Origin of the sequence: Hydrogenophaga sp. NH-16 (assembly GCF_004006415.1) — a bacterium.
GTDB lineage: Bacteria > Pseudomonadota > Gammaproteobacteria > Burkholderiales > Burkholderiaceae_C > Hydrogenophaga > Hydrogenophaga pseudoflava.
The window spans coordinates 1-111165 of sequence record NZ_CP029344.1 but is presented as its reverse complement, the minus strand read 5'-3'; the positions used below and the strand labels follow the sequence as shown (position 1 = coordinate 111165).

Genomic DNA, 111165 nt, shown 5'->3' with positions numbered 1-111165 from the left:
AGCGCCTGGCCGCATTGCCCCGGGACCGGGAGATCGTGGCGTACTGCCGCGGGCCGTTCTGTCTGATGTCGGACGAGGCGGTCAAGATCCTCCAGGCCGAGGGTTTTCAGGCTCGAAAGATCCTGGACGGGGTCAGCGAATGGCAGGCGGCCGGTCTGGCCGTGGCGGCCTGAAACAGGAGGTGATCATGGCGCTGGAAACCTGGGTGATGGCTCACGAGCCGCTGCTTCGCGTGGGGTTCTTCGTCGGTGTGTTCATGCTGGTGGCGTTGTGGGAACTGGTGTCCCCCCGGCGCGCGCTCAGCTTGCAGCGCCGGCAGCGCTGGAGCGCCAACCTCGGCATGGTCCTGCTCAACACGGTGCTGGTGCGGGTGCTGTTTCCCACCGTGGCGGTCGGCATGGCAGCCCTGGGCGCCGAGAGAGGCTGGGGGTTGTTGAACAACTTTGCCGTGCCGTTCTGGCTGGCGGTGCCGCTGGCCGTGGTGGCGATGGATTTCGTCATCTGGCTCCAGCACGTGATGGTGCATGCCGTGCCCGCGCTGTGGCGCCTGCACCGGGTGCACCACGCCGACCTGGACTACGACCTCACCACCGGCACGCGCTTCCACCCCCTGGAGATCGTGCTGTCCATGGGCATCAAGTTCGCCAGCATCGCACTGTTGGGTGCGCCGGTGCTGGCCGTGGTGGTTTTCGAGGTGCTGCTGAGCGCCTGCGCCATGTTCAACCACGGCAACATCCGCCTGCCCGAGCGGGTGGACCGCGTGCTGCGCTGGTTCATGGTGACACCCGACATGCACCGGGTGCACCACTCGGTGGAAGACGACGAGACCAACAGCAACTTCGGCTTCAATCTGGCCTGGTGGGACCGGCTGTTTGGCACCTACCGCGAGCGGCCGCGTGCGGGGCAGCAGGGAATGCGCATCGGCATACGCGACCACCGTGACCCGCACGAAGTGGCGCGCCTGCCAGGCATGCTGGCCTTGCCATTCCGGAGCGCGGTGGATGGCTACACCATCAACCGCCGACGCTGGAGCGACGCGCCCGACCCGGCCCCTTGAAACACCGCGCTAAAGCGCCGCGCTGCGGAACCCGGCCACGATGTCGTTGCGTTCGGGCGTGAAGTAGTTGCGGTACTGGGGGTGGCGCATGCGCGGCACGGTGAAGGCACTGGCGCCTTTGAGCACCGGCCGGCCGTCGAACCAGGGCTGCGAGTAGTCCACGTAGGGGTGGGGCGTGAAACCGGGGAAAGGCGCGAAAGGGCTGGCGGTCCATTCCCAGACCTCGCCCCATCGGAAGCCGGGCTGCTGCGACGCCAGCTCCCACTCGGCCTCGGTCGGCAGCCGCCGCCCCGCCCAGGCACACCAGGCCTGCGCTTCGAAGGCGCTGAGATGGCGGGCCGGTGCGGACAGGTCCAGCGCCTCCCATTGGCCAAAGCGCTGCTGTTCCCAGCCCTGGGGTGTCTGGCGCAGGTGGCGCGGTGCCTGCCGTTCGCCCGAGAGGCGCCAGATCCAGCCCGGCGCGCTCCAGAAGCGGCGCTGCGCATACGAACCGTTTTCGACAAAGGGCAGGAACTGCGCCCAGCTCACCGGCTGCGCGTCGATTTCGAAAGCGCCGACGGGCACCGGGTGTGCGCCGAGCTCGTTGTCGAAGGTGAAGCCCGGGCCGCTGCGGCCCTGCGTCCAGGTGGTGGCATCGACGCCCAGCGAACAGGTGCGGTGCGCAGCGCGACCGACCTGCGGCAGCCGGACCCCGGGATCGAAGCCCAGCGTCTGCGCCATGTGCATCGCGGCCTCGGCGTGCATGTCTTCGTGGAACAGCGCGAGCCGGAAGAAGTAAAGACCGTCGTCGTTCTCGGGCGCCTCGTCCAGCAGTGCCAGCGTGTCGGCCAGGCTGGCTGCGAGGTCGGCGCGCACCGCGTCGGCATCCGGCAGCGGCAGCTGCCAGCGGCGGTCGTGCGGCACTTCGCTGGAGTGGTAGAGCGCGTCCGCATCGACGCCCCGGGCGGCCTGGCGTGCGGGTGAGCGTGCTGCCTTCGGATCGGCTGCGACGCCCAGGTGGCGCTGCGGGTGACGCGCCAGCCACCAGTCGGCGAACCAGCCGATGTGGCCCAGCTCCCAGAGCGGCGGGTTGAGCTCGGGCGTGCAGGGCACGCGCAACCCGGGGCCGAGCGCGGCGGTGTAGGCATCGAGCAGCGCCAGGCTGCGGCCGCGCGCGTCCTGCAGTGCCTGTGCCAGCACGGCTTTGCCGCCACGGCGCAGGGCTTCTGCTTCGGACACAATCGCTGAGCTCTGTGGTTCCGCCATGAAAAAACCCTCCCTGTGTCTCGTGACGCCTGCGCTGGCCGATGCCAACAACGGCAACTGGCAGACCGCGCACCGCTGGGCGCGTTTGCTTGCGGGCCATTATGAGGTTCGCGTGGTGAAAGCGTGGCCCGATGACCGCATGGCCGACAACGGTACCGACCTGCTGCTGGCGCTGCATGCGCGGCGCTCGGCCGACAGCGTGGCCGCCTGGGCCCAGGCCCATCCCGACCGGCCGCTGGTGCTCGCACTCACCGGCACAGACCTCTACCGCGACATCCAGACCGATGCCCATGCGCAGCGCTCGCTGGTGCTGGCGCACCGCCTCATCGTGCTGCAGGAGCGGGCGCCGCTGGCCCTGCCCGAGATCCACCGCGGCAAGTGCCATGTGGTGTTCCAGTCGAGCACGCGGCGCCAGACCCTGGACAAGACGCGCCAGCATCTGCGGGTGGTGGTGGTGGGCCATCTGCGCGAGGAAAAATCGCCGCAGACCGTGTTCGAGGCCGCGCGTCTGCTGGCGCCCGATGAGGGCATCCTGATCGACCACATCGGCAACGCCCTCGACCCCGCGCTGGCCGATCGGGCGCGCGCGACGGCCGCGGCCTGCCCGCACTACCGCTGGCTCGGCGGCCTGCCGCACGAGGCCACGCGCCGCCGCATCCAGCGCGCCCACCTGCTGGTGCACCCCAGCCGCATGGAAGGTGGCGCCCACGTGATCATGGAGGCCGCGCTCAGCGGTACGCCGGTGCTGGCCTCGCAAATGGATGGCAACCTGGGCATGCTGGGGCCGGACTACGGCGGCTACTTTCCGGTGGGCGATGCGGCGGCGCTGGTGGCGCGGCTGCGCGAATGCCGCAAGGACATCGCTGGGACCGGCGGTGCCCTGGCCGCCCTGCAAGCACAATGCTCGGCCAGAGCGCCGCTGTTCGAGCCGGCCACCGAGCGGGCCGCCCTGTTGCAGGCACTGGCCGGGCCGCGCTGAGTCCGGCCGGCCTGACCCGCTGGATCGATTTGTCCCAACCCACGGAGACCCGAATGAACGCCCCGTCCACGCCCGCCCACACCCAGCCCCGCCTGACCAGCCTCTCGCACGGCGGCGGCTGCGGCTGCAAGATCGCGCCCGGCGTGCTCAGTGAAATCCTCAAGGGCACCAGCGCCATGCCCATTCCGAAAGAGTTGCTGGTGGGCATCGAGACCGCAGACGACGCTGCCGTCTACCAGCTCAACGACGAGCAGGCGCTGATCGCCACCACCGACTTCTTCATGCCCATCGTCGACGACCCGTTCGACTTCGGCCGCATCGCCGCCACCAACGCCATCAGCGACGTCTACGCCATGGGCGGCACGCCCATCATGGCGCTGGCCCTGGTGGGCATGCCGATCAGCGTGTTGTCCACCGACACCATCGGCAAGATCCTGGAAGGCGGGCGCGCGGTCTGCACCGCGGCGGGCATCCCCATCGCCGGCGGCCACACCATCGACTCGGTCGAACCCATCTATGGCCTTGTGGCCTTGGGCCTGGTGCATCCCAGGCGCGTCAAGCGCAACGCCGACGCGAAAGTGGGTGACCGCCTGGTGCTGGGCAAGCCGCTGGGCGTGGGCGTGCTTTCGGCCGCGCTGAAGAAGGACGCGCTCAGCGCCGACGGCTACGCGCAGATGATTGCCAACACCACCAAGCTGAACACCCCCGGCCCGGACCTCGCCGCCATCGCCGGCGTGCACGCGCTGACCGACGTGACCGGCTTCGGCCTGGCCGGCCACGCGCTGGAGATGGCGCGCGGCTCGGACAGCGCGGTGTCGCTCGACATGGCCCGCGTGCCGCTGATCGGCGGTGTGCGCGACCTGGCCGCGCAGGGCATGGTGACCGGTGCCAGCGGCCGCAACTGGGCGGCCTACGGCCGCGAGGTGCGGCTGGCCGCCGACCTGCAGCCGGTGGACCAGGCCCTGCTGACCGACCCGCAGACCAGCGGCGGCCTGCTGGTGGCCTGCTCGGCCGACGCCGTCGACGAGGTGCTGGCCGTGTTCCGCCGGCACGGCTTCGACGCTGCGGCCGAGGTCGGCGAGATCGTGGCCGCGCAGGCCGACGGCGTGCGCCTGCGGGTGCGCTGACCCGCCCGGCGAGCATTCCAACCCGGCGGTGTACCTGATGAAACCACCACGCATTCTCGTTTTCGACATCTTCGGCACCGTCGTCGACTGGCACGGCTCCATCGTGCGCGAGCTGGGCCAGCGCTTTCCGCAGGTCGACGCCGACGCCTTCGCGCTGGCCTGGCGCGCGGGCTACCAGCCGGCGATGGAGGCGGTGCGCTCGGGCGGGCGTGGCTTCGTCAAGCTCGATGTGCTGCACCGCGAAATCCTCGATGGCCTGCTGCCGCGCTTCGGTCTCGACGCGCTGACCGAAGCCGAGCGCACCGATCTCAACCGCGTCTGGCACCGGCTCGCCGCCTGGCCCGACAGCGTGGCCGGGCTCACGCGACTGAAGTCGCGCTTCACCATCTGCAGCCTGTCCAACGGCAACCTGGGCCTGCTCACCGACATGGCCAAAGCGGCCGGCCTGCCCTGGGACTGCGTGCTCAGCGCCGAGGTGTTCCGCGCCTACAAACCCGACCCGCGGGTCTACCTCGGCTCGGCCGACGTGTTCGACGCCGCACCCGGCGAGGTGATGATGGTCGCTGCCCACCACGAGGACCTAGCCGCGGCGCGCGACTGCGGCCTGATGACCGCCTACATCGAGCGCCCGCTGGAGTTCGGCGCGGCGCACATCAAGTACGTGTCACCGGTCGCGGCCAACACCCTGCACGCGAGAGACCTGCTGCACCTGGCCGACCAGATGGGTTGCTGACCGGCGCCGGGTCCGTTCAGGACGGCGACACGGACGCCTTGATCTGCCGGATGGTTGACACGTCGCCCAGGAAAACCTGGAGCACGTCCTTCTCTTCGGGCGTCAGGTCCTTGCTCTCCAGCAGCTTCAAGCGCCGGACGACCAGCTCCAGCGCTTCGGCCAGGTGACCGATCTGGCGGCCGTAGCTGCCCACGCGCGCCAGCGCCGCCTGCTCGACCACCGGGTTGGACGAGGCGCCGAGGTTCACGTTGAACAGGTGGAACTGCCAGTTGGGCAGGATGGGCTGGGTCAGGCTGGTCGGTGCCAGCTGCCAGGTGAGGGGCACGGTGACTTGCTGCGGCATGGTGGGCTCCCGGTGTGGGCCGCCGGACGGCGGTGCAGGGACCATACAAGAGCCGTGCCAGTGCGCGTGTGACGCATCCTCTTGACGGGGGTCAAAGCGGACGCTGGGCAGGCTCCTAGAGTGGAAATTCCCACCCCACCGGAGACATCTCCATGAACCACCCGCACACCACCTTCAAAACCTTGGTCGCACTGCTCCTGCTGGCCTGTGCCAGCGTCGCCGCCGCCCAGCCCAAGACAACCAACGGCATCCTCACGGACGAAAAAGGCATGAGCCTCTACGTCTGGGACAACGAACTGACCGCACCGGGAAAGATCCTGTGCACCGGGCCCTGCACCATCACCTGGCCACCGATGCTGGCCAAGGAAGGCGCCAAGGCCTTCGACGACTTCACCCTGATGACCCGCGACGACGGCACCCTGCAGTGGGCCTACAAGGGCCGGCCGCTGTACCACTCGGCCAACGACAAGCAGCCGGGTGACCACAGGGGCGACGGCTTCCGCGGCATCTGGCACCTGGTCAAGCCCTGAGGCCGATCACCCGCCGACCGGCGTGCACAGCTCCACCAGAATGCCATCCGGGCAACGCACGTAGGACACCACCTGCCCCCAGGGCTTGTGTGACGGCGCGGCCATCTCGCGCGCGCCGGCCGCCACGGCCCGGGCGTGCGCGGCCGGCACATCGTCCGTGACCAGCGCGATCTCGAAGCCCAGCGGCTGGGCCGAGCGGTCGGCGTGCACGTGGCCGCCGGGGAAGTTCATGTCGCCCAGCTCGTGCGCGGCGAAGGCCAGCGTGGTCTCGCCGGTGTCGAGCTCGCCATAGGTGCCGCTCTCGTGCAGGAAGCGGCGTTTCAGGCCGAAGGCCTGCTCGAAGAAGGCCAAGGAGGCCGCGACGTCGGGGACGTAGGTGATGGTGTAGCCGAGTTTCATCTCGTGTCCTTCGCGTGATCAGGCCGCCATGGCCCACCCGATGGTGGCACACCCCGCCACCACCGCCCACGGCGGCCATTTCCATTTCATCAACGCCAGCAGCGCCACTGCCGCCAGCAGCGCGTCGCCCATCCCGCGGATGCCGCTGGTGATGACCGGGTTCCACAGCGCGGCCAGCAGCAGGCCGACCACGGCGGCGTTGATGCCCATGAGCGCGGCGCGCACGCGGGGCTGGGCGCGCAGGCGTTCCCAGAATGGCAGCGCACCCACCACCAGCAGGAAGGCCGGCGCGAAGATGGCTGCCAGCGCCAGCAGTCCGCCGGCCCAGCCGGAGGGGTCGCTCTGCATGCTGGCACCCAGGAAGGCCGCGAAGGTGAACAGCGGGCCGGGCACGGCCTGCGCCGCGCCGTAACCGGCCAGGAAGGCGTCGTTGCCGACCCAGCCGCTGGGCACCACACTGGCCTGCAGCAGCGGCAGCACCACATGGCCGCCGCCGAACACCAGCGCACCCGCGCGGTAAAAGGCGTCGACCACGGCCAGGGCCTGCGAGGGCAGGGCTGCGGCCAGCAGCGGCAGGCCCACCAGCAGCGCGGCGAACAGCAGCAGCCACAGCGCGCCCGCCCGCCGGCCGACGGGCACATGCAAGGGCTCGTGGGCGGTGTCGGATGGCGGACGCATCGCGGCCAGGCCGATGACGGCCGCGACGCCGATGACCAGCAGCTGCAAGGCCGTGCCGGGCCAGGCGATGAGGACCGCGGCCGCACCCAGCATGAGCGCGCGGCGCGGTGTGTCCGGGCAGAGGCTGCGCGCCATGCCCCAGACGGCCTGCGCCACCACGGCGACCGCCACCACCTTCAGGCCGTGCAGCAGGCCCGCGCCCGCGCCGCTTTGCAGCGCGTCGCCCGCCTGTGCCACGCCCAGGGCGAGTGCGATCAGGGCCAGGGCCGAGGGCAGGGTGAAGCCGGCCCAGGCGGCGAAGGCGCCTGCGTAGCCGGCGCGCGAGAGGCCCAGCGCCAGGCCCACCTGGCTGCTGGCCGGGCCGGGCAGGAACTGGCAGAGCGCGACCAGGTCGGCGTAGGCGGCCTCGCTGAGCCAGCGGCGGCGTTCGACGAACTCGTGGCGGAAGTAGCCCAGGTGCGCCACCGGGCCGCCGAAGCTGGTGAGCCCGAGCCGCAGGAAGATCAGGAAGACCTGCCAGGCACTGCGGTCGGGTGTGGTGTTCATGTCGTGGGCAGGGTGTATCGGGCCATGAAGGCGCGGTCGATGTGGTCTTTCCAGCGCCACACCCAGCCGCCCTCGGCGTGCAGCGGCCCCCAGCTGGCGATGGCGTGACCGGCGCCGCAGGAGATCAGGTTCAGCGTGTTCGCGGGCGGGTGGTGCGGCTTGAGCGGCTGGCCTTCGTGGGCCGCGAGCAGGTTGTCCGCCAGCGGCGGGCCGGCGCGCACCGCGTAGACACCGTTCCTGGGGTGCGGCCGGTCGGTGCGGGCGCACACGTCGCCCGTGGCGAACACCTCGGGGTGGCTGGTGCTCTGCTGGAACTCATTGACCAGCACATGCCCCGATTCGCTGAGCGCCAGGCCGCTGCCCTGCAGCCAGGCCGGCGCGTGGGCGCCGATGGCGATCAGCGGCACGTCGCAGGCCAGCTCGGTGCCGCTGCCCAGCTTCACCACGCCCGGCGCCAGGCCGACACAGGTGTCGCGCAGCACGGTGATGTTCAGCCGTTTGAGCCGGCGCAGCACGCGCGCCTGCAGGCCGGCGGGGTAGCTGGCGGCCGGTTCCACGCCGCCGGTGATGAGGGTGAAGCGGGCACCCGCCGCACCGCGGGTGCGCAGGCACTGCTCGGCCGCAAACAGCAGCTCCAGCCCGGCCGCGCCCGCGCCGATCACCGCGACCGACAGCGCGCGCTCCTGCGCCTGTTCCACCACCTGGGGCCAGAGCGTGGCGAAGACCTCGATCGGTCGCACGATCAGCGCGTTGTCCGCCGCGCCGGGGATCTGTTCTTCGAGCCGCTGGCGGTCGATCACCGGGCCGGTGTCGATGGACAGCAGGTGGTAGGGCAGGTCGGGCGGCAGGATCTCGTCCTGCGAGCGGCTCTTGCCGGCCGGGCTCAGGCGCGCCCGTCGGCCGGCCGCGTCGATGCCGCTGCAGCGCGCACGCACCCACTTGGCCCCCGCGGCGCGGATCAGCGGCTCCAGCGGAATCTGGCAGCCGGTCTCGCTGTAGTGGCCCGCCACCAGGCCCGGCACCATGCCGCTGTAGGTCTGGTACGGGTAGGGCGTGACGACCGTGATGTCCAGATCGGCCGGCCGCTGCTGCGCCAGGCGCGACAGGACATGGACATGGGCGTGTCCGCCGCCGAGCAGCAGCAGCTTCTTGATTCCGTGGTGCATGGGCCCCGATGTTACGGGGTGTGACATCAGGGGCCGGTGGTGGTGGTCCAGCGCAGGTCGGCCACCCAGCCGCTGCTGCGGCTGGCGGTGTTGTCGCTGTCGGCGCCGATCAGCACGGTGGCGACCCTGGGCAGCTCGCCGCGCGGCGTCTGCGCGCCCTGCGGCAGTTCGTCGCCGAACAGGGCGACGAAGTCCTGCGCGAGATCGCGGTTCTCCGCGACCCACTGGCCCGCCGCGGTCTCGCTGCCGCGCAGGCTGATGTAGCGCACGCGCCGTGAATAGGGGTTGGCGCCCTGCAGGCCGGCGGCGCGACCGCTGTCCCACACATAGCAGACCGTGGCGGCGGGCAGGGCCTCGCCGCTGACGCTGCGCGCGATGCGCAGCACAGTGCGCTCGACGAAGGGCACGCGTTCCAGCGGGTGATCGAACATGGCGCAGACCTTCAGCGCCGCGTCGTCGCCGCCCTTGGTGGTCAGGTCGGGCGCGGCCTTGCCGCCCGAGAGCGGCTGGTCCAGCCGCCAGCGCCACTGCAGGCGCGCGGGCGGTGCGTCCTTCAGGTCGTGCACCAGGCTGCCGTAGGACGACGCGGTGACCACTTTCACCGCAGGCTGGCCGTCGACCTGGCCGGCCTCGATGAGCGTGGGCGGGATCGGGGCCTTCTGCTGGGGAAAGCCCACGTAGCGCCAGCCGGGGTGGAGGGCGCCGTCGGGCTGGGTCAGCGGCGGCAGCGTCTGCGCGTGCGCCTGCGCACCCGCCAGCGTGCCGGCCAGTGCTGCGATGAGGGTGGCGGTGTTCCAGGTGTTCATGTCCGCTTCCAGTCGTGGTAGCGCTTCACCCAGGCCAGCAGCCGGTGCGGCTGGTGGGCGCGCTTCCATTCGCCGGCCGCGTACTTGTTGGCCTCGGCCAGCGTGGGGTAGGTGTGGATGGTCCCCAGGATCTTGTTCAGGCCCAGGCCGTGCTTCATGGCCAGCACGTACTCGGCCAGCAGGTCACCCGCGTGTGTGCCGACGATGGTCACACCCAGGATCTGGTCCTTGCCCGGCACGGTCAGCACCTTGACGAAGCCGTGGGCCTCGCTGTCGGCAATGGCGCGGTCCAGGTCGTCGATGCCGTACTTCGTGACCTCGTAGGGAATTTTCCTTTCCTTCGCTTCCTGCTCGTTCAGGCCCACGCGCGCCACCTCGGGGTCGATGAAGGTGGCCCAGGGGATGACCGAGTAGTCGGCCTTGAACTTCTTGAAGTCGCCGAACAGCGCGTTCACCGCCGCGTACCAGGCCTGGTGTGCGGCCACGTGGGTGAACTGGAACGGCCCGGCCACGTCGCCGGCGGCGTAGATGTTGGGGTAGATGGTCTGCAGGTACTCGTTGGTCTCGACCGTGCGGTTCGTGGGAATGCCCAGGTCTTCGAGCCCATAGCCGGTGAGCCGCGCCACGCGGCCGACGGCGCACAGCAGTTGGTCGAAGGCGATGCGCTTTTCCACGCCAGCGTGTTCCACCACCAGCGTCTTCTCGCCGTTCACCAGCTCGCAGCGCAGCGCCTTGTGGCCCGTCAGCACGGCCACGCCGTCGGCCTCCAGAGAAGCCTTCGCGAGCGAGGAGACTTCCTCGTCCTCGCGGATCATGACGCGCGGCGCCATCTCCACCTGCGTCACCTGCGCGCCCAGCCTCGCGAAGCTCTGCGCCAGTTCGCAACCGATGGGGCCGCCGCCCAGCACCACCAGCCGCTTCGGGATCTCGTCGAGCTTCGCGAATTGATCCCACAGCGTGTCGCTGGTGACATAACCGACCTCGTCCAGCCCCGGCAGCGGCGGCACGAAGGGCCGCGCGCCGGCCGCGATGACGATGCTGCGCGCGGTGAGCCGCTGTGTGCCGCCGCTGTTGAGCGCGATCTCCACTGTCCACGGGTTCAGCAGCTTCGCGTAGCCCTGCAGCACCTCCACGCCCAGGCCGGTGTAGCGCTCCACGCTGTCGTGCGGCTCGATGGCGGCGATCACGTCGTGGATGCGCTGCATCACGGCCTTGAAGCTGAAGGCGGGCGTGGCGTCGGACAGGCCGTAGTGCGAGGCGTGCCGCATCTGGTGCGCCAGCTTGGCACTCCTGATCAGCGCCTTACTCGGCACGCAGCCGTAGTTCAGGCAGTCGCCGCCCATCTTGTGCGCCTCGATCAGCGTGACCTTGGCCTTGACCGCGGCGGCGATGTAGGCCGAGACCAGACCACCCGCGCCCGCGCCGATGACGATCAGGTTGCGGTCGAAGGTCCTGGGCCGCACGCTGGCCCACTTCGCATAGACCTTGCGTTTCTGCACCGCCTCGACGATCTTGCGCGCGATCAGCGGGAACAGGCCCAGCAGTACGAAGCTGCCCAGCAGGCCGGGACTCACGATGCCCTGCAGCGATGTGAGCTGTCCCAGTTGCGTGCCCGCGTTCACATAAACGGCAGTGCCGGCCAGCATGCCGATCTGGCTAACCCAGTAGAAGGTCCAGGCCTTCATCTTGGTCAGACCCATCAGCAGGTTGATGACGAAGAAGGGCACGACCGGGATCAGCCGCAGGGTGAACAGGTAGAAGGCGCCGTCCTTCTGTATGCCCTTGTCCACCTCGGCCAGACGCTGGCCGAAGCGGCCCTGCACGCTGTCGCGCAGCAGGAAGCGCGCGGTCAGGAAGGCCAGCGTGGCGCCGATGCTGGAGGCGAACGACACCAGCAGAAGACCCCAGCCCAGACCGAAGATGGCGCCGCCCGCCAGCGTGACGATGGTGGCGCCGGGCAGCGAGAGCGCGGTGACGGCCACATAGAGCAGGAAGTAGCCCGCAGCCAGCGCCAGCGGTTGCTGCGCGCGCAGCTCGGCGAAGCGCGCCTGGCTCTGCTGGAGGAATTCCAGGCTGAAGAAGCGGCCGAGGTCGAATGCGAAGAAGGCCACGATGCCGAGCACCACGGCCATCAGAAGCAGGAGTTTGCGCAGGTTCATGGGGTCTCCTCAGGCGCCGTCGCGCAGCCGTTGCCAGCCCCAGCCGATGCGCAGCGCGGTGGTGATGACGCACAGCGCGGCGAAGCCGTAGGCGATGGGGCCAAACCACTGCGGCCACAGGCACATGGCGGCGAAGGCGGCGATGGTCTCGGTGGCTTCGGTGAGGCCGCCGAGGAAGTAGAAGCTCTTGCCCGGTAGCGCGGTATCGGCCAGGCGGCGCTTCTCGGCCAGCGCAGCGAAGGCCAGGAAGCTGCTGCCGGTGCCGATGAAGCTGGCCAGCAGCACGGCGGCGGGCAGGGCGTTGGCCGCGGGGTCGGCGAACGCAAAGCCCAGCGGGACCGCGGCGTAGAACAGGAAGTCCAGCGTGATGTCCAGGAAGCCGCCGCGGTCGGTGGGGGTCGAGGCGCGCGCCACCGCGCCGTCCAGACCGTCGAGCAGGCGCGAGAGCAACAGCAGCACCAGCCCGGCCACGAACTGCCGCAGGCCGATGGCCAGCGCCGCCGCCATGCCGGTGACGAAGCCGGCCAGCGTGACCGCGTCGGCGCCCACACCCAGCCGAACCAGGGCGGCGCCGGCACGGCCGAAGGCCGGTCGCAGGGCCTGCTGGATCGCCCTATCCAGCATGGTGGTGGCGCAGGGGGTGGGTGGACGGTGTCGACAAGCAGGGTCTCCGGGGCGGCGGGGTTGCGCGGCTTGAACCGCTGCGTGAGCTTACCTGCTGGCCTGCAGTGTCAGCCAGCCGTTCACCCGGGGCTTGAGCCAGGCGCAGTCCACCGACCAGCGGCCCACGCCATACAACGCGAGCGCGGCCAGCAGCACGCCCCAGGTGATGTGCTGCTGCAGCGCAGCCGGCGCGATCTCGCTGAGGCTGAGCACCGCCACCACGTTGACCACGCTCAGGCCCAGCGCGGCAAAGCGCCCGGCCAGCCCGAGCAGCAGCATCATCGGCAGCACCAGCTCGCCCGCGGTGCCCATGACCGCCGCGACACCGGGCGAGAGCAGCGGCACGCGGTATTCCTCGGTGAACAGCAGCAGGGTGGTGTCCCAGTCGCGCAGCTTGGTCAGGCCGGACAGGAAAAACACCTGGGCGAGGTAGGCCCGTGCCGCCAGCGCGGCCAGCGGCTGGGCGCCGTCGAGGGCGGTGGTCAACGCATTCCAGAGGCGCAGGCCGCGCTGCAGCAGGGTCGTGTTCATGAGGTCATCTCCAGGTGGGGGCGGGGTCGGTCAGGCGCTGCACGCCGATGACCAGCCCGTCGGTGACGGCGGCGGTGAGCCAGGCCGAAAAGTCGAAGGACGGCGGTTCGGTGTCGGCGGCGCAGGCCGCATCCAGCGCGCCGGGCAGGTCGGCGCCGACCTGCAGTGCCTGCACCAGCGCGGCGGCCGAAAGGTCGATGGCGGCGATGCGCGGGCGCAGGCCCTGGCGCCACACCAGGGCCAGTTCGCCAATCCCGTCGCGCAGCCGCTGCGCCGCCTCGGCCAGGCAGGGGTCGCCAAACAGGTGCGCGGTGACCAGGCTGGCGACCGGAAAGCGGCTGCCGATCACCGTGGCGCCGGGGCTGAGACTGAGCGTGAGGCCGTGTGGGTCTTCGCTGGCCAGCCGCGCGAAGCTGGGCAGATCGGGCTCGGCGTCGGCGGCGCTGGCGGCGCGGTGCAGTGCCCACTCGGCGCGCGCCACGTCGCCCAGGTAGGGCACGTCGGACAGCTGGTCGTTCGCCTGCAGGAAGCCAGGCAGCGCGTCGCCCCACTGCGCGAGGTCGCCCCCGCGGGGCGGGTGCGTGTGCCAGAGGTCGCGCGCGAGCAGCTCGAAGCTGGGCTCGCCGAGCATCGCGGCGATCACCGGGTAGGCGGCGCGCAGCGCGCGCTCGGCCATCGCACGGCCGTTGCTGCGGTAGGCCACGAGTCCCCGTGCGGACTGGGCGTGCCGCGTGTCGAGCAGGGCGGTCAGGCGCGCGTCGGCGGCGAGCCGGCCATCGCCCGGCCGCGCGAACAGGGCGTCCAGCAGAAGCTGCTGTTGCTGCGCCAGCGTGGTGGTGTCCGGGGTGTTCATGCGGCCACCGCCTGTGTGTCGGTGGCCGGGGCCAGCACCTGCGCCGCGGCTTCGTGGGCGCGGTCGGCTTCGTCCAGCAGCACGGACAGGTCCGGGATGTCCGTGTCCCACTCGATCAGCGTCGGCACGGCGCCGAAGCGGCCGATGGTGTGGCGGTACAGCGCCCAGACCTGCTCGTTCACGCGGCTGCCGTGGTCGTCGATCACGATGTCGCCGCAGTGCCGGTGGCCTGCGAGGTGGATCTCCGCCACATGTCCGGGCGCGATGGCGTCCAGCCAGCGCCGGCACGCGCCCAGCGGGTCGCCGTGTTCGCCACGCAACTGGCCATTGAGGGCGTTGACAAAAATGTTGTTCACGTCGACCAGCAGGCCGCAGCCGCTGCGCCGCGCGAGCGCGTTGAGGAATTCGGGTTCGTCCATATCGGCCTCGCGCCACTGCACATAGGCCGAGAGGTTTTCCACCGCGATGGGGCGGCGCAGGCGGTCCTGCACGCGCTGGACGTTGGCGCACATGGCGTCCAGCGTCGCGCGGCTCATCGGCACGGGCAGCAGGTCGGCCGCGTGCACCACCGCACCGCGCGCGAAGCTGGCGTGGTCGCTGACCCGCACCGGGTCGATGGCCTGCACGAGCCGCGCCAACTGGTCCAGGTGCGCGGTGTCGATGCCCTGCGCCGACCCGAGCGACAGGCCGACGCCGTGCAGGCTCACCGGGCAGTGCGCGCGCCCTTCGCGCAGCACGGTCAGGGCCGCGCCGCCGGGGGCGAAGAAGTTCTCCGAATGGACTTCGATGAAGCCGAGAGCAGGCCGCTGTTCCAGCAGCGCTGCGTAATGGGGATGCCGCCAACCGATGCCGACCTCGGGCGCTGCGGCATGAGGCCGATGAGCGTGTGCGGTCATGGTGGCGGGCTTTCTTGTGCGAGGGTTGGCCGCGGATCAGGACTTCTTCATGCCCATCTTGGCGTCGTCCATCGACATGCCGCCCATGGTCTTGCAGGTGCCCGCAGCGACGTACTTCCATTCGCCCTTGTCGTTGTCGACCTTGGCCTGGCCGGCGCAGGAATGCGAGCCGGAGAGGTTGGCGCAGTCGTTCTGCCCGGCCTTGGCGATGCCGAAGCATTTTTCCTTGGCGGCGTCCTGGGCCATGGCGGGGCTGGTGAGCATGGCAAGGCTCATCAGCGAAGCGGCGGCGGTGGTGATCATCTGGCGCTGGTTCATCGGTTTTCTCCTGAATGAGGTGGGGGTTGAGAGTCAACCGGTGCGTGTCGCGGGGCGATGTTCACCGGTTGAGCGTCAGTCAGCCGATGGGCATGGTTCTTACATGCCGCACAAAAAAAATCCTCGGTCCTCCGTTGGCCGGGTCTTTACACTCGCAGCGAATCGCCGAATGCCCATGACCCAGAACCCGCCCGATTTCACGACCCAGGTGGCCGAGTGCCGGGCCTACCTGCTGCGCTTCGCGCGCCTGCAGCTGCGCAACGACGCCTGGGCCGAAGACGCCGTCTCCGAGACCGTGCTGGCCGCGCTGGCCCGGCCGCAAGCCTTCGAGGGCCGTTCCCAGATGCGCACCTGGCTGGTCGGCATCCTCAAGCACAAGATCATCGACATCCTGCGCCAGCGTCAGCGCGAGGTGACGCTGGACAGCGGCTCTGACGACGACAGCACCGATCCGCTGGAGCACATGGCCTTCAAGGCCGATGGCCATCACGCCCAGATGCCCGCCGACTGGGGCGATCCCGAGCAGTCGCTGGGCAGCCGCCAGTTCATGGCCGTGCTCAACGCCTGCACCGAAAAACTGCCGCCGGTGCAGGGGCGCCTGTTCCTGATGCGGGAGTGGCTGGAGCTCTCCAGCGACGAGATCTGTAAGGAACTGGGGCTGACGCCGACCAACCTCTATGTCCAGCTCCACCGGGCCCGCCTGCGCCTGCGGGAGTGCCTGGAACTGAACTGGTTTGGACGAGCACACACGACATGAAGGCCGCTTACCCGTTTCGCCGCACCTGCAAGGAGGCCACCGCACTGATGGTGGCCCGTGAAGACCGCCAGCTGCCGTGGGCAGACCGCGTCGGGCTGCGCCTGCATCTGATGGTGTGCAAGGCCTGCCCCACGTTCGAACGCCAGATGCTGACGATGCGCCACGCGATGAAGCAGTGGCGCGGCTATACAGAAGAAGAGTAGCGACCTGCGCAGCGGCGGAGCGCGGGAGTCACATCCCTCAGTTCAACAGCGCCTGCGCAAACTCGCGTGCGTTGAAGGTTTCCAGGTCTTCGAGCTTTTCACCGACGCCGATGAAGTAGATCGGCACCGGCCGCTCGCGCGCGATGGCGCAGACCACGCCGCCCTTGGCCGTGCCGTCGAGTTTGGTGATGACCAGGCCGGTGAGTTGCAGCGCCTCGTCGAAGGCCTTGACCTGCGTCAGCGCGTTCTGGCCGGTGTTGCCGTCGATGACGAGCAGCACCTCGTGCGGCGCCGTGCCGTCGGCCTTCTGCACCACGCGCTTGATCTTCCGGAGCTCTTCCATCAGGTGCAGCTGCGTCGGCAGGCGGCCGGCCGTGTCCACCAGCACCACGTCGCGGCCGCGCGCCTTGCCGGCGCTCACGGCGTCGAAGCTCACGGCGGCCGGGTCGCCGCCTTCCTGCGTCACGATCTCCACCGTGTTGCGGTCGGCCCAGACGGCCAGCTGCTCGCGGGCCGCGGCGCGGAAGGTGTCGGCAGCGGCCAGCAGCACGCTGGCGCCTTCGTTCGCCAGATGGCGCGTGAGCTTGCCGATGGAGGTGGTCTTGCCCGCGCCGTTGACGCCCGCGACCATGATCACAGTCGGCTTGTGCTCGCCGATCACCAGCGGCTTCTGCAGCGGCGCCAGCAGGTCGGCGATGGCGTCGGCCAGCAGGCCCTTGACGGCCGCCGGATCGGTGGTCTTGCTCTCCTTGACGCGCTTCTTCAGGTCGGCCAGCAGGTGCTCGGTGGCCTTGACGCCGGTGTCGGCCATCAGCAGCGCCGCCTCCAGCTCTTCATAGAGCGCGTCGTCGATCTGCGTGCCGGTGAAGACGGTGGCGATGCTCGAGCCGGTCTTGCGCAGGCCGGCCTTGAGCTTGTCGAGCCAGCCCTTGCGCTCGGGCGGCGCTGCGGGAGCAGCCGGCGGGCTGACCACGGCCGGCAGCGTGGCCGGCGCAGCGACCGGTGCCGACGGGGCGGGCGCGGCGGCGGGGACCGGTTCAGGGACCGGTGGGGGCGCAGGCGGTTTTTTTCTGAAGAACGAGAACATGTTTCAATCTTTGGAATCCACAGGATTCTATGAAACGAGCTTTCTCCTCCCTGATGCGGGGACTGGTGGTGCTGGCCATGCTCTGGTCCGCCGCTGCGTCCGCCACCGAAACCGCCCGGACCTACACCCTCTCCAACGGCATGACCTTGCTCGTGCAGCCCGACCGGAGGGCGCCCACCGTGGTGCACATGCTCTGGGTGCGCGTGGGGTCGATGGACGAGGTCGACGGCACCTCGGGCGTGGCCCATGTGCTGGAGCACATGATGTTCAAGGGCACGCCCAGCCTGGCGCCGGGCGAGTTCTCCCGCCGCGTCGCAGCGCTGGGCGGGCGCGAGAACGCGTTCACCAGCCGCGACGCCACCGCTTACCACCAGCAGGTGCCGGCGCGGCACCTGGAAGCGGTGATGAGGCTGGAAGCCGACCGCTTCGAGAACAACCGCTGGAGCGACGATGAGTTCCGGCGCGAGATCGAGGTGGTCAAGGAAGAACGGCGCCAGCGCACCGAGGAATCGCCGCGCGCCCGCATGTTCGAGGCCTTCGGTGCGATGGCGCTGCAGGCGCACCCCTACCGCCGGCCGGTGGTGGGCTGGATGAGCGATCTGGAGTCAATGACACCGCAGGACGTGCGGGACTTCCACCGCCGGTGGTATGTGCCGGGCAACGCGGCGGTGGTGGTGGCGGGCGATGTGGAGCCTGACGCGGTGCATGCGCTGGCGGAGTCCATCTACGGCCGCATTCCGGCTCGCGCGCTGCCCGAACGCAAGCCGCGCGAGGAACCGCCGCAGAGCGGACAACGGCGCATGGAATACCGCGCTGCGACCGAACAGGCGATGCTGACCATGGCCTGGCCCATGCCGCGCCTGAAAGATCCCGGCGCACTCGACGAGGAATCGCGCGATGCGCTGGCGCTGATCGTGCTGTCCGCACTGCTCGACGGCTACAGCGGCGCCCGGCTCGACCGGGCGCTGGTGCAGGGTGCCGCGGGCGCCCGGCTGGCCGACAGCGCCGGGGCCGGCTACGGGCCGCTGGGGCGCGGGCCGGCGCAGTTCACGCTGACCGCGGTGCCGGCGGCCGGGGTGGCCGTGGCCGAGGTCGAGAAGGCGCTGCGTGCCGAGTTGGACCGGATCGCGCGCGAGGGCGTGAGCGAGGCCGAGTTGCAGCGGGTCAAGACCCAGTGGGCGGCGGGCGAAATCTACAAGCTCGACTCGGTCTACAACCAGGCGCAGGAGCTGGGCACCTGGTGGGTCAACGGTCTCGGCCCCGGCAGTGCGGCGCGCCTGATGGACGCCCTGCGCGGCGTCACGGCCGAACAGGTGCGGTCGGTGGCGCAGCGCCTGTTTCCTGAAGAGCGGCTGAGCGTGGCGGTGCTGGTGCCCGACCCGTCGCAGCGCAGCGCACCGGCCCGGACCGGTCCCCGGCCCGCGCTGGGCCGCCACTGACACCTGGGTGATCCAACGATGAAGAACGTCTTCCGTCTTGTCCTGCTGTGTCTGTTCTGTGCGCCGGCCTGGGCCGTGATTCCGATCCAGCACTGGACCCATGCCAGCGGTGCCCGGGTCTATCTGGTGGCGAGCCCGTCGATCCCGATGCTGGACGTGCAGATCGACTTCGACGGCGGTTCGCGCCGCGATCCCGCCGACCGCGCGGGGCTGGCCACCGCCACCGCCTCGATGGTGTCGGCCGGCGTGGCCGTACAGGGCGCGCAGCCGGCGCTGGATGAGAACGCGCTCAGCGAGGCCTGGGTCGACCTGGGCGCACAGCTGGGCGTGAGCGCGGGGCTGGAACGTTTCAGCGTGTCCCTGCGCACCCTCACCGAACCCGAACTGCTGGAACGCGCCCTGGCGCTTGCGGCCCGCCAGCTGGCCGCACCCGCGTGGCCGGAGGCCGTCTGGCAGCGCGACCGTCAGCGCTGGCTGGGCGCCCTCAAGGAGGCCGAGACGCGACCGGCGACCCACGCCGGGCGTGCGTTTGCCCAGGCGGTGTACGGCGACCACCCTTATGGCCGCGAGGCCACCGCGACCACGCTGGAGTCCATTTCCGTCGACGACATGCGCAGCTTCTACCGACGCCATGCGGCCGCCTGCCGGACCCAGATCGTCATGGTGGGGGCGGTCGACCGCGCCATGGCCGGTCGCATCGCCGACCGCCTCGTGGCGGCCCTGGCCCCGCACGGTTGCGAGACCCTGCCCGCAGTGGCCGAGGTCGCGCCCCTGGCGGGCGCCGTCGAGCGGCGCATTCCCTTCGACGCCGCACAGGCCCAGGTGCTGATCGGCCAGCCGGGCCACCGGCGCAACGACCCGGACTTTTTCCCGCTGTTCATCGGCAACTACATCCTGGGCGGCGGCGGCTTCGTCTCGCGCCTGACCACCGAGGTGCGCGAAAAGCGCGGGCTGAGCTACAGCGCCTACAGCTACTTCGCACCGGGCCTGCATGCGGGCGCCTTCCAGCTCGGCCTGAGCACACGACCGGACCAGGCGGATCAGGCGATCCAGGTGGCGCGCGAGGTCGTGCGCCGCTTCGTCGCCGACGGCCCCACCGAGGCGGAGCTGCGGGCTGCCAAGGACTACCTGGTCAACGGCTTCGCCTTGCGCTTCGACAGCAACCGCAAGTTGCTGGACAACGTGGCCAACATCGCCTGGAATGGCCTGCCGCTGGACTACCTGGAGAGCTGGACCCGCCGCGTCGAGGCGGTGACGGCGGCCGACATCCGGCGGGCGTTTGCGCGCGTGCTGCAGCCTGAGCGCATGGTGACGGTAGTCGTCGGCGCCAAGCCCTGACTGGTTAAGCTCGGCGCATGAACAAAGCACCGCCACGCCCCGCAGCCCAGGCCGCGCATGAGGTCCGCATCATTGGCGGCCTGTGGAAACGAAGCAAGCTGCCGGTGGCCGACCGGCCCGGCCTGCGGCCCACGCCTTCGCGCGTGCGCGAGACGCTCTTCAACTGGCTGGGCCAGGACCTGAGCGGATGGCGCTGCCTGGATGCGTTCGCAGGCACGGGTGCACTCGGGCTGGAGGCCGGTTCGCGCGGCGCAGCCGAGGTGACGCTGGTGGAGCAGGATCCGGCGCTGTGCAAGTCCCTGCAGGCCACCGTGCAGCGGCTCAAGGCGGGGTCGGTGCGCGTGGAGCGTGGCGATGGCGTGGCCTCGCTGCGCCAGCGGGCCGGGCAGGGGCTGGACCTGGTGTTCCTCGACCCGCCGTTCGGCGATGGCGGCAACGAGGTCCTGTTCGGCACGGCGCTGCGCCTGGCCCGCCTGGTGGTGGCCGACAACGGCCTGATCTACCTCGAGGCGCCGCGCACCTGGGGTGACGACGAGCTGGCGCAGATCGGCCTGCAGACGCACCGCCACGGCCGGGCCGGGCAGGTGCATTTCCACCTCCTGCGCCCCTTGCCGCCTCAGTGACAAGCGGTGGGGGCAGGGACCGCGGGTGACCCTTGGCCGATAATCCCGCCATGTCCGATTCCGCCTCTCCCTCTCGCCGCATCGCGGTCTACAGCGGCACCTTCGACCCGCTCACGCTCGGTCATGAGGACGTGGTGCGCCGCGCCGCCGGCCTGTTCGACGAACTGATCCTGGCCGTGGCCATCGCTCACCACAAGAAGACGCGCTTCTCGCTGCACGAGCGCATGGAGATGGCGGCGGAGGCAATGGCCGGCCTGCCGGTGCGAGTGCTGCCGTTCGACGGGCTCATCATGGACTTCTGTCGGGAGCAGGGCGCCTGCGCCGTGGTGCGCGGCATCCGCAACATGACCGACTTTGACTACGAAGCCCAGATGGCGGCCATGAACCGCAAGCTGCTGCCCACTGTGGAAACCGTGTTCCTGTTGCCGCAGGCCGAACTGCAGTGCATCTCCAGCACCCTGGTGCGCGAAATATCGACGCTGGGGGGCGATGTGTCGCAGATGGTCAGTCCGGGTGTGGCTGCCCGCCTCAGACCGCAACCCCTTCAGGCGTGAGGACAGCATCATGGCCCTGATGATCACCGCCGAGTGCATCAACTGCGACGTCTGCGAGCCCGAATGCCCCAACCAGGCGATCTCGATGGGCGAGGACTTCTACCAGATCGACCCCAACCGCTGCACCGAATGCGTGGGGCATTTCGACGAGCCGCAGTGCGTGCAGGTGTGCCCGGTCGAGTGCATCCCGGTCGACCCCGCCCACACCGAGAACCACGAGACGCTGTGGCAGAAGTACCAGCGCCTGCAGGCGGCCGGTCAGTCGCTGGCGTCGCCCGGCCCGGCGGTGTTGCCGCCTTCCGCTGGCTGAGCCGGGGTTGCCGCCGGCACTGGCTTCGGTGGTTTGGGGCGTGGAGGCTTGCTGGTGTGGATCAGGGCCGTGGCCTTGTCCATATTCCCCGCGATCAGCTGCGGCAGTGCCTTGAGTGAACGGTCCAGCGCCTGCACGATGGCGATGCGGTCGTCCAGCGATGGCTTCTTGAGAACCCAGTTCGCGACCTCGTTCCGGTTGCCAGGGTGGCCGATACCGATTCGCAGCCGCCAGTAGTCGGCACTGCCCAGCTGGGCGTGGATGTCGCGCAGGCCGTTGTGGCCGGCGTGGCCACCGCCCTTTTTGAGCTTGGCCTCGCCCGGCGGCAGGTCCAGTTCGTCGTGCACCACCAGCACCTCTTCAGGCGCGATCTTGAAGAAGCGCGCGAGCGAAGCCACCGACTTGCCCGACAGGTTCATGTAGGTCTGCGGCTCCACCAGCCAGACGCTCTGGCCGGCCACGTTGGCCCGAGCCACGAGTCCGAAATGGCCGCGCTCCATCTGCAGCGACGTCTTTAGCAGGCGCGCCGCCTCGTCCACGAACCAGAAGCCTGCGTTGTGGCGGGTGTCGGCGTATTCGGGGCCTGGATTGCCCAGGCCGGCGATGAGTCGGATCATGGCGTTGGATTATCAGGGGCACCAAAGACAAAGGCCCGCATGGAGCGGGCCTTTGAGAGGGGGACCAAGAATTACTTCTTGCCCTTGCCCTTCTTCTTGTCGTCGGCGGCAGCGACCACGGGAGCGGCCACCACTTCTTCCACCGGCTCAACGACTGTGGCGATGGTGATGTCCTTGCGGCCGTGGGTCACGATCTTCACGCCAGCGGGCAACTTCAGGTCGCCAGTGTGGATGGTGGCACCCTTTTCGGCGGAGCTGAGGTCGACCTCGATGAATTCCGGCAGTTGCATGGCCAGGCATTCGATCTCGATCTCGGTCACGATGTGGTTGACCAGGCACTTGTCGGTCTTGACAGCCGGCGAGTTCTCTTCGCCCACGAAGTGGATCGGCACCTTCTTGTGCAGGCGGGTCTTTTCGTCCACGCGCTGGAAGTCCACGTGCAGGACTTGCGGCTTGTAGGGGTGGTACTGCACATCGCGCAGCAGAACCTTCTGGACCTTGCCGGCCAGCTCCATGTCCAGGATGGAGGCGTGGAAGGCTTCCTTCTTCAGGGCGTGCCACAGCGCGTTGTGATCGACTTCGATCGTCACGGGCGCGGTGTCACCACCGAAAACGATACCGGGCGCGCGACCGGTGATGCGCAGACGGCGGCTCGCACCCGTACCCTGCTTGGCGCGCTCAAAAGCGACGAATTGCATGACTGACTCCAGTGGAGGGGTTCCGCGACCAGAACGCCTCAGGTTGAAAAAGGCCGCACCACATGGCACGACCTGGCTTTTGTTGCCTCAGAACAGGTTGTCCTGATCGGCGAACAAACTCATGACCGACTCGCCCGAGGCAATGCGCGCGATGGTCTCGGCCATCAGAGGCGCCACGGAGAGCTGGCGGATCTTGGCGCAGGCCTGGGCGGCCTGCGACAGGGGGATGGTGTTGGTCACGACAACCTCGTCCAGGGCCGAGCCCTTGGCGATGCGGTCGATGGCCGGTCCCGAGAAGATGGCGTGCGTGCAGTAGGCGTAGACGTGCTTGGCGCCCCGCTCCTTGAGCACTTCGGCGGCTTTGACCAGCGTGCCGGCGGTGTCGATCATGTCGTCCATGATCACGCAGTTGCGGCCCTCGATGTCGCCGATCACGTGCATCACTTCCGACACGTTGGCCTTGGGGCGGCGCTTGTCGATGATGGCCATGTCGCAGCCCAGCTGCTTGGCCAGTGCACGGGCGCGCACCACGCCACCGACGTCGGGCGAAACCACCAGCAGGTCTTCGTAGTTCTTCTGGCGCAGGTCGCCTAGGAGAACCGGGGAGGCATAGATGTTGTCGACCGGAATGTCGAAGAAGCCCTGGATCTGGTCGGCGTGCAGGTCCATGGTCAGAACCCGGTTCACACCGACGGTCTGCAGCATATTGGCCACGACCTTGGCCGAGATCGGCACACGGCTGGAGCGCGGGCGGCGGTCCTGGCGGGCATACCCGAAGTAGGGGATCACGGCCGAGATGCGTGCGGCGGAGGCCCGTTTGAGCGCGTCGACCATGATGATGAGTTCCATCAGGTTCTCATTCGTCGGCGCGCAGGTCGACTGGATCACGAACACGTCGCGAGCCCGCACGTTCTGGGTGATCTCGACCGTGACCTCTCCGTCCGAGAAACGACCTACATTGGCCGCACCCAGTTGGGTGTTGAGGTGCTGGGCAATCTCGGCCGCGAGGACCGGGTTGGCATTGCCGGTGAAGATCATGAAATCAGGGGGCTGAACTTGCATGGTGTTCCCGGCTGTTTCAACGACCAGTGCGCTGGCCGACAGCGGCGCGGCCGCTGGGTGTGTGGTTCAAAAAAATGGGTGGCAGGGGAGGAAGGACTCGAACCCTCGCATGCCGGAATCAAAATCCGGTGCCTTTACCAACTTGGCGACTCCCCTACTCAGGACATTCGTGAGGCTTGCGCTTCACGAACACCCGAAAAATGTCGCTGGTCACACATCCGTTGACCGGGCTGATCGACCCGATTTTACCCGGGACACCAGTCCAGCAATGGATGTGCATCCATGTTGCTGCATTCACGGACCGTCCAGTCGGCTGGAGCGCCAGAAAGGTCCGTTGCCTGCGGCAATTGCGCAAACACCGCGGTACCAGAACCGGTCATCCGTCCGTGGAGACCACGGGCCGACAGCCATTCCAGGCATCGCACCACGTCGGGACACAGTGTCTGTGCCACCGGCTGCAGGTCGTTGTGTCCGAAATCCAGAATTTTCTGAAGATCGCAGGCGATGCGGGCATCGCTATTCAACCGTTCTGCATTGGTGTTTGCAGCAAAGCCTTGGAGTATAGCAGTTTTTGTGTCGCGTTGAAGTTCTGGCGAACTGAAAATTGCGGGCGTCGACGCGCCGGTGGGTGGCTTGACCACCACGAAGCGGGCGGACGGCAGCGAAACCGGGGTCAGTTGTTCACCCACGCCCTCGACCCAGGCGTTGTGGCCGCCGAGGAAGAACGGAACGTCGGCGCCCAGCTTCAGGCCGATTCTGGAGAGTTCCCTCCGTGTCAGTCCGAGCCCCCAGAGCCTGTTGAGCGCGAGCAGGCAGGTCGCTGCATCCGAGGAACCGCCTCCCATACCCGCTTCGGCAGGAATGCGCTTGTCCAGACGGATGTGGACGCCCAATGTACACCCCGTCGCTTCCTGGAGCGCCCGGGCAGCACGGACGCACAGGTCCTCAGGCGGCAGGCCGGGGAGGGTGTCTTCCCTGCTGATCCGGCCGTCCGGGCGCAGCTCAAAGTCCAGAAGGTCCACCCAGTCGATCAGCATGAACACCGACTGAAGGAGGTGATAACCATCGGCGCGGCGGCCCGTGACGTGCAGGAACAGGTTCAGCTTGGCCGGGGCGGGCACACCCTCCAGGCGTTGAAGCGGTTCGGTTTTTGGGGTCATGGCTGGAAAACCAGGCGCAGTTCGGCCGTGGGCAGGGGTTGAAGCCGGCGCGCAACCACGCGTCCTTCGCTGTGGCGGCTGAGATCTGCATTCCAGCCACTGGCATCGGCGGTCTGACCTTGCAGCCAGCCGAAGAGCGCGGCCACGGGCAAGGGGGTGCCTCCGAGGTCCGCCGTAAGTTCGTCCAGAGAGGGGCGGCGGGTGCGCTGTACGCCCTGTCGCAGCTCGGCGCCCTGCGGCGACCAGTGCACCGATGCCAGCACCGTTCCCAGCGGAGAGGTCAGCTGCAGTTCGCCCGCAGCAGGGGCTCCACGAAGTTCGAATCCGGCGGAATACGACTGCGGCGGCTCGCTGTGAACAGTCAACGCCAGGCGACCGCTCCAGAACGAGGTGTCCTTCGACGCTTTCGGTCGGGAGGTTGCACAACCCGCAAGCGTCATCGCCACCACGCCCAGAAGGGCGAGGCGTCCACGATCCGCCCTGGTCATGGCTTGACGCGCAGACGCTGAAGGGTGTTTTGCAGCGTCTCGTTGTCGCTGGCCAGTAGCAGCCCCTCGCGCCAGATCTTCATGGCCTTGTCCCTATCGCCGCTGACCCACAGCACCTCGCCCAGGTGGGCAGCGATTTCCGCATCGGGGCGTTTGTCAAAGGCGGACTGCAGGATCTGCAGGGCTCGGGCGATGTTGCCGTCGCGGAACTCCACCCAGCCCAGGCTGTCCTGGATGTAGGCGTCGTCGGGCGCCATGGACACGGCTTTTTCGATCAGCTGCCTTGCTTCGGTCAGGCGAAGGCCACGATCGGCCAAAGAGTAGCCCAGTGCGTTGTAGGCATGGTGGTGGTCAGGCTTGAGTTCGATCACCTGGCGGAACAGGCGCTCCATGTCGTCGATGCGGTTGAGCTTCTCCGCCATCATGGCCTGGTCGTAGATCAGGTCGCTGTCCTTCGGGAATCGGGTGACCGCCTCGCCATAGAGCTCGTAGGCCTGCTCCCATTGCTTGAAATCCCGCAACAGCTGCGCCTCGGCCACAAATTTCAGACGCGCATCCTCGGGGCGCCGCTCGGGGTGGTTGCGCAACAGTGCCCGGGCACGGTCCATCTGCCCCTGGTGGGCCAGCAGCGAGGCGCGGCGCATCTGTGCTGCCATGATGTCGTCGGCGTTCTCGATCCGGTCCAGCCAGGCGTTTGCCGCCTGAAAGTCTTTCTGCTGTTCGGCGATCTGGGCCATCAGCAGATAGGCCTGCGTCAGGCCGCGCGCGGCCCGCTCGTCACCAGACTGGCGTGCCAGGCCCATGTAGGTCTGCAGGGACTGCGTGGCGGCGGGCAGGCGTTTGTCTTGCACCTGCAGCGCTGCCAGCAGCAGCCAGGGTTCCATGGCCTCGGGCTGGATGCGGGTCAGGTTTTCCAGCAGGTTGCGCGCTTCTGCGTGGCGCTGAAGATCGAACAGGATTCGGGCATAGCCAAGTGCCACGGGGGCGGGACTGCCCGCCACCGGTGGGCTGGCTTTCAGCTGGCCACGAACCACGGCTTCCGCTGCGGTCTGCCCGCGTTCCATGAGGTCCAGGGCGAGCAGGGCGGGAAATGGCGAGGACTGGTCGGCGGCGTGCCCGTTCCGGGCGGATGTAAGCGCCTGGGTGGGCTGGTTGTTGCCCAGCTCCATGGCGCCGATCGTGGTCCATGCCGCTGCGGCATGCGGTCCCTGTTTGATCGCTGGAGCGAGGGCTTCGCGCACCACCTGAAGGGCGGCAGCCTTGTCCGCCACCCGTCCGTAGATGCGGGGGATTCCGTTGATGGCGTCGTTGCGGGATGCGGCAGGGGCCTGGTCGAGCAGGCGGCGCAGAACCGGACCGGTTTCGCCCACGCGGTTGAGCGCCAGCAGAATCTCGAGTTCGAAGCGGTCGGCCTCGGGTGAAACCGGGATGGCCTGCGACCATGCGCGCGCTGCTGCCAGCGCCGCGTCGCCCGAACGGGCCTGCAGGGCAATTTCCACGGCTCGGCGGAACAGGTCGGGGTCGTTCTGCTTGCGGGCAGCGTCCAGGATCAGCGAGTAACCGGTGCCGGGCTCACCGGAGGACACATTGAGCTCTCCGAGCAGCAGCTGATAGAACAAAGGAGCAGAAAGCGCGGAGTTGGCCGCCGGAGGCTCTGCAGGTGGACTGTCCTGGGCCAGCGCCAAGGTCGGCAGACCCGCCAGGAGGCCGAGACACAGCACTGCTTGTTGTACTGTCCGGATGCTCCGACGTTGCGGGCTGTGGTGGCTGCGGTCGGGCGGAGTATTCATCGAGCTCATGATAATGGAAGGGTCCAGGTCGGCAGGTCTGGGATTCCGGTGCCCGGTCGGGCGTTCCCTTCACCGTCAGAAATCACCAAGCCATGCCTGAACTGCCCGAAGTCGAGGTCACCCGCCGCAGCTTTGCTGACCGCATCGCTGGCGCGGAGATCCGGGCTGCGCTGATGGGCAAACCCCTGCGTTGGCCTTTGGGGGTCGATCCCACGATGCTGACCGGCCGCCATGTCCTGGCGGTCGGGCGTCGCGGGAAGTACCTGCTGATTCACCTGGATCAGGGGGTGCTGCTCGTTCATCTGGGCATGTCCGGTAGCCTTCAGTTCGCCAGCGAGCTGCCCGAGCGGGGTGTTCACGATCATTTCGAGCTTCACACCTCCCGGGGCGTGCTGCGTCTGCACGATCCCCGGCGGTTTGGTGCCGTGGTGCTGGTCGACTCGATGGAGGATCCGCGGGCCCGCAAGCTGCTGGACGGGCTGGGGGTCGAGCCTCTGGAGCCCGGGTTCGAGCCGGTCGGGTTTCACATGGCCTTGCAACAGCGGCGTGCCAGTATCAAGCAGGTGCTTCTGGCCGGTGATGTGGTGGTCGGCGTGGGCAACATCTACGCTTCCGAGGCCTTGTTCATGGCCGGCATTCGTCCGACGGTCCGCGCCGACCGCCTGAGCCGCCCGCGCGCGACCCGCCTGCATGGGGCGATCGTCCATGTGCTCCAGCGCGCGCTGGCGCTGGGGGGCAGCACGCTGCGCGATTTTTCCAGCGCAGATGGCCAGAGCGGCTACTTTCAGATGGACGCCATGGTCTACGGTCGGGAGGGGCAGCCCTGCAGGGCGTGTGGCACCCCGATACGGCAGCTGCGCCAGGGACAACGCTCGACCTATTTCTGTCCCCGTTGCCAGAAGCCGTGAGCGAGACGGGCGCGATGCTATATTGAATGGATTCACTCCCCCACCGGCCCATGAGCTTCAACCAGGAATTCGACGACCACGGCGTCTGGCGCAGGCAGTTTGCGTTGCGCCTCAAGCTCATGTCCGAATGGCTGCAGGACCACGAGTTGCTGGAGGCAGGGGTTCGCGAGCGGTTGGACCAGCTGCACGCGCAGGTCCGCAACGACAAGATCATGGTTGCGTTCGTGGCCGAGTTCTCGCGGGGCAAGTCCGAACTGATCAACGCGGTGTTTTTCGCGGGCTACGGACGCCGGATCATGCCGGCCAGTGCGGGCCGCACCACCATGTGCCCCACCGAGCTGGGCTACGACTCGGAAGTCCCGCCCTGCCTGCGCCTGTTGCCCATCGAGACCCGTTTGCAGTCCAAATCACTGCTGGAATGGCGCAACGCGCCGGACAAGTGGGAGCGGGTTGATCTGGACGTCAACGATCCCCAGCAGCTGGCCCGCGCCATCCAGAAGGTGGCCGAGGTGCGCCGGGTGACCCGTTCGGAAGCGACCGCGCTGGGTTTCTGGAACGATGAGTTGCCGGACGACAACCCTGTGATGGGCTCCGACGGGATGATCGAGGTGCCCAAGTGGCGGCATGCGCTGATCAACATGGCCCACCCGCTGCTCAAGCAGGGGCTGGTGATTCTGGACACACCGGGGCTGAACGCGATCGGAGCCGAGCCGGAGTTGACGGTGAGCCTGCTGCCCCAGGCGCACGCCGTGGTGTTCATCCTAGGGGCGGACACCGGCGTGACCAAATCGGACCTCGCCATCTGGCGCCAGCACATCGCCGGGCTCCCCGAAGGCCAGGCCAGCCGGCTGGTGGTGCTCAACAAGATCGACACGATGTGGGACGCGCTGAGCACCCCCGAGCAGGTGCAGCTGCAGATCGCCGCACAGCGCACCGAATCGGCCGATGTGCTGGGTCTGTCGCCGCTGCAGGTGATCGCGGTGTCCGCACAGAAGGGGTTGCTGGCCAAGGTCAGCCGGGACGAACGCCTGCTGCAGGCGAGCAACCTGATGGAACTGGAAACCGCGCTGGGCGTCGACCTGCTGGGCCAGCGCCGCCGGATTCTGGGCGCGGCGGTGGCCAGCGCGATGCAGGCTCTGCGCCAGGAGACCGGGCGTCTGGTGCACACCCGTGCCCGTGACCTGGTCGAGCAGGTGCAGGAGCTCGAAGGCTTGCGTGGCAAGAACGCCGGGGTGATCAAGCAGATGCGGCTGCGCATCGAACAGGAGCAGGCCGAGTTCGATGCCAGTGGGGCCAAGATCCAGGCCGTGCGCTCGGTGCATCTGCGGCTGCTCAAGCACCTGTTCTCGCTGCTTGGGCACTCCCATCTCAAGTCGCGGGTGACGGAACTGGCGCGGGCGCTGAAGCAGCCCGGCATCAAGCTGGGCGTGCGCCGCGCCTACGGGCACACCTTCGAACTCCTGAGGGCCGACCTTCTGAAGGCAGATCAGCTTGCGTCTGAAATCCAGTCGATGCTCGAAGGCAGTTTCAAGGGGCTCAACGCCGAGTACGGCTTCTCCCTGCAGCCGCCCACGCCGCCGCAGCTTCAGCAGTACCTGAAAGACCTGGAGCTCATTGAAAAGAGCCACCTGCAGTACCTCAGTCTGGGCAACGCCCTGCGGCTCGCCCAGCCCGAGTTCGGCGAGCGCCTGGCGCGGGCGCTGATGAGCCGGTTGCGGGTGGTCTACGACACGGCGGTCAACGCTGTGGAACTGTGGAACAAGTCGGCCGCGGCCCAGCTGGATGCCCAACTGCGCGAGCGCCGCCGCAACTTCAGTCGACGCATTGAGGCGGTGTCGCGCATCCAGCAGGCCGCCAGCGGGCTGGACGAGCGGATTCGCGAGCTGCAGTCCCAACAGGCCGAGCTCAACCTGGTCGACGCCAAGCTGGTGGAGCTGACCGGTCAGTTGCTGGAATCACCCGAGGCAGCCCCGGCCGAAGCGGTCGAGGCATGAAGGTTCCAGGCCCGGTGAGCGCCGGCTTTGCGCCGGCTCTGGTGCATTGGCAGCGCCGCGACGGGCGGCATGGCCTGCCCTGGCAGGGCACCCGCGATCCCTACCGCGTGTGGCTGTCCGAAATCATGCTGCAGCAGACCCAGGTGAGCACCGTCCTGGGCTACTACCCGCGCTTCCTGAGCCGGTTTCCTGACGTGCATGCCCTCGCCGCGGCATCCGAGGACGAGGTGATGTCCCTGTGGAGCGGGCTGGGGTACTACAGCCGCGCCCGCAACCTGCACCGCTGTGCCTGCACCGTGGTATCCGAACATGGGGGCCACTTCCCCGCCACGTCGTCGGTGCTGGCCACCCTGCCGGGCATCGGGGATTCCACCGCGGCTGCGATTGCCGCCTTCTGCCACGGCGAACGGGTGTCCATTGCCGATGGCAACGTGCGCCGGGTGCTCAGTCGCTTGCTGGCCTTCGAGGGGGATCTCTCACAGGCCCGAGCCCAACGGGAGCTGTGGCAACTGGCCCAGTCGCTGTTGCCCGAGCGCCCTTCGGCGGACGACATGGTGGCCTATACCCAGGGCCTCATGGATCTGGGGGCCGGTGTGTGCACGCTCCGGCAGCCCGCCTGCGAACGCTGCCCTGTGGCTGCGCTCTGCGAGGCGCGCCGATCAGGCACCACCGACCGGTTCCCGGTGAAGACGAAGCGGGTCGCACGTCGACACGAGAGCTGGTGGCTGCTGGTATTGCGCAAGACCGAGGCGGGGCAGTTGTCCATCTGGCTGGAGCGGCGGCCGCCGCGCGGCATCTGGGCAGGCCTGCACTGTGTGCCGGTGGCTGGAGACGACGCCCAGGCGCTGGCGGTGGCGGGTGAGCACGCGGGAGCGGCCCGGCACCTGCCTGCGCTGGCCCATGCGCTCACCCACCGCGAGCTGCGGCTGCATCCGGTGCTGGTCGATCTTGTTCCGGGCGCGGCGGAGCCGGTGATCCCGAACGGTCGCTGGGTGCCGATGGAGCAACTGAGCGACGTTGGTCTGCCCGCGCCGGTTCGAAGCCTGCTGCTGCAGCTTCCCGACTGAGGCTCGGTCAGGGGCTGGCTGAAGCGGAGCGCGCCGGTGGCGTGGGCCAGCCATCGATTTCGCGGTGGCGCAGCCGCGTGGACCAGGCGCTGGAAAAGGCCTTGGCCAGGCGTTCCACGAGGTACACCGACCGGTGCTGTCCACCCGTGCACCCGATGGCCACGGTGACGTAGCTCCGGTGATCGTCGAGCATGTGCGGCAGCCAGTGGCGCAGGAAGGTGTCGATCTGCTCTTGCATCGCCGTCACTTCGGCATGGCGCGCCAGGAAGGCCGCCACGGGCTCGTCTCGTCCGGTAAGCGGGCGCAGGTCGGGTTCGTAGTGCGGGTTGGGCAGCATGCGCACGTCGAACACGAAATCGGCGTCCATCGGAATGCCGCGCTTGAAGGCGAACGACTCGAACACCAGGGTGAGCGGGGCCTGCTGGGCGCCGATCAGCTCCTTGATGTGGCTGCGCAGTTGTGCCGGCCGGATCAGGCTGGTGTCGAGCACCTGGGCACGGTCGCGCAGCTCCGACAGCAGCTCGCGCTCATATTCGATGGCGTCCGTGAGCGCCCGGTGCTCGTCGTTGGACGGCTTGAGCGACAGCGGGTGGCGGCGGCGCGTTTCGGAGAAGCGCCGCACCAGCGTGTCGGTGGTAGCGTCCAGGAACACCGTGGTGAGGTGGACATCCTGCCCGGGCTGGTGCCGGATCTCGGCCAGGCGCGCGGGCAGCCCGGGCAGCGAGGCCGCGCTGCGCACGTCCATCGCAATCGCCACCTTGCTGGCACGGTGGCTCTGCTCCAGTGCGATGAACGAGGCCAGCAGCTCGGGCGGCAGGTTGTCGACGCAGTAGTAGCCGAGGTCTTCCAGCGCGGTCAGGGCGATCGATTTGCCCGAGCCGGACATGCCGGTGATCAGCACCAGCTCAATCGGCTTGAGGGGTTGGGCGGGGTCCGGCGTGTTCATGCGGACAGCAGTTCCCGGGCGTGTGCCAGCGACACTTCCGAGCGGTCGTTGCCTCCGAGCATGCGCGCCAGTTCGCTCACACGTTGTTCGTGCGTGATCGGGGTGACGGTGCTGTGCGTGACCGAACCGCTCTGGCGCTTGCTCACCAGCAGGTGGTGGTCCCCGCAGGCAGCGACCTGGGGCAGGTGGGTGACGGCCAGCACCTGGCGGTCGCGGCCCAGCTGGCGCAGCAGTTGCCCCACGGTGTGCGCCACGGCACCACCGATGCCCGAGTCGACCTCGTCGAAGATCAGGGTCGGTGCCTGCCCCAGCCGGCTGGTGACCACCGAGATCGCCAGGGCAATGCGCGAGAGCTCACCGCCCGAGGCCACCTTGCCGACCGGGCGCGGGCTCACGCCGGCATGACCCGCCACCAGGAACTCGACCTGTTCCCAGCCGTGCGCCTGCGGTTCTTCCAGCTTCTGCAGGCCCACCTCGAAACGGCCTCCCTGCATGCCCAGGGTCTGCATGGCCTCGGTGACCGCCCGGGACAGCTTGGGCGCCGCCTGCTGGCGCAGCTTGCCCAGGCGCTTGATTTCAACCTCGAAAGCGCCCCAGGCCTTGCGCTCCGCCGCGCGCAGGGCGTCCAGATCCATGGCCTTGTCGACGCTTTCGAGCTCCTGCTTCCAGCCCGCGAGCAACTCGGCCAGCTCTTCGGGCGGCCGGCGGTAGCGGCGGGCCAGCGACATCCATTGCGACAGGCGCTGATCCAGTGCCTCCAGCCCCGATGGGTCCAGATCGGTGTGGCGTGCGTAGTGGTGCAGGCTGTGCACCGTGTCCTGCACCTGGGCCAGGGCCGCCTGCAGCGCCTCGATGGCGTCGTTGAAGGCCGGTTCCAGGTGGGCCTGCGCCTGCAGCGCGGACAGCGCCCGGTGGATCAGCGACGCGGCGCTGCTGTCCTCATCGTCCAGTGCCGCAGCGGCTTCGCGTGCTGCGTCCATCAGGCCCTGCGCATTGGCCAGGCGGCTGTGCTGCGCGTTGATGTCTTCCCATTCGCCGGGTTGGGGCTGCAGCTTGTCGAGTTCACCGATCTGCCAGGCCAGTCGCTCGCTTTCCTGCTGCAGTGTGTTCTGGCGCTCGGCCGCACTCTCCAGCGCCTTGCGGGCCTGGCGCCAGTCGGACCATAGCGACGCCGCCGCCGTAGCGTCGACGCCGGCGTAAGCGTCCAGCAGGCCGCGCACGGCTTCTGCGCGCGTCAGGCTCTGCCAGGCGTGCTGACCGTGGATGTCGACAAGGTGATCGGCCAGGGCCTTGAGCTGGGCCATCGTGGCCGCGCTGCCGTTGATCCAGCCGCGGCTGCGCCCTTCGGTGTCGACGGTGCGGCGCAGCAGCAGGCTGTCGTCGGCAGCGGCAAAGCCCTGCTCATCCAGCCAGGGCCGCAGAGAAGCAGGCAGGTCAAATTCGGCGGCGATCTCGCAGCGCGTGGCGCCTTCGCGCACCACGCCGCTGTCGGCGCGCGCACCGAGTGCCAGCTGCAAGGCGTCGATGAGGATCGACTTGCCGGCACCGGTTTCGCCGGTGAGCACGTTGAAGCCCTGGTCCAGATCGAGGTCCAGCGAGGGCACGATGACGAAGTCACGCAAGACGATGCGTCGGAGGCTCATGGCTTCGGAACAAACGAAAGGAAGGCGGCTATTTTGACCGCTCTCAGGCGCCCTCGTTCCAGTGCAGCTTCTTGCGCAGGGTGTCGAAGTAGCTCCAGCCCAACGGATGCAGCAGCCGCAGCGTGTGTTCCGAGCGGCGCACGACGATGCGGTCGCCGTGGAGCAGGCTGGTGAGTGACTGCATGTCGAAGTTGGCGCTGGCGTCCTTGCCCGAGACGATCTCGACCGCCACTTCGCAGTGCGAGGGCAGCACGATGGGCCGGTTGGACAACGTGTGCGGTGCAATCGGCACCATGATCCAGCCGCCCACAGACGGGTGCAGCAGCGGGCCACCGGCCGACAACGCGTAAGCGGTGGATCCGGTGGAGGTGGCGATGATCAGACCGTCGGCGCGCTGGTTGGCCACGAAATGACCGTCCACCTCCACCCGCAGTTCGATCATGCTGGCCACGCCGGCCCGGTTGACGACCACATCGTTCAGTGCCGTCGCCTCGAACACGCAGCGGCCGTCGCGCCAGACGCTGGCCGCCAGCAGCGACCTGGGGTCTTCCTCGAACTCGCCGCGCAGGATGGCCCGCAGGTTGTCCTGGTAGGCGCCCAGTGGAATGTCTGTGATGAAACCCAGGCGCCCCTGGTTGATGCCCACCAGGGGCACGCCATAGCGGGCCAGTTGCCGACCAATGCCCAGCATGGTGCCGTCGCCGCCGAGCACCAGCGCCAGGTCGATGGACCGGCCCATGGCAGGGACGTCCAGCGCCGGGTATTGCAGCAGGCCGGTGTTGAGCGCGGTGTCCCGCTCCAGCGAGACGTCGCATCCTTCGTCATGCAGGAACTCGGCCAGTGTCTCGACCACCTTGCCAGAGCCGGGTGCCTGGTACTTGCCGACGATGGCCACATGGGCGAATCGCAGGTGGCGCTTCGGCGCAGAGGCCTCGTGGCGGCGGGTGTCTGGCTGGGTCATGTGCAAATTACAACATAGGGGGAAAGGGCAGTCGGCCCCCCGGAAACCCTTGTCCTCATTCCCTGTTTTCGGGTGGCACCGTCCGTAAAATGGGGCCATGCTGGACGACCGATCCAAACTTCTGCTCAAGACCTTGGTCGAGCGCTACATCGCCGACGGCCAACCCGTCGGTTCCCGCACGCTGGCCAAGGCGGCCGGCATGGAGCTCTCCCCGGCGACCATCCGCAACGTGATGAGCGACCTGGAGGAACTGGGGCTCATCGCCAGCCCCCACACCTCGGCCGGGCGCATCCCCACCGCCAGAGGCTACCGGCTGTTCGTGGACACCATGCTCACCGTGCGGCGCGAGGACATTTCGGGTGCAGAGAACATCGGCGCCACCGGCATCGAGGCGGGCGCTCAGCCGCAGCGCGTCATCAGCCACGCCGCCCAGATGCTCTCCAGCCTGTCGCAGTATGTGGGCGTGGTCATGGCGCCTCGGCGCGCCTCGGTGTTCCGGCACATCGAGTTCCTGAGCCTGTCGGAGCGCCGCGTGCTGGTGATCCTGGTGTCGCCCGACGGGGATGTGCAGAACCGGATCATTCACACCCAGGCGAATTTCACCCAGTCGCAGTTGCTGGAGGCGGCCAACTTCCTCAATGCCCACTACGCCGGCCTGACGATGGAAGAAGTGCGGGCGCGGCTGCGCAACGAGGTCGAGGCCTTGCGCGGCGAGATTGCCTCGCTGATGCAGGCTGCCGTCGACATCGGGGCCGACGCGGGCGCCGAGCGTGAGGAGGTGGTGGTCTCGGGTGAGCGCAACCTGCTGTCGGTCAGCGAGTTTTCCAGCGACATGGGACATCTTCGTCAGCTGTTCGATCTGTTCGAGCAGAAGACCCAGCTGATCCGCCTGCTCGACGTGTCATCGCAGGCCGATGGTGTGCGCATCTACATCGGTGGCGAAAGCCATGTCGTGCCATTTGAAGACCTGTCGGTCGTCACGGCGCCCTACGAGGTGGATGGTCAGGTGGTGGGCACGCTGGGCGTCATCGGCCCGCAGCGCATGCCGTACGACCGCATGATCCAGATCGTCGACGTGACCGCCAAGCTGGTGAGCAACGCCCTGAGCCACAAATGAGCAGGGCGTTACTGCGTCCTACAATGCGGGCCTCGTCGGGCCGTTAGCTCAGTTGGTCAGAGCAGAGGACTCATAATCCTTTGGTCGTTGGTTCAAGCCCAACACGGCCTACCAAAAAACCGTGCTACAATGCATGTCTTCGCGGCTGTAGCTCAGCTGGATAGAGTACTTGGCTACGAACCAAGGGGTCGTGGGTTCGATTCCTGCCAGCCGCACCAAATGAAAAGCCCGCAGCCACAAGCTGCGGGCTTTTTTCTTTTTCGCTCCGAAGCGTTCTCCCCGGGCCGTTCCTTCATGAGCAAAGCATTCACCCGCGAAACCGACTCCGACGCAGACGACGAACTGCCCGAACCGGTGGTGCTGCCGACCGGGGTGAACTACATCACCCGAGCGGGTTACGACCGGCTGCGGACCGAGTTGATGGCGCTGATCGACGACGAGCGGCCCCGCATCGTCGAGATCGTTCACTGGGCCGCCAGCAACGGAGACCGGTCCGAGAACGGCGACTATCTGTATGGCAAGAAGCGCCTGCGCGAAATCGACCGGCGCATCCGCTTTCTCACGCGCCGGCTTGAAGTCGCCGAGGTGGTGGACTGCTCGCAGCACCATGGCGGCGACCAGGTGTTTTTCGGTGCCACCGTGACCTATGCGGACGATGAGGGCAGGGAGACCACGGTGACCATTCTCGGCGTGGACGAGGCAGACAGCTCCCGCGGCGAGATCAGCTGGGTGTCTCCCGTGGCCCGCGCTCTGCTGAAGGCGCGAGTGGGTGATCTGGTTCGGCTGGTGGTGCCCGGAGGAAGCCAGGAGCTGGAAATCCTTTCGGTCAGCTATCCCGCGCCCGGGGGCTGATGCGGCCGTTCAATTGGCGCGGAGTCGCTGCGCCTTGATCACCGAGGTGGTCCGCTTGAGGCTGCGCAGCACTTCGGCAAGGTGTACCCGGTCGCGCACGGCCACGGAGAAGCGGATGTCGGTGGCCGTCTGTGCGGGCTCGTCGCCCATGTCCACGTGGGTGATGTCCGCCTCGGCCGAGGCGATGGCGGAGGCCACGCGAGCCAGAACCCCCTTGCCGTTGGTCACGGTGACCACCACGGTGGTATCGAACGGGCGCGTGGGCTCATCGGCCCATTCGACCTGGAGGAACCGCTCACCGTCGCGCGCCAGCAGGCGCTTGCCGGTGGGACAGTCTTCGGTGTGCACCGTCAGTCCCTCGCCGCGGCCAAGATATCCCACGATGCGGTCGCCCGGGATCGGCTGGCAGCAGCGCGCGAACTGGACCGACAGGCCTTCGCTGCCATCCAGACTGACGACCCCCTGGGAAACCGAGCCGTCCTCACCGGCGGCGTAGCGCTCGGTGCTGATGAGCACCGCGTCGGGTTTGAGCCCGGTTTCGGCCAGCAGCACGGCGAGCTTCTTGCCCACCATGCTGGCGATGCGCTTGCCCATGCCGATGTCCGACAGCAGTTCCTCGCGCGACTTGGTGCCGGTGAAACGCAGCAGCTTGTCCCAGGTGGCCTTGTGCTCGCCACTGGCATCGGGGAGTTGGGCGATGCCTTCGGAGCGCAGTGCCTGCGCCAGCATGCGCTCACCGAGCAGATGTGTCTTTTCCTGTGCGAGCGTCTTGAGGTGGTGCCGGATCTTGGAGCGCGCGCGACCGGTCTTGACGAAGGACAGCCAGGCCGGGTTGGGCTCGGCGGACTCGCTGGTGAGAATCTCCACCACGTCGCCGTTGGCGAGTTCTGTGCGCAGCGGGCGTTGTTCGCCGTTGATGCGGGCGCCCACGGCGCGGTTGCCCACGCCGCTGTGGATGGCGTAGGCGAAGTCCATCACCGTGGCACCGCGCGGCAGCGCGAGGATCTTGCTCTGCGGCGTGAACACATAGACCGCGTCGGGGAACAGGTCGATCTTGATGTGGTCCCAGAACTCGCTGGCATCGTGCGTTTCCTGCTGGATGTCCAGCAGGGACTGCAGCCACTGTGTGCCCAGGCGCTGGGTGGTGTCGCTGTTGGGCTCGTTGGCCTTGTAGAGCCAGTGGGCTGCTACGCCGGACTCGGCCACCACGTCCATCGCGTGGGTGCGCAGCTGGAACTCGATGTTGGTGCCGAAGGGGCCGATCAGGGTGGTGTGCAGCGACTGGTAGCCGTTGACCTTGGGAATGGCCACGTAGTCGCGGAACTTGCCGGGCACCGGTTTGTAGAGCTGGTGCAGCAGACCCATGCCGGTGTAGCAGTCGGTCAGCTCGGGCACCACGATGCGAAAGCCGTAGATGTCGGTCACCTGCGAGAACGACAGGTGCTTGCTGTCCATCTTGCGGTAGACGGAATAAAGCGTCTTTTCCCGACCGACGATGCGCACCTGCATGCCGTGGCGGGCAAACGCGCCCTCCACCTCTTTCTGCACGCGGGCGATGAGGTCCTTGCGGCGGGTGCGGGATTTGTTCAGCGCTTTGGACAGCACCTCGTAGCGCCAGGGGTGCAGGAAGCGGAACGAGAGGTCCTGCAGCTCGCGGTAGGTGAAATTCAGACCGAGGCGGTGCGCGATCGGGGCGTAGATCTCCAGTGTCTCGCTGCTGATGCGCTGCCACTTGTTGCGCGGCATGTCGCCCATGGTGCGCATGTTGTGGGTGCGGTCGGCCAGCTTGATCAGGATGACCCGAACGTCCTTGGCCATCGCCAGCAGCATCTTGCGGAAGGACTCTGCCTGGTTTTGTTCGCGGGTGTCGAAGGCCAGCTTCTCCAGCTTGGTCAGGCCATCGACCAGGTCCGCGACCGGCGCGCCGAAGCGCTCAACGAGTTCGACCTTGCTCACACCGCAGTCTTCCATCGCGTCGTGCATCAGGGCCGCCATCAGCGCCTGGGCGTCCAGTTTCCATTCGGCGCACTGGGCCGCCACCGCAATCGGGTGGGTGATGTAGGGATCGCCGTTCTTGCGCAGCTGGCCCAGGTGGGCCTCATCGGCGAAACGGTAGGCACGCCGGATGGCCTCGATGTCGGCCGCACCCAGGTAGTCCAGCCGACCCAGCAGCGCGGCAAAGCTCGCCGCCGCCGCGCTGGCGGCGGGATGGGCCTGTGGTGCAGGCGGGGCGAGGCTGCCGGGGTCGGTGATCATCCCCTTACTGTAGCGCGAGACGTTCACCACCACTGCTGGTGCGGAAGATCAGCGCGCGGGAGGAACGAGGATGGTCGGACGGGCTTCCGGGAGCTTGTCCGGGTAGTCGCGGCTGTAGTGCAGACCGCGGCTTTCCCGGCGCAGCATGGCCGACATCACGATCAGGTCGGCCACCTGGACCAGGTTGCGCAACTCCAGCAGGTCGCGCGTGACGTGGAACTGGGCGTAGAACTCCTGGATTTCGCCCTGCAGCAGGGCAATCCGGTGGGCCGCGCGCTCCAGCCGCTTGTTGGTGCGCACGATGCCCACATAGTCCCACATGAAGCGGCGCAGCTCGTCCCAGTTGTGCGAGATCACCACCTGTTCGTCGGCGTCCGTGACGCGGCTGGCGTCCCACAGGGGAATCTCGGGCCGGGACGTTGTGGTGGCGGTGTGGATGGCCTTGACCGCGGCCTGGGCGAACACCATGCACTCGACCAGCGAGTTGCTGGCCAGGCGGTTGGCGCCGTGCAGGCCGGTGCAGGTGGTCTCGCCCACCGCGTACAGGCCTTCGATGTCGGTGCGGCCGGCCAGATCGGTCACCACGCCGCCGCAGGTGTAGTGCGCGGCTGGCACGACCGGGATCGGCTCCTTCGTGATGTCGATGCCCAGCTCGGCGCAGCGCGCCAGGATGTTGGGGAAATGCTCCTTCAGGAACTCCGGGCTCTTGTGCGAGATGTCCAGGTGCACGCAGTCCAGGCCGTGCTTCTTCATCTCGTAGTCGATGGCCCGGGCCACGATGTCGCGCGGCGCCAGTTCAGCGCGCGGGTCGTGGTCGGGCATGAAGCGGTGGCCGCCCAGGTGGGGCGGCAGCTTGAGCTGGCCGCCCTCGCCGCGCACGGCCTCGGTGATGAGGAAGTTCTTGACGTGCGGGTGGTACAGGCAGGTCGGGTGGAACTGGATGAACTCCATGTTTCCGACCCGGCAGCCCGCGCGCCAGCCGGCTGCGATGCCGTCGCCGGTCGCGGTGTCCGGGTTGGTGGTGTAGAGGTAGACCTTGCCCGCGCCACCGGTGGCCAGGATGGTGTGTGGCGCACTGAAGGTCTCGACCTCGTCGCGGTCCACGTCCAGCACATAGGCGCCGTGGCAGCGCTGGGTGGCGGTGCCGTGCTGCTGTCCGGGCAGCTTGGCATCGGTGATCAGGTCCACCAGCATGTGGTTCTCGAAGAACGTGATGCCGGGGGTCTTGCGCGCCAGGCTGCTCAATGTGGCCTGCACGGCGGCGCCGGTGGCGTCGGTGGCGTGCACGATGCGGCGGTGGGTGTGGCCGCCCTCGCGGGTCAGGTGCAGTTCGCCGTTTTCGGTGGAGAAGGGCACGCCCAGTTCCTGCAACCAGGCGATGGCCGCCGGAGCGTTCTCCACCGTGAACTGGGTGGCTTCCAGGTCGCACAGGCCGGCGCCGGCCACCAGGGTGTCGTCGACATGCGAGGCGTAGCTGTCGCCTTCGGCCAGAACGGCGGCGATGCCGCCCTGGGCCCAGTTGCTGGAACCGTCCGAGATGCCGCGTTTGGTCACGACCGCCACGCGGTGGGTGGGGGCCAGCTTGAGGGCGGCGGTCAGGCCGGCGAGTCCGCTGCCGATGATGAGGACGTCGAAATGGTGGGTGGTCATGATGCAGGGGTGTACGCCAGACGGACGTAGATCGGCGCGAAGGCCTCGGCCTGGGTCAGCTCGATCAGGGTTTCCTTGGCCAGTTCGAGCATGGCGATGAAGGTGACAACCATGACCTGCGGGCCGCGGGTGGTGTCGAACAGCTCGCCGAACTCGACGAACTTGCGGCCCTGCAGGTGGCGCAGCACGATGCTCATGTGCTCGCGCACCGACAGTTCCTCGCGGCTGATCTTGTGGTGCTGGACCAGTTTGGCGCGTTTCATGATGTCGCGCCAGGCCGACTGCAGATCCAGGGCACTGACATCGGGGAAGCGGGGTTGCAGCGCCTGCTCGACGTAGACCTGGGCGCGCAGGAAATCGCGGCCGTACTGCGGTACTTCGGCCAGGCGCTGGGCGGCCAGCTTCATCTGTTCGTATTCGAGCAGCCGGCGCACCAGCTCGGCGCGCGGGTCTTCGGCCTCTTCGCCCTCGGCCGTCTTCTTGGGCGGCAGCAGCATGCGCGACTTGATCTCGATCAGCATGGCCGCCATCAGCAGGTACTCGGCCGCCAGTTCGAGGTTGCTGGCGCGGATCTCGTCGACGTAGCTCAGGTACTGGCGGGTCACCGCCGCCATCGGGATGTCGAGGATGTTGAAGTTCTGCTTGCGGATCAGGTAGAGCAGCAGGTCCAGCGGGCCCTCGAAGGCCTCGAGGAAGACCTGCAACGCGTCTGGTGGGATGTACAGGTCGCGCGGCAGGTCGAACAGCGGCTCACCGTACAGGCGCGCCAGCGCCACCTGGTCGACCACGTCGGGCAGCACGGCATCCAGGCCCTCCGGGGGCGCATCGAGTGCGCCGGCCTCGTTGCTCATCGCAGTCTCGGGACGGCAGGGCTCAGTGCGGGTCGGGCTGGGTCTGGTAGACGTAGGGCTGCTGCGGCACGCGCGCGGCCTGCGCCTGGGCCAGCAGGTCGCGGTCGACCTGTTTGTCCCACAGGAGCGAACGCCCTTCGAGCTGCCCCTGCTCGATCTCGGGCCGGCTGGACTTGAGCTGGTCGATGAACTGGGTGGTGTCGGAGGTGTAGTGGGGGCGGCCGAAAATGCTCATGGCAAGAAGGCGCAGGGCGCCGGTCAGCGGAAAACCTGCCATTTTACTGGTCGGCCCGGCTCATCCGGCGTGCCGGTCGGCCGCCTCGCCGCGCAGCCGGGCGCCGAAGCCGGAGCGTTCGATCAGCGACTGCGGCTGCGGGTTCAGTTCGGTCAGCGCCAGGGTGCCCCCGCGTTTCAGGATGGCCTTGTGCAGCTGTTCCAGCGCGTCCAGCCCGGTGGTGTCCAGCGAGATCAGCCGGCTGGCATCCAGCGTCACCGCCAGGCCCGCCGGCGCCCGCTCGACCGCCGCCACGATGGGGTCGATCTTGGCGACGGCGCCGAAGAACAGCGAGCCGTAGAGCCTGAAGTGGAGCTGCCCGGGATGCTGCTGGGGCACCGGGTCGGCGCGGAAGATGTCGCTCTGGCGCCGCACGAACAGCAGGCAGGCCAGCACCAGGCCCAGTTCCACCGCCACGGTGAGGTCGAACACGATGGTCACCAGGAAGGTGGAGACCATCATGAGGCGGTAGTGGTTGGTGAACTGCTTGAGGCGACCGAACTCGCGCCACTCGCCCATGTTCCAGGCCACGAACAGCAGCACGCCGGCCAGCACCGCCAGCGGGATGTGCTGCGCCAGCGGCGCGGCGATCAGGACCACGGCGGCCAGCGTGCCGGCGTGCACCATGCCCGCGACCGGGGACACCGCCCCTGCGCGGATGTTCGTCACCGTGCGCGCGATGGTGCCGGTGGCTGGCATGCCGCCGAAGAACGGGACGGCGAAGTTCGCCACCCCTTGTGCCATGAGCTCCTGGTTCGGGTCGTGCTTGGGGGTGTCGCTGAGCTGGTCGGCCACGCGCGCGCAGAGCAGCGACTCGATCGCGCCCAGCAGCGCGATGGTGAGCGTGGGCGTCACCAGGAGCTTCACGGTCTGCCAGCTGAAATCGGGCAGTTCTAAGGCCGGTAGGCCCTGCGGAATGCCACCGAAGCGGGAGCCGATGGTCTCGACCGGCATCTGCAGCAGCCAGGCCAGCAGCGTCAGCGTCACCAGCGCCACCACCGGTGCCGGCAGCCGCGATGTGGCCTTGAGTGCGCTGATGGTGTCGACCTGTTCCAGCTGACGTCTGAACTGCGAGTCCACCGCCCAGAGTCGCGGCCAGATGAACAGGCCCACCACGCACAGCGCACCCAGCAGGCAGGCGTAGGGGTTGAAGCTGCCCAGGTGCTGGGCGATGGTGGCGATCTGGCTGAAGAAGTCGCCCGGCATCTTGGCGATGTCCAGCCCGAGCCAGTCGCGCACCTGCGACAGCGCGATCAGCACCGCGATGCCGTTGGTGAAGCCGATCACCACGCTGACCGGCACGTAACGCACCAGGGTGCCCAGGCGGAAGAGGCCCAGCAGGAACAGCAGCACGCCGGCGCTGGCGGTGGCGATCAGCAGGTTGGCCACGCCGTAGCGCTCGACGATGCCGTAGACGATGACGATGAAGGCGCCGGCCGGGCCGCCGATCTGCACCGAGGTGCCGCCCAGGGCGGAGATGAGGAAGCCGGCAACGATGGCCGTCCACAGTCCCGCCTCCGGCTTGAGTCCGCTGGCGATGGCAAAGGCCATGGCCAGTGGCAGCGCCACGATGCCGACCGTCGCGCCAGCTCCCATGTCGCGCACCAGCTTCTCGCTGTTGTAGCCACGGATGTCCTGGAACAGGCGGGGCCGGAACGGCGCCAGCGGGGGCAGGTTGTTCAGCATCGCCAGATGTTACCGTTTGCACACCCCGTGCCGCGGCGCGGAGGCCGATGATCTCAGGGTTTACACTGAGTCTTTGCCTTCCCGGTGCGACCCATGACTTCACAGATGTTCAACCGCTTGGGATGCCTCCTGCTGGGGGCTGTGTTGCTGACGGCCTGCGACCAGCGCGCCATCAGCGAACTCGAAGAGGGTGTCTCGACCGAGGCGGATGTGCGCGAGAAGTTCGGGCCGCCCGAAGCCGTGTGGGACGGGTCGGATGGCGCCCAGATCTACGAGTACAACCGCCAGCCCGAGGGCTACCAGAACTACCAGATCACCATCGGCCCGGACGGCAAGATGGCGGCCCTGCGGCAGGTGCTCAACCCGAGGACCTTCGCCGAGATCAAGCCCGGCATGGCCATGGAAGATGTGCGCAAGTTGCTGGGCAAACCGATGAAGGTGACCGAGTACACCCTCAAAAAGGAGGTCCACTACGACTGGCGGTGGCGCGATGGCCCGAACGAAAGCGACAGCCAGGTGTTCACGGTCATCTTCAGCCCGGACCTGCGGGTGATCTCGACCGGGTCGGCGCGCGACCCGGCGCTGGACCGGGCCCGCTGAGACGGTCCCGGCGGTTCAGCTGGCGCGCAGGCGCTGCCAATCTTCCAACAGCGGGCGCAGCACCAGCAGCAGCAGCGCGAGTGCCAGCGGCAGGGTGCTCACATAGCCCAGGTGCTTGAAGCCCAGGGCGCCGGCGATGCCGCCGACCAGGAAGCTGAGGACCAGCTGGGCGTGCACCCGCAGGCGTTCGCGGTCGGCGCGCACCGGCTGCATCTCCGGGTGCCGGTTCACGTACAGCAGCTTGCCCAGTTCGATGCCCAGGTCGGTGACGAGGCCGGTCACGTGCGTGGTGCGGATGCGGGCCTGCGAGATCTTGGTGATGACCGCGTTCTGCAAGCCCATGATGAAACACAGCAGCACCACGGTGACGGGCAGGAACACGGTGTGCCACAGGCTCATGACGGCACCAAAGAGGCCAAAGACCAGCAACAGCACGGCCTCCAGCAGCAGCGGCAGGCCGTAGGCGCTGCGCAGCCGCAGGCGCATGCCCCAGTTGACGATCCAGGCCGTGCTCATGGCGCCGAACAGGAAGGCGAGCACCGAGACGAGTCCGGCGCCCACCAGCACGAACTGGCCGAGCACCAGGTTGTCGGCCAGCGCCGAGAGCATGCCCGTCATGTGCGAGGTGTACTGGCCCACGGCCAGGAAACCGCCTGCGTTGGCCGCCCCGGCCACGAAGGCCAGCACGGTGCCCAGCTTCAGGTCCGCCTGCGGCGTGCGTTGCAGGGCGGTGAAGCCGCGGATGGGGGCGAACACGGGCGGTGGCCGTTCAGTGGATGCGCATGCCCGGCTGCGCGCCCGGCCAGGGCTGCAGCACGTGGATGCCTGGCTGCGCCTTCTCGTCGGCGTGGCTGGCGGCCAGCACCATGCCCTCGCTGACGCCGAATTTCATCTTGCGCGGCGCCAGGTTGGCCACCATCACCGTCAGCTTGCCTTCCAGGTCCTCGGGCTTGTACATGCTGGCGATGCCGCTGAAGACGTTGCGGGTCTTTCCCTCGCCCACGTCCAGCGTCAGGCGCAGCAGCTTGGTCGAGCCTTCGACCGCCTCGCACTTGACGATCTGCGCGATGCGCAAGTCGACCTTGGCGAAGTCGTCGATGGAGATGGTGGGCGCGATCTCCTCACCGCCCGGCACGGTCTTGGGTTCTTCGGGCGCCGGCGGCGGCTCGAACAGGGCGTCGAGCTGCTTGACGTCCACGCGCTGCATGAGGTGCTGATAGGGCTGGATGGACGCGACATTCGCAGCGTTGCGCCAGTCCTTCAGGTCGGCACCGGTGAGCGCCTGCACCTTGCCGGCGAGTTCGGGCAGCACGGGCGCGAGGTAGCGGGCCAGGGCGGTGAAGGCATTGACCAGCACCGAGCAGACCTGCTGCAGGCGCGCGTCGTTGGCGGCCTCCTTGGCCAGGTCCCAAGGCTTGTGCTGGTCCACGTAGGCGTTGACGCGGTCGGCCAGCGCCATGATCTCGCGCATGGCCTTGCCGTACTCGCGCTCGTTGTAGTGCGTGGCGATGCCGCCCGCCGCGGCCCGGATGTCGGCCAGCAGGGCTGTGCCCTGTTCGTCGAAGCTCTGTGTCAGCTGGCCACCGAAGCGCTTGGTGATGAAGCCGGCCGAGCGCGAGACGATGTTGACGAACTTGCCCACCAGGTCGCTGTTGACGCGCAGCATGAAGTCTTCGGCGTTGAAGTCCACGTCCTCGTTCTTGCCCGACAGCTTGGCCGCCAGGTAGTAGCGCAGCCACTCGGGGTTCATGCCCAGTTCCAGGTACTTCAGCGGCGACAGGCCGGTGCCCCGGCTCTTGCTCATCTTCTCGCCGTTGTTGATGGTCAGGAAGCCGTGCACGAAGACCGCGTTGGGCACTTTGCGGCCGCTGAACTTGAGCATCGCGGGCCAGAACAGGGTGTGGAAGGTGATGATGTCCTTGCCGATGAAGTGGTACTGCTCGGTGGACGGGTCGGCCATGAAGGCCTCGTAGTCGCGTCCCGTCTTGCCGAAGTAGTTCTTGAGCGAGGCCAGGTAGCCGATCGGCGCGTCGAGCCAGACATAGAAATACTTGCCCGGCGCATCGGGGATCTCGATGCCGAAGTAGGGCGCGTCGCGGCTGATGTCCCAGTCGCCCATCTTGGGCTTGCCGTCCTCGCCGGGCGCGATCCACTCGGTGATCTTGTTGAGCACCTCGGGCTGCACGGCGCCGCTGGTGGTCCAGCCCTTGAGGAAGTCCAGGCAGCGCGGGTCGGACAGCCTGAAGAAGAAGTGGTCCGAGTGCTTGAGCACCGGCGTCGCGCCCGACAGGGCGGAGTAGGGGTTCTTCAGTTCGGTGGGGGCGTAGACCGCACCGCAGACCTCGCAGTTGTCGCCGTACTGGTCTTTCGCACCGCACTTGGGACATTCGCCCTTGATGAAGCGGTCGGGCAGGAACATGTTCTTCTCGGGGTCGAAGAACTGCTCGATGGTGCGGGTCTCGATCAGGTCGTTGGCCTTGAGGGCGCGGTACACGTCCTGCGCCAGTTCGTGGTTCTCAGGGCCATCGGTGCTGTGCCAGTTGTCGAAACCGATATGGAAGCCGTTGAGGTACTGCGGCCGTCCGGCGGCGATGTCGGCCACGAACTGCTGCGGCGTCTTGCCGGCCTTCTCGGCCGCGATCATGATCGGCGCGCCGTGCGCGTCGTCGGCGCAGACGAAGTGCACCTCGTGGCCCTGCATGCGCTGGAACCGCACCCAGATGTCGGCCTGGATGTATTCCATGATGTGGCCGATGTGGAAGTGGCCGTTGGCGTAGGGCAGGGCGGTGGTGACGAACAGGCGGCGCTGGCTCATGTCGGAAGGCTTTCATTCGGGGGAACCCGCAATTTTAGGCGGGGCATGCCGGGGCCGTTAGACTTCGGTGCGATTCTTCATAACCTCACCCCAGTACCCGGAGAGCCCGTTTCATGGCCGTCGACACCCAAGCGCTCCTTGCCGCCCTGCAGGCGGTGACCGATCCCAACACCGGCAAGGACTTCGTGTCCACCAAGGCCCTGAAGAACCTGCAGGCCGACGCCGGCGATGTGTCCTTCGACGTGGAGCTCGGTTACCCGGCCAAGAGCCAGATTCCGGCGCTTCGCCGCGGGCTGATCGAGGCCGCCAAGAGCGTGCCGGGCGTGGAAAACGTGTCGGTGAACCTCACAGTCAAGATCATCCCGCACGCGGTGCAGCGCGGCGTGCAGCTGCTGCCCAACGTGAAGAACATCATCGCCGTGGCCTCGGGCAAAGGTGGCGTGGGCAAGAGCACAACCACCGTCAACCTGGCGCTGGCGCTGGCCGCCGAGGGCGCCAAGGTCGGCATCCTGGACGCCGACATCTACGGCCCCAGCCAGCCCATGATGATGGGCATCGAAGGCCGTCCCGAGAGCACCGACGGCCAGACTATGGAGCCGCTGGAGAACTACGGCGTGCAGGTCATCTCCATCGGGTTCCTGGTGGACAAGGACGAGGCCATGATCTGGCGCGGCCCCATGGCCACGCAGGCGCTGGAGCAGCTGCTGCGCCAGACCAACTGGAAGGACCTGGACTACCTGATCGTCGACATGCCGCCGGGCACCGGCGACATCCAGCTCACGCTGTCGCAGCGCGTGCCGATGACCGGCGCGGTGATCGTGACCACGCCGCAGGACATTGCCCTGCTGGACGCGCGCAAGGGCATCAAGATGTTCGAGAAGGTGGGCGTGCCCATCCTGGGCATCGTCGAGAACATGGCGGTCTACTGCTGCCCCAACTGCGGTCACACCGAACACATCTTCGGCTCCGAAGGCGGCAAGAAGATGGCGGCGGAATACGGCATGGACTTCCTGGGCGAGCTGCCGCTGAACATGAGCATCCGCGTTCAGGCCGACAGCGGCCGGCCCACGGTGGTGGCCGATCCCGAGGGCGAGATCGCCGGCATCTACAAGACGGTGGCGCGCCAGGTGGCGATCAAGATTGCGGCCAAGGCCAAGGACTTCTCCAGCAAGTTCCCGACCATCAAGATCTCCAAGGACACCTGAGTCCGACAGGCGCCGGGCTCAGTACCGCAGCTGCCCCTGGCCATCGATGATGGCCAGTTCCACATAGTCCGAACCATTGTGGGACTTGGGCGAGTACTTGGCGGTGAAGCGGCCGAACGCAATTTCACCGGCGCTTTCCAGGGTGCGCGTGAACGACGCGGTGCTCAGGTCCCGGCCGGTGCGCCGCAGGCCTTCCACCAGCAGCCGCGCGTGCACGAAGCCTTCGAACTGCGACGCCGATGGCGCGGCATCGGGGCTCTTGTCCTTGAGCAGCTTCAGGTACTCCGCCACCACCGGAATGGTGGCGTTGCGCAGCGACGGCATGATCTGCGCCAGGATGATGCCGCGGGCCTTGTCCTTGAGCTCCCGGTTGATCACGTCCAGGCTGGCGACCGAATAGCCATAGAAGGTGGGGCGCGCCGCCGTGGTGCCGACTGCCTTGACGTACTGGGGGAAGGTCAGGCCGGCGGTACCCACAATCACCGCCTGCGGGTTGACCTGCGCGGTGGCCGCGGCAGCGGCGGCAAAGTCCGGTGCGGCCGGGTCGACCTTGATCTCGGCTGCCAGCGGCAGGTTCAGTGCAGCGGACGCCTTCTTGACCTCGCCCAGCAGCGTCTTGCCCAGGCCGTCGTCCTGGTAGAAGAAGGCCACGCGGGTCACGCCGATCTGCTTGAGCTGGGAAAAGATGCGCTCGGTTTCGTTGGCGTAGCTCGCGCGCACATGGAACAGGTGGGGGTTGACGCCCTCGCGCATCGACGACGCACCGGTCACCGGCCCGAACAGGATGGTGCCAGACTCCTTGAGCAGGGGCAGCACGGCGGCGGTCTGCGCGGTGCCGGAGCTGTTGAACAGCATGAACACCTTCTGTTCCCCGATCAGCTTGCGTGTGTTCTCCACCGCCCGCTTTGGATCGAAACCGTCGTCCAGGGTGGTGAAGCTGATCTTGCGGCCGTGCACGCCGCCCGCGGCATTGACCGCGTCGAACATCAGGCGGGCGCCCTCGCCGTATTGCAGGGTCTGCGGCCCCAGCGGGCCGGAGAGCACCTGCGAGGCGCCCAGCCGTATTTCGGTCGGTGTGACACCCTCGTCTCCTGCGTGCGCCGCCACCGCCGCCATCATCCACGCACACATCCCCAGCCATTTTCGAACCATCTCGACCCCTGTGTCTGTCTCCGGAAACGAACGAGTTTCGTTATGAATTGAAACCAGATCAAGCGCGTGGCGCCCGGGTTTACCCGGGGCAGGTGTCTCTGGCCGGATGGGCGGTGTCTGTCAGCGAATCAGCGGTGAACAAACAGGCGCTGGTTCTCCAGTTCGCGCAGCTTGAAGCGCTGGATCTTGCCGGTGGCGGTCTTGGGCAGCTCGCTCACGAACTCGATGAAACGCGGGTACTTGTAGGGCGCGAGCTTCTCCTTCACGAAGGCCTGCAGTTCGGCCTCGGTGGCGTGGTGGCCGGGCTTGAGCACCACGAACGCCTTGGTCTTGGTCAGGCCCTCGTCGTCGTTCTTGCCGATCACGGCGGCTTCCAGCACGGCGTTGTGCTGCACCAGCGTGGCCTCGACCTCGAACGGGCTGACGTAGATGCCACTGACCTTGAGCATGTCGTCGTTGCGGCCGGCGTAGGTGTAGTAGCCGTCCGGATCGCGCACGTACTTGTCGCCGCTCTTGGTCCAGGGCCCCTGGAAGGTGTCGCGCGATTTGGCGCGGTTGTTCCAGTACATCAGCGCGGCGCTGGGCCCCTGTATATAGAGGTCGCCGATCTGGTTGTGGCTGGTGATGACGCTGCCGTCTTCGTCGCGCAGCTGCACCTCGTAGCCGGGCACGGCCTTGCCGGTGGTGCCGTAGCGCACGTCGCCAGGGCGGTTGGAGAGGAAGATGTGCAGCATCTCGGTGCTGCCGATGCCGTCGATGATCTCGCAGCCGAAGTGCGCGGTCCAGCGCTCGCCGATGTCGCGCGGCAGGGCCTCTCCGGCTGAAGAGCACAGGCGCAGCGAGACCGCGCTTCTGGGCGGCAGGTCGGGCGCGGCCAGCATGCCGCCGTAGCCGGTGGGGGCGCCGCAGAACACCGTGGGCCGGTGCTCGGTCATGCGCCTGAAGCAGGCCTGCGGCGTCGGACGCTCGGCCATCAGCACCACGCTGGCGCCGACCGACAGCGGGAACGACAGCGCGTTGCCCAGGCCGTAGGCGAAGAACAGCTTGGCGGCCGAGAACACCACATCGCTCTCCTGCAGGCGCAGCACCCCCTTGCCGTAGAGCTCGGCGGTCCAGTAGAGGTTGGCCTGGGTATGCACCGTGCCTTTGGGCGCGCCGGTGGAGCCGCTGGAGTAGAGCCAGAACGCGGGTTCGTCGCCGTGCGTGTCGGCGCCTTCACCGGGGGCGGCGGACGCGACCAGCGCCGCCCAATCGTGTGCACCCTCGGGCAGCGGCTCCTTGCTGCGCGAGACGATCAGCTGTTTCAGCTCGTGTTTGCCATCGGACATCGCGGTCTGCAGCGTCGGCAGCAGGGCCGCGGACACCAGGGCCGCCTGGGCGCGGCTGTCGGCCAGCATGTAGGCGTAGTCCTTGGCTGTGAGCAGGGTGTTCACGCAGACCGGCACCACGCCCGCGTGCAGCGCACCCAGAAAGCTCACCACCCAGTCGCTGCAGTCGTGCATCAGCAGCAGAACGCGGTCCTCGCGGCGCAGGCCCAGGGCGGTCAGCGCGGCAGAGCAGCGCTGCACCTGGTCGGCCAGCTGGCCGTAGCTCAGCTGGCCGGCGTCGTCGATCAGCGCGGTCTTGGCCGCGCGGCCGGCGTTGGTCTCGATCAGGTGGCGGGCGAAGTTGAAGCGGTCCGGTGGCGGCGCGGTGTCTTTCTGGCTCATGGCTTGTCTCCTGTCGTGCGTCTCTGGCGGACTTCAGTATTTGAGGGTGGTCGCTGTGGCGGCCAGGGCGTCGAGCGCTGCGCTGCTGGCCTGCACGGCCGTGCGGCGGTGGTAGAAGCCCAGCGCGCGCAGGCCGCCGAGTTCCTCGCCACCGCCCGCGCGGCCTGGGCCGCCGTGCAGGCTCATGGGCATCACGTTGCCGTGGCCGGTCTGGCTGGCGGCGACGTCGGGGCTGATGGCGTGCACGCGGCCGTGGCTGTCGGCCAGTTCGGCGGCGGCGCGGGCGATGAAGGCCGGGTCCTCGCTGTAGATGGAGGCGACCAGCGAGCCCTCGCCGCGGCGCACCAGATCCCAGGCCTCGTCTTCGTCCTCGTAGGCCATCAGGGTGGCGACCGGGCCGAACACCTCGACCTCGTGCAGCACCTTGGCCTGGCCCGGGTCGCGGTGGCCCAGCAGGGTGGGCGCGACGCAGGCCGAGGCCTCGGGGTCGGCATCGACCAGGGGCACTTCGCTGCCATCGAACAGCACCAGGGCCTCGTGGCAGAGCGCCTCGATGCCGTGCAGCACGCTGCGTTTCTGTTCCTGGCTCACCAGCGCGCCCATGCGCACGCCTTCGTTGCGCGGGTTGCCGACGGTGACCTTGGCCAGCTTGGCGGAAATGGCTTCGGCGGCGTCGTCGAAGAGTTCGAGCGGCACGAAGATGCGGCGGATCGCAGTGCACTTCTGGCCGCTCTTGACCGTCATCTCGCGCACCACCTCGCTGACCATCAGCTTGAAGGCCTCGCTCTCGGCCGTGGCGGACGGGTCGAGCAGGGCGCTGTTGAGGCTGTCGGCCTCGATGTTGCAGCGGACCGAGCGCTGGGCCACCGCCGGGTGGCTGCGGATGATGCGCGCCGTCTCGGCCGAGCCGGTGAAGCTGACCACGTCGAACGGCTGCAGCTGGTCCATCAGGTGGGCCGACGAGCCGCAGATCACCGACAGCGCGCCTTCGGGCAGCACGCCGGCCTTGACCACGTCCTCCACCATGCGCTGGGTCAGCCAGGCGGTGGCCGTGGCGGGTTTGACGATCACCGGCACGCCCGAGAGCAGGGCGGGGGCGGCCTTTTCCCACAGGCCCCAGCTCGGGAAGTTGAAGGCGTTGATGAACAGCGCCACGCCGCGCGTGGGGTTCAGCACGTGCTGGGTCTGGAACACCGGGTCCTTGCCCATGCGGATGCGCTCGCCGTCGAGCAGGCACTTGGCGTCGCCCAGGGCCTCGCCCTGCTTGGCGTAGTAGCCCAGGGTGAAGATGCCGCCGTCGATGTCGACCGCCGAGTCCTTGGTGGTGGTGCCAGAGTTGCGGGTGGCGATGTCGTAGTAGGCGTCGCGGTTGGTCTGCAGCACCTTGACCACCTCGCCCAGCATCGCGGCGCGCTGGCCGTAGCTCATGGCGCGCAGCGCGGCGCCGCCGTGCTCGCGGGCGAAGACAAAACCTTCGTGCAGGTTCAGGCCGGTGTTGTCGACGCGCACCAGGGACTCGCCGGTCACCGCGTCCCGCAGGGTGGTGCCGTGGCCGTGGCCGGTCTGCCAGCGGCCGGCAAAGTAGTTCGGAAGCAGGGGGGTGTCGGGTGTGGTCATGGTCGGAAGCTGCAGCGCTTTGCGTTTTTGCCGTGGTCGTGGCGGGGGTTTAACGGTATAACTGCACTATCTTGCGTCCGGTGCAGTATGCAGTAAAGTGCATGTTTGTGGGGGCGCCGCTGGCTGGGGTTTACCCGCAGCCGCCCCCGCCAACAGACGAAAGGCGCCCGCGCCATGACCAGCACCGAGACCCTTGCCCCACCCGCCGCCGCGCCCTCCGACGAGGAAGAGCGCCACCCCTTTCTGGTGGCGCTGGGCGAGCGGGTGCGCAACCTGCGCTCGCGCAAGGGCATGACGCGCAAGGCGGTGGCGATTGCGGCCGATGTGTCCGAGCGGCACCTGGCCAACCTGGAATACGGCACGGGCAACGCCTCCATCCTGGTGCTGCTGCAGGTGGCGCAGGCGCTGCACTGCTCGCTGGCCGAGCTGATCGGTGATGTGAGCACCTCCTCACCGGAATGGCTGCTGATCCGCGAGCTGCTGCAGGGCCGCAACGAGGCCGACCTGCGCCGCGCGCGGCTGCAGCTGGTGGAGCTGCTGGGCGCCAGCGGCGGGGTCGACACGCAGGGGCGGCTGGCGCGCGTGGCGCTGATCGGCCTGCGCGGCGCCGGCAAGTCCACGCTGGGCCAGCGCCTGGCCGACGACCTGGGTTTTCCGTTCATCGAACTGAGCCGCGAGATCGAGCAGTTCGCCGGCTGCAGCATCAGCGAGATCCACAACCTCTACGGCGCCAACGCCTACCGCCGCTACGAGCGCCGCGCGCTCGAAGAAGCGATCCAGATCTACCCCGAGGTGGTGATCGCCACGCCCGGTGGCCTGGTGGCCGACTCGGCCAACTTCAACCTGCTGCTGCAGCACTGCACCACGGTCTGGCTGCAGGCGGACCCGTCCGACCACATGGGCCGGGTGGCGGCGCAGGGCGACATGCGGCCCATGGCCGCCAGCCGCGAGGCCATGGAAGACCTCAAGCGCATCCTGGAAGGGCGCGCCGCGTTCTATTCCAAGGCCGACCTGGCCTTCAACACCAGCGCCCAGCCGCTGGAAGAAAGCTTTGCGAAGCTGCGGCGCGAGGTGCGCCAGCTGCTCAAGCTGCCAGCCTGACCCGGGCATTCGGGTAAATACGGGGTCACATGCATTAAATTGCATTTGACTGCGCCAAGACGCATGCACTATTATTCACATCCATCGGATTTCCAGTGCACCCCGACCGGCCACCGCCCAGAACCCAGGAGACCACCATGACCGCCACCGCCAGCGCCCCCCGCGTCGACTACCAGACCGACCCGTCCCGTTACCAGCACATCCGCCTGTCATTCGACGGCGCCATCGCCACGCTGTCGCTGGCCATCAACGAAGACGCCGGTCTGCGCCCCGGCTACAAGCTCAAGCTCAACAGCTACGACCTGGGCGTGGACATCGAACTGCACGACGCGCTGCAGCGCATCCGTTTCGAGCACCCTGAAGTGAAGTCGGTGGTGGTCACCAGCCTGAAGGACCGCGTGTTCTGCTCCGGCGCCAACATCTTCATGCTCGGCCTGTCGACCCACGGCTGGAAGGTCAACTTCTGCAAGTTCACCAACGAGACCCGCAACGGCATCGAAGACAGCAGCCAGCACAGCGGGCTGAAGTTCGTCGCCGCGCTCAACGGCGCCTGCGCCGGCGGCGGCTACGAGCTGGCCCTGGCCTGCGACGAGATCGTGCTGGTGGACGATCGCAGCAGCTCGGTCAGCCTGCCCGAGGTGCCGCTGCTGGGCGTGCTGCCCGGCACCGGCGGCCTGACCCGCGTGACCGACAAGCGCCATGTGCGCCACGACCTCGCCGACATCTTCTGCACCAGCGTCGAAGGTGTGCGCGGCCAGAAGGCGGTGGACTGGCGCCTGGTCGACGCCATCGCCAAGCCCGCCGTGTTCCAGCAGGCCGTGCGCGAGCGCGCCGAAAAACTGGCCGCCGGCAGCCACCGCGGTGCGGCCGGTGCCAAGCCCGTCGCGCTGACCCCGCTGAACCGGACCATCGAAGCCGACCGCCTGGCCTACACGAATGTGACGGTCGAGATCGACCGCGCCAAGCGTGTGGCCACTTTCACCGTCAAGGCCCCGCAAGGCGCGCAGCCGACCGACATCGCCGGCATCGAGGCCCTGGGCGCGAACTGGTATGCGCTGCAGATGGTGCGCGAGCTGGACGACGCCATCCTGCACATGCGCACCAACGAGCTGGACATCGGCACCTGGCTGCTCAAGACAGAAGGCGACAGCGCCGCGGTGCTGGCCAATGACGCGCTGATGCTGGCGAACAAGGACCACTGGTTCGTCAACGAAACCATCGGTCACCTGCGCCGGACCTTCGCCCGCCTGGACGTGTCCTCGCGCAGCCTGTTCGCCCTGCTGGAGCCGGGCTCGTGCTTCGCCGGCACGCTGGCCGAGCTGGCCTTCTGCGCCGACCGCGCCTACATGCTGGTGCTGCCCGACGAGCCGCAGCGGCAGCCGGTGCTGACCCTGGGCGAGATGAACTTCGGCTACCTGCCGATGGTCAACGACCAGAGCCGCCTGCAGCGCCGCTTCTATGAAGAGGCCGGCCCGATGGAAGCCGCGCGCGGCGCCATCGGTCAGGCACTCGACGGTGACGCCGCCCTGAAGCTGGGTCTGGTCACCGCTGCGCCCGACGACATCGACTGGGCCGACGAGATCCGCCTGGCGCTGGAAGAGCGCGCCGCCATGTCGCCCGACGCGCTGACCGGCCTGGAGGCCAACCTGCGCTTCGCACAGAAGGAAAACATGGCCACCCGCATCTTCGGCCGCCTGACCGCCTGGCAGAACTGGATCTTCCAGCGCCCCAACGCCGTCGGCGAAAAGGGCGCGCTCAAGGTCTACGGCAAGGGCGACAAGGCCCAGTTCGATTTCAACAGAGTTTGACGCCCCCCGCGCCGCGCTGCGCGCGTCACCCCCCAGGGGGCGGCGCGAGTGGCCCGGCAAAGCCGGTACCACCGCACCCCTCGATTTGAAGCATCTTCACTCCACCACCACTTCAGGAGACCAGCATGTCCGGTATCAACTACAGCGAGAAGATTCCCAACAACGTCAACCTCAGCGAAGACCGCACGCTGCAGCGCGCGCTGGAGCACTGGCAGCCCAACTACCTGCAGTGGTGGCAGGACATGGGTCCGGAAGGCTCGCAGAACTTCGACGTGTATCTGCGCACGGCCGTGAGCGTGGACCCGCAGGGCTGGGCGCAGTTCGGCCACGTGAAGATGCCCGACTACCGCTGGGGCATCTTCCTGAACCCGGCCGAGCAGGACCGCAAGATCCACTTCGGTGACCACATGGGCGAAGCCGCCTGGCAGGACGTGCCTGGCGAACACCGCGCCAACCTGCGCCGCATCATCGTCACGCAGGGCGACACGGAGCCGGCGTCGGTCGAGCAGCAGCGCCACCTGGGCCTGACCGCGCCCAGCCAGTACGACCTGCGCAACCTGTTCCAGGTGAACGTGGAAGAAGGCCGCCACCTCTGGGCCATGGTCTACCTGCTGCACAAGTACTTCGGCAAGGACGGGCGCGAAGAGGCCGAAGCCCTGCTGGAGCGCAACAGCGGCAACGCCGACAACCCGCGCATCCTGCAGGCCTTCAACGAGAAGACGCCCGACTGGCTGAGCTTCTTCATGTTCACCTACTTCACCGACCGCGACGGCAAGTTCCAGCTCTGTGCCCTGGCCGAGAGCAGCTTCGACCCGCTGGCCCGCACCACCAAGTTCATGCTGACCGAAGAGGCCCACCACATGTTCGTGGGCGAGTCGGGCGTGGGCCGCGTGATCCAGCGCACCGTCAACGCGATGAACGAACTCAAGACCGACGACGTGGGCAAGCTGCGTGCGGCCGGCGTGATCGACCTGCCGACCATCCAGCGCTACATCAACTTCCACTTCTCGGTGACCATCGACCTGTTCGGCGCCGACCAGTCGTCCAACGCCGCCACCTTCTACAGCTCCGGCCTCAAGGGCCGCTACGAAGAAGGCAAGCGCACCGACGACCACGTGCTCAAGGGCAACACCTACAAGATCCTGGCCGTCGAAGAGGGCAAGCTGGTCGAGAAGGAAGTGCCGATGCTCAACGCGCTCAACGAGGTGCTGCGCGACGACTACATCAAGGACTCGGTGGGCGGCGTCGAGCGCTGGAACCGCATCATCGAAAAGGCCGGCATCGACTTCCGCCTGAAGGTGCCGCACAAGGCCTTCCACCGCAACATCGGCAGCCTGTCCGGCGTCAAGGTCAGCCCGGACGGCCGTGTGGTGACCGACCACGAGTGGAACCAGCGCGTGGAAGAGTGGCTGCCCTCCGACACCGACCGCGCCTACGTCGGCTCGCTCATGGGCCGCGTGGTCGAGCCCGGCAAGTTCGCCAACTGGATCGCGCCGCCGGTCATGGGCATCAACCGCCAGCCGGTGGACTTTGAATACGTGAGATTCAACTGACCCTTGCCAGGCCCTCCGGGCTTTCACGCACGCGAGCCCGCGAGCGTGAGCCCGGGTGGCTGGCGCAGTGAGGTAAGAGGAGGAGCCTGCCGCAGGCCGGCGGGGGACACGAACGGAGTCAGCCACCCGGGTTCACGCGGTGCCACCACGAAGTCAACACCAGCAACACAATAGAGCACCACAAGAGCACAGCAACGGAGACCCAAGATGAACGCCCCCCTGGAAGCCGCCGTCATCAAGCAGCACCTGATCGACCCCGAGATCTGCATCCGCTGCAACACCTGCGAATCGATCTGCCCGGTCGGTGCCATCACCCACGACTCGCGCAACTACGTCGTCGACGTCAGCAAGTGCAACTGGTGCAACGACTGCATCTCGCCGTGCCCCACCGGCTCCATCGACAACTACCGCCGCGTGGTGCGCGCCAGGGCCTACTCCATCGAGGAACAGCTCGGCTGGGACGTGCTGCCCGCCGAGCTCTCGTCCGCCGACCTCGCCGCCGCTTCGGCCGATGCCGGTGAACCCGGCGCCGCAGCGGTCGCCGAACCCGAGCCCGCCCCCGCGGCCGACCCGAGCGGCCAGACCGCCTTCAACTCCGCCCAGTACGGCGCCACCATCCCGCCCTGGAGCGCGGCCCACGCCTACACCAACCTGTACGGCCCCAAGGCCGCGCAGAAAACCGTCACCGCCACGGTGACAGGCAACCTGCGCGTCACGGCCGTCGGCAAGGACTACGACACCCACCACATCGTGCTGGACTTCGGCGCCATGCCCTTCCCGGTGCTCGAAGGCCAGAGCATTGGCATCGTGCCGCCCGGGGTGGACGCCAGCGGCAAGCCGCACCACGCGCGCCAGTACAGCATCGCCAGCCCTCGCAACGGCGAGCGGCCCGGCCACAACAACCTGTCGCTGACCATCAAGCGCGTGCTGGAAGACCATTCGGGCCAGCCGGTGCGCGGCGTCGCCAGCAACTACATGTGCGACCTCCAGGTGGGCGACCAGGTGCAGGTGATCGGGCCCTTCGGCACCAGCTTCCTGATGCCCAACCACCCCAGGTCCAGCATCGTCATGATCTGCACCGGCACCGGTTCGGCCCCCATGCGCGCCATGACCGAGTGGCGCCGCCGGCTGCGCGCCAGCGGCAAGTTCGAGGGCGGCAAGCTGATGCTGTTCTTCGGTGCCCGCACGCAGGAAGAGCTGCCGTACTTCGGCCCGCTGCAGAGCCTGCCCAAGGATTTCATCGACAGCAACTTCGCGTTCAGCCGCACGCCGGGCCAGCCCAAGCGCTACGTGCAGGACGCGATGCGCGAGCGTGCGGCCGACCTCGCGCAGCTGCTGCAGGACCCCAACGCCTGCTTCTACGTCTGCGGCCTCAAGGCCATGGAGGAGGGTGTGGTGCTGGCGCTGCGCGACATCGCCACCGGCGCCGGGCTGAGCTGGGACGAGGTCGGCGCCGCGCTCAAGCGCGAAGGCCGCCTGCACCTGGAAACCTACTGAACCTCGGTGGCCGCCTCCGCGGCCACGACCTGCTTCAGTGCCCGCGCCATCACCGGCCGGGTTTCGACCAGGCGCAGCCAGCGCTTGGCCATCAGCTTCTCGCAGCTGCGGCGCGTCATGGTGTGGGTGCGACCGCCGAGGCTGGTGAACATGAACAGGCTGGCTTTCTGGCTGCTCCAGACCAGCTGCGCCCGCAGCCACTCGCCGCCGGAGTACAGGTCCACCCAGGTGCCGGTCGTCATGCGCGCGAGCAGCAGCGCCGGTTCGACCGCGTCCGTGCTCACATCCGCGTCGGTGGCGCCCGCGACTTCTGCGAATGCCTCGACCACCTCCGTCGCCTCCGAGGCCTCGCTGCTGGTGAGGGGCATGGTCTCGCTGAACCCGGCGCTGGCGAGTTCGCGCGCGCCGATCCAGGGCTGTTCGCGCGGGGTGGGTTTCTGCTGCTCGGGCGATGCGGGTGCCAGCAGGGTGGCCAGCGCCTGCTGTTCCGAGTCGCTGACCTCGGACGTGAGCGCCGTGGCATGGCCGTCCACCCGGGCGCGGGCGCGCCGCAGCCGCAGCACGGGTTCGTGCAGCTTGAGCAGTGCATCGAAGAAGGTCCGGGTTTCGTCGGGTGACTGGCCCAGGCTCTCCAGTCCCTGGCGCAGGGTCATCAGCATGCCAGGCACGATCTGGAACAGCTGGTTGGGCTGGCGCAGGGTCACCTGGCTGCGCGTGCTCCACAGCAGGTGGCCGATGACCTTGCGGTAGCCAAACGGGTCCGGCCCCTTGTCGGGGTGCTGCAGCTCGGCCGAGGCGATCACCAGCGACCACGAGCCGTAGAGGAAGTCGAGCACGATGGCGGGCGCGTCGTAGAGGTCCGGCCGGTGGCTGATTTCCCAGGCGATCTGGTCCGCCAGCTCCTGGCGCCGCTCGGCGAAGTTCAGTGCCTGCAGCTGCCGCTGGCGGCGCTGCTCCTGCGCCTCGTCGTCGCTCGCCCACTGCGCCTTGAGCTCGTCCAGGGCGGAGGCGAAAGGGCCGGCCTCCACCGACCCGCTGTCGTTGAGCGAACGGACCTGGGCGCGCACCGGTTCGAAAAAGGCTTCGAAGCCGGGAGAGAACTCGTCGTTGTAGCGGAAGCTGCGCTGGGCCACTGCCTCGATCCACAGGCGCGCGGGGTGGTCGCCGCGGCTGAAGTAGCGCGGCTCGGCCATGGCCAGACGCAGCAGCGCCGGCTCCAGCGCCACCACCGCCTCGCGCACCGGTGCCAGCAGCAGCGGATCGCCCGAGACCTGGTTGACCAGCTTGCGCACCACGTCCAGACCAACCGCCTGCGACACCTTGTCGGCCTGGTGCTTGAGCTCCAGCAGGACGCGGGTGCGTTCGTGCGGCGCGGCGTAGTCGCCCCACTGGTCCGCATCCAGCGGCGAGGCCACGTCGACCGGTCGCGCCGGGCGTTCCACCGCGGGCAGGTCGCGGTAGCGTGTGCGTTCCTGCTCCAGTTCTTCGGGTGCGGGCTGGGGCAGCCGGGCCAGCAGGTCGACGTGGTGCAGTTCCTGGCGCACCTGCTCGAAATACGCGTTGTCCAGCGGGTGGTCGAACACCGCCTGCTCGCCGGCCATGAAGGCCTGCAGCACCTCGTGCTGCAGCGGCGTCTGGGTGCGCGCCAGGTCCTTCATGCGCAGCGACATCGGCGGTGCGGGGGTGTCCAGTCCCTCCCGGGAAGGGGTCAGCCCGGCCCGCTCGGAGGGCGCGCCTTCCTCCAGCCAGCCCCTCGTGGACAGGTGCGTCGCGCTCTGGGGCGAACCGTCGGCCACCAGGCGGATGCGGTAACCCGCCTCCTGCACCCGCGCCTGCTGCAGCATCAGGGCCACCTGTCCGTAGAGCTGGCTCAACTCCTTCGCCAGCGGGGCGACGATCTTCTGCATCCACAGGCTGCGCAACTGCGGGTCGGACTCGCGCTCGGCCATCAGGTCGCGCAGTGTGCGCACGAACACCGAGGGCCGCAGCGGGTTTTTCTCGGCGTGCACGGTGTCCAGGCCGATGAGCGAGCTCATGCGGGCGTCCACCATCGACAGCGACTGTTCGACCACCGGCAGCAGCGCCTGCAGCATGCGGGCCGCCTCCAGCGACTCGTTGACCGAGTCGTCGTCCACCAGCGCCAGCAGGGACGAGTCGGACATGCGCCCCATCGACGAGGTGGGCCCGTCGTGGTCACCACGCTGGAAGGCCTGCTGCAGGCGCAGAGGGAACTGGGCGGTCAATGGGTTGCGCTGGCGTTCCAGGCTGAACCAGGCGCGGGCCAGCAGGGACCGCTGCGCCACCTCGCGGCTCTGGTTTTCCGCGTCCTGAAGCGCCGCCACCGTCGCGTTCAGGCTGCGGCCCAGCAAGGCTGGGGCTTCCCTGAGCACCCGGTCAAAGCATTGATCGAGCAACGACGGGGCTGAAGACATGGCAAGGCGGGGGAATGTGGGGTGTTGTTGTGCGAAAACTCACGCAGATTACACCGAGGCACGCCCTCCGTACAGGACGAACTGGTCATTCACCCCGCAGATACAGCCGTCCATCGCCTTGGCGTACAGTCCGTTGTCCTATGAATGCCGATGCACAAGTTTCTCCGACGCCATCCGGTCGTCCCTCTCTGCCGGTCGATGTGGTGATGCGGCGCGAGCCCGTCACGGGGCCGATGGCTCGGTGGCAGCGCTGGCGCTGGGTGCTGGCCGACGTGATGGCGGCCGGGGCCCCTGGCGAGGTGCCCGTGGGCGCCCCCGAGGCTGTGGCCGGCGCACCGCGCGAGGTCCAGCCGCTGCCGGGTGCGGTGGTGGTGGAGGGCGCACGGTACTGGCTGTTCAACGGCCTGCGCGCCACGCTGTACCGGGACGACGCAGAAGGCTATTTTCTGAACCTCAACAGCCCGTCGCCGTGCTTCTGGGTGTTCTGGCGCACCGACGATGCGCAGCTGATCGATGGCGAGCCCATGGCCGTGCCGCAGATCGCCACGCTCAGCTACCACGACGCTGGTCGCTGGCTTGATGCCCAGGAAAAGGTGGACCAGGTGCCCGCCTCGCCCGAGGTGGTCGAATGGCTGCAGGCCTTTGTGGCCGAGCACCACCATATCGAACCCAAGCGCCGCAAGCGGCCCGACAGCTTCAAACCACTGACCGACCGGTTCGGCCAGCCGGCCCGCGTGAGCACCGGCAAGGTGGGCCCGCGCCACAGCGGAGGAGAATCCAGATGATGCTTCGCATCGGCATCAGTGCACGCTTGCTGCACGAGCCCCCGCCAGGGCTGGGTCTGCCGCAGAAACGCCTGCAGTTCCTTGAAAGCTCCATGGCGCACTGGGTGATGGCCCATGGCGCGATCGCGCTCATGGTGCCATTCGTCGACGAAAACAGCCCCCACCTGGTCAACCGCGTGCCCGCAAGCGAGGTGGTGGACCTGCTCGACGGCCTGGTGCTGCAGGGCGGCATTGATGTCTGCCCCGAAACCTATGGTGGCACGCTGCTGCGGCCCGAATGGGCGGGCGATCCGGTGCGCGACCGCTACGAACTGGCCCTGCTGCGCGGCTTCATCGAGGCGCGCAAGCCGGTGCTCGGCATCTGCCGCGGAGCCCAGCTGATCAACGTGTACTACGGTGGCACGCTGCTGCAGGACATCCCTTCGCAGCGCCGCAGCCCGGTGCTGCACCAGGACCTGGCCCACTACGACCGGCTGCATCACGAGGTCCGTTTTGAACCGGGCCTGCTGCTCGACCGGCTGTACGGCTCCTCGGTGCACAGCGTCACCAGCATCCACCATCAGTGCGTGGACCGTCTGGGCGAAGGGCTGATCGTCGAGGCCCGTTGCCCGCAGGACGATGTGATCGAGGCCATCCGCGCCACCGGGCCGGGCTTCGTGCTCGGCCTGCAATGGCACCCCGAGTTCCACCTGCTGCCCGCCGAGGCCCGCCAGGGCCTGATCGACAGCGGTCCGCTGATGGAAGCCTTTCTGCAGGCCACACGCGAACGGGCGGACCGCCACCGCAAACCCGCATGAGTGCCGCTGGCGACGACGGATTCTTCTCGCGCTGGTCGCGCCGCAAGGCGCAGGCCCGCGCGGGCGAGCCACTGCCAGAAGCGGCCGCGCCCGTGGCTCTTCCCGCGCAGCCCGCTGCTGCGGCCCCCGCAGAGGCGTCTCTTGTGCCTCCCGAAGTGGTGGCCGCTGCGCCCGCGCCAGAGGCCGCGGAAACCCCACCGCCGCCCACGCTGGAAGACACGCAGCACCTCACGCCGGCCTCCGATTTCCGCCGCTTTGTGGCCAGGGACGTACCGCCCGAAGTGCGCAACGCGGCCGTCAAGAAACTGTTCGCCGACCCGCACTTCAACGTGATGGACGGTCTGGACATCTACATCGACGACTACTCCAAACCCAGTCCGCTGTTGGCCGCCGACATGGCCCGGATGGTCAGCGCCCAGTTTTTGAAACTGGTGGACGACCCCGAAGACAACGACACAAAGAAGCCCGTGAACTTGGCCTCCGAAGCCATTGCCACGGACGCCAGAGCAGAGCCTCCACCGGCCACAGAAGACACCCGCGCACCAGACGCGGCCGCACCCGAAGAGACCCCCCACGATGACCACGCTGATCTGCAACTGCAACCAGACCATGCCCCTGGACCCCAAGGCCCTGGGCCGGGCGCTGGATGAAGACCTGAGCCTGCACACCACGCTGTGCCGGCGCGACGCCCCCGCCTTCCAGAAGGCCTGCCGCAGCCGCGACGACCTGGTGGTGGCCTGCACGCAGGAAAGCCGGCTGTTCGGTGAACTGTCGGCCCAGACCGAAGGCGCGGTGGACCTGGACGTTCGGCCGATCCGCTTCGTCAACATCCGCGAAACCGGCGGCTGGGGCCGCGAGGCCCCGCAGGCCACGCCCAAGATGGCGGCCCTGCTGGCGGCGGCCCGTCTGCCCGAGCCTGAACCGGTGCCCACCGTCACCTACAACAGCGAAGGCCGCCTGCTGATCATCGGCCCGCTGGAGCGCGCCGAAGCCCTGGCTGCGCTGGTCAGCGACGCGCTGGACGTGACCCTGCTGCCCACGGGCGGCAGCGGCCAGCAGACGCGCCTGTACCCGGTGCTCCCCGGCCAGCTGCACCGCCTGCAGGGCTGGCTTGGTGCTTTCGCCGTGACGGTGAGCGCCAGCAACCCGATCGACCTGGACCTCTGCACCCGCTGCAACGCCTGCGTGGCCGCCTGCCCCGAAGGTGCCATCGGCCTCGATTACCAGGTGGACCTGTCGCTCTGCAAGGCGCACCGTGCCTGCGTCAAGGCCTGCGAGGCCGTGGGCGCGATCAACTTCCAGCGCGAAGCGCAGGAACGCGAAGAGACCTTCGACCTCGTGCTCGACCTGCGCGACGCCCCCGGCTTCACCCAGCACGCGCTGCCGCAAGGCTATGTGCACCTGCCGGCCACGGCCGATGCCCTGGCCCAGGTGCGCGCCGTCACCCAGCTGCGCGACCTGGTCGGCGAATTCGAGAAGCCCAGGTTCTTCACCTACAAGCAGAAGCTTTGCGCCCACGGCCGCAACCAGAGCGTGGGCTGCAGCGCCTGCGTGGACGTGTGCTCGGCCTCGGCGATTTCCAGCGACCTCAAGCGCAACCAGATCGTCGTCAACCCCCACCTCTGCGTCGGCTGCGGCACCTGCACCACCGTCTGCCCCACCGGTGCGATCAGCTACGCATACCCGCGCGCCACCGAGCAGGGCGTCAAGCTGCGCACCCTGCTGGCCACCTACGCCAAGGCCGGCGGCCAGGACGCCGCCCTGTTGCTGCACAGCCAGGAAGCGGGCGCAGCGCTGGTCAACGACCTGGGCCGTCTGGCGCAGCTCGACAAGACGGTGCGCGGCGTGCCCGCCCGCGTGATCCCGCTGCCGCTGTGGCACACGTCCTCCACCGGCATCGACCTCTGGCTCACCGCGTTCGCCTACGGCGCCCGCCAGGTCTGGGTGCTGATGACCGGCGAAGAAGCGCCGCAGTACCACGAGGCCCTGCGCGAGCAGATGGCGGTGGCCGAATCCATCGTGCAGGCGCTGGGCTACAGCGGCCGCCACTTCAAGCTCATCGAGGTGCGCGACGCGCGCGACCTGCCGCTGCTCGACGCCGAGCTGGGCGAAGCGCCCGCGCAAGGCGTCACCAAGGCGGCCAGCTTCGCGGTGCAGCCCGAAAAACGCGCCACGCTCGACCTCGCGCTGGACCACCTGCTGCAGGACAGCGCGAACCGCATCAGCCGCACGAAGGATGCGGCCATCGCGCTGCCCGCCGCATCGCCTTTTGGCAGCCTGAACGTGGACCGCGACGCCTGCACGCTCTGCCTGAGCTGCGTCAGCGCCTGCCCGGCCAGTGCACTGCAGGACAACGCCGAACGCCCGCAGCTGCGCTTCATCGAGAAGAACTGCGTGCAGTGCGGCCTGTGCGCCACCACCTGTCCCGAAAACGCCATCACCCTGCAGCCGCGCCTGCTGCTCTCCGATGAACGCCGTCAGCCGCGAGTGCTGAATGAAGCACAGCCTTACCAGTGCGTGCGCTGCGGCAAGCCCTTCGGCACGCTCAAGGGCATCGAGGTCATGCTGGCCAAACTCAGCGGCCACGCCATGTTCCAGGGCGAGGCGCTGGAGCGGCTGAAAATGTGCGGCGACTGCCGTGTGGTGGACATCTACTCCAACCCGGGCGAGACCCGCATCTCCGATCTGTGAACGATATGAACGAACCGATCCCCGTGTCCTCCGCCCTCGACGAAGAAACCGCCCGCGCCGAGGTCTATGGCCTGCTGGCCGCGCTGTACTACGCGCCACCCGGCCCCGAACTGCTGGCTCAGCTGCGCGTGGCCGTGACCGAAGCGCCCGCGGCCGGTGGCTTCCTCGAAGAACCGTGGCGCCAGTTCGTCGGCACCGTGCGCGACCTCAGCGACGAACAGGTGGCGAACGAGTACGACGCCCTGTTCGGCGGCGTCGGCAAGCCCGAGGTCTACCTGTTCGGCTCGTTCTACCTCAGCGGCTTCCTGAACGAAAAGCCGCTCGCCGCGCTGCGCAGCGACCTGGCCGCCCTGGGTCTGGCGCGCGACGAGGCCATGCCCGAAACCGAAGACCACTTCGCCTGTGTCTGCGAAGTCATGCGCTACCTCATCGCCGGTGACGACGTGGAAGTGGCCAACCTCACCCAGCAGCAGAAGTTCTTCAGCGCCCACGTGCAGCCCTGGGTGCCCGCCATGTGCGAGGCCATCAGCGCCCACCCCAAGGCCCGGTTCTACGCCGCGCTGGCCGGTTTCACGGCGGCCTTTGTCAGCGTGGAGTCGCAGGGTTTTGATCTGATGGTGTGAGCGTGACCACCCACTGAAAGCCCGCCTTGGAAGTCACCCTGCTCTGGATTCTGTGTGCCGCCCTGATCGTGGCGGGCCTCGCCGGCACCGTGCTGCCGGTGTTGCCGGGCACGGTGCTGGTGTGGGCGGGCATCGTGCTGGGCGCCTGGATCGACGACTTCCAGCGCGTCGGCACGACCACCCTGGTGGTGGTGACGGTGCTGGCCGCGCTGGCCTGGGTGCTCGACTACGTGGCCGGGCTGCTCGGGGCCCGCAAGGCCGGCGCCAGCCGGCAGGCCCTGCTGGGCGCGGCCATCGGCACCGTGGTGGGTCTGTTCATGGGCGTGGTGGGTGTGCTGTTCATGCCCCTGGTGGGCGCGGCGCTGGGCGAGTACCTGGCGCAGAAAGATCAGCACCGCGCCGTCCGCGTGGGTGTGGCCACCTGGCTGGGCATCATGCTCGGCTTGCTGGCCAAGGTGGTGCTGGCTTTCATCATGGTGGGCCTGTTTGTCGCGGCGCTGCTGATCTGAGGCGCGCCGCCGGCGCATAGCCGGTGCTCAGGCGCCGACGGGTTCGCGGTCGGGCTGCAAGGTGGTGGCGAGCGTGCGCGCAAAGGCTTGCTCGCGAACCAGGAAGTCCCAGCGTTCGACGCGGCAGCGCTCCTGGGCCGGCGCCCAGCGCACGATGTTCACCGAGTTGGGCACCCCGGGCCGCAGGCGCGAGGACACGGCGGTGCCCGCCTGCACCACCCACAGCCGGCGCGCCTGCCCGTGCAGAGCCAGTGTGTAGGGCAGGTGGATGTGACCTCCCAGCAGCAGATCGGCCCCGGCCTCGGCCCAGACCCGCAGGGCCTCGTCGTGGCCGCGCAGCAGGTGGTGGCGGTCGCGCGGCTCGGTCACGGCCAGCGGCTGGTGCACCACCACCACGCGCAACTGGCCGGGGTCTGCAGAGCCCAGCAGTCTGGCCACGCGGTCGATCTGCGCAATGGACAGGTCGCCGTTGCGGTGACGCCAGGCCCGGGTGGTGTTCGCGCCGATGACCAGCCATTCGGGCGCTGCGATCACCGGTTCGAGGTCGGTGCCGAAGGCCGCGGCATAGCGCGCGTAGGGCCGGGTCAGGCGCTCCCGCAGGTCCAGCAGCGGAATGTCGTGGTTGCCGGGGATGGCCAGCACCGGCGCGCCCAGCCGGTCGACGAAGGCCCTGGCCGCCTGGAATTGGGCCGGCCGGGCGCGCTGGGTGATGTCGCCCGAGAGCACCACCAGGTCCGGCTGCTGCCGGGCGGCCAGGTCCAGCAGCGCGGCCATCACGGGCGCCTGCTCGGTGCCGAAGTGGGTGTCTGAAATGTGCAGCAGCACGCTCATGAATCGGCCTGCAGCAGGTAGAGCGGCTGTTCGAGCACGCGGAGGTCGATCGGTGTGCGCATGCGCGCCACCTCACCGTCGAAGGCCACCATCACCTCCCGGAGGCCCGGCAGCAGCCGCGGCCGGACCACCAGGTGGTGGAACTCGAAGCTCTCGACACCCGCGGCTTCGCCCAGGCGGCCCATGGCGCCGTGCAGCAGCAGCCCGAGCATGGACAGGGTGCCGATGGGGCGCAGCATCAGCGCGGCCATGCTGCCGTGTCCGGGCGTGCCGGCGATGGTGTCCTCGGGGTGGGCGCCGAACTGCTCCAGCTGCAGCCGGTTGTTGCCCACGAAGAGCGTCAGCGTGTTCACATCGCGCACCTGGTCGCCCAGCTCGATGTGCAGGCGCAGCCGGCGCTGCGCACGCAGCAGAGTGGCGCAGGCCGCCACCAAGGCCACCCAGCGGCTGCGGCCGAAGCGCGCCTTGAAGGCCTCGCGGTCCTGCAGCAGCTCGGGGTAGATGCCCAGGCTGGCATTGACCAGGAACACCCGGTCGTTGATGGCGCCCATCTGCACCGGCTGCGGGCGGGCGTCCATCAGCAGCTGTGCCGCTGCGGCCGGGTCGGTGGGAATGCCATGGGTCCGGGCGAAGTAGTTGAAGGTGCCGTAGGGCATCACCCCCATGGCGCAGCCGGCCGCGTGCGCCGCCTGGGCCACCGCATTGAGGCTGCCGTCGCCGCCCACGGCGACCACCGCCGAACGCCGTTGTACCGCGACAGCCGCGGCCCGGGCCGCCACGCGCGGCAGCTCGGCCGGCTCACAGACCAGCAGTTCGCCCCGCCGACCGCGCGTCGCCAGGGCCGACTCGATCACGCCCCGTTTGGCGTCGACGTCCTGGGCGCCGGCCCCGGCATTGATGACGAACAGCAGCGGTGAATCGGGGTCGAAGGGGGGTGCCGGCATGGTTGCATGAGGGCAAATGCACAGAGTGTGAGTCGGCACCGCTGCGCGGCGTTCAGTTTTTTTCGATCCACGCGTTCGGCCCAGGCTCCTTGCAAGCTGCGCGGTCAGGAGGCACAGTGCAGTGGTCTTTTTTTCTGAGAGACCATGCGTCTCCTGGAACCCGCATGCCAGGCCAGCCATCCCCAATGCCGACACCCTCCGAGCTCCGCAAGGACCGGCGCCGCGCCACCGTGGCGCGGATTGCGGACGCTCATTTGTCCGCCATGGGCGGCACCCTGGCCGACACCATCGGTCACGACAGCCGGCAGCGGCTGGTCTGGCTGGCACTGCTGGCCATGCCGCTGCTGTTCCCGGTGGCGCTGCCGGGCATGGGCTCGGCCGTCGGGGTGTTCTGTCTCGTGATCGCCTTCGGGCTCTGTGCCGGACGGTCGGTGCCCCTGCCGGCCTGGCTCGGTGAGCGCACGCTGAACGACCGTGTCCGGGAACTGCTTACCCGCATGCTGGCCCGCGTCATCCACCTCGTGGCGCGCCTGGGGCGGCCCCGGCTGCTGGGCCTGAGCCACCACTCCGCGCGCTGGGCCAACGGCCTGATGCTGTCGGTGGCGGGCGTGTCCATGGTGGTGCCGGTGCCTGTCATCAGTTTTGACAACGTGCTGCCCGCCCTGGCCATGGTGCTGACGGCATGGGGCCTGCGCCTGCGCGATGGCCTGATGCTGCTGGCCGGTCACGTGGCGACGCTGGTGGCCGCCACGTCGGTGGTGCTGCTGTGGTGGGGGGGCTCGCAACTGGTGGTCGACCTGCTCACGAGGCTTGGCGTTTCCGCCCTGTTGTGACCGCGTCGGGCGCCCGCGCCCGCTTCATCCGCCGGGTCGTCCGTCCCGTGTGTTCACCGCCGCCGGCGCCTGTGGCTCGGTCAGCAGCCGCACGCTGAACACGGCACCGCTGTGGCCATCCTCCCGGTTTCCCGCGACGATGCCGCCGCCGTAGCGCTCCACCAGCCCCAGGCTGATCCACAGGCCCAGGCCGTTGCCGTCGTTCTTGGTGGTGAAGAAGGGCCGGAACAGGCGCTCGGCCACGCCCGGTGCCAGCCCCGGCCCCGAGTCCTGCACCTGCAGCAGCGCACCGCACGCGCCCTGCTCGTCGGTCCAGTCCCGCGTGACCAGCCGCAGCGTGCCGCCCTGCGGCATGGCCTGGATGGCGTTGATGAGCAGGTTGATGATGACCTGCTGCAGCTCCTGCCGGTTCAGGCCCACGCGCTGCGTGGCCTGCAGGTCGCGCACGACCTTGATGCGGGTCTGCGCCAGCAGGTGCGCCACCAGCACCAGGCTGTCGTGCACGGTCTGGTTGAGGTCCAGCGTCTCCACGTAGCCGGCGTACTCGGTGGGCCGCGCGTACTGCAGCAGCTGGGTGACGATCAGGCGCATGCGCTCGACCTGTTCGTCCAGCAGCCTGAACTCTGCTGTCACCGGCTGGGCCTGCGGGCCCAGGGTGTCGCGGATCAGGTCGAGGTTGCCTTGCATCACCGCGATCGGGTTGTTGATCTCGTGCGCGATGCTGGCCGTGAGCTGGCCGATGGCGGCGAGCTTTTCGCTCTTGACCAGTTGCTGCTGCGCCAGCCGCAGCGAGGCGTTGCTCTCCTCCAGCTCGCGCGTGCGCTCGGCCACCTTCTGGTCCAGCTCTTCGCCCCAGCGGCGCAGCGCGGCGGTGTTCTCGTCGATCACGTCCAGCAGCTGGTTCAGGTGGCTGGCCAGGGCGCCGAGCTCGTCGCGCGCCGGCAAGGTGCCCACACGGGCCGCGGCCTCGCCGTCCTCCACGCGCTGCATGGTGCGGTTCATCTGCTCCACCGGCTTGAAGATGCTGCGCGCCCAGCGCACCGAGAACCAGGCCGACACCGCCATCACCGCCAGGAAGATCAGGCCCATGACGGCCAGCATGGCGTGGCGCACCCAGCGGAAGGGCGACTCCAGGAAACCCACGTAGAGCATGCCCACACGCTGTCCCGCGGCGTCCAGCAGCGGTTCGTAGGCCGAGACGTACCAGTCGTTGACAACAAAGGCGCGGTCCAGCCAGGTCTCGCCCTGTCCGAGCACCCGGTCGCGCACGGTCTGCGACACGCGGGTGCCGATGGCGCGCTGGTCCTGGAACAGGCGCACATTGGTGGTGATGCGCACGTCGTCCAGGAACAGCGTGGCGGTGCCCTCGCTGCCGAAGGGCAGGGCGCCTTCGGGATAGACGATGCGGTTGATGTGGTCGATGAAATCCAGGTTCTGGTTGAGCAGCAGACCGCCCACCAGCAGGGCCTGAGGCTGGCCCGCGGCGTCCCGCACCGGCTGCAGCGCCAGCAGCACCAGGGCGCGGTCTTCCGTGGCGCGGGCATCGGGCGCGGCGTTGCGCGTGCTCACCAGCGGGATGTGCAGGCGAGGCAGCAACCGCGGGGCGAGGGCCGCGAGTTCGTCGCGCGAGAGGCGCACGATCTGCGCGGACCTTGCGGGCGTCGTCGCGGCCGTTTGCAGCAGCGACGCCACACCGGCGGGCAGGGTGGCGCTCGGGTCGTCCTGGCGCATGAGCAGCAGGAAGTCCAGCCCCAGCTCCTGCCGGTCGGCCGCCAGGCGTGCGGCCAGGTCGCCACCGGCCATGGACTGCAGCAGCCGCTGCGAACGCGCCACGCCGCGCGTGCCGCTGCCCACCTCGGCCAGGGTCTGGTCGAAGTAGCCGCGCGCCACGGCCAGATCGCTGCGCACCTTGGTGATCAGCAGACGGTCGTAGGTGACGCTGCTCCACACCGCGATGGCCAGCACCAGGAGGGGGAACACCACCAGCAGCGGCAGAAGCGCCATGGCCAGCAGCTTGTTGCGCACCGAGGTGGCGAGCCAGCGCGGTGTGGGCAGCTTCATCAGCGGCCGAACGCCTGTGAGCCATGACCCCACTCGGCCACGCGCCGCTCCAGCGTGCGGCGCGACACGCCCAGCAGTTCGGCCGCGCGGGTCTTGTCGCCCTGCACCGAGTCGAGCACGCTCAGGATGTGCTGTTTCTCCAGCGTCGCCAGGTCCATGGGCGCCCCCGCCTCGGTGCCGGCGCTGCGCACGGGGTCCCCGGGGTAGAGGGCGGAGATGTTGAGCGAACCGAGGATGAGCGAACGCTCGATGAGGTTGCGCAGTTCGCGCACGTTGCCCGGCCAGTCGTACTGCGCGAGGTAGTCGAGCTCCTGAGCACTGATCGCCAGCGGTGCCACGCCCAGCGCGGGTGAGAGCTGTTCCATGAAGTGCTGCACCAGGTCCGGGATGTCGGCCTTGTGCTCGCGCAGCGGTGGCAGGCTCAGTTCCACCACCTGCAGGCGGAAATACAGATCCTTGCGGAAGCGGCCCGCGGCCACCTCGTCGGCCAGACGGCGGTTGCTCGCGGCCATGATGCGCAGGTTCAGCGGCACCAGCTGTTCGCTGCCCACCGGGCGGATCTTCAGGTCTTCGATGGCCCGCAGCAGCGTGGCCTGGATCGGCAGGGGCAGTTCGGCCACTTCGTCGAGGAACAGCGTGCCCCCCTGTGCGTAGTGGAACAGGCCCTCGCGCGCCCGCGCAGCGCCGGTGAAGGCGCCGCGGGCGTGGCCGAAGAGTTCGCTCTCCATCAGCTCGGGCGAAACGGCGGCGCAGTTGAGCGGCACGAAGGGGCCGTTGGCCCGCGGGCCGTTGGCGTGCAGGGTGCGGGCCACCAGCTCCTTGCCGGTGCCGGACTCGCCCTGCAGCAGCACGGTGCTGTCCACCGGTGCCACGCGAGCCACCGAGGCGCGCAGCCGCTGCATCGCTTCGGACGCGCCCACCAGCGCCTGGTTGCGGCCGTTGGAGCTGGCCACCGCGCGGCGCAGCACGAAGTTCTCGCGCCGCAGCCGCGAGCGCTCGAAGCAGTGCTTCACGGCGTTGAGGATCTGGGGTACGCGGAAGGGCTTGAGGATGAAGTCCGACGCACCGGCGCGCAGCGCCTCGATGGCGGTGTCCAGGTCGGCAAAGGCCGTGATCAGGATGACCTCGCCGCTGAAGCCCTGCTCGCGCAACTCCTTGAGCCAGGTCACACCGCTCTTGCCGGGCAGCGAGATGTCGAGGATGACCAGGTCGGCGTGGTGGCCGTGCAGCCAGTCGGCGCCTTCCTCGGCGCTGGTGGCGCTCATCACGAAGTGGCAGCGTGGCGCCAGCGTCTTGACGAGGAAATTGAGCATGCCCTGCTCGTCGTCCACGACCAGGATGGACCAGTCGGGCCAGCCTTCAAGGCCTTTGTCGGGGGAGGAGATAGGCGCAGGTGAGGTGTCCACCCGGCGGCATTCTACGGAGGAGGTGGAGCAATTCACTCGGATATTGGCGCCGATCCGACAACGCGGCCCGCCGGAGCAGCGGTGATGGTGGGATGTGGGTTGCGACAAATTGTCGCGACTGGCCTCGACAGCTTGTCGACATGAGAGGCGATTGGGGTGCCTGAGGTGCGGGTATTCCCTTGAATTCGGATGTTTCAAGGGCGATCAAGCGCCCCGGATGCCGCCGCAGGTGCTGGTGTGGGGTTGGCATGGTTCTCGCTGAGTTGTCGTCGCTTTCATGCCGGCGCAGGTGGGGCGCGTCGGCCGGCTTGTCAACCCGCTGCGGCGCTGAGGGTCGGCACATGGCGTCGGCTTGCGCCGGCACTGGGCCTTGGTTAGATTCCACATATGCAAAAAGTCCACATGACGTGCCGTGCACGTCCGCCGGACGTCGTTCCACAGGAGACACGCATGAGCAAGCCCCAACCCGAATCCCGCGGCCGCCTGAGCCGCCGCACACTGTTTGCGGGCGCTGGCACCGTCGGTGCGCTGGCCGCTGCGACCAGCCTGTTGCCCTCAGTGCAGGGCACGCCCGAACCCGAGGCTGCCGCCCGCCCGGCTCCCGAGCGGGGCGGTGGCTACAGCCTGACCGATCACGTCAAGCAGTACTACAAGACCACCCGGATCTGAACCCGAGGAGCCCCACGATGTTGCTCACCAAAAAAACCGCGGGCGCGGCCGCCACTGGCCGCAGCCACGCCTTTGTTCACAGCCTGCAGCGCGGTCTGTCGTCGGCGCTGCCCACGATGGACCGCCGCGCCTTTCTGCGCCGCTCGGGCCTGGGTGTCGGCGTCGGCATCGCCGCCTCGCAGCTGACCCTGGTCAAGAAGGCCAAGGCCGCTGCGGGTGGCTCGATCGACGGTACGGGAAAGATCGAGGTCCGCCGCACCGTCTGCACCCACTGCTCGGTGGGCTGTGCGACCGACGCCATCGTGGAGAACGGCGTCTGGGTGCGCCAGGAGCCGGTGTTCGACTCACCGATCAACCTGGGATCGCACTGCGCCAAGGGCGCGGCCCTGCGCGAGCACGGCCATGGGGAGTACCGCCTGCGCTATCCAATGAAGCTGGTCGACGGCAAGTACCAGAAGATCAGCTGGGACCAGGCGCTGGACGAAATCACCGCCAAGATGAAGGCGCTGAAGGAGGCCAGTGGCCCGGATTCGGTCTACTTCATCGGCTCGTCCAAGCACAACAATGAACAGGCCTACCTGCTGCGCAAGTTCGTGAGCTTCTGGGGCAGCAACAACTGCGACCACCAGGCGCGCATCTGCCACTCCACCACGGTGGCCGGCGTCGCGAACACCTGGGGTTATGGCGCCATGACCAACTCGTACAACGACATGCAGAACAGCAAGTGCGCGTTGTACATCGGCTCCAACGCGGCCGAGGCGCACCCGGTGTCCATGCTGCACATGCTGCACGCCAAGGAAAACGGCTGCAAGATGATTGTGGTGGACCCGCGCTTCACCCGCACCGCGGCCAAGGCCGACGAGTACGTGCGCATCCGCTCAGGCACCGATATCCCGTTCCTCTTCGGGCTGCTGCACCACATCTTCAAGAACGGCTGGGAAGACAAGCAGTACATCAACGACCGCGTCTATGGCATGGACAAGGTGCGTGAAGAGGTGCTGGCCAAGTGGACGCCGGCGGCCGTTGAAGAGGCCTGCGGTGTCAAGGAAGAGCAGATGGCCAAGGTGGCCAAGATGATGGCCGAAGCCAAGCCCGCCACCATCGTCTGGTGCATGGGCCAGACCCAGCACTCGATCGGCAACGCCATGGTGCGTGCATCCTGCATCCTGCAGCTGGCGCTGGGCAACGTGGGCAAGAGTGGTGGCGGCACCAACATCTTCCGCGGGCACGACAACGTGCAGGGCGCGACCGACGTCGGCCCCAACCCCGATTCGCTGCCGGGTTACTACGGCCTGGCCGCCGGCTCCTGGAAGCACTTCGCGGCCGCCTGGGGTGTGGAGTACGACTGGATCAAGGCCCAGTACGCCGAGGGCATGATGGAAAAGCCCGGCATCACCGTCTCGCGCTGGATCGACGGTGTGCTGGAGAAGAACGAGCTGATCGACCAGGAGAACAACCTGCGCGGCGTGTTCTTCTGGGGCCACGCGCCCAACTCGCAGACCCGCGGTCTGGAGATGAAGCGCGCGATGGACAAGCTGGACCTGCTGGTCGTGGTCGATCCCTACCCCTCGGCCACCGCGGCGATGGCCGCCATGCCCGGCAAGCCTGAAGACCTGAACCCCGACCGCGCGGTCTACCTGCTGCCGGCGGCCACGCAGTTCGAGACCAGCGGTTCCTGCACCGCATCCAACCGCTCCCTCCAGTGGCGCGAGAAGGTGATCGACCCGCTGTGGGAGAGCCGCAGCGACCACATGATCATGTACCAGTTCGCGCAGAAGCTGGGCTTCGACAAGGAGCTGTGCAAGAACTACAAGATGCAGCAGGTCAAGGGTCTGGACGAGCCCGTGCCCGAGGACATCCTGCGCGAGATCAACCGCAGCGTCTGGACCATTGGCTACACCGGCCAGAGCCCCGAGCGCCTGAAGGCCCACATGCGCAACATGGGCGCCTTCGACATCAAGACGCTCAAGTGCAAGGGCAAGGTGGTGGACAAGGAAACCGGCTACGACATGTCCGGCGACTACTTCGGCCTGCCCTGGCCCTGCTACGGCACGCCCGAGATCAAGCACCCGGGCTCGGCCAACCTGTACGACACCTCCAGGCACGTGATGGACGGTGGCGGCAACTTCCGCGCCAACTTCGGCGTCGAGCGTGAAGGCGTGAGCCTGCTGGCCGAGGACGGCTCGCATTCGCTGGGTGCCGAGATCACCACCGGCTATCCCGAGTTCGACCACCTGCTGCTCAAGAAGCTGGGCTGGTGGGACGACCTGAGCGATGCCGAGAAGGCCAAGGCCGAAGGCAAGAACTGGAAGACCGACCCGACGGGCGCCATCATCCGCGTGGCCATGGCCCACGGCTGCCACCCGTTCGGCAACGCCAAGGCGCGCGCGATTGTCTGGAACTTCCCCGACGGCATCCCTCAGCACCGCGAGCCGATCTACGGCATCCGTCCCGACCTGGTGGCCAAGTACCCGAGCCACGACGACCAGAAGAACCGCTGGCGCCTGCCCATCCTCTACAAGTCGCTGCAGCAGAAAAACGTCGAGGACAAGGTCCACGAGAAATTCCCGTTCATCATGACCTCGGGCCGGCTGGTCGAGTACGAAGGTGGCGGTGAAGAGACGCGTTCCAATCCTTGGCTGGCCGAGCTTCAGCAGGAGATGTTCATCGAGCTCAACCCGGCCGCCGCGGCGGCGCGCGGCATCCGCAACGGCGAGCGCGTCTGGGTCAGCACCCCCACCGGTGCGCGCCTGAACGTGCAGGCCCTGGTGACCGAGCGGGTGGACGAGCACACGGTGTTCATGCCCTTCCACTTCTCCGGCCGCTGGCAGGGTGAGGACATGAAGGCTTACTACCCGGCCGGCGCCATGCCGGTGGTGCGCGGCGAGGCCATCAACACCGCCACGACCTACGGTTACGACATCGTGACCATGATGCAAGAAACCAAGACGACGGTCTGCAACGTCGAAAAAGCATAAGGAGACGCGCGATGGCACGAATGAAATTCATCTGTGACGCCGAGCGCTGCATCGAGTGCAACGGCTGCGTCACCGCCTGCAAGAACGAGCACGAGGTGCCCTGGGGCGTGAACCGCCGCCGCGTGGTCACGCTCAACGACGGCGTGCCGGGCGAGAAGTCGATCTCGGTGGCCTGCATGCACTGCAGCGACGCGCCCTGCATGGCGGTCTGCCCGGTCAACTGCTTCTACCGCACCGACGAAGGTGTGGTGCTGCACGACAAGGACGTCTGCATAGGCTGCGGCTACTGCAGCTACGCCTGCCCCTTCGGCGCCCCCCAGTTCCCCAGCCAGGGCACCTTCGGTGTGCGCGGCAAGATGGACAAGTGCACCTTCTGCGCCGGTGGCCCGGAGGAGCACGGCAGCGAAGCCGAGTTCGAGAAGTACGGTCGCAACCGCCTGGCCGAGGGCAAGCTGCCCGCCTGCGCCGAGCAGTGCTCGACCAAGGCCCTGCTCGCCGGTGACGGCGACGTGGTGGCCGACATCTTCCGCAGCCGCGTGCTGCGCCGTGGCAAGGGCGCCGAAGTCTGGGGCTGGGGCACGGCCTACGGCACCGCCCAGGGAGGGACCAAGTCGTGATGCGCAAGACCCTGACGATCCTCGGACTGCTGGCGTCCGCCACGGTCCTCTCCGCCTGTGGCGAGAAGCCCCAGGAAACCACCGGTGTGCGCCAGGACACCGCGCCTTATGCCGGCGTCGGCAAGAGCCAGTACCAGCAGCCGGGATGGACGGTCGGCGACAAGGCCAGCTGGGAGCAGCAGCTCAAGGCGCGGGCCCAGTACGGCATGAACGACTACACCCGCGTCAGCTCTCAGTGAGGAACCGCGCATGAGCCAACCTACCTTTGCCCGACTGCGCGGCTGGGGCGTGGCGCTGTCGCTGGCCGGGACGCTGGGCCTGGTCCACGCACAGGCCGCCAGCACCCCGCCCGACGATCCCGCACCGCCCGCCACCCAGCAGGCGGCCCCGGCCGTGGGCGGCGTCAAGAGCGCGAACATCTTCGAGATCGCGCCCGACGCCAGCTCCGACCCGAACTACGCCAGCCAGACCAATGCCCAGCGCAAGCTGGTGCAGCCCGGCAACAACGCGCCCATGTGGCGCGATGTGGGCAAGGGCGTGACCGGCTACAGCAGCCTGCCGGTGACGCAGGCGCCCGAGGCCGGCAACCTGATCCAGCCCTTCGTGCAGTACCCGGGTTCGCGTCTGACGACCGCGGGCGAGGCCTGGCGCCAGGTGCGCAACAACTGGCTGATCCCCTACGGCGGTGCGCTGCTCTTCATTGTGCTGCTGACGCTGGCTATCTTCTACAAGACCAAGGGCCCGCTGGGTGGCCACCTGCCCGACACCGGCCGCAAGATCGAGCGCTTCACCCCGTTCGAGCGCGCCGCCCACTGGTCCAACGCCGGCGCCTTCATCGCGCTGGCGGTTTCGGGCATCGTCATGGCCTTCGGCAAGTTCTTCCTGCTGCCGGTGATCGGCAGCACGCTGTTCGGCTGGCTGACCTTCGCGCTGAAGAACGTGCACAACTTCGTCGGTCCGCTGTTCGCGGTGTCGCTGCTGATCATCGTGATCACCTTCATCAAGGACAACATCGCCAACGCCGCCGACTTCGTCTGGCTCAGCAAGGCCGGTGGCATGCTGAGCGACAAGGAAGTGCCTTCGCACCGCTTCAACGCCGGTGAGAAGGGGCTGTTCTGGTGGGGCGTGACCATTCCCGGCATCGTGGTGGTGGGCTCGGGCCTGTTCCTGGACAAGCTGCTGCCGGGCATGCTGTACCTGCGTGGCGACATGCAGATCGCCCACATGCTGCATCTGGTGTGCGCACTGGTGATGATGACGCTCATCATGGGCCACATCTACATGGGCACAGTCGGCGTCAAGGGCGCCTATGGCGCCATGAAAACGGGCTACGTGGACGAGGCCTGGGCCAAGGAACACCACGAGCTGTGGTACGACGACGTCAAGGCCGGCAAGATCCCCGCCCAGCGCAGCAAGTCCGGTCCGGCCGCACCGCTGCAGGCGCCCGCCAAGGCCTGACCCTGAGGACGACACCATGAAGAAGACATTCCTGCTGATGGCGCTGGCCGCCGTGTCTACGGCCACGCTGGCCAAGTTGCCCGCCCCCGTGCTGGACGACGCTGCCAAGGCCAAGGCCGAGGAGGCCAAGGCCAAGACCGCACACGCCGGCAAGGTGGACGCCTACAAGCTCTGCCTGTCGATGGACAAGGCGGCGGCCAACCACCAGAAGACCCTGGCCGCCGCGGGCAAGGCAGCCAAGCCGGCCACGGCCACGCCGCCCTGCGCCGATCCGGGCCCCTTTGTCTGGCCGGTGCCGGCTTCGGCGGCGGCTCCTGCAGCCCCGGCGGCGCCCGCACCTGCCGCGGCAGCCCCTGCCAAGAAGTCCTGACGGCTGTCGCCGCCCGCGCGGCGGCGTATCCTCGACCGCATGAACCTGGCCGATCTGCCCCACGCCGTCAACCCCGATCAAGCTGCTGCGCTGCGGCCGCGCCTGACGCAGGCCCATGCCGACCTCACCCGCGAGGTGACGGTGGTGGACGAGTCCGGCCAGCCGCGCGCCATCTGCATCCCGGCCGAGCGCGACCTCACGGTCTACGTGGACAAGCGCGAGCTGGTCACCCTCATGACCCTGGGGGCCCACCCCGAATGGCTGGTGCTGGGTTACCTGCTCAACCAGCGGCTGGTGGGTGGCGTGCACGACATCGAGTCCATCACCGTCGACTGGGACGTGGGAGCCGCCGCCGTGGTGACGCGCGCGGGCATCGACCGCATCGAGGAGCGCACTGCACGCCGCGTGGTCACCACCGGCTGCGGCCAGGGCAGCGTGTTCGGAGGGCTGATGGACGACGTGGACCGCATCGTGCTGCCGCCGCAGGCGACGCTGCGTCAGTCGCAGCTGTACGGCATCGTCAACACCATCCGCCTGCACGACAGCACCTACAAGACCGCCGGCTCGGTGCACGCCTGTGCGCTGTTCGTCAACGAAGACCTGCAGCTGTTCGTGGAAGACGTGGGCCGCCACAACGCGGTCGACACCATCGCGGGCTGGATGGCCCTGCAGCAGCCGCTGCCCGCAGGCGAAAAGGTGTTCTACACCACCGGCCGCCTGACCAGCGAGATGGTCATCAAGTCGGCCCAGATGGGGGTGCCGGTGGTGGTTTCGCGCAGCGGCATCACCGAAATGGGACTGCACGTGGCCCAGCGCGTGGGCCTGTGCGCCGTCGGCCGGGCCACGCACAGGCGCTTCCTGTGCTTCTCGCACCCCCAGCGCATCCTCTTCGACGACATGCCGCCCCCCGCGGCATAAACTTGCGGCAGCGCCAGCCCAGGGTGGCTGGCCATTCATTTTTTCGAGTCCCCGTTCATGAGCCGCGACGTCCACATCATCGATCACCCCCTGGTCCAGCACAAACTCACGCTGATGCGCAAGAAGGACACCAGCACCAAGAGCTTCCGCGAGCTGGTGCACGAGCTGTCGGCGCTGCTGGCCTATGAGCTCACGCGCGACATGCCGATGCAGCGGATCGAGATCGAAACGCCGCTGGAGAAGATGTTGTCGCCGGTGATCGACGGCAAGAAGATCGTGCTGGCCTCCATCCTGCGCGCCGGCAATGGCTTTCTGGACGGCATGCTGCAGGTGCTGCCCGGCGCCCGCGTGGGCCACATCGGCCTGTACCGCGACCCGGCCACGCTCAAGGCGGTGGAGTACTACTTCAAGATGCCCAGCGGCATGGAGGAGCGCGACGTGATCGTGCTCGACCCCATGCTGGCCACCGGCAACTCGGCTGTTGCCGCGGTGGACCGGCTCAAGGCCACGAACCCGCGCTCGATCCGTTTTGTGTGCCTGGTCACCTGCCCGCAGGGCATCAAGACCTTCCACGACGCTCATCCTGACGTGCCGATCTACACCCCGGCGGTGGACCGCGAGCTCAACGAACATGGTTACATCGTGCCGGGTCTGGGCGACGCGGGCGACCGGATCTTCGGCACGAAATAAGGTCCACCCCCATCGCCGGCTCACTGCGTGTAGCCGGCTCCGCCCCTCAAGGGGCAATGCCTGCGGGCCGGCGGAGCCGGACCCACGGCATTCTCGACGGGAATGTGCGCCCCGGCTGCGTTTCATGCTTATCCATACGGTCGCGCGCGGTTGATGCGCTTGCGGTAAGGTCGCCGGATGGCTGCTGCTTCTGATTCCCTTCCGGTGTCGTTCTGGTCCCTGGGCTGGCGTTCACTCTGGCGCGACTGGCGCGCGGGCGAGTTGCGGCTGTTGCTGCTGGCGGTGACGCTGGCGGTGGCGGCGCTGACGGCGGTGGCGTTTTTTGCCGACCGGTTGCAGGGCGGCCTGCAGCGCGACGCGCGGGCGCTGATCGGTGGCGACGCGGTGATCCAGAGCGACCAGCCGGCGCCCCCGGCATTCGCCACCAAGGCCGCCGAGCTGGGCCTGCAGACAGTGCAGACCCTGAGTTTTCCGACCATGGGGCGGGCGCGGGACGAGGATGGCGGCGCTGCGCGTCTGGTCGCGCTCAAGGTGGTGGCACCCGGGTATCCGCTGCGCGGCAGCCTGCGCGTGGCCGACGGCCCCGAGGCGGCCGACGCGCCCACCCGCGACATTCCCGCCCCCGGCACGGCCTGGGTCGACGCAGCCCTGTTGTCGGCGCTGCAGCTCCAGATCGGCCAGCCGCTGCTGCTGGGCGACGCGAGCCTCACGCTGGCCAAGGTGATCGTGGTCGAGACCGACCGCGGCGCCGGCTTCATGAGCTTCGCGCCGCGCGTCATGATCAACGCCGCCGACCTGCCCGCTTCCGGCCTGGTGCAGCCGGCCAGCCGCGTCGGCTACCGGCTGGCAGTGGCGGGCGCCGACCCCGCAGTGAAGCAGTACGTGGCCTGGGCAGAGGCCGAACTGAAGAAACCGGAGATTCGCGGGTTGCGGCTGGAGTCGCTCGAAGGCGGCCGGCCCGAGATGCAGCAAACGCTGGAACGCGCCGAAAAATTCCTCAACCTGGTGGCGCTGCTGGCGGCCCTGCTGTCGGCGGTGGCGGTGGCCATCGCGGCGCGCGGCTTTGCCCAGCGCCACCTGGACGACTGCGCCATGATGCGCGTGCTTGGCCTGTCGCAGGGCACCATGGCGCGCGCCTACGCCTTCGAATTCACCGTGGTCGGCCTGGTGGCCAGCGGCCTGGGGGTGCTGGCGGGCTTCGGGTTGCACTACGTGTTCGTACTGCTGCTCTCCGGGCTGGTCGAGTCGGCGCTGCCGGCCGCGACGTTCTGGCCAGTGCTGCTGGGCCTGGGCATGGGGCTGACGCTGATGATGGCCTTCGGCCTGCCGCCGGTGCTGCAACTGGCACAGGTGCCGCCGCTGCGCGTGATCCGGCGCGATGTCGGGCAGCTCAAGCCCGCCACGCTGGCGGTGCTGGGCCTGGGCGTGGCCGGCTTTGCGGTGCTGCTGCTGGCCGCCAGCCGCGACCTCAAGCTCGGCGGCATCGCGGTCGGTGGTTTTGCCGCCGCGGTGGCGGTGTTTGCGTTGGTGAGCTGGGCGGCCGTCTGGCTGCTGCGCCGCAGCGTCAACGAGAGCACCGCACCGCGCGCGCTGGTGCTGGCCACGCGCCAGCTCTCCGCCCGGCCGGCCTACGCCGTGGTGCAGATCAGCGCCCTCGCCGTGGGGCTGCTGGCCCTGGTGCTGCTGGTGCTTCTGCGCACCGACCTGATCGCCAGCTGGCGCAACGCCACGCCGCCCGATGCACCCAACCGCTTCGTCATCAACATCCAGCCCGAGCAGGCCGATCCGTTCCGGCAGGCACTGACCGACGGCGGCATCGGCCAGTACGACTGGTATCCGATGATCCGCGGCCGCCTGGTGAGCGTGAACGGCGCCGCGGTGCAGCCGGAGAACTTCGAGACCGACCGCGCCCAGCGCCTGGTCGAGCGCGAGTTCAACCTCTCGCACAGCGCCCAGCCGCCGGTCCACAACGACATCGTCGCCGGCCGCTGGACGCCGGAGGAAAAGGACGGGCTCAGCGTGGAGGAAGGGCTGGCCAAAGAACTGGGTCTCAAACTCGGCGACCGGCTCGGCTTCGAGATGGCCGGCATTCCGGTCGAGGGCCGCATCACCAGCCTGCGCAAGGTCGACTGGGGTTCGATGCGGGTGAACTTCTTCGTGCTGTTCCCGGTGTCGCAGCTGCCCGATCTGCCCACCACCTACATCAGCGCCTACCGCGTGCCCGATGCCAACAAAACCTTTGACAACGCGCTGGTGCGCCAGTTTCCGAACATCACCAACGTCGACATGAGCCAGACCATTGCGCAGGTGCAGCGTGTGCTGGGGCAGGTGATCCGCGCGGTGGAGTTCCTGTTCGGATTTGCGCTGGCGGCTGGTCTGGTGGTGCTGCTGGCCACGATCACGGCCACACGCGGCGAGCGCGAGCGCGAGTTCGCGGTGCTGCGCGCGGTGGGCGCGGGTTCGAAGCTGCTGCGCGACGTGCAGCGGGTCGAGCTGCTCGGCGTGGGCCTGCTGGCGGGCGTGCTCGCGTCGGTGGTGGCCATCGCCGTCGGCTGGGCGCTGGCGAAATACGCCTTCGAGTTCAGCTGGCAGCCGTCCCCCTGGGTGCCGCTGGCCGGCGGCCTGGCGGGCGGCGTGCTGGCGCTGGCGGCGGGCTGGTGGGGCCTGCGCAGCGTGTTGCGCACGCCGGTGGTCGAAACGCTGCGTCGAGCTGCAGTCTGAACTTCAAACAACATGAACGAACAAGAAACGTCCGTCCCCGTATCCCCCGCCACACCGTTCGAGTGGATCGGCGGCGAAGCCCGTGTGCGCGCCCTGGTCGACCGCTTCTACGACCTGATGGACATCGAACCGGGTTACCACGAGCTGCGGGTGGCGCACGGCAGCACGCTGGACGATGCGCGCCAGAAGCTGTTCTGGTTTCTCTGCGGCTGGCTCGGCGGCCCCTCGCACTACGAAGACCGCTTCGGCCACCCGCGCCTGCGCATGCGGCACATGCCCTTCAAGATCGGCATCGTCGAGCGCGACCAGTGGCTGGCCTGCATGGACCAGGCGATGGGCGAGACCGGGGTGCCTGAGGACCTTCGGGTGCGGTTGCGCGAGAGCTTCTTCAAGACCGCCGACTGGATGCGGAACACGCCGCAGTGAGTCGGCGGGACCTCAGCGCCCCACCGGCTTGAGCAGCACCACCAGGGCCCCGGCGCCACCTTCGGCCGGCCGCGCCTGCACGAAGGCCAGCACTTCCTTCTTCTGCACCAGCCAGCGCTGCACCCGGCCCTTGAGCACCGGCGTGCGGCCCGGCGAGCCCAGCCCCTTGCCGTGCACCACGCGCACGCAGCGCAGTCCCAGCTGGTGGGCCTCGCGGACGAAGCGGCCCAGCGCCTCGCGCGCCTCGTCGGTGCGCAGGCCGTGCAGGTCGATGTGCTTCTGGATGCTCCAGTGACCCTCGCGCAGCTTGCGCGTCACATCCGGACCCAGGCCCGGTCGGCGGAAGCTCAGCGCCTCGTCGGTGTGCAGCAGGGTCTCGACGTCAAACTCGTCCGACAGCGCCTCGCGCATCACCGCGTGCTCGTCGAGCTGCCGCTGCCGCGGCTCGGTGGAGACCGGCGCGGGTGGATGGATCACACGCCGGTGATGGGGCAGGGGCCGCACCGGGCCGACCGCCAGTTCAAACAGGCGCTTTTCGCGGTCCATGCGCAGCGCGTGCAGGCGCTCGGCCTCGCGCGCCGCGGCTTCGGCCGCCGCCCGCTGGGCGATCACCTTCTGCAGCGTCTTGAGGTCGGCGAGGGCGCGCACTTTCATGGTGGCGCAATTCTCGCCCAGGGGGCATGGCCTGTCAGACCAGGCCCATTTCGGCCATCGAGGCGGCCTGGTCGCGGGTGACGATGAAGTGGTCCAGCACCCGCACGTCCACCAGCGCCAGCGAGGCCTTGAGCGACTGCGTCAGCGATTCGTCGGCGCGCGACGGGCGGGCTTCGCCACTCGGGTGGTTGTGGGCCAGTACCACGGCGGCTGCATGGTGGTGCAGGGCGCGCAGCACCACTTCGCGCGGATAGACCGAGGTCTGCGACAGGGTGCCGCGGAACAGCTCCTCCAGCGCCAGCAGCCGGTTCTGGCTGTCGAGGAACAGCACGCAGAACACCTCGTGCGCGCGGGCGCCCAACTGCAGTTGCAGGTACTCGCGCACTGCTTTCGGGCTGTCGAACAGCGGGCGCTGCTGCAGCTCCTGCGCCAGCGCCCGGCGGGCCAGTTCCAGCACCGCCACCACCTCGGCCCGTTTCGCCGGCCCCAGGCCCTTGACGGTCTTGAGCGCCTCCGCGCTGGTGTGCAGCAGCCCGCCGATGCCATCGAAGCGGTCGAGCAGTTCCTGTGCGAGCTGGATCACGTGTTTGCCGCTGATGCCGGTGCGCAGCAGCAGCGCCAGCAGCTCGGCGTCGCCCAGTGCGCCGGGGCCCCGGCTGAGCAGTTTTTCGCGCGGGCGCGCGTCGGCGGGCAGGCTCTTGAGCCCGGTGGCGGCCAAACCATTCATCTGTGTGTACTCCCTGTTGCCGCCGGGGCGGTCGCCGGTTTTTACAATAGAGGCCCTCGCCCGGCGCCGTCGTCCGGGCCGTCCTGTGCGCGCTGCGTCCGCCGCACCCCCTGTTTCATCCCCCATTTGTCCATGACACACGTCCAAGAAGGCTCCTTTCTCACCCTGCACTACCGCCTGTCCGGCCCCCAGGGCAAGGTGGTGATCGACACCTTCGAGCAGGGCCAGCCCGCCACCCTGAGCCTGGGCGCCGGCGAGCTCTCGCCCGCCATCGAGCAGCGCCTGATCGGCCTGGAAGAGGGCACGACCACGGTGATCGACCTGGCCGCTGGCGAGGCCTTTGGCGAACGGCAGCCCGAGATGGTCCAGTGGGTCGCGCGCAAGCTGCTCAACGAACTGGGCGACCCGCACGAGAAGTACACCGCGGGCGACGTGGTGCAGTTCCCCACACCCGACGGTCTGGGCCAGTACGCCGGTTCCGTGGTCGAGGTGCGCGAGGACGGTGCGGTGCTGTTCGACTTCAACCACCCGCTGGCGGGTCAGCCGGTGAAATTTGAAGTCCAGCTGATCGGGGTGCTCTGATGAGCGAGATCCTTCTGGCGGAGCCGCGCGGGTTCTGTGCCGGTGTGGACCGCGCGATCGAGATCGTCGAGCGCGCGCTGGCCAAGTTCGGCCGGCCCATCTACGTGCGCCACGAGATCGTGCACAACACCTACGTGGTCAATGACCTGAAGGAAAAAGGCGCGATCTTCATCGAGGAGCTGGACGAGGTGCCGCCCGGTGCCACGCTGGTGTTCTCGGCCCACGGCGTGAGCCAGGCCGTGCAGAAGGAGGCCGAGCGGCGGGGCTTCCGCATCTTCGACGCCACCTGCCCGCTGGTGACCAAGGTGCACGTCGAGGTCGCCAAGCTGTTCAAGGAGGGCTACGAGTTCCTGATGATCGGCCACAAGGGCCACCCCGAGGTGGAGGGCACCATGGGCCAGCTCAGCGAAGGCATCCACCTGGTCGAAGACATCGACGACGTGGCCAAGGTGCAGCCGAAGCAGACCGAGCTGCTTGCGGTGGTGACGCAGACCACGCTGAGCGTGGACGACACGGCGGGCATCCTGGCCGCGGTGAAGGCGCGGTTCCCGAAGGTGCGCGAGCCCAAGCAGCAGGACATCTGCTACGCCACGCAGAACCGGCAGGACGCCGTCAAGCTGCTGAGCCCGCAGGTGGACATCGTCATCGTGGTCGGCAGCCCGACCAGCAGCAACAGCAACCGCCTGCGCGAAGTGGCCCACCGCCTGGGCACCGAGGCCTACATGGTCGACAACGCCAGCGAGCTGAAGGCCGAGTGGTTCGACGGCAAGCAGCGCGTGGGCCTGACGGCTGGCGCCTCGGCGCCCGACATCCTGGTGCAGCAGGTGATCGACCGCCTGCGCGAACTCGGCGCGATCTCGGTGCGCAAGCTCGACGGCATCACCGAGACCATCAAGTTCCCGCTGCCCAAGGGGCTGAAGATCGACGGCGAGGGCGCCATCGACCATCTGCACTGAACCCGGTCCCTACAATTCCCCCATGCTAGACATCCTTCAACTCCGCAAAGACCTGGACGCCGTCGTCGCGCGCCTGGAAACCCGCAAGAACCCCCAGCCCTACCTCGACGTGTCCGCCTACCAGGCGCTGGAACACGAGCGCAAGGCGCTGCAGACCCGCACCGAGGCCTTGCAGGCCCAGCGCAACAGCCTGTCCAAGCAGATCGGCATGCTCAAGGGCAAGGGACAACACGCCGAGGCCGACGCGGTGATGGCCCAGGTGGGCGAGATGAAGGCCGAGCTGGAAGCCTCGGCCGCGCGGCTGGACGTGATCCAGGGCGAGCTGCAGACCCTGCTGCTGGCCGTGCCCAACCTGCCGCACGAGAGCGTGCCGGTGGGCGCGGGCGAAGAGGGCAATGTGGTGGTGCGCCAGTGGGGCACACCGAAGACCTTCGACTTCCCGGTCCGCGACCACGTGGACATCGGCGAGAAGCTCGGCCTGGACTTCGACACCGGCACCAAGCTGGCCGGCTCGCGCTTCACCTTCATGCGCGGCCCCATTGCCCGCCTGCACCGCGCGCTCGCCCAGTTCATGCTGGACACGCAGACCCAGCAGCACGGCTACACCGAGTGCTACACGCCCTACATCGTCAACGCCGACACCCTGCGTGGCACCGGCCAGCTGCCCAAGTTCGAGGCCGACCTGTTCGCGGCGAACAAGGGCGGGCAGGAGGGCGCTGAGGAGAACCAGGCGCTGTACCTGATTCCGACCAGCGAGGTGACGCTGACCAACGTGGTGCGCGACACCGTGCTGGCCGAGGCCGACCTGCCGATCAAGATGACGGCGCACACGCCGTGTTTCCGCTCCGAGGCGGGCAGCGCCGGACGCGACACGCGCGGCATGATCCGCCAGCACCAGTTCGACAAGGTGGAAATGGTGCAGATCGTGCACCCCGAGAAGAGCTACGAGGCGCTGGAAAAGATGACCGGCCACGCCGAGGCCATCCTGCGGGCGCTGGGCCTGCCCTACCGGGTGATGAGCCTGTGCACGGGTGACATGGGCTTTGGCGCCAGCAAGACCTACGACCTGGAGGTCTGGGTGCCGGCGCAGGGCACCTACCGCGAGATCAGCTCGGTGTCCAACTGCGAGGCCTTCCAGGCGCGTCGCCTGCAGGCGCGCTTCAAGAACGCCCAGGGCAAGAACGAGCTGGTGCACACCCTCAACGGCTCCGGCCTCGCCGTGGGGCGTGCGCTGGTGGCGGTGCTGGAAAACTTCCAGAACGCCGACGGCAGCGTGACCGTGCCCGTGGTGCTGCGGCCCTACATGGGTGGCCTGGAGCGCATCGGCGGCTGAGCCGGGCCATCAATTCAGCCGGAACCCCTTCGCCTGCATGCAGTGGCGAACCAGTTCTTCGGCCTGGTCGCCCTTGATCTTGGCAAGTCCGGTCTGGAACTTGCACTCCGACTCCACGTTGGCGGTGTCGAAGGCGCTCACACCTTCCTTCTGCCATTGCCGCTTGGTCGATGAGCACGCCGCCAGGGCGATGAGGACGGCGATGGCGAGCGGCAAACGGTACACGGGGCCTCCGGGGCGGACATTCGGGCAACAAGGGGAGCGCGCATTGTGCCCGCGGCGCTCCGGCCGGCCGCCATTCCCCGCCCCAAAAAACGGGATCAAGCGTGAATAAACAACGCCGGGTCCACTGAGGTCCGGTTGAGCAGCACACTCCAGTGCAGGTGCGGGCCGGTGACGCGGCCGGTGGCGCCCACCGCGCCCAGCGGCTGGCCGGCCGCCAGCGAATCGCCCGCCCGCACATCGGTGCGGCTGAGGTGGCACAGCATGGACAGCAGGCCACCGCCATGGTCCAGCCAGACGGTCTGGCCGTTGAAGAAGTAGTCGCCCGTGTCGACCACCTGTCCCGCCAGCGGGGCCACCACCGGTGTGCCGGTCGTGGCCGCAATGTCCATGCCGCTGTGGGGCTGGCGCGCCTGCCCGTTGAACACGCGCCGCAGCCCGAAGGAGCTGGAGCGGCGCCCGTCCACCGGCGCCTGCATGCGCAGGTCGCGCGGCACCGGTTCGGTGAAGCGGGCGATGACGGCCTGCTGGTGGAGCCGTTCGCGCTCGTGCCGCGCCAGGTCCTTGGACGAGAGTTCGACCGTGCGTGGGGCCACCGTCAGGCGCTGCTCGGCGTAGGCCTTGGGGCCGATCCGGTAGGGCAGGGCGCGCCGACCCCCACCGGTCTCAACCTCGATCTGTGCGTCCCCGGGGGTGGCCGACAGCGGTATGCCGACCAGCGCGGTCCAGCCCGCCGGATCGCCCACCACCAGCAGGGGCGCCTCGCCGGCCCAGGCCCTGGGCCGGTCCGTGGCTGGGCCGAGGGCCAGCCGGGCCACGCCGCCGGGCACGGCCGATGCCTGTGGCCAGTCGGTGGTCGGCAGACCTGTGGTGTCGGCCCGGGCCGCGGTGAGCGCACCCAGACCCATGGCGGCCAGGGTGCCGAGCACCTGGCGGCGGGAGCGCGTGGGCCGCGTCATGCGGCCGTCCAGGCGCCACCGGCTTGTGCCGAGCGGATCACCGCGTCGACGAAGCGCATGCCCATCCAGCCGTCGTGCGCGTTGGGGAAGTGCAGGGCCAAGGGGTCGGGGCGCTGACCGGCGCGCCGCGCCGCGATGGCCTCGGCCGCGTCCGAATAGAGGTTGGCGAAGGCCTCGGGGAAGCCCTCGGGGTGGCCGGCGGCCACGCGGGTGCCGCGCAGCGCCAGCGGCAGGGCGCCCGGGCCGCGCGGCGTCAGGCGCTGGGCGGGGGCGTCCAGCGGCTTGAAGTCCAGCACCTGCGGATGTTCCTGCTGCCATTCGAGCGAGCCGCGCGAGCCGCTGACGCGGATGCGCAGGCCGTTCTCCACCCCTGCGGCGGCCTGGGTGACCCAGAAGCTGCCGCGCGCACCGCCCGCCATGCGCAGCAGCACGCCTGCGAAGTCGTGCGCGCTGCGCTCGGGCACCACGCAGCCGAGCTCGGCCGCGACCTCCCCGACCTCCAGCCCGCTGATGAAGCGCAGCAGCTGGTGGGCGTGGGTGCCGATGTCGCCCATCACCAGCGAAGGGCCGCCGCGCGCCGGGTCGGCCTTCCAGGCCACGCGGCCGGGGCCGGGCTTGGCACGCCCGCCCTGCACGTACTCCACCTGCACCAGGCGGATCTCGCCGAGCTGGCCGTCGGCCACCATGGCGCGGGCCTGGCGCACCATGGGGTAACCGCTGTAGTTGTGGGTCAGGCAGAACACACGGCCGCTGGCCTGGACTTTCTCGAACAGCGTCTGCGCCTCGGCCAGGGTGTTGGTCATGGGCTTGTCGCAGATGACGTCGAAGCCGTGCTCCAGCGCCGCCATCGCGGCGGGAAAGTGGCCGTCGTTGGGCGTCATGATGGCGACCGCGTCGATGCCGTCGGGGCGCTGCGTTTCGGCCGCCAGCAGGGTGGCCAGGTCGGGGTGGCAGCGGTCCGGGGCCAGGCCCATCGCCAGCCCGGCGGCCACCGAGCGCTGCGGGTCGGAAGAGAGCACGCCGGCCACGATGTCGTAGCGGTCGTCCAGGCGGGCCGCCATGCGGTGGATGGGTCCGATGAAGGAGCCCGGGCCGCCGCCGATAACAGCGAGGCGAATGCGGCGCCCGAGCAGGGCGATGACGGGGTTGCGGTCGTTCACGGCAGGGTCCTGAGAGGAAGCGAGAAGAAAAGGCCTCCAGCATAAGCAACCGAGGTGACAGCGGGCAGGCCTGCCACCGGTGATCCCCTCTGGTCGCACGAAGTCTTTCGGCGTACAAGCGGGGTCCATTCCAACACAGAGGAGTCCTGCCATGGCCGTTGCTTCCCGTCGCCTGCTGCTGTCGCTGTCCCTGGTGCTGCCCCTGGTGTCGTTGCCCGCCGCCGCGTTCGCGCAGAACGTGTCGGTGCGCGACGACGACACGGCCGGTCCGTTCCCGAGCAACCGCCACACGGTGGTCGACTTCGGCAACGCGACCTTCCGCCGCGTCAACCTGCCCCGGCCCGACTGCGCGGTGCGGGTGAGCGACTGCCAGGACATCGACGTGATCAACACGCTGGACGGCTTCTCGACCCAGCCGCGCATCACGGTGCCGTTCACCGGCGACATCGATGTGGCCTCGGTCAGCAGCGAGACCGTGTTCCTCTACAACCTGGGCGACACGCAGACCCTGCGCGGTTTCGGCCAGAAGGTGGGCATCAACCAGGTGCTGTGGGACCCGGCTACGCGCACGCTGGTGTTCGAGCCCGACGAGCTGCTGGCCGAGCGCTCGCGCTACGTGCTGGTGGTGACCAATGGCGTGCGCGACGTCAGGGGCCGGCGCATCGTGCCCGGCGCGGCGCTGGGCGGCGGGCGCCACCGCGCCGAGCACCACCGCGAGATGCGCGAGGGCGCGGCGTCGGTGCGCCTCGGTCGCGGGCTGGCGGTGGCGGCGGCCTCGGTGTTCACCACGCAGAGCGCGACGGGCGACCTGGTGAAAGTGATGCGCCGCATCAAGTCGACGACTCCCGCGCCGGTGGATTTCATGATCGGCAGCGCGGACGGTGCGCCTGTGCGTGCGGTGTTTCCGCTGGGCGGCGTGGCGGCGGTGAATCTGCTGCGCCAGACCGGTGCTGCGCAGGACGCGCTCACGCCGCAGGCCGTGCCGCTGGGCGCGCTGTACGTGGCGCCCGGCGCCGTCGGCCAGATCGCCTACGGCCGCTACCGTTCGCCCAACTACCTGGCCACCGGCCAGTACATCCCGACCACCCCGACGCTGTCGGGCCGACCCCAGCCGCAGGGCACAAACGAGCTGGTGTTCCAGCTCTTTGTGCCAGCCGGCGCCAAACCCGCAGCGGGCTGGCCGGTGGCGATCTTCGGCCACGGCTTCACCGACAGCATGTTCGGCGCGCCGTGGACGGTGGCGTCCGTGCTGGCCTCGCGCGGCATCGCGACGCTGTCGATCAACGTGGTGGGCCATGGGGGTGGCGCGGCTGGTGTGCTGAACCTGACCACGGCGGGTGGTGCGGTGACGGTGCCGGCCGGCGGCCGGGGCTTTGACCAGGACGGCAACGGCACCATCGACAGCACCGAGGGGTCGAGTGCCGCACCACCGCGCACCGCGATCTCCAGCCGCGACGGTCTGCGCCAGACCGCCATCGACCTGATGCAGCTGGTGCGCCAGGTGGAGGCGGGCATCGATGTCGAAGGCGATGGCAGCGCCGACCTCAACGCGCAGCGCATCTACTACGCCGGCCAGTCCTTCGGCGGCATCTACGGCACCATGCTGCTGGGCGTGGAGCCGTCCATCCAGGCCGGCGTGCCGAACGTGCCGGGCGGTTCGATTGCCGAGGTGGCGCGACTGGGCGCGTTCCGCGGCCTGACCGGCTTTGCGCTGGCCACCCGGGTGCCGCAGCTGCTGAACCTGCCGCCGTCGGCCAGCCTGCCGCTGCCGTTCAACTTCTTCGAGAACATGCCCCTGCGCGACCTGCCACCGGTGGTCAACAACGTGCCGGGGGCGATGGAGATCGCGCAGGTGATCGACCGCTGGGAATGGGTGCAGCAGGCGGGCAATCCGGTGTCCTACGCCCACCTGATCCGCCAGCAGCCGCTGCCGGGCAGCGCGGCCAAGCCGGTGATCCTGCAGATGGCCAAGGGCGACCAGACGGTGCCCAACCCGACCACCACCGCCATCGTGCGCGCCGGTGGCCTGCAGGCGCAGACCACCTACTTCCGCAACGACCTGGCCGTCGCCGCGAACCCGGCGGTGCCGAAGAACCCGCACACCTTCCTGACCGGGCTGGCGAGTCCGGCGGGACCGACGATCGCGGTGCTGGCGCAGACGCAGATCGCGGAGTTCTTCCGCAGTGGCGGCAGCCTCGTGATCGACCCCGACGGCCCCGGGCCGCTGTTCGAGGTGCCGCTGGTGCCGCCGCTGCCCGAGGGGCTGAACTTCCTGCCCTGAGGCTGGGCTGGAGCGCCGTCAGAGCGTCTGGCGGTAGCGCTCGAGCATCTGCTCCTGCGTTTCCGCGGCGACCTCCTCGCCGCGGAATTCGCGAATCTGGTCGCGCATCATCTCGGTCATGCTGGGCAGCGCTGAACGCTCGACCTGGTGTTGTGCGTCCCAGAGGTGCGAGCGCATCAGCGCCTTGGCGCAGTGCAGGTAGCAGGCCTGCACGGTGACCCGGATCGCGAGCTTGGGCAGGCGGTGCGGTTCGGCGCAGCGCTGCAGATCGTCCGGGGCGGTGCTGAGCAGGGCGCGGCCGTTCACGCGCAGGGTTTCGTCCACGCCCGGGATCAGGAACAGCAGCCCGACCGGCGCGCCTTCCTCGCCGCCGCGCACGATGTTCTCGAGCGTGTCCAGCCGGTTGTTGCCCGGCGCGTCGGGGATCAGCAGGGTGTGGGCGTCCGGCGCGTGCACGAAGCCCGGCGCGCCACCGCGCGGCGAGGTGTCCATGCCGTGCGCGGCATCGCCGCTGCCGATCACCACGAAGGGCGAAAGCCCGATGAAGCGGCGCGCGTGAGCGTCGAGCTGCGGAATCTCTTTCTTGGACGAGCGCTCGCGCACCGGGTCGTAGAGCGCGCGCAGGGCGTCGAGGGAGGTCAGGATGTTCATCGCGGGGAGCATACATTTGACGGATGTCTCCTGCCACCCCGGAAGCCGTCGCTCCCTCCTTTCCCCACGCGGTCGCGCGCCAGCGCACGCTGCGCCTGGCGGCGTCCAGCAAGCCCTATGTCGCCCGCGGCGCCGGCCTGGTGCGCTGCAGCGGCTGCCGCCTGCCCGCCACCCATTGCATCTGCGCGCTGCGGCCGGTGGTGCCGTCGAACGCGGGCTTCTGCCTGCTGCTGGGTGACATCGAGGCGCTCAAGCCCACCAACACCGGCTGGCTGATCGCCGACGTGGTGCCCGACACCTGGGCCTTCGGCTGGTCGCGCACCGAGGTCGACCCCGCCCTGCTGGCGCTGCTGGCCGATCCGCAATGGCGACCCCATGTGGTGTTCCCGACCGAGTACGCCGCACCGTCGCGCGCCGTGACGGCGCCGGTGGTGGACGACGGGCGCCGGCCGCTGTTCGTGCTGCTGGACGGCACCTGGTCCGAGGCGCGCAAGATGTTCCGCAAGAGCCCCTGGCTGGACAGCGCGCCGGTGCTGGGGCTGCAACCGGCGCACGCCTCGCGCTACAAGCTGCGACGCTCGGCGCAGGACCACCACTTCTGCACCGCCGAGGTTGCGGCGATGTGCCTGGACCTGGCCGGCGATTACGCCGCCGCCGACGCGCTGGACGCCTGGTTCGGCCTGTTCAGCGAGCGCTACCTGAGCGCGCGGGGCCACCAGCCGCTGTCGGTGGACAGCGAGGCGACGCAGCGAGTGCGCGCGCTGCCCACGAAGTGAGTTTCGGCGCCGGGCCGCCCCAAGCCGAAACAGCCCCCTCGGGGGGGCAGCGACCCGCGCAGCGGCGGAGCGTGGGGGCCTGTTCAACCCGGGATTTCGGGTTCGACCAGCTGGGCCAGCAGCGCCAGCGTCTCCTGCCAGCCGAGGTAACACATCTCGACCGGAATGGCCTCGGGGATGCCTTCCTGCACGGCCGTCAGCTCGGTGCCGCAGGAGACGGCCTTGAGGCTGATGGTGGTGATCATCTGGCCGGGCAGGTTGGGGTCGTCGAAGAGGTCGGTGTTGACGATCTTCTCGTTCGGCACCAGTTCCAGGTACTTGCCGCCGAAGGCGTGCGTGTGGCCGCTGGAGAAGTTGGTGAACTGCATGCGGTAGACGCCGCCGACGCGCGCGTCCATCTCCAGCACGCGGCCGGTGAAGCCGTGCGGCGGCAGGAATTTGGCCATCGCGTCGGGGTCGAGGAAAGCGCGGTAGACGCGCTCGGGCGGCGCCTTGAGGATGCGGTGGAAGCGGACGGTGCCGGTGCTCATGGGAAGCTCCTTTCAGGTGCCGCAGAAGGTGCGGTAGCCCTGGGTCTGTTCGGGCGTGCCGGGCAGGGCGGCCGGGGCGTGTTCGCTGCGCGCGGTGAACGGGTCGGTCACGATGGCCAGCAGGCGCTCGAAGGCCCGCAGGTCGCCGGATTCGGTGGCCGCATCGAGCGCGTTCTCGACCAGGTGGTTGCGCGGGATGAACAGCGGGTTGGTGGCGTCCATGCGGGCGGCCACTTTCTGTGCCGGCTCGCCCTGGGTATTCACACGCTGCTGCCAGCGCGCCAGCCAGTCGTCGGTCGCGGCGTGCTGATCGCCCCAGAGCGCGAGCCAGTCCTGCGGCGCCCCGCGCAGCACGGCCGAGAGACGGCGGAAGCCCAGCGTGAAGTCGACACGGTGCCCGTGCATGAGTTGCAGCAGCTCATTGACCAGGGCGCGGTCGGCCTCGTCGTCGGCGCTGTCGCTGCGCAGGCCCAGCTTGAGGCGGTGCAGGTTCAGCCAGTGCCGGTCGAAATGCGCGCCGAAGCCGTCCAGCACCCGGGTGGCGGCGGCCACGGCCTGCTCGTCGCCGGTGTGGAACAGTGGCAGCAGGGTTTCGGCCAGCCGCGCGAGGTTCCATTGCGCGATGCCCGGCTGGTTGCCGAAGGCGTAGCGGCCGTGGGTGTCGATGGAACTGAAGACCGTCTGCGGGTCGTAGGCCTCCAGGAAGGCGCAGGGGCCGTAGTCGATGGTTTCGCCCGACACCGTCATGTTGTCGGTGTTCATCACGCCGTGGATGAAGCCGACCGACATCCACAACGCGACCAGCTTCGCCTGGCGCTGCACCACGGCTTCGTAGAAACAGAGGAACCGGTCCTCGCGGCCCACCAGCGCCGGGTCGTGGCGGGCGATGGCGTGTTCGGCGAGCTGCTGCACGCGTTCGGTGTCGTTGCGCGCAGCGAAGAACTGGAAGCTGCCAACGCGGATGTGGCTGGCCGCCACGCGCGTGAGGATGGCGCCGGGCAGCGGGCGCTCGCGGCGGATGGTTTCACCGGTGGCCACGGCCGCCAGTGCGCGCGTGGTGGGGATGCCCAGCGCGTGCATGGCCTCGCTGATCAGCACCTCGCGCAGCACCGGCCCGACGGCCGCCTTGCCGTCGCCGCCGCGCGAGAACGGTGTGCGCCCCGAGCCCTTGAACGCGATGTCGCGGCGCTGTCCTCGCGCGTCCAGCACCTCGCCCAGCAGCAGCGCGCGACCGTCACCCAGCTGTGGCGAGAAGCCGCCGAACTGGTGGCCGGCGTAGGCCTGCGCAATTGGCGTGGCACCCTCGGGCACGCGGTTGCCCGCGAACACCGCCAGGCCCTCGTCGGACGCCAGGGCATCGGCATCGAGCCCGAGCTCGTCGGCCAGCGTCCGGTTCAGATGCAACCAGCGCGGCGCCGGCACCGCCGCCGGCTGCCAGGGCACGGACATGCCCTCCATCAGCGCGTAAGAGTTGTCGAAGGAGAAGAGGGGGGAGGACACGGGCAGGCCAAGAGCAGGAAAGCACTCATTGTGACCAGACCCCAAAAACCTTGAGGAACGCGTGTCTGCCTCCAGGGCACCCGTGGAACCGGCTCCGCCGGGCCACAGGGTGCGTCCCCCCCTCCCAGCGCCGCAGGCGCGCCAGAGAGGGGGGAAGCCGCGCAGCGGCGCAGGGGGGGGGTTACAGAGCCTTTACCACCGCGTCGCCCATCTCCACGGTGCCGACCTTGGTCGTGCCCTCGCTCCAGATGTCGCCGGTGCGCAGGCCCTGGGCCAGCACCTTCTGCACCGCGGCTTCGATGCGCTGGGCGGCTTCTTCCTGGTTGAGCGAGAAGCGCAGCATCATGGCAGCCGACAGGATGGTCGCCAGCGGGTTGGCGATGCCCTTGCCGGCGATGTCGGGCGCGCTGCCGTGGCTGGGCTCGTACAGGCCCTGGTTCCTGCTGTTGAGCGAGGCCGAGGGCAGCATGCCGATCGAGCCGGTCAGCATCGAGGCCTCGTCGGACAGGATGTCGCCGAACATGTTGCCGGTGACGACCACGTCGAACGCCTTGGGTGCCTTGACCAGCTGCATCGCGGCGTTGTCCACGTACATGTGCTGCAGCTCGACGTCGGGGTACTGGGCGTGCACCTCGATCATGGTGTCCTTCCAGAACTGGAAGGTCTCCAGCACGTTGGCCTTGTCGACCGAGGTCACCTTCTTGTTGCGCTTGCGCGCCGCCTGGAAGGCGACGTGGGCGATGCGCTCGATCTCGGGCTTGGAATAGCGCATGGTGTCGAAGGCCTCGGGCGCGCCCTTGAACTCGCCGTCCGGGGCCTCGCGGCGGCCCCGCGGCTGGCCGAAATAGATGTCGCCGGTCAGCTCGCGGATGATCAGGATGTCCAGGCCGGCGATCAGCTCGGGCTTGAGGCTGGAGGCGCCGACCAGCTGCTCGTAGCAGATGGCGGGGCGGAAGTTGGCGAACAGGCCCAGGTTCTTGCGCAGGCCCAGGATGGCCTGCTCGGGGCGCAGCGGGCGGTCCAGCTTGTCGTACTTCCAGTCACCGACGGCGCCGAACAGGATGGCGTCGGCTTCCTTGGCCAGCTTGAGCGTGGACTCGGGCAGCGGGTGGCCGTGCGCGTCGTAGGCGGCGCCACCGACCAGGGCCGATTCCATCTCGAACTTCAGGTCGAGTGCGTCGAGGACCTTGACCGCTTCGGCGACGATTTCGGTGCCGATGCCATCACCGGGGAGAACTGCGATTTTCATTGGGTGGGTTTTGAAGTTGGGGTGAATCACATGGTGTGGGCGAGCCAGGGCTTGGTCGCCAGGCGCTCTTTCTCGAACGCCTCGATCTTGTCCTTGTGGCGCAGCGTCAGGCCGATGTCGTCCAGCCCGTTGATCAGGCAGTACTTGCGGAAGGCGTTGACCTCGAAGGGAATCTCCTCGCCCTGCGGCTTGACGATGACCTGGCGCTCCAGGTCGATGTTCAGCTGGTAGCCGGGGAAGGCGAAGACTTCGTTGAACAGCTGGTTCACCTGCGCCTCGCTCAGCACGATGGGCAGCAGGCCGTTCTTGAAGCAGTTGTTGAAGAAGATGTCGGCGTAGCTGGGCGCGATGATGGCGCGGAAGCCGTACTGGTCGATGGCCCAGGGCGCGTGTTCGCGGCTGGAGCCGCAGCCGAAGTTGCGGCGCGTGAGCAGCACCGAGGCGCCACGATAGCGCGGCTGGTTCAGCACGAAGTCCGGGTTGGGCTTGCGTGCGCTTTCGGGCACGCCGGGTTCGCCCGGCTGGTCCAGGTAGCGCCACTCGTCGAACAGGTTGGGGCCGAAGCCGGTCTTGCGGATCGACTTGAGGAACTGCTTGGGGATGATCGCGTCGGTGTCGACGTTCTCGCGGTCCATGGGGGCCACGAGGCCCTGGTGAATGGTGAATGTCTGCATGGTGTGGATGTTCAGTTGGTCGCGCCCTTGACGGCTTCGCCGGCTTTCTCCAGCCCGGAGCCGACCGCCTGGCCGGCGGACTTGCCGCCCTCGACGGCCTTGTCCTTGATCTCGATGGCCTTGTCGACCACCACGTCCTTGACCTCGATGGCTTTGTCCTTGACGACGTGGGCGTCCTGCTTGACGCCTTGCACGGTGTTGGTGCTGCAGGCGGCCAGGGACATCACGGTGGCGGTGGCGAGCAGGGTCTTGAACGAGGACATGGTGGGCTCCTTGGGAAAGTGCTCGGGAAAGACGTTCAGGCGATGGTGCGGATGTCGACGAAATGACCGTGGATCGCGGCGGCGGCGGCCATCGCAGGCGAGACCAGGTGGGTGCGGCCACCAGCGCCCTGGCGGCCTTCGAAGTTGCGGTTGCTGGTGCTGGCGCAGCGCTCTCCCGGCTCCAGCCGGTCGGCGTTCATGGCCAGGCACATCGAGCAGCCGGGCTCGCGCCATTCAAAGCCGGCGGCCTTGAAGATCTCGTGCAGGCCTTCGCGCTCGGCCTGTTCCTTCACCAGACCGGAGCCCGGCACGACCATGGCCAGCTTGATGTTCTTCGCGACCTTCTGGCCCAGCTTCTTGACGACCGCGGCGGCTTCGCGCATGTCTTCGATGCGGCTGTTGGTGCAGGAACCGATGAAGACCTTGTCGACGAAGATGTCGGCCAGCGGCTTGCCCGGTTCGAGCGCCATGTAGGTCAGCGCCCGCTCCATGGCGCCGCGCTTGCTGGCGTCCTTCTCCTTCTCGGGATCGGGCACGCGGGCGTCCACGCCCAGCACCATCTCGGGCGAGGTGCCCCAGGTGACCTGCGGCAGGATCTGCGTCGCATCGAGCTCGACCACGGCGTCAAACACCGCGTCGGCGTCCGAGTGCAGCGACTTCCAGTAGGCGACCGCCTGGTCCCACTCCACGCCGGTCGGGGCCAGCGGGCGACCCTTGACGTATTCGATGGTCTTCTCGTCCACGGCCACCAGACCGGCGCGCGCACCGCCTTCGATGGCCATGTTGCAGACCGTCATGCGGCCTTCCATGGACAGCGAGCGGATCGCGCTGCCGGCGAACTCGATGGTGTATCCCGTGCCGCCGGCGGTGCCGATCTTGCCGATGATGGCCAGCACGATGTCCTTGGCGGTCACGCCCTTGGCGAGCTTGCCCTCGACCTTGACCAGCATGTTCTTGGCCTTCTTGGCCAGCAGGGTCTGCGTGGCCATCACGTGCTCGACTTCCGAGGTGCCGATGCCGTGCGCCAGCGCGCCGAAGGCGCCATGGGTGGAGGTGTGCGAGTCGCCGCAGACCACGGTCATGCCGGGCAGGGTGGCGCCGTTCTCGGGGCCGATCACGTGCACGATGCCCTGGCGCTTGGACATGAAGGGGAAGAACGCCGCAGCGCCGAATTCCTTGATGTTGCTGTCCAGCGTGGTGATCTGTTCCTTGCTGATCGGATCGGTGATGCCGTCGTAGCCCAGTTCCCAGCCGGTGGTGGGCGTGTTGTGGTCGGCGGTGGCGACCACCGAGCTCACGCGCCAGACCTTGCGGCCGGCCTGGCGCAGGCCCTCGAACGCCTGCGGGCTGGTGACTTCGTGCACCAGGTGGCGGTCGATGTAGAGGACGGACGTGCCGTCTTCCTCCGTGTGGACGACGTGTTCGTCCCAGATCTTGTCGTAGAGCGTGCGTGCCATGGGGTGGGGTTCTCCTGTGGGGCTTGAAATTCTAGGTCGGGGTTGCGGACCCGGCGGGCGGTGTGGACAGGTGGTCCACCAGCAGCCGGGCACTGACGGGCAGGCTGGAAAAGTCGCGCGCCACCAGGTTGATGTGGCGCGTGGCCCAGTCGTCGGTGAGATCGACCGCCTGCAGGTCGCCGGCGCCCTGCATCAGTTCGAAGGCGCGGCGCGGCATCAGGCCGACGCCCAGTCCGTTGTGGATCATGCGGCACATGGCGTCCAGGCCCGAGACGCGTATGCGCAGGCGGATGTTGCGGCCGCTGGCGGTGGCGGCGGCGTGCATGGCGCGGTAGATGGAGCTGTTTGCGTGCAGGCCGACGTGGTCCCATTCGAGGCTGTCGGCGAAGGCCATGGCCGTGTGTCCGGCCAACGGATGGCGGGCCGGCACGATCAGCACCAGCCGGTCCTGCCGGTAGGGCAGGGTCTGCAGGCCCTGGATCGGGTCGTCGCCGCCGACGTGGCAGATGCCCAGGTCGGCCGCGCCTTCCTGCACCGCCCGCAGCACCTCGGTGGACAGGTGTTCTTCAAGGTCGATCTTGATCGCGTCGTGCGCGCGGATGAAACCGCCCAGGTCTTCGGGCAGGAACTGCACCGTGGCCGAGATGTTGGCGTGCACCCGCACATGGCCGCGCACGCCGTCGGCGTACTCCGAGAGCTCGCCCTGCATCTTGTCGAGGCTGAACAGCACCGAGCGGGCGTGGTGCAGCAGGCTCTGGCCAGCCGGGGTGGGCGTGACGCCGCGTGCGTGGCGCATGAGCAGCGGCGTGCCGACCGTGGTCTCCAGATCCGACAGCCGCTTGCTGACCGCCGACGGCGCCATGAACTCGGTCTCGGCCGCCTTGCCGATGCTGCCGCGCTCGCACACCGCCACGAACAGCTGCAGCGTGGTCAGGTCAAGTCGGCGGGTGAAGGCGCGGTCGGGGGCGTTCATGAGGAAGTCATCGTGTTTCAAGATGACTTCATGGATTCTCCTGCTTTTGAGGTGACTTTGGCATCGTCATTGGCGATGTTAGGCCCCGCAAAAACAAAACCCGCCAGAGGCGGGTTTTGTGGGGCAAGGCGGGATCAGCGCTTGAAACTGGCGGGGACGTCGCGGCGAGCAGCACCCGTGAACAACTGGCGCGGACGGCCGATCTTGTACTCGGGGTCGGCCAGCATTTCGTTGAGCTGGGCGATCCAGCCGACGGTGCGGGCCAGCGCGAAGATGCCGGTGAACAGGCTGACAGGAATGCCGATGGCGCGCTGCACGATGCCGGAGTAGAAGTCGACGTTCGGGTAGAGCTTGCGCTGCACGAAGTAGTCGTCTTCCAGGGCGATCTTTTCCAGTTCCTTGGCCAGCTTGAACAGCGGGTCGTTTTCCAGACCCAGCTCGGCCAGCACCTCGTTGCAGGTTTCCTGCATCAGCTTGGCGCGCGGGTCGTAGTTCTTGTACACGCGGTGACCGAAGCCCATCAGCTTGACGCCGCTGTTCTTGTCCTTCACCTGGTTCATGAACTCGCCGACCTTGGCCACGCCGCCGTTGCGCTGGATGTCTTCCAGCATGTTCAGGCAGGCTTCGTTGGCGCCACCGTGGGCGGGGCCCCAGAGGCAGGCCACACCGGCTGCGATGGCGGCGAACGGATTGGTGCCCGACGAGCCGCACAGGCGCACGGTGGAGGTGGAGGCGTTCTGCTCGTGGTCGGCGTGCAGGATGAAGATGCGGTCCAGCGCTTTTTCCAGCACCGGGTTGACCTTGTAGTCCTCGCAGGGCGTGCCGAACATCATGCGCAGGAAGTTGCCCGAGTAGCTCAGGTCGTTGCGCGGGTACATGTAGGGCTGGCCCACACCGTATTTGTAGGACATGGCCACCAGCGTGGGCATCTTGGCGATCAGGCGGATCGCGGCGATGCGGCGGTGCTCGGGGTTGTTGATGTCGGTGCTGTCGTGATAGAAGGCCGACAGGGCGCCTACCAGACCGGTCAGCACGGCCATGGGGTGGGCGTCGCGCCGGAAGCCACGCAGGAAGAACTGCATCTGCTCGTTGACCATCGTGTGGTTGGTCACGAGCTTGTGGAAGTCGCCTCGCTCCGTCTCATTGGGTAGTTCGCCATTGAGCAGCAGGAAGCAGGTGTCGAGGTAGTCGGCCTGGGTGGCCAGCTGCTCGATCGGGTAGCCGCGGTACAGCAGTTCGCCCTTGTCGCCGTCGATGTAGGTGATGGCCGACTGGCAGGACGCCGTGGACAGGAAGCCGGGGTCGTAGGTGAACATGCCGGTCTGTGCATACAGCTTGCGGATGTCGATCACGTCCGGACCGATGCTGCCGCCGTACACCGGCATCTCGACGCTGGGGCTGCCGTTGGAGAACGACAGGGTGGCTTTGTTGTCTACGAGTTTCATGCGGTTTCCTGGTAGAGGTTAATCGGGTCGTCGGGCAGCGCGCAGCATGCCCAGCACCTGAGTGACGTCGTCACTGGCCTGTAGGCCCTCGGGCTTCTTGCGGCCGAGCAACAGATCAAGCAGATCGTTGTCGGAAAGGTCCATTAGAACCCCCAGAGCTTCGGCCTGCCTGACAGTCAAGCCAGACTCATGTCTGGCAAAGAACTGCTCGATGAACAGGTCGTTCTCGAGCAGCCCACGGCGGCAGCGCCAGCGCAGCTTGCTCAATGCCGGGGCATCGAGCACGGCGTCACCGGGGCTGGCATTCATGGTCATAAAACGCGGGATCAGACGGCGCGGCGCACCATCAGTTCCTTGATCTTGCCAATGGCCTTGGTGGGGTTCAGGCTCTTGGGGCAGACGTCCACGCAGTTCATGATGGTGTGGCAGCGGAACAGACGGTACGGGTCTTCCAGGTTGTCCAGACGCTCGGCGGTGGCCTGGTCGCGGCTGTCGGCGATGAAGCGATAGGCCTGCAGCAGACCGGCGGGGCCGACGAACTTGTCGGGGTTCCACCAGAAGCTGGGGCAGCTCGTGGAGCAGCTGGCGCACAGGATGCACTCGTACAGGCCGTTGAGCTCTTCGCGCTCTTCGGGGCTCTGCAGGCGCTCGCGCTCGGGGGCGGGGGTCTCGTTGATCAGGTAGGGCTTGATGCTGTGGTACTGCTTGAAGAACAGCGTCATGTCCACGATCAGGTCGCGAACGACCGGCAGGCCGGGCAGCGGCTTGAGGACGATGTCGCCCTTGAGCGTGTTCAGGTTGGTCAGGCAGGCCAGGCCGTTCTTGCCGTTGATGTTCATGGCGTCCGAACCGCACACGCCTTCGCGGCAGGAGCGGCGGAACGACAGCGTGGGGTCCACGGCCTTGAGCTTGATCAGGGCGTCCAGCAGCATGCGCTCGGTGCCGTCCAGTTCGACCTGGATGGTCTGCATGTACGGCTTGGCGTCCTTGTCCGGGTCGTAGCGGTAGATCTTGAAAGTGCGTTGTGCCATTTTTCAGTGTCCTTGTGTTCGCTGATTCCGGTCAGAAGGTGCGGGGCTTCGGGGGCACCGTTTCGGCGGTCAGGGGCTTCATGCGCACCGGCTTGTAGTCCAGCTTGTTGCCGTCCTGGTACCAGAGGGTGTGCTTCATCCACTCGGCGTCGTTGCGGCCCAGCGGGCAGGTCGGGTGGTTGACGTCGTGTTCGTAGTCGCGCACCAGGTGGGCGCCGCGGCATTCCTTGCGGGCGGCCGCGCTGGTCATGGTGGCCTGGGCGGCCTCCATCAGGTTCTCGACTTCCAGCGCTTCGATGCGCGCGGTGTTGAACACCTTGGAGTTGTCCTTCAGGCCGATGGCGCCCACGCGCTCGCGCAGGGCGTTGATCTTCTGCACACCGGCGTCCATGGACTCCTGGCTGCGGAACACGCCCGCGTGCGTCTGCATGATGGCGCGCATGTCGTTGGCAACGTCCTGGGCGTACTCGCCGTTCTTGGCGCTGTCCAGGCGGGCCAGGCGGGCCAGGGTCTTGTCGGCGGCGTCCTTGGGCAGGTCCTTGTGCTCCTGCTTGGGGTTGACGTTGGCGATGATGTGGTTGCCGGCGGCCTTGCCGAAGACCAGCAGGTCCAGCAGCGAGTTGGTGCCCAGGCGGTTGGCGCCGTGCACCGACACGCAGGAGCATTCGCCCACCGCGTAGAGGCCGTTGACCGGACGGTCTTCACCGTTGAAGCGCTCGACCACCTGGCCGTGGATGTTGGTCGGGATGCCACCCATCTGGTAGTGGATGGTGGGCACGACCGGGATCGGCTCGCGCGTCACGTCGACGTTGGCGAAGTTCACGCCGATCTCATACACCGAGGGCAGGCGCTTGTGGATGGTGTCGGCACCCAGGTGGTCCAGCTTCATGTGGATGTAGTCCTTGTTGGGACCACAGCCACGGCCTTCCAGGATTTCCTGACCCATGCAGCGGGACACGAAGTCGCGCGGTGCCAGGTCCTTCAGCGTGGGCGCGTAGCGCTCCATGAAACGCTCGCCATTGCTGTTGAGCAGGATGGCGCCTTCGCCGCGGCAGCCTTCGGTCAGCAGCACGCCCGCGCCGGCCACGCCGGTGGGGTGGAACTGCCAGAACTCCATGTCCTGCAGTGCGATGCCGGCACGGGCGGCCATGCCCAGGCCGTCACCGGTGTTGATGAAGGCGTTGGTCGAGGACTGGAAGATGCGGCCGGCACCACCGGTGGCCAGCAGCACGGTCTTGGCTTCGAGCACGTAGGTGTCGCCGGTTTCCATTTCGAGGGCGGTCACGCCCACCACGTCGCCGCTGGCGTCGCGGATCAGGTCCAGCGCCATCCACTCCACGAAGAAGGTGGTCTTGGCCGACACGTTGGCCTGGTACAGCGTGTGCAGCATGGCGTGGCCGGTGCGGTCGGCCGCGGCGCAGGCGCGCTGCACTGGCTTTTCGCCGTAGTTGGCGGTGTGGCCGCCGAACGGACGCTGGTAGATCGTGCCGTCGGGGTTGCGGTCGAACGGCATGCCAAAGTGTTCGAGCTCATACACGACCTTGGGCGCTTCGCGGCACATGAACTCGATGGCGTCCTGGTCACCGAGCCAGTCGGAACCCTTGACGGTGTCGTAGAAGTGGTATTCCCAGCTGTCTTCGCTCATGTTGCCCAGCGAGGCGGACACGCCACCCTGCGCTGCAACGGTGTGCGAGCGGGTCGGGAAGACCTTCGAGAGCACGGCCACCTTGAGGCCGGCGCGGGCCAGTTGCAGCGAGGCACGCATGCCGGAGCCGCCGGCTCCGACGATGACCACGTCGAACTTGCGCTTGGAAAGGGATGCGGTGGTGGTCATGGATCAGAGTCTCCAGAGAACTTGAACAGCCCCGCCCAGGCAGGCCACGAGCCAGACGATGGTGAAGATGTGCAGGGCCAGACGGATGCCGGTGGGCTTGACGTAGTCCATCCAGATGTCGCGCATGCCGATCCAGATGTGATAGGCGATGGCGATGAAGGCCGCGAAGGTCAGTGCCTTCATCCACTGGGGGGCGAAGATGCCGGCCCAGCCCTCGTAGCCCAGAGGGCCGCTGGTGAGCAGCACCTTGGCCAGCACGATGAGGGTCAGCAGGGCGAAGAGCGCGCCGGTGATGCGTTGGGCGAGCCAGTCGCGCAGCCCGTAGTGGGCGCCAGTGACGACGCGTTTGGAACCGTAATTGACGGACATGTTGGTCTCCTTCTTTCGCGGGATCAGTACAGGCCGAACAGCTTGGCGCCGAGGATCAGCGTCAGTCCGATGGACAGGGCCAGCGTCACGATGGCGGAGGACTTGCCGAACTCCTTGGTCACCGAGTGCGTCATGTCCATGTACAGGTGGCGCAGGCCGGCAATCAGGTGGTGCAGGTAGGCCCAGATGATGGCCAGCACCACCAGCTTGAACAGCCAGCCGGGAACCAGTCCGATGCCGCCCGAGAAGGCTGCGCTGAAACGTTCGTAAGAGATCTCGGACGACACCGAGGTGTCGAACAGCCAGACGATCAGGGGCAGCAGGATGAACATCAGGCCACCGCTGGCGCGGTGCAGGATCGACACCCAGCCGGCCAGAGGCAGGCGGTAGGTGGTCAGATCCTTGAAGGCGTTGATGTTGCGGAACTCAGGCCGCTTCTTGGTCAACTCGGTCATGGTGGGGCTTTCTTCCGTGGGGTTCGGGGTTGGAAGGGAGCTTGTAACTCGGTGGTAACCCGAATTACAAACCTTGAAATTCTATTGCAACGCAGCATACCCAGGCCTGACATCTGGCCTTGGCATGTCGGGCTCCGGCGCGTTGGCGACTCAGTTCAGTTCGTTGTGATAGTGCCGGGTTTCCGTGCGGTAGAGGCCGCGCCGCAGTTCCATCGGCACGTCGTTGTAGGTGTAGGCCAGACGTTCCACGCTCAGCAGCGGGTGGCCCACTTCGACCCCCAGCAGTGCTGCGGCATCGGCATCGGCGGCCACGGCCTTGATCTTCTCGGTCGCGCGCACCATGCGCACGCCGAACTGTGCTTCGAACAGGGCGTACATGGGGCCCTTGTCGCTGGACAGGGTTTCGAGGCTCAGGCCCTTGAACGGCGCGCCGGGCAGCCAGATGTCTTCCAGGATGGCGGGCGTACCGGAGAACGAGAGCACGCGCCGGACCTGCACCAGCGAGTCGCCGCCCTTGAGGTCGAGTTGCCGGGCCACCTCGGCCGGCCCACGCAGGCGGCGGCATTCGATGATGCGGCGCTCGGCCGGACCCTGGGCTTCCGGCGCGCTCGCGTCGGGCAGCACGCGCAGGAAGCGGTACTGGATGTGCTGTTCGGCGTGGGTGGCGACGAAGGTGCCCTTGCCCTGGCGGCGCACCAGCAGGTTGTCGGTGGCCAGTTCGTCGATCGCCTTGCGCACCGTGCCCTGGCTCACGCGGAAGCGGGCGGCCAGATCGAACTCGCTGGGGATCATGTCGCCCGGTTTCCATTCGCCCGCCTGCAGGCTGCGCAGGATCAGCGACTTGATCTGCTGGTACAGGGGGCTGAAAGCCGGTGTTGGCGGAAGAGGCGCGGCCGGTCCGGTGCCCGCCGATTCGGCGGGCACACGCGAGTCCTCCGGGGACAGGTCGGGCTGCGAAGGGTGTGCGGAGGCCATGGTGTCGGTGGATGAACGGGCGAACGACCCAGCGTCGTGGCCCGCAGTTTGGTGTGCAATCATATCTTATATAAGACATAAGACAAATTGACGCCTACGGGTTTACGCGGGTACACTCGGGGGCTATCCAAGGGGTCACACCCCGCCGATTTTTCAACTTCCCAACGTCCCTTCTGGAGTTTTCACCATGAGCAAGAAGCCCGTCCGTGTTGCCGTCACCGGCGCCGCAGGTCAGATCGGTTACGCCCTGCTGTTCCGCATCGCCTCCGGCGAAATGCTGGGCAAGGACCAGCCCGTGATCCTGCAACTGCTGGAGATTCCGGACGAGAAGGCCCAGAACGCGCTCAAGGGCGTGATCATGGAACTGGAAGACTGCGCGTTCCCCCTGCTGGCCGGCATCGAAGCCCACAGCGACCCGATGACCGCCTTCAAGGACACCGACTACGCCCTGCTGGTCGGCGCCCGTCCCCGCGGCCCCGGCATGGAGCGCGCGGACCTGCTGGCCGCCAACGCCCAGATCTTCACCGCCCAGGGCAAGGCCCTGAACGCCGTGGCTTCGCGCAATGTGCGCGTGCTGGTGGTCGGCAACCCCGCCAACACCAACGCCTACATCGCCATGAAGTCGGCCCCCGACCTGCCGGCCAAGAACTTCACCGCCATGCTGCGCCTGGACCACAACCGTGCCGCCAGCCAGATCGCCGCCAAGATCGGCTGCGCCGTGGGCGACATCGAGAAGCTGGCTGTGTGGGGCAACCACTCGCCCACCATGTACGCCGACTACCGCTTCGCCACGGTGAACGGCAAGTCTGTCAAGGACACCATCAATGACCACGACTGGAACGCCAACGTGTTCCTGCCCACCGTGGGCAAGCGCGGCGCCGCCATCATCGCCGCCCGTGGCCTGTCGTCGGCCGCTTCAGCCGCCAACGCCGCCATCGACCACATGCGCGACTGGGCCCTGGGCACCAACGGCAAATGGGTCACCATGGGCATCCCGTCCAATGGCGAATACGGCATCCCCAAGGAAGTCATGTTCGGCTACCCCGTCACCTGCGAAGGTGGCGAGTACAAGATCGTCGAAGGCCTGCCCATCGACGCCTTCTCGCAAGAGTGCATCAACAAGACCCTGGCCGAGCTCGAAGGCGAGAAGGACGGCGTCAAGCACCTGCTCTGAGCTGGTAACCGCTTGGTAACTCCGTGAAACCTCACCCGCGCGACATCCTTGTTGGAGCCCAGGCCGGTGCATTTGCATTGCCGGTCTGCGATCACTACAGCGGTGTCGAAGCGCGGATGAGGAAGAGCCTGCAGCTGCAGGCCGAACTGAGTGCCGAGTTCGGCGCCTGCGTCTTCGATGTCACGCTCGACTGCGAAGACGGGGCGCCCGTCGGTGGTGAGGCCGAGCACGCGGCCCTGGTCACGGAACTGGCGTTGGGCGCCCCAGCAGCCGCCCGCGTCGCCGCCCGGGTCCACCCGGTGAACCATCCCCACTTCGAGGCCGATGTGGCCACGATTGCCGGTCAGGCCGGCGCGCGGCTGTGCCACCTCATGGTGCCCAAGGTGGAGTCGGTGGCCGACGTCGAACGCGCCGTGGCGGCCATGGACGCCGCTGGCGCCGCCGCCTTGCCGCTGCATGTGCTGGTCGAGTCGCCGGCCGCGGTGCACCGCGCCTTCGACATCGCGGCCCACCCGCGCGTCGCATCCCTGAGCTTCGGTCTGATGGACTTCGTCTCGGCCCACGGCGGGGCGATTCCCGCCTCGGCGATGACGCTGGCGGGGCAGTTCAGCCACCCGCACGTGCTGCGGGCCAAGATCGAGATGGCGGCGGCATGCCACGCGCACGGCAAGGTGCCTTCACACAACGTGGTGACCGAGTTCAAGGACCTGCCCGCGCTGCAGAACGCCGTGCGCAAGGCGGCCACCGAACTCGGCTACACCCGCATGTGGAGCATCCACCCGGACCAGATCCGCGCCATCGTCGCCGCGTTTTCACCCGCCGAGGCAGAAATCGAGACCGCGCTGGCCATCGTCGAACGCGCCGCGGCCGCTGATTGGGCGCCGGTGCAGTACGAAGGCCGGCTGCACGACCGCGCCAGCTACCGCTATTACTGGCAAGTGATCGAGCGCGCGCACCAGACCGGGCATGCCCTGCCCGAGACCGTGCGCGGCTGGTTTCTTGCATGACTTTCGAACACCAACCATCACCCACCCCACCGGAGAACGCCATGTCGACCTTCCTGACCGACTACCGCGCCCACGTCGCTGAACGCGCCGCCCTGGGCATTCCCCCGCTGCCGCTCGACGCCAAGCAGGTCGCCGCCCTGATCGAACTGATCAAGAACCCGCCCGCCGGTGAAGACGCCTTCCTGCTGGACCTGCTGACGCACCGCGTGCCGCCGGGCGTGGACGACGCCGCCAAGGTCAAGGCCTCGTTCCTGGCCGCCGTGGCCCATGGTGACGAAAAGGTCGCCCTGATATCCAAGGCCAAGGCCACCGAGCTGCTGGGCACCATGGTGGGTGGCTACAACGTGCACCCGCTGATCGAGCTGCTGGACGACGCCGAAGTGGCAGGCGTCGCCGCCGAAGGTCTGAAGAAGACCCTGCTGATGTTCGACTTCTTCAACGACGTCGCAGAGAAGGCCAAGGCCGGCAACGCCAAGGCCAAGGAAGTCATGCAGTCGTGGGCCGACGCCGAGTGGTTCACCACCCGCCCCGAAGTGCCCAAGAGCATCACCGTCACCGTGTTCAAGGTGCCCGGCGAGACCAACACCGACGACCTGTCGCCCGCCCCGGACGCCTGGAGCCGCCCGGACATCCCGATGCACTACCTGGCGATGCTGAAGAACACGCGCCCCGACGCGGCCTTCAAGCCCGAAGAAGACGGCAAGCGTGGCCCGATGCAGTTCATCGAGGATCTGAAGAAGAAGGGCAACCTCGTGGCCTACGTGGGCGACGTGGTCGGTACCGGTTCTTCGCGCAAGTCGGCCACCAACAGCGTGATCTGGGCCACGGGCCAGGACATCCCCTTCGTGCCGAACAAGCGCTTCGGCGGCGTCACGCTGGGAGGCAAGATCGCCCCGATCTTCTTCAACACGCAGGAAGACTCCGGCGCGCTGCCGATCGAAGTGGACGTCTCCAAGCTGGAGATGGGCGACGTCATCGAAGTCATGCCCTACGACGGCAAGATCGTCAAGAACGGCGAGACCGTCACCGAGTTCAAGCTGCGCAGCGACGTGCTGTTCGACGAAGTGCGCGCCGGCGGCCGCATCAACCTGATCATCGGCCGCTCGCTGACCGCCAAGGCGCGCGAGTTCCTGGGCCTGCCCGCCTCGACCCAGTTCCGCCTGCCGCAGGCGCCCGCCGAGAGCAAGGCCGGCTTCACCCTGGCACAGAAGATGGTCGGTCGCGCCGTCGGCCTGCCGGAAGGCCAGGGCGTGCGCCCCGGCACCTACTGCGAGCCCAAGATGACGACCGTCGGTTCGCAGGACACCACTGGCCCGATGACCCGCGACGAGCTGAAGGACCTGGCCTGCCTGGGCTTCTCGGCCGACCTCGTGATGCAGTCCTTCTGCCACACCGCTGCGTACCCGAAGCCGGTGGACGTGAAGACCCACCGCGAACTGCCGGCCTTCATCAGCAGCCGCGGCGGCGTGTCCCTGCGCCCGGGCGACGGCGTGATCCACAGCTGGCTCAACCGCCTGCTGCTGCCCGACACCGTGGGCACCGGCGGTGACTCGCACACCCGCTTCCCGATCGGCATTTCCTTCCCGGCCGGTTCCGGTCTGGTGGCCTTCGGCGCCGCCACCGGTGTGATGCCGCTGGACATGCCCGAGTCGGTGCTGGTGCGCTTCAAGGGCCAGATGCAGCCCGGCGTCACCCTGCGTGACCTGGTGCATGCGATTCCGCTGTACGCGATCAAGGCCGGCTTGCTGACCGTGGCCAAGGCCGGCAAGAAGAATATCTTCTCGGGCCGCATCCTGGAAATCGAAGGTCTGCCCAACCTGAAGGTGGAACAGGCCTTCGAGTTGTCCGACGCCTCGGCCGAGCGCTCGGCCGCCGGCTGCACCATCAAGCTCAACAAGGAGCCGGTGCAGGAGTACCTGAAGTCGAACATCGTTCTGATGAAGAACATGATCGCCGACGGTTACCAGGACGCGAAGACCCTGGCGCGCCGCATCGAGAAGGTCGAGGCCTGGCTGGCCAAGCCCGAGCTGCTCGAAGCCGACAAGGACGCCGAATACGCCGCCGTGATCGAGATCGACCTGGCCGAGATCACCGAGCCCATCGTCTGCTGCCCGAACGACCCGGACGACGCCAAGTTCCTGTCCGAAGTCGCCGGCACCAAGATCGACGAGGCCTTCATCGGTTCGTGCATGACCAACATTGGCCACTTCCGCGCGGCCGCCACCGTGCTGGGCGGCGCGCGCGACATCCCGGTCAAGCTGTGGGTGGCGCCGCCGACCAAGATGGATGCGGCCGAACTGACCAAGGAAGGCCACTACGCCAACTTCGGCGCCGCCGGTGCCCGCACCGAAATGCCCGGCTGCTCGCTGTGCATGGGCAACCAGGCCCAGGTGCGCGAAGGCGCGACGGTGATCTCCACCTCGACCCGCAACTTCCCGAACCGCCTGGGCAAGAACACCAACGTGTTCCTGGGCTCGGCCGAGCTGGCCGCCGTGGCGTCCAAGCTGGGCAAGCTGCCGACCAAGGAAGAGTACCTGGCCGCCACCGGCGTGATCACCGCCAAGGCCGACCAGATCTACAAGTACATGAACTTCGACCAGATCGAGGAGTACGTGGAGACCGCGAAGACGGTGGCCTGAACGGCATCCCTTCGATGAATGAAAAACGGCCCTTCGCAGTCCGTGTCAAAACGGATGAGCGGGGGCACACAAGAGACGCCTTGGTGCAACCCAAGGCGTTTTTTGCTTCAGAA

The 111165-nt window shown here is 68.1% G+C and carries 106 protein-coding genes and 3 tRNA genes (1 of these 109 only partly in view); 51 read left to right on the top strand and 58 right to left on the bottom strand.

Translation table 11 applies throughout. The features are described from left to right. On the top strand, window positions 1-173 hold the 3' end of the coding sequence (locus DD542_RS00545; protein ID WP_127803004.1) for a metalloregulator ArsR/SmtB family transcription factor. 487 nt of this gene lie to the left of the window's left edge; 173 of the gene's 660 nt are visible here — the last part of the coding sequence; its start codon lies off the left edge, out of view; the stop codon is at window positions 171-173. A 14-nt stretch (window positions 174-187) separates the two neighbouring features. Then, window positions 188-1057: a sterol desaturase family protein gene (locus DD542_RS00540; RefSeq protein ID WP_127803002.1), complete on the top strand. Its 870-nt coding sequence runs from the start codon at window positions 188-190 to the stop codon at window positions 1055-1057. Between the two features lie 9 nt (window positions 1058-1066). Here the strand turns inward: DD542_RS00540 and senA are convergent, their stop codons facing one another. Continuing rightward, entirely contained in the window at window positions 1067-2302 is a 1236-nt protein-coding gene (gene senA, locus DD542_RS00535) for a selenoneine synthase SenA (protein ID WP_127803000.1), read from the bottom strand. On the opposite strand from senA, the gene senB reads away from it, so the two are divergent. From senB to DD542_RS00520, 3 genes are read left to right on the top strand one after another with little or no spacing between them, the layout of a single operon-like run. Beyond that, entirely contained in the window at window positions 2301-3281 is a 981-nt protein-coding gene (senB, locus tag DD542_RS00530) for a selenoneine biosynthesis selenosugar synthase SenB (RefSeq protein WP_127802998.1), read from the top strand. The two genes, senA and senB, sit on opposite strands and share 2 nt — an antisense overlap. A gap of 53 nt (window positions 3282-3334) precedes the next feature. Further along, complete coding sequence (gene selD, locus DD542_RS00525; protein ID WP_127802996.1) at window positions 3335-4408, top strand: selenide, water dikinase SelD; 1074 nt, start codon at window positions 3335-3337, stop codon at window positions 4406-4408. A gap of 37 nt (window positions 4409-4445) precedes the next feature. Next, window positions 4446-5141: a haloacid dehalogenase type II gene (locus DD542_RS00520; RefSeq protein WP_127802994.1), complete on the top strand. Its 696-nt coding sequence runs from the start codon at window positions 4446-4448 to the stop codon at window positions 5139-5141. A 16-nt stretch (window positions 5142-5157) separates the two neighbouring features. On the opposite strand, the gene DD542_RS00515 is transcribed toward DD542_RS00520, so the two are convergent. Beyond that, entirely contained in the window at window positions 5158-5484 is a 327-nt protein-coding gene (locus DD542_RS00515; protein WP_127802992.1) for a hypothetical protein, read from the bottom strand. Window positions 5485-5636: 152 nt separating this feature from the next. On the opposite strand from DD542_RS00515, the gene DD542_RS00510 reads away from it, so the two are divergent. Next, window positions 5637-6014: a hypothetical protein gene (locus tag DD542_RS00510; RefSeq protein ID WP_127802990.1), complete on the top strand. Its 378-nt coding sequence runs from the start codon at window positions 5637-5639 to the stop codon at window positions 6012-6014. Window positions 6015-6020: 6 nt separating this feature from the next. Here the strand turns inward: DD542_RS00510 and DD542_RS00505 are convergent, their stop codons facing one another. From DD542_RS00505 to DD542_RS00460, 10 genes are all read right to left on the bottom strand, one after another. Then, on the bottom strand, window positions 6021-6413 hold the full coding sequence (locus DD542_RS00505; RefSeq protein ID WP_127802988.1) for a VOC family protein: 393 nt from the start codon (window positions 6411-6413) through the stop codon (window positions 6021-6023). A gap of 18 nt (window positions 6414-6431) precedes the next feature. Continuing rightward, on the bottom strand, window positions 6432-7637 hold the full coding sequence (gene chrA, locus DD542_RS00500) for a chromate efflux transporter (protein ID WP_127802986.1): 1206 nt from the start codon (window positions 7635-7637) through the stop codon (window positions 6432-6434). Further along, on the bottom strand, window positions 7634-8803 hold the full coding sequence (locus tag DD542_RS00495; RefSeq protein ID WP_164868311.1) for an FAD-dependent oxidoreductase: 1170 nt from the start codon (window positions 8801-8803) through the stop codon (window positions 7634-7636). The genes chrA and DD542_RS00495 overlap by 4 nt, the downstream gene beginning before the upstream one ends. A 26-nt stretch (window positions 8804-8829) precedes the next feature. Next, window positions 8830-9609 (bottom strand): DUF3047 domain-containing protein, encoded by a 780-nt coding sequence (locus tag DD542_RS00490; protein WP_127802982.1) that lies wholly within the window; start codon window positions 9607-9609, stop codon window positions 8830-8832. Further along, entirely contained in the window at window positions 9606-11768 is a 2163-nt protein-coding gene (locus DD542_RS00485) for a bifunctional TVP38/TMEM64 family protein/FAD-dependent oxidoreductase (RefSeq protein ID WP_206610746.1), read from the bottom strand. The genes DD542_RS00490 and DD542_RS00485 overlap by 4 nt, the downstream gene beginning before the upstream one ends. Window positions 11769-11777: 9 nt before the next feature. Next, a complete protein-coding gene (locus DD542_RS00480; protein ID WP_079367063.1) occupies window positions 11778-12392 on the bottom strand; it encodes a CDP-alcohol phosphatidyltransferase family protein in 615 nt (204 codons plus the stop codon). A gap of 87 nt (window positions 12393-12479) precedes the next feature. After that, a complete protein-coding gene (locus tag DD542_RS00475; RefSeq protein ID WP_127802980.1) occupies window positions 12480-12962 on the bottom strand; it encodes a DoxX family protein in 483 nt (160 codons plus the stop codon). Window positions 12963-12966: 4 nt separating this feature from the next. Then, window positions 12967-13815, bottom strand: a complete 849-nt coding sequence (locus DD542_RS00470; RefSeq protein WP_127802978.1) for a DNA-binding domain-containing protein — start codon at window positions 13813-13815, stop codon at window positions 12967-12969. After that, entirely contained in the window at window positions 13812-14711 is a 900-nt protein-coding gene (locus DD542_RS00465; protein WP_127802976.1) for a DUF692 domain-containing protein, read from the bottom strand. The genes DD542_RS00470 and DD542_RS00465 overlap by 4 nt, the downstream gene beginning before the upstream one ends. 36 nt (window positions 14712-14747) lie before the next feature. Beyond that, window positions 14748-15029, bottom strand: coding sequence for a DUF2282 domain-containing protein (locus DD542_RS00460; protein WP_127802974.1), 282 nt, complete (start codon window positions 15027-15029; stop codon window positions 14748-14750). Between the two features lie 175 nt (window positions 15030-15204). On the opposite strand from DD542_RS00460, the gene DD542_RS00455 reads away from it, so the two are divergent. Together DD542_RS00455 and DD542_RS00450 are read left to right on the top strand one after the other, a co-directional pair. After that, entirely contained in the window at window positions 15205-15786 is a 582-nt protein-coding gene (locus tag DD542_RS00455) for a sigma-70 family RNA polymerase sigma factor (RefSeq protein WP_127807235.1), read from the top strand. Next, a complete protein-coding gene (locus DD542_RS00450; protein ID WP_066149526.1) occupies window positions 15783-15989 on the top strand; it encodes a zf-HC2 domain-containing protein in 207 nt (68 codons plus the stop codon). Before DD542_RS00455 ends, DD542_RS00450 begins: the two co-directional genes overlap by 4 nt. Before the next feature lie 37 nt (window positions 15990-16026). Here DD542_RS00450 and ftsY read toward each other — a convergent pair whose 3' ends face one another. After that, window positions 16027-17076, bottom strand: coding sequence for a signal recognition particle-docking protein FtsY (gene ftsY / locus DD542_RS00445; protein ID WP_066149528.1), 1050 nt, complete (start codon window positions 17074-17076; stop codon window positions 16027-16029). Between the two features lie 29 nt (window positions 17077-17105). Between ftsY and DD542_RS00440 the strand changes: the two genes are divergently transcribed. Genes DD542_RS00440 through DD542_RS00420 form a run of 5 tightly spaced genes read left to right on the top strand, consistent with a single transcriptional unit; the run spans window position 17106 to window position 21340 of the window. After that, complete coding sequence (locus DD542_RS00440; protein ID WP_127802972.1) at window positions 17106-18515, top strand: pitrilysin family protein; 1410 nt, start codon at window positions 17106-17108, stop codon at window positions 18513-18515. 18 nt (window positions 18516-18533) lie between these two features. Beyond that, window positions 18534-19853 carry a pitrilysin family protein gene (locus DD542_RS00435; RefSeq protein WP_127802970.1) on the top strand — a complete coding sequence of 440 codons (1320 nt, stop codon included), beginning with the start codon at window positions 18534-18536 and terminating at the stop codon, window positions 19851-19853. A gap of 17 nt (window positions 19854-19870) precedes the next feature. Then, complete coding sequence (rsmD, locus tag DD542_RS00430; protein ID WP_079367056.1) at window positions 19871-20476, top strand: 16S rRNA (guanine(966)-N(2))-methyltransferase RsmD; 606 nt, start codon at window positions 19871-19873, stop codon at window positions 20474-20476. 50 nt (window positions 20477-20526) lie between these two features. After that, window positions 20527-21030 carry a pantetheine-phosphate adenylyltransferase gene (coaD, locus tag DD542_RS00425; RefSeq protein WP_127802968.1) on the top strand — a complete coding sequence of 168 codons (504 nt, stop codon included), beginning with the start codon at window positions 20527-20529 and terminating at the stop codon, window positions 21028-21030. Between the two features lie 10 nt (window positions 21031-21040). Next, window positions 21041-21340 carry a YfhL family 4Fe-4S dicluster ferredoxin gene (locus tag DD542_RS00420; protein WP_066149543.1) on the top strand — a complete coding sequence of 100 codons (300 nt, stop codon included), beginning with the start codon at window positions 21041-21043 and terminating at the stop codon, window positions 21338-21340. On the opposite strand, the gene pth is transcribed toward DD542_RS00420, so the two are convergent. The 7 genes from pth to DD542_RS00385 form a co-directional block, all read right to left on the bottom strand. Then, on the bottom strand, window positions 21289-21957 hold the full coding sequence (pth, locus tag DD542_RS00415) for an aminoacyl-tRNA hydrolase (protein ID WP_066149546.1): 669 nt from the start codon (window positions 21955-21957) through the stop codon (window positions 21289-21291). The two genes, DD542_RS00420 and pth, sit on opposite strands and share 52 nt — an antisense overlap. Window positions 21958-22028: 71 nt before the next feature. Continuing rightward, entirely contained in the window at window positions 22029-22655 is a 627-nt protein-coding gene (locus tag DD542_RS00410) for a 50S ribosomal protein L25/general stress protein Ctc (RefSeq protein ID WP_066149549.1), read from the bottom strand. Between the two features lie 87 nt (window positions 22656-22742). Then, window positions 22743-23717, bottom strand: a complete 975-nt coding sequence (locus DD542_RS00405; RefSeq protein WP_066149552.1) for a ribose-phosphate pyrophosphokinase — start codon at window positions 23715-23717, stop codon at window positions 22743-22745. Between the two features lie 79 nt (window positions 23718-23796). After that, window positions 23797-23873 (bottom strand) — tRNA-Gln (locus DD542_RS00400). Window positions 23874-23962: 89 nt separating this feature from the next. Next, the gene (gene ispE, locus DD542_RS00395; protein WP_079367054.1) at window positions 23963-24877 is read right to left on the bottom strand and encodes a 4-(cytidine 5'-diphospho)-2-C-methyl-D-erythritol kinase; all 915 of its coding nucleotides are present in this window, start codon (window positions 24875-24877) and stop codon (window positions 23963-23965) included. After that, window positions 24874-25365: a lipoprotein insertase outer membrane protein LolB gene (locus DD542_RS00390; RefSeq protein ID WP_084396921.1), complete on the bottom strand. Its 492-nt coding sequence runs from the start codon at window positions 25363-25365 to the stop codon at window positions 24874-24876. The genes ispE and DD542_RS00390 overlap by 4 nt, the downstream gene beginning before the upstream one ends. After that, window positions 25362-26951 carry a tetratricopeptide repeat protein gene (locus DD542_RS00385; RefSeq protein WP_241559645.1) on the bottom strand — a complete coding sequence of 530 codons (1590 nt, stop codon included), beginning with the start codon at window positions 26949-26951 and terminating at the stop codon, window positions 25362-25364. The genes DD542_RS00390 and DD542_RS00385 overlap by 4 nt, the downstream gene beginning before the upstream one ends. Before the next feature lie 296 nt (window positions 26952-27247). Here DD542_RS00385 and mutM point away from each other — a divergent pair, with 296 nt between their 5' ends. The 3 genes from mutM to mutY are packed head-to-tail and all read left to right on the top strand — an operon-like array spanning window position 27248 to window position 31124. Continuing rightward, the gene (gene mutM, locus DD542_RS00380) at window positions 27248-28063 is read left to right on the top strand and encodes a bifunctional DNA-formamidopyrimidine glycosylase/DNA-(apurinic or apyrimidinic site) lyase (protein WP_079367051.1); all 816 of its coding nucleotides are present in this window, start codon (window positions 27248-27250) and stop codon (window positions 28061-28063) included. Window positions 28064-28113: 50 nt separating this feature from the next. Next, window positions 28114-30057: a dynamin family protein gene (locus tag DD542_RS00375; RefSeq protein WP_127807234.1), complete on the top strand. Its 1944-nt coding sequence runs from the start codon at window positions 28114-28116 to the stop codon at window positions 30055-30057. Beyond that, window positions 30054-31124 (top strand): A/G-specific adenine glycosylase, encoded by a 1071-nt coding sequence (gene mutY / locus DD542_RS00370; RefSeq protein WP_127802964.1) that lies wholly within the window; start codon window positions 30054-30056, stop codon window positions 31122-31124. The genes DD542_RS00375 and mutY overlap by 4 nt, the downstream gene beginning before the upstream one ends. Before the next feature lie 7 nt (window positions 31125-31131). On the opposite strand, the gene rapZ is transcribed toward mutY, so the two are convergent. Genes rapZ through DD542_RS00355 form a run of 3 tightly spaced genes read right to left on the bottom strand, consistent with a single transcriptional unit; the run spans window position 31132 to window position 34674 of the window. Next, window positions 31132-32070 (bottom strand): RNase adapter RapZ, encoded by a 939-nt coding sequence (rapZ, locus tag DD542_RS00365; RefSeq protein ID WP_079367048.1) that lies wholly within the window; start codon window positions 32068-32070, stop codon window positions 31132-31134. After that, window positions 32067-33713 (bottom strand): DNA repair protein RecN, encoded by a 1647-nt coding sequence (recN, locus tag DD542_RS00360; protein ID WP_127802962.1) that lies wholly within the window; start codon window positions 33711-33713, stop codon window positions 32067-32069. The genes rapZ and recN overlap by 4 nt, the downstream gene beginning before the upstream one ends. A 43-nt stretch (window positions 33714-33756) precedes the next feature. Beyond that, the gene (locus DD542_RS00355) at window positions 33757-34674 is read right to left on the bottom strand and encodes an NAD kinase (RefSeq protein ID WP_066149577.1); all 918 of its coding nucleotides are present in this window, start codon (window positions 34672-34674) and stop codon (window positions 33757-33759) included. A 97-nt stretch (window positions 34675-34771) separates the two neighbouring features. Here DD542_RS00355 and hrcA point away from each other — a divergent pair, with 97 nt between their 5' ends. The 4 genes from hrcA (at window position 34772) to greB (ending at window position 36643) form a co-directional block, all read left to right on the top strand. Continuing rightward, on the top strand, window positions 34772-35791 hold the full coding sequence (gene hrcA / locus DD542_RS00350) for a heat-inducible transcriptional repressor HrcA (protein WP_127802960.1): 1020 nt from the start codon (window positions 34772-34774) through the stop codon (window positions 35789-35791). Between the two features lie 37 nt (window positions 35792-35828). Continuing rightward, a tRNA-Ile gene (locus DD542_RS00345) sits at window positions 35829-35905 on the top strand. A gap of 27 nt (window positions 35906-35932) precedes the next feature. After that, window positions 35933-36009, top strand: a tRNA-Arg gene (locus DD542_RS00340). Between the two features lies 1 nt (window position 36010). Further along, complete coding sequence (gene greB, locus DD542_RS00335) at window positions 36011-36643, top strand: transcription elongation factor GreB (RefSeq protein ID WP_079367046.1); 633 nt, start codon at window positions 36011-36013, stop codon at window positions 36641-36643. Between the two features lie 9 nt (window positions 36644-36652). Here greB and DD542_RS00330 read toward each other — a convergent pair whose 3' ends face one another. From DD542_RS00330 to DD542_RS00310, 5 genes are read right to left on the bottom strand one after another with little or no spacing between them, the layout of a single operon-like run. Beyond that, window positions 36653-38899, bottom strand: coding sequence for a bifunctional (p)ppGpp synthetase/guanosine-3',5'-bis(diphosphate) 3'-pyrophosphohydrolase (locus tag DD542_RS00330; protein WP_127802958.1), 2247 nt, complete (start codon window positions 38897-38899; stop codon window positions 36653-36655). 48 nt (window positions 38900-38947) lie between these two features. Further along, the gene (gene nadB / locus DD542_RS00325; RefSeq protein ID WP_079367044.1) at window positions 38948-40549 is read right to left on the bottom strand and encodes an L-aspartate oxidase; all 1602 of its coding nucleotides are present in this window, start codon (window positions 40547-40549) and stop codon (window positions 38948-38950) included. Next, complete coding sequence (locus DD542_RS00320; protein ID WP_066149593.1) at window positions 40546-41400, bottom strand: ScpA family protein; 855 nt, start codon at window positions 41398-41400, stop codon at window positions 40546-40548. Before DD542_RS00320 ends, nadB begins: the two co-directional genes overlap by 4 nt. 22 nt (window positions 41401-41422) lie before the next feature. Next, window positions 41423-41635: a DUF3460 family protein gene (locus DD542_RS00315; protein ID WP_066150860.1), complete on the bottom strand. Its 213-nt coding sequence runs from the start codon at window positions 41633-41635 to the stop codon at window positions 41423-41425. A gap of 60 nt (window positions 41636-41695) precedes the next feature. Then, complete coding sequence (locus tag DD542_RS00310; RefSeq protein ID WP_127802956.1) at window positions 41696-43360, bottom strand: SulP family inorganic anion transporter; 1665 nt, start codon at window positions 43358-43360, stop codon at window positions 41696-41698. 93 nt (window positions 43361-43453) lie between these two features. On the opposite strand from DD542_RS00310, the gene bamE reads away from it, so the two are divergent. Further along, window positions 43454-43960 carry an outer membrane protein assembly factor BamE gene (bamE, locus tag DD542_RS00305; RefSeq protein ID WP_241559644.1) on the top strand — a complete coding sequence of 169 codons (507 nt, stop codon included), beginning with the start codon at window positions 43454-43456 and terminating at the stop codon, window positions 43958-43960. A gap of 15 nt (window positions 43961-43975) precedes the next feature. Here the strand turns inward: bamE and DD542_RS00300 are convergent, their stop codons facing one another. Together DD542_RS00300 and metG are read right to left on the bottom strand one after the other, a co-directional pair. Continuing rightward, window positions 43976-44716 carry a YoaK family protein gene (locus tag DD542_RS00300; RefSeq protein WP_127802954.1) on the bottom strand — a complete coding sequence of 247 codons (741 nt, stop codon included), beginning with the start codon at window positions 44714-44716 and terminating at the stop codon, window positions 43976-43978. Window positions 44717-44729: 13 nt separating this feature from the next. Further along, window positions 44730-46775, bottom strand: coding sequence for a methionine--tRNA ligase (metG, locus tag DD542_RS00295; RefSeq protein ID WP_127802952.1), 2046 nt, complete (start codon window positions 46773-46775; stop codon window positions 44730-44732). A gap of 113 nt (window positions 46776-46888) precedes the next feature. On the opposite strand from metG, the gene apbC reads away from it, so the two are divergent. Next, on the top strand, window positions 46889-47980 hold the full coding sequence (gene apbC, locus DD542_RS00290; protein WP_127802950.1) for an iron-sulfur cluster carrier protein ApbC: 1092 nt from the start codon (window positions 46889-46891) through the stop codon (window positions 47978-47980). A gap of 18 nt (window positions 47981-47998) precedes the next feature. On the opposite strand, the gene DD542_RS00285 is transcribed toward apbC, so the two are convergent. From DD542_RS00285 to DD542_RS00275, 3 genes are all read right to left on the bottom strand, one after another. Beyond that, window positions 47999-49132 carry an ABC transporter substrate-binding protein gene (locus tag DD542_RS00285; RefSeq protein WP_066149615.1) on the bottom strand — a complete coding sequence of 378 codons (1134 nt, stop codon included), beginning with the start codon at window positions 49130-49132 and terminating at the stop codon, window positions 47999-48001. Window positions 49133-49260: 128 nt separating this feature from the next. After that, window positions 49261-50841, bottom strand: coding sequence for a benzoate-CoA ligase family protein (locus tag DD542_RS00280; protein WP_079367039.1), 1581 nt, complete (start codon window positions 50839-50841; stop codon window positions 49261-49263). Window positions 50842-50874: 33 nt separating this feature from the next. Continuing rightward, window positions 50875-52458, bottom strand: a complete 1584-nt coding sequence (locus tag DD542_RS00275; RefSeq protein WP_127802948.1) for a 3,4-dehydroadipyl-CoA semialdehyde dehydrogenase — start codon at window positions 52456-52458, stop codon at window positions 50875-50877. 174 nt (window positions 52459-52632) lie between these two features. Between DD542_RS00275 and DD542_RS00270 the strand changes: the two genes are divergently transcribed. The 4 genes from DD542_RS00270 (at window position 52633) to boxA (ending at window position 58417) form a co-directional block, all read left to right on the top strand. After that, a complete protein-coding gene (locus DD542_RS00270) occupies window positions 52633-53559 on the top strand; it encodes a helix-turn-helix transcriptional regulator (protein ID WP_066255215.1) in 927 nt (308 codons plus the stop codon). Window positions 53560-53696: 137 nt separating this feature from the next. Beyond that, window positions 53697-55367: a 2,3-epoxybenzoyl-CoA dihydrolase gene (boxC, locus tag DD542_RS00265; RefSeq protein WP_127802946.1), complete on the top strand. Its 1671-nt coding sequence runs from the start codon at window positions 53697-53699 to the stop codon at window positions 55365-55367. Between the two features lie 125 nt (window positions 55368-55492). After that, entirely contained in the window at window positions 55493-56920 is a 1428-nt protein-coding gene (gene boxB, locus DD542_RS00260; RefSeq protein ID WP_127802944.1) for a benzoyl-CoA 2,3-epoxidase subunit BoxB, read from the top strand. Window positions 56921-57127: 207 nt separating this feature from the next. Then, complete coding sequence (gene boxA, locus DD542_RS00255) at window positions 57128-58417, top strand: benzoyl-CoA 2,3-epoxidase subunit BoxA (RefSeq protein ID WP_127802941.1); 1290 nt, start codon at window positions 57128-57130, stop codon at window positions 58415-58417. On the opposite strand, the gene DD542_RS00250 is transcribed toward boxA, so the two are convergent. Beyond that, window positions 58411-60849, bottom strand: a complete 2439-nt coding sequence (locus DD542_RS00250) for a DUF1631 family protein (RefSeq protein ID WP_127802939.1) — start codon at window positions 60847-60849, stop codon at window positions 58411-58413. The genes boxA and DD542_RS00250 overlap by 7 nt on opposite strands. 140 nt (window positions 60850-60989) lie before the next feature. Here DD542_RS00250 and DD542_RS00245 point away from each other — a divergent pair, with 140 nt between their 5' ends. The 6 genes from DD542_RS00245 to DD542_RS00220 are packed head-to-tail and all read left to right on the top strand — an operon-like array spanning window position 60990 to window position 66254. Next, window positions 60990-61634 carry a DUF3305 domain-containing protein gene (locus DD542_RS00245; protein WP_079367033.1) on the top strand — a complete coding sequence of 215 codons (645 nt, stop codon included), beginning with the start codon at window positions 60990-60992 and terminating at the stop codon, window positions 61632-61634. After that, window positions 61631-62431 carry a gamma-glutamyl-gamma-aminobutyrate hydrolase family protein gene (locus DD542_RS00240; RefSeq protein ID WP_066149644.1) on the top strand — a complete coding sequence of 267 codons (801 nt, stop codon included), beginning with the start codon at window positions 61631-61633 and terminating at the stop codon, window positions 62429-62431. The genes DD542_RS00245 and DD542_RS00240 overlap by 4 nt, the downstream gene beginning before the upstream one ends. Next, window positions 62428-63081 carry a DUF3306 domain-containing protein gene (locus DD542_RS00235; RefSeq protein ID WP_127802937.1) on the top strand — a complete coding sequence of 218 codons (654 nt, stop codon included), beginning with the start codon at window positions 62428-62430 and terminating at the stop codon, window positions 63079-63081. The genes DD542_RS00240 and DD542_RS00235 overlap by 4 nt, the downstream gene beginning before the upstream one ends. After that, window positions 63008-65122 carry a 4Fe-4S binding protein gene (locus DD542_RS00230; protein ID WP_206610745.1) on the top strand — a complete coding sequence of 705 codons (2115 nt, stop codon included), beginning with the start codon at window positions 63008-63010 and terminating at the stop codon, window positions 65120-65122. The genes DD542_RS00235 and DD542_RS00230 overlap by 74 nt, the downstream gene beginning before the upstream one ends. 5 nt (window positions 65123-65127) lie before the next feature. Next, window positions 65128-65745, top strand: a complete 618-nt coding sequence (locus tag DD542_RS00225; protein WP_066149649.1) for a molecular chaperone TorD family protein — start codon at window positions 65128-65130, stop codon at window positions 65743-65745. A 26-nt stretch (window positions 65746-65771) separates the two neighbouring features. Next, window positions 65772-66254: a DUF456 domain-containing protein gene (locus DD542_RS00220; RefSeq protein ID WP_127802935.1), complete on the top strand. Its 483-nt coding sequence runs from the start codon at window positions 65772-65774 to the stop codon at window positions 66252-66254. A gap of 27 nt (window positions 66255-66281) precedes the next feature. Here the strand turns inward: DD542_RS00220 and DD542_RS00215 are convergent, their stop codons facing one another. Both DD542_RS00215 and DD542_RS00210 read right to left on the bottom strand, forming a co-directional pair. Then, entirely contained in the window at window positions 66282-67085 is an 804-nt protein-coding gene (locus tag DD542_RS00215; RefSeq protein ID WP_127802933.1) for a metallophosphoesterase family protein, read from the bottom strand. Further along, window positions 67082-68029 (bottom strand): diacylglycerol kinase family protein, encoded by a 948-nt coding sequence (locus DD542_RS00210; RefSeq protein ID WP_127802931.1) that lies wholly within the window; start codon window positions 68027-68029, stop codon window positions 67082-67084. Before DD542_RS00210 ends, DD542_RS00215 begins: the two co-directional genes overlap by 4 nt. 185 nt (window positions 68030-68214) lie before the next feature. Here DD542_RS00210 and DD542_RS00205 point away from each other — a divergent pair, with 185 nt between their 5' ends. Further along, on the top strand, window positions 68215-68862 hold the full coding sequence (locus tag DD542_RS00205; RefSeq protein ID WP_206610744.1) for an exopolysaccharide biosynthesis protein: 648 nt from the start codon (window positions 68215-68217) through the stop codon (window positions 68860-68862). A 24-nt stretch (window positions 68863-68886) separates the two neighbouring features. On the opposite strand, the gene DD542_RS00200 is transcribed toward DD542_RS00205, so the two are convergent. Together DD542_RS00200 and DD542_RS00195 are read right to left on the bottom strand one after the other, a co-directional pair. Further along, on the bottom strand, window positions 68887-70923 hold the full coding sequence (locus DD542_RS00200; protein WP_127802929.1) for a cache domain-containing protein: 2037 nt from the start codon (window positions 70921-70923) through the stop codon (window positions 68887-68889). Continuing rightward, a complete protein-coding gene (locus DD542_RS00195; RefSeq protein WP_241559643.1) occupies window positions 70923-72329 on the bottom strand; it encodes a sigma-54 dependent transcriptional regulator in 1407 nt (468 codons plus the stop codon). The genes DD542_RS00200 and DD542_RS00195 overlap by 1 nt, the downstream gene beginning before the upstream one ends. A 450-nt stretch (window positions 72330-72779) precedes the next feature. Here DD542_RS00195 and DD542_RS00190 point away from each other — a divergent pair, with 450 nt between their 5' ends. The 10 genes from DD542_RS00190 to DD542_RS00145 all read left to right on the top strand — a co-directional run bounded on the left by DD542_RS00190 (window position 72780) and on the right by DD542_RS00145 (window position 83176). Further along, complete coding sequence (locus tag DD542_RS00190; protein WP_066149667.1) at window positions 72780-72998, top strand: formate dehydrogenase; 219 nt, start codon at window positions 72780-72782, stop codon at window positions 72996-72998. Window positions 72999-73015: 17 nt separating this feature from the next. Continuing rightward, entirely contained in the window at window positions 73016-75976 is a 2961-nt protein-coding gene (locus DD542_RS00185; RefSeq protein WP_127802927.1) for a formate dehydrogenase subunit alpha, read from the top strand. An 11-nt stretch (window positions 75977-75987) separates the two neighbouring features. Beyond that, the gene (fdh3B, locus tag DD542_RS00180; protein WP_066149674.1) at window positions 75988-76593 is read left to right on the top strand and encodes a formate dehydrogenase FDH3 subunit beta; all 606 of its coding nucleotides are present in this window, start codon (window positions 75988-75990) and stop codon (window positions 76591-76593) included. Then, window positions 76593-76832: a hypothetical protein gene (locus DD542_RS00175; protein WP_127802925.1), complete on the top strand. Its 240-nt coding sequence runs from the start codon at window positions 76593-76595 to the stop codon at window positions 76830-76832. The genes fdh3B and DD542_RS00175 overlap by 1 nt, the downstream gene beginning before the upstream one ends. Before the next feature lie 10 nt (window positions 76833-76842). Continuing rightward, window positions 76843-78051 (top strand): formate dehydrogenase subunit gamma, encoded by a 1209-nt coding sequence (locus DD542_RS00170; RefSeq protein WP_127802923.1) that lies wholly within the window; start codon window positions 76843-76845, stop codon window positions 78049-78051. 16 nt (window positions 78052-78067) lie between these two features. Continuing rightward, window positions 78068-78421 (top strand): hypothetical protein, encoded by a 354-nt coding sequence (locus DD542_RS00165; RefSeq protein WP_127802921.1) that lies wholly within the window; start codon window positions 78068-78070, stop codon window positions 78419-78421. A 39-nt stretch (window positions 78422-78460) separates the two neighbouring features. Further along, on the top strand, window positions 78461-79339 hold the full coding sequence (locus DD542_RS00160) for a formate dehydrogenase accessory sulfurtransferase FdhD (RefSeq protein WP_127802919.1): 879 nt from the start codon (window positions 78461-78463) through the stop codon (window positions 79337-79339). Between the two features lie 57 nt (window positions 79340-79396). Then, window positions 79397-80029 carry a uracil phosphoribosyltransferase gene (gene upp, locus DD542_RS00155; RefSeq protein WP_127802917.1) on the top strand — a complete coding sequence of 211 codons (633 nt, stop codon included), beginning with the start codon at window positions 79397-79399 and terminating at the stop codon, window positions 80027-80029. Between the two features lie 177 nt (window positions 80030-80206). Continuing rightward, window positions 80207-82750 (top strand): FtsX-like permease family protein, encoded by a 2544-nt coding sequence (locus DD542_RS00150; RefSeq protein ID WP_127802915.1) that lies wholly within the window; start codon window positions 80207-80209, stop codon window positions 82748-82750. 12 nt (window positions 82751-82762) lie between these two features. Continuing rightward, on the top strand, window positions 82763-83176 hold the full coding sequence (locus DD542_RS00145; RefSeq protein WP_127802913.1) for a group II truncated hemoglobin: 414 nt from the start codon (window positions 82763-82765) through the stop codon (window positions 83174-83176). A gap of 12 nt (window positions 83177-83188) precedes the next feature. On the opposite strand, the gene DD542_RS00140 is transcribed toward DD542_RS00145, so the two are convergent. Beyond that, window positions 83189-83830: a Smr/MutS family protein gene (locus DD542_RS00140; RefSeq protein WP_079367018.1), complete on the bottom strand. Its 642-nt coding sequence runs from the start codon at window positions 83828-83830 to the stop codon at window positions 83189-83191. Between the two features lie 34 nt (window positions 83831-83864). Continuing rightward, window positions 83865-84557 carry a DNA repair protein RadC gene (gene radC / locus DD542_RS00135; protein WP_079367017.1) on the bottom strand — a complete coding sequence of 231 codons (693 nt, stop codon included), beginning with the start codon at window positions 84555-84557 and terminating at the stop codon, window positions 83865-83867. A 132-nt stretch (window positions 84558-84689) separates the two neighbouring features. On the opposite strand from radC, the gene DD542_RS00130 reads away from it, so the two are divergent. Genes DD542_RS00130 through serS form a run of 3 tightly spaced genes read left to right on the top strand, consistent with a single transcriptional unit; the run spans window position 84690 to window position 87428 of the window. Further along, complete coding sequence (locus DD542_RS00130; RefSeq protein WP_066149701.1) at window positions 84690-85139, top strand: FKBP-type peptidyl-prolyl cis-trans isomerase; 450 nt, start codon at window positions 84690-84692, stop codon at window positions 85137-85139. Further along, window positions 85139-86095: a 4-hydroxy-3-methylbut-2-enyl diphosphate reductase gene (gene ispH, locus DD542_RS00125; RefSeq protein WP_127802911.1), complete on the top strand. Its 957-nt coding sequence runs from the start codon at window positions 85139-85141 to the stop codon at window positions 86093-86095. Before DD542_RS00130 ends, ispH begins: the two co-directional genes overlap by 1 nt. Before the next feature lie 22 nt (window positions 86096-86117). Beyond that, the gene (serS, locus tag DD542_RS00120) at window positions 86118-87428 is read left to right on the top strand and encodes a serine--tRNA ligase (RefSeq protein ID WP_127802909.1); all 1311 of its coding nucleotides are present in this window, start codon (window positions 86118-86120) and stop codon (window positions 87426-87428) included. Between the two features lie 9 nt (window positions 87429-87437). Here serS and DD542_RS00115 read toward each other — a convergent pair whose 3' ends face one another. The 3 genes from DD542_RS00115 to DD542_RS00105 all read right to left on the bottom strand — a co-directional run bounded on the left by DD542_RS00115 (window position 87438) and on the right by DD542_RS00105 (window position 89769). After that, the gene (locus tag DD542_RS00115) at window positions 87438-87653 is read right to left on the bottom strand and encodes a hypothetical protein (protein WP_066149709.1); all 216 of its coding nucleotides are present in this window, start codon (window positions 87651-87653) and stop codon (window positions 87438-87440) included. Window positions 87654-87748: 95 nt separating this feature from the next. Next, a complete protein-coding gene (locus DD542_RS00110; RefSeq protein ID WP_127807229.1) occupies window positions 87749-88558 on the bottom strand; it encodes a peptidoglycan DD-metalloendopeptidase family protein in 810 nt (269 codons plus the stop codon). Between the two features lie 47 nt (window positions 88559-88605). Then, complete coding sequence (locus DD542_RS00105; protein WP_241559642.1) at window positions 88606-89769, bottom strand: Gfo/Idh/MocA family oxidoreductase; 1164 nt, start codon at window positions 89767-89769, stop codon at window positions 88606-88608. A gap of 151 nt (window positions 89770-89920) precedes the next feature. On the opposite strand from DD542_RS00105, the gene DD542_RS00100 reads away from it, so the two are divergent. Further along, entirely contained in the window at window positions 89921-92050 is a 2130-nt protein-coding gene (locus DD542_RS00100) for an Ig-like domain-containing protein (RefSeq protein ID WP_127802907.1), read from the top strand. 18 nt (window positions 92051-92068) lie between these two features. On the opposite strand, the gene DD542_RS00095 is transcribed toward DD542_RS00100, so the two are convergent. Beyond that, window positions 92069-92701 (bottom strand): MSMEG_1061 family FMN-dependent PPOX-type flavoprotein, encoded by a 633-nt coding sequence (locus tag DD542_RS00095; protein ID WP_127802905.1) that lies wholly within the window; start codon window positions 92699-92701, stop codon window positions 92069-92071. A 23-nt stretch (window positions 92702-92724) separates the two neighbouring features. Between DD542_RS00095 and DD542_RS00090 the strand changes: the two genes are divergently transcribed. Beyond that, entirely contained in the window at window positions 92725-93477 is a 753-nt protein-coding gene (locus DD542_RS00090; protein ID WP_079367014.1) for a tRNA-uridine aminocarboxypropyltransferase, read from the top strand. 83 nt (window positions 93478-93560) lie between these two features. Here DD542_RS00090 and DD542_RS00085 read toward each other — a convergent pair whose 3' ends face one another. The 14 genes from DD542_RS00085 to DD542_RS00020 form a co-directional block, all read right to left on the bottom strand. Continuing rightward, window positions 93561-94007: an SRPBCC family protein gene (locus DD542_RS00085; protein WP_079367013.1), complete on the bottom strand. Its 447-nt coding sequence runs from the start codon at window positions 94005-94007 to the stop codon at window positions 93561-93563. A 12-nt stretch (window positions 94008-94019) separates the two neighbouring features. Next, the gene (locus DD542_RS00080) at window positions 94020-95507 is read right to left on the bottom strand and encodes a protein adenylyltransferase SelO (RefSeq protein ID WP_164868310.1); all 1488 of its coding nucleotides are present in this window, start codon (window positions 95505-95507) and stop codon (window positions 94020-94022) included. 181 nt (window positions 95508-95688) lie between these two features. After that, window positions 95689-96756 carry a 3-isopropylmalate dehydrogenase gene (leuB, locus tag DD542_RS00075; RefSeq protein ID WP_066149732.1) on the bottom strand — a complete coding sequence of 356 codons (1068 nt, stop codon included), beginning with the start codon at window positions 96754-96756 and terminating at the stop codon, window positions 95689-95691. 26 nt (window positions 96757-96782) lie between these two features. Next, window positions 96783-97430: a 3-isopropylmalate dehydratase small subunit gene (gene leuD, locus DD542_RS00070; protein WP_127802903.1), complete on the bottom strand. Its 648-nt coding sequence runs from the start codon at window positions 97428-97430 to the stop codon at window positions 96783-96785. A gap of 11 nt (window positions 97431-97441) precedes the next feature. Beyond that, the gene (locus DD542_RS00065) at window positions 97442-97693 is read right to left on the bottom strand and encodes a hypothetical protein (protein ID WP_127802901.1); all 252 of its coding nucleotides are present in this window, start codon (window positions 97691-97693) and stop codon (window positions 97442-97444) included. Window positions 97694-97728: 35 nt separating this feature from the next. After that, entirely contained in the window at window positions 97729-99150 is a 1422-nt protein-coding gene (gene leuC, locus DD542_RS00060) for a 3-isopropylmalate dehydratase large subunit (protein ID WP_127802899.1), read from the bottom strand. A gap of 31 nt (window positions 99151-99181) precedes the next feature. After that, complete coding sequence (locus DD542_RS00055) at window positions 99182-100123, bottom strand: LysR family transcriptional regulator (protein WP_127802897.1); 942 nt, start codon at window positions 100121-100123, stop codon at window positions 99182-99184. Window positions 100124-100257: 134 nt separating this feature from the next. Further along, window positions 100258-101568 (bottom strand): citrate synthase, encoded by a 1311-nt coding sequence (locus tag DD542_RS00050; RefSeq protein WP_066149747.1) that lies wholly within the window; start codon window positions 101566-101568, stop codon window positions 100258-100260. Window positions 101569-101586: 18 nt separating this feature from the next. Then, a complete protein-coding gene (locus DD542_RS00045; RefSeq protein WP_066150869.1) occupies window positions 101587-101877 on the bottom strand; it encodes a succinate dehydrogenase assembly factor 2 in 291 nt (96 codons plus the stop codon). 17 nt (window positions 101878-101894) lie between these two features. Beyond that, a complete protein-coding gene (locus DD542_RS00040; protein WP_066149750.1) occupies window positions 101895-102599 on the bottom strand; it encodes a succinate dehydrogenase iron-sulfur subunit in 705 nt (234 codons plus the stop codon). Between the two features lie 31 nt (window positions 102600-102630). Then, window positions 102631-104433, bottom strand: coding sequence for a succinate dehydrogenase flavoprotein subunit (gene sdhA, locus DD542_RS00035; protein WP_066149753.1), 1803 nt, complete (start codon window positions 104431-104433; stop codon window positions 102631-102633). A 3-nt stretch (window positions 104434-104436) separates the two neighbouring features. Next, window positions 104437-104802 (bottom strand): succinate dehydrogenase, hydrophobic membrane anchor protein, encoded by a 366-nt coding sequence (gene sdhD / locus DD542_RS00030; RefSeq protein ID WP_127802894.1) that lies wholly within the window; start codon window positions 104800-104802, stop codon window positions 104437-104439. A 23-nt stretch (window positions 104803-104825) separates the two neighbouring features. Continuing rightward, on the bottom strand, window positions 104826-105257 hold the full coding sequence (sdhC, locus tag DD542_RS00025) for a succinate dehydrogenase, cytochrome b556 subunit (RefSeq protein ID WP_066149759.1): 432 nt from the start codon (window positions 105255-105257) through the stop codon (window positions 104826-104828). Window positions 105258-105407: 150 nt separating this feature from the next. Next, window positions 105408-106232, bottom strand: a complete 825-nt coding sequence (locus tag DD542_RS00020) for a GntR family transcriptional regulator (RefSeq protein WP_079367124.1) — start codon at window positions 106230-106232, stop codon at window positions 105408-105410. 187 nt (window positions 106233-106419) lie between these two features. On the opposite strand from DD542_RS00020, the gene DD542_RS00015 reads away from it, so the two are divergent. From DD542_RS00015 to acnB, 3 genes are read left to right on the top strand one after another with little or no spacing between them, the layout of a single operon-like run. Next, window positions 106420-107406, top strand: a complete 987-nt coding sequence (locus DD542_RS00015) for a malate dehydrogenase (RefSeq protein WP_066149765.1) — start codon at window positions 106420-106422, stop codon at window positions 107404-107406. Window positions 107407-107429: 23 nt separating this feature from the next. Continuing rightward, on the top strand, window positions 107430-108413 hold the full coding sequence (locus tag DD542_RS00010) for an aldolase/citrate lyase family protein (RefSeq protein WP_241559641.1): 984 nt from the start codon (window positions 107430-107432) through the stop codon (window positions 108411-108413). 41 nt (window positions 108414-108454) lie between these two features. Then, the gene (gene acnB, locus DD542_RS00005) at window positions 108455-111052 is read left to right on the top strand and encodes a bifunctional aconitate hydratase 2/2-methylisocitrate dehydratase (RefSeq protein ID WP_127802890.1); all 2598 of its coding nucleotides are present in this window, start codon (window positions 108455-108457) and stop codon (window positions 111050-111052) included. The last annotated feature ends 113 nt before the right edge of the window (window positions 111053-111165 follow it).

Bases quoted from the DNA above. Each gene is read 5' to 3' on its own strand.
- DD542_RS00320 (WP_066149593.1), bottom strand. From the start codon at position 41,400: ATGAGCAACGAGGCCGGCGCACTCGATGCGCCCCCGGAGGGCCTGGAT.
- apbC (WP_127802950.1), top strand. From the start codon at position 46,889: ATGGCCGTCGACACCCAAGCGCTCCTTGCCGCCCTGCAGGCGGTGACC.
- DD542_RS00230 (WP_206610745.1), top strand. From the start codon at position 63,008: ATGACCACGCTGATCTGCAACTGCAACCAGACCATGCCCCTGGACCCC.
- mutY (WP_127802964.1), top strand. From the start codon at position 30,054: ATGAAGGTTCCAGGCCCGGTGAGCGCCGGCTTTGCGCCGGCTCTGGTG.
- DD542_RS00200 (WP_127802929.1), bottom strand. From the start codon at position 70,923: ATGAAGCTGCCCACACCGCGCTGGCTCGCCACCTCGGTGCGCAACAAG.
- DD542_RS00150 (WP_127802915.1), top strand. From the start codon at position 80,207: ATGGCTGCTGCTTCTGATTCCCTTCCGGTGTCGTTCTGGTCCCTGGGC.
- acnB (WP_127802890.1), top strand. From the start codon at position 108,455: ATGTCGACCTTCCTGACCGACTACCGCGCCCACGTCGCTGAACGCGCC.
- mutM (WP_079367051.1), top strand. From the start codon at position 27,248: ATGCCTGAACTGCCCGAAGTCGAGGTCACCCGCCGCAGCTTTGCTGAC.
- DD542_RS00215 (WP_127802933.1), bottom strand. From the start codon at position 67,085: ATGAGCGTGCTGCTGCACATTTCAGACACCCACTTCGGCACCGAGCAG.
- DD542_RS00275 (WP_127802948.1), bottom strand. From the start codon at position 52,458: ATGACCACACCCGACACCCCCCTGCTTCCGAACTACTTTGCCGGCCGC.
- DD542_RS00375 (WP_127807234.1), top strand. From the start codon at position 28,114: ATGAGCTTCAACCAGGAATTCGACGACCACGGCGTCTGGCGCAGGCAG.
- DD542_RS00235 (WP_127802937.1), top strand. From the start codon at position 62,428: ATGAGTGCCGCTGGCGACGACGGATTCTTCTCGCGCTGGTCGCGCCGC.
- pth (WP_066149546.1), bottom strand. From the start codon at position 21,957: ATGATCCGACTCATCGCCGGCCTGGGCAATCCAGGCCCCGAATACGCC.
- DD542_RS00490 (WP_127802982.1), bottom strand. From the start codon at position 9,609: ATGAACACCTGGAACACCGCCACCCTCATCGCAGCACTGGCCGGCACG.
- DD542_RS00100 (WP_127802907.1), top strand. From the start codon at position 89,921: ATGGCCGTTGCTTCCCGTCGCCTGCTGCTGTCGCTGTCCCTGGTGCTG.
- DD542_RS00450 (WP_066149526.1), top strand. From the start codon at position 15,783: ATGAAGGCCGCTTACCCGTTTCGCCGCACCTGCAAGGAGGCCACCGCA.
- DD542_RS00225 (WP_066149649.1), top strand. From the start codon at position 65,128: ATGAACGAACCGATCCCCGTGTCCTCCGCCCTCGACGAAGAAACCGCC.
- DD542_RS00190 (WP_066149667.1), top strand. From the start codon at position 72,780: ATGAGCAAGCCCCAACCCGAATCCCGCGGCCGCCTGAGCCGCCGCACA.
- DD542_RS00310 (WP_127802956.1), bottom strand. From the start codon at position 43,360: ATGCTGAACAACCTGCCCCCGCTGGCGCCGTTCCGGCCCCGCCTGTTC.
- DD542_RS00330 (WP_127802958.1), bottom strand. From the start codon at position 38,899: ATGATCACCGACCCCGGCAGCCTCGCCCCGCCTGCACCACAGGCCCAT.
- DD542_RS00480 (WP_079367063.1), bottom strand. From the start codon at position 12,392: ATGCTGGATAGGGCGATCCAGCAGGCCCTGCGACCGGCCTTCGGCCGT.
- DD542_RS00515 (WP_127802992.1), bottom strand. From the start codon at position 5,484: ATGCCGCAGCAAGTCACCGTGCCCCTCACCTGGCAGCTGGCACCGACC.
- boxC (WP_127802946.1), top strand. From the start codon at position 53,697: ATGACCGCCACCGCCAGCGCCCCCCGCGTCGACTACCAGACCGACCCG.
- greB (WP_079367046.1), top strand. From the start codon at position 36,011: ATGAAAAGCCCGCAGCCACAAGCTGCGGGCTTTTTTCTTTTTCGCTCC.
- DD542_RS00505 (WP_127802988.1), bottom strand. From the start codon at position 6,413: ATGAAACTCGGCTACACCATCACCTACGTCCCCGACGTCGCGGCCTCC.
- DD542_RS00210 (WP_127802931.1), bottom strand. From the start codon at position 68,029: ATGCCGGCACCCCCCTTCGACCCCGATTCACCGCTGCTGTTCGTCATC.
- upp (WP_127802917.1), top strand. From the start codon at position 79,397: ATGAGCCGCGACGTCCACATCATCGATCACCCCCTGGTCCAGCACAAA.
- ispE (WP_079367054.1), bottom strand. From the start codon at position 24,877: ATGACCCCAAAAACCGAACCGCTTCAACGCCTGGAGGGTGTGCCCGCC.
- DD542_RS00160 (WP_127802919.1), top strand. From the start codon at position 78,461: ATGAACCTGGCCGATCTGCCCCACGCCGTCAACCCCGATCAAGCTGCT.
- coaD (WP_127802968.1), top strand. From the start codon at position 20,527: ATGTCCGATTCCGCCTCTCCCTCTCGCCGCATCGCGGTCTACAGCGGC.
- leuC (WP_127802899.1), bottom strand. From the start codon at position 99,150: ATGGCACGCACGCTCTACGACAAGATCTGGGACGAACACGTCGTCCAC.
- DD542_RS00270 (WP_066255215.1), top strand. From the start codon at position 52,633: ATGACCAGCACCGAGACCCTTGCCCCACCCGCCGCCGCGCCCTCCGAC.
- DD542_RS00510 (WP_127802990.1), top strand. From the start codon at position 5,637: ATGAACCACCCGCACACCACCTTCAAAACCTTGGTCGCACTGCTCCTG.
- DD542_RS00175 (WP_127802925.1), top strand. From the start codon at position 76,593: ATGCGCAAGACCCTGACGATCCTCGGACTGCTGGCGTCCGCCACGGTC.
- DD542_RS00065 (WP_127802901.1), bottom strand. From the start codon at position 97,693: ATGTCCTCGTTCAAGACCCTGCTCGCCACCGCCACCGTGATGTCCCTG.
- radC (WP_079367017.1), bottom strand. From the start codon at position 84,557: ATGAATGGTTTGGCCGCCACCGGGCTCAAGAGCCTGCCCGCCGACGCG.
- DD542_RS00015 (WP_066149765.1), top strand. From the start codon at position 106,420: ATGAGCAAGAAGCCCGTCCGTGTTGCCGTCACCGGCGCCGCAGGTCAG.
- DD542_RS00245 (WP_079367033.1), top strand. From the start codon at position 60,990: ATGAATGCCGATGCACAAGTTTCTCCGACGCCATCCGGTCGTCCCTCT.
- DD542_RS00205 (WP_206610744.1), top strand. From the start codon at position 68,215: ATGCCGACACCCTCCGAGCTCCGCAAGGACCGGCGCCGCGCCACCGTG.
- ispH (WP_127802911.1), top strand. From the start codon at position 85,139: ATGAGCGAGATCCTTCTGGCGGAGCCGCGCGGGTTCTGTGCCGGTGTG.
- DD542_RS00130 (WP_066149701.1), top strand. From the start codon at position 84,690: ATGACACACGTCCAAGAAGGCTCCTTTCTCACCCTGCACTACCGCCTG.
- DD542_RS00185 (WP_127802927.1), top strand. From the start codon at position 73,016: ATGTTGCTCACCAAAAAAACCGCGGGCGCGGCCGCCACTGGCCGCAGC.
- sdhD (WP_127802894.1), bottom strand. From the start codon at position 104,802: ATGTCCGTCAATTACGGTTCCAAACGCGTCGTCACTGGCGCCCACTAC.
- DD542_RS00170 (WP_127802923.1), top strand. From the start codon at position 76,843: ATGAGCCAACCTACCTTTGCCCGACTGCGCGGCTGGGGCGTGGCGCTG.
- DD542_RS00440 (WP_127802972.1), top strand. From the start codon at position 17,106: ATGAAACGAGCTTTCTCCTCCCTGATGCGGGGACTGGTGGTGCTGGCC.
- DD542_RS00145 (WP_127802913.1), top strand. From the start codon at position 82,763: ATGAACGAACAAGAAACGTCCGTCCCCGTATCCCCCGCCACACCGTTC.
- sdhC (WP_066149759.1), bottom strand. From the start codon at position 105,257: ATGACCGAGTTGACCAAGAAGCGGCCTGAGTTCCGCAACATCAACGCC.
- rapZ (WP_079367048.1), bottom strand. From the start codon at position 32,070: ATGAACACGCCGGACCCCGCCCAACCCCTCAAGCCGATTGAGCTGGTG.
- ftsY (WP_066149528.1), bottom strand. From the start codon at position 17,076: ATGTTCTCGTTCTTCAGAAAAAAACCGCCTGCGCCCCCACCGGTCCCT.
- DD542_RS00465 (WP_127802976.1), bottom strand. From the start codon at position 14,711: ATGACCGCACACGCTCATCGGCCTCATGCCGCAGCGCCCGAGGTCGGC.
- sdhA (WP_066149753.1), bottom strand. From the start codon at position 104,433: ATGACCACCACCGCATCCCTTTCCAAGCGCAAGTTCGACGTGGTCATC.
- DD542_RS00355 (WP_066149577.1), bottom strand. From the start codon at position 34,674: ATGACCCAGCCAGACACCCGCCGCCACGAGGCCTCTGCGCCGAAGCGC.
- DD542_RS00280 (WP_079367039.1), bottom strand. From the start codon at position 50,841: ATGAGCCAGAAAGACACCGCGCCGCCACCGGACCGCTTCAACTTCGCC.
- DD542_RS00110 (WP_127807229.1), bottom strand. From the start codon at position 88,558: ATGGGTCTGGGTGCGCTCACCGCGGCCCGGGCCGACACCACAGGTCTG.
- boxA (WP_127802941.1), top strand. From the start codon at position 57,128: ATGAACGCCCCCCTGGAAGCCGCCGTCATCAAGCAGCACCTGATCGAC.
- boxB (WP_127802944.1), top strand. From the start codon at position 55,493: ATGTCCGGTATCAACTACAGCGAGAAGATTCCCAACAACGTCAACCTC.
- DD542_RS00020 (WP_079367124.1), bottom strand. From the start codon at position 106,232: ATGGCCTCCGCACACCCTTCGCAGCCCGACCTGTCCCCGGAGGACTCG.
- DD542_RS00390 (WP_084396921.1), bottom strand. From the start codon at position 25,365: ATGACCAGGGCGGATCGTGGACGCCTCGCCCTTCTGGGCGTGGTGGCG.
- DD542_RS00040 (WP_066149750.1), bottom strand. From the start codon at position 102,599: ATGGCACAACGCACTTTCAAGATCTACCGCTACGACCCGGACAAGGAC.
- selD (WP_127802996.1), top strand. From the start codon at position 3,335: ATGAACGCCCCGTCCACGCCCGCCCACACCCAGCCCCGCCTGACCAGC.
- rsmD (WP_079367056.1), top strand. From the start codon at position 19,871: ATGAACAAAGCACCGCCACGCCCCGCAGCCCAGGCCGCGCATGAGGTC.
- DD542_RS00090 (WP_079367014.1), top strand. From the start codon at position 92,725: ATGTCTCCTGCCACCCCGGAAGCCGTCGCTCCCTCCTTTCCCCACGCG.
- hrcA (WP_127802960.1), top strand. From the start codon at position 34,772: ATGCTGGACGACCGATCCAAACTTCTGCTCAAGACCTTGGTCGAGCGC.
- DD542_RS00405 (WP_066149552.1), bottom strand. From the start codon at position 23,717: ATGCAAGTTCAGCCCCCTGATTTCATGATCTTCACCGGCAATGCCAAC.
- fdh3B (WP_066149674.1), top strand. From the start codon at position 75,988: ATGGCACGAATGAAATTCATCTGTGACGCCGAGCGCTGCATCGAGTGC.
- DD542_RS00095 (WP_127802905.1), bottom strand. From the start codon at position 92,701: ATGAACATCCTGACCTCCCTCGACGCCCTGCGCGCGCTCTACGACCCG.
- DD542_RS00285 (WP_066149615.1), bottom strand. From the start codon at position 49,132: ATGGTTCGAAAATGGCTGGGGATGTGTGCGTGGATGATGGCGGCGGTG.
- DD542_RS00410 (WP_066149549.1), bottom strand. From the start codon at position 22,655: ATGCAATTCGTCGCTTTTGAGCGCGCCAAGCAGGGTACGGGTGCGAGC.
- nadB (WP_079367044.1), bottom strand. From the start codon at position 40,549: ATGACCACCCACCATTTCGACGTCCTCATCATCGGCAGCGGACTCGCC.
- leuB (WP_066149732.1), bottom strand. From the start codon at position 96,756: ATGAAAATCGCAGTTCTCCCCGGTGATGGCATCGGCACCGAAATCGTC.
- DD542_RS00470 (WP_127802978.1), bottom strand. From the start codon at position 13,815: ATGAACACCCCGGACACCACCACGCTGGCGCAGCAACAGCAGCTTCTG.
- senA (WP_127803000.1), bottom strand. From the start codon at position 2,302: ATGGCGGAACCACAGAGCTCAGCGATTGTGTCCGAAGCAGAAGCCCTG.
- bamE (WP_241559644.1), top strand. From the start codon at position 43,454: ATGACTTCACAGATGTTCAACCGCTTGGGATGCCTCCTGCTGGGGGCT.
- DD542_RS00045 (WP_066150869.1), bottom strand. From the start codon at position 101,877: ATGAATGCCAGCCCCGGTGACGCCGTGCTCGATGCCCCGGCATTGAGC.
- DD542_RS00250 (WP_127802939.1), bottom strand. From the start codon at position 60,849: ATGTCTTCAGCCCCGTCGTTGCTCGATCAATGCTTTGACCGGGTGCTC.
- DD542_RS00240 (WP_066149644.1), top strand. From the start codon at position 61,631: ATGATGCTTCGCATCGGCATCAGTGCACGCTTGCTGCACGAGCCCCCG.
- DD542_RS00485 (WP_206610746.1), bottom strand. From the start codon at position 11,768: ATGAACCTGCGCAAACTCCTGCTTCTGATGGCCGTGGTGCTCGGCATC.
- leuD (WP_127802903.1), bottom strand. From the start codon at position 97,430: ATGCAGACATTCACCATTCACCAGGGCCTCGTGGCCCCCATGGACCGC.
- DD542_RS00165 (WP_127802921.1), top strand. From the start codon at position 78,068: ATGAAGAAGACATTCCTGCTGATGGCGCTGGCCGCCGTGTCTACGGCC.
- DD542_RS00050 (WP_066149747.1), bottom strand. From the start codon at position 101,568: ATGAAACTCGTAGACAACAAAGCCACCCTGTCGTTCTCCAACGGCAGC.
- DD542_RS00315 (WP_066150860.1), bottom strand. From the start codon at position 41,635: ATGAGCATTTTCGGCCGCCCCCACTACACCTCCGACACCACCCAGTTC.
- senB (WP_127802998.1), top strand. From the start codon at position 2,301: ATGAAAAAACCCTCCCTGTGTCTCGTGACGCCTGCGCTGGCCGATGCC.
- serS (WP_127802909.1), top strand. From the start codon at position 86,118: ATGCTAGACATCCTTCAACTCCGCAAAGACCTGGACGCCGTCGTCGCG.
- DD542_RS00460 (WP_127802974.1), bottom strand. From the start codon at position 15,029: ATGAACCAGCGCCAGATGATCACCACCGCCGCCGCTTCGCTGATGAGC.
- chrA (WP_127802986.1), bottom strand. From the start codon at position 7,637: ATGAACACCACACCCGACCGCAGTGCCTGGCAGGTCTTCCTGATCTTC.
- DD542_RS00055 (WP_127802897.1), bottom strand. From the start codon at position 100,123: ATGAACGCCCCCGACCGCGCCTTCACCCGCCGACTTGACCTGACCACG.
- DD542_RS00520 (WP_127802994.1), top strand. From the start codon at position 4,446: ATGAAACCACCACGCATTCTCGTTTTCGACATCTTCGGCACCGTCGTC.
- DD542_RS00495 (WP_164868311.1), bottom strand. From the start codon at position 8,803: ATGCACCACGGAATCAAGAAGCTGCTGCTGCTCGGCGGCGGACACGCC.
- metG (WP_127802952.1), bottom strand. From the start codon at position 46,775: ATGAGCCAGCGCCGCCTGTTCGTCACCACCGCCCTGCCCTACGCCAAC.
- DD542_RS00085 (WP_079367013.1), bottom strand. From the start codon at position 94,007: ATGAGCACCGGCACCGTCCGCTTCCACCGCATCCTCAAGGCGCCGCCC.
- recN (WP_127802962.1), bottom strand. From the start codon at position 33,713: ATGAGCCTCCGACGCATCGTCTTGCGTGACTTCGTCATCGTGCCCTCG.
- DD542_RS00540 (WP_127803002.1), top strand. From the start codon at position 188: ATGGCGCTGGAAACCTGGGTGATGGCTCACGAGCCGCTGCTTCGCGTG.
- DD542_RS00455 (WP_127807235.1), top strand. From the start codon at position 15,205: ATGACCCAGAACCCGCCCGATTTCACGACCCAGGTGGCCGAGTGCCGG.
- DD542_RS00420 (WP_066149543.1), top strand. From the start codon at position 21,041: ATGGCCCTGATGATCACCGCCGAGTGCATCAACTGCGACGTCTGCGAG.
- DD542_RS00140 (WP_079367018.1), bottom strand. From the start codon at position 83,830: ATGAAAGTGCGCGCCCTCGCCGACCTCAAGACGCTGCAGAAGGTGATC.
- DD542_RS00435 (WP_127802970.1), top strand. From the start codon at position 18,534: ATGAAGAACGTCTTCCGTCTTGTCCTGCTGTGTCTGTTCTGTGCGCCG.
- DD542_RS00475 (WP_127802980.1), bottom strand. From the start codon at position 12,962: ATGAACACGACCCTGCTGCAGCGCGGCCTGCGCCTCTGGAATGCGTTG.